Annotated in this window: 95 protein-coding genes, 5 tRNA genes, 5 pseudogenes and 1 riboswitch (2 of these 106 only partly in view); of the genes and pseudogenes, 45 read left to right on the top strand and 60 right to left on the bottom strand. The window is 56.6% G+C overall.

Annotated elements, in window-relative coordinates; genetic code table 11:
* On the bottom strand, nucleotides 1–118 hold the beginning of the coding sequence (locus SLH49_RS12005) for a CBS domain-containing protein (protein WP_320240063.1). 317 nt of this gene lie to the left of the window's left edge; 118 of the gene's 435 nt are visible here — the first part of the coding sequence; it begins with the start codon at nucleotides 116–118; its stop codon lies beyond the left edge, outside the window.
* A gap of 123 nt (nucleotides 119–241) precedes the next feature.
* Between SLH49_RS12005 and SLH49_RS12000 the strand changes: the two genes are divergently transcribed.
* The 4 genes from SLH49_RS12000 to mmsB all read left to right on the top strand — a co-directional run bounded on the left by SLH49_RS12000 (nucleotide 242) and on the right by mmsB (nucleotide 4,805).
* On the top strand, nucleotides 242–1,741 hold the full coding sequence (locus tag SLH49_RS12000) for a CoA-acylating methylmalonate-semialdehyde dehydrogenase (protein ID WP_320269376.1): 1,500 nt from the start codon (nucleotides 242–244) through the stop codon (nucleotides 1,739–1,741).
* A 72-nt stretch (nucleotides 1,742–1,813) separates the two neighbouring features.
* Complete coding sequence (locus tag SLH49_RS11995; RefSeq protein ID WP_320269375.1) at nucleotides 1,814–2,950, top strand: acyl-CoA dehydrogenase family protein; 1,137 nt, start codon at nucleotides 1,814–1,816, stop codon at nucleotides 2,948–2,950.
* Between the two features lie 5 nt (nucleotides 2,951–2,955).
* Nucleotides 2,956–3,942 carry an enoyl-CoA hydratase/isomerase family protein gene (locus SLH49_RS11990; RefSeq protein WP_320269374.1) on the top strand — a complete coding sequence of 329 codons (987 nt, stop codon included), beginning with the start codon at nucleotides 2,956–2,958 and terminating at the stop codon, nucleotides 3,940–3,942.
* Entirely contained in the window at nucleotides 3,939–4,805 is an 867-nt protein-coding gene (gene mmsB / locus SLH49_RS11985) for a 3-hydroxyisobutyrate dehydrogenase (protein ID WP_320269373.1), read from the top strand. The genes SLH49_RS11990 and mmsB overlap by 4 nt, the downstream gene beginning before the upstream one ends.
* A gap of 4 nt (nucleotides 4,806–4,809) precedes the next feature.
* On the opposite strand, the gene SLH49_RS11980 is transcribed toward mmsB, so the two are convergent.
* The 9 genes from SLH49_RS11980 to SLH49_RS11940 form a co-directional block, all read right to left on the bottom strand.
* Complete coding sequence (locus tag SLH49_RS11980; protein ID WP_320269372.1) at nucleotides 4,810–5,058, bottom strand: hypothetical protein; 249 nt, start codon at nucleotides 5,056–5,058, stop codon at nucleotides 4,810–4,812.
* A gap of 144 nt (nucleotides 5,059–5,202) precedes the next feature.
* Entirely contained in the window at nucleotides 5,203–6,312 is a 1,110-nt protein-coding gene (locus SLH49_RS11975; protein ID WP_320269371.1) for a sugar-transfer associated ATP-grasp domain-containing protein, read from the bottom strand.
* Nucleotides 6,313–6,397: 85 nt separating this feature from the next.
* On the bottom strand, nucleotides 6,398–9,268 hold the full coding sequence (gene uvrA, locus SLH49_RS11970) for an excinuclease ABC subunit UvrA (protein ID WP_320269370.1): 2,871 nt from the start codon (nucleotides 9,266–9,268) through the stop codon (nucleotides 6,398–6,400).
* 159 nt (nucleotides 9,269–9,427) lie between these two features.
* Nucleotides 9,428–10,483 (bottom strand): LysM peptidoglycan-binding domain-containing protein, encoded by a 1,056-nt coding sequence (locus tag SLH49_RS11965; protein ID WP_320269369.1) that lies wholly within the window; start codon nucleotides 10,481–10,483, stop codon nucleotides 9,428–9,430.
* A 367-nt stretch (nucleotides 10,484–10,850) separates the two neighbouring features.
* Entirely contained in the window at nucleotides 10,851–12,245 is a 1,395-nt protein-coding gene (lpdA, locus tag SLH49_RS11960; RefSeq protein ID WP_320269368.1) for a dihydrolipoyl dehydrogenase, read from the bottom strand.
* A gap of 117 nt (nucleotides 12,246–12,362) precedes the next feature.
* Nucleotides 12,363–12,944, bottom strand: coding sequence for a DUF924 family protein (locus SLH49_RS11955; protein WP_320269367.1), 582 nt, complete (start codon nucleotides 12,942–12,944; stop codon nucleotides 12,363–12,365).
* 123 nt (nucleotides 12,945–13,067) lie between these two features.
* Nucleotides 13,068–14,354 (bottom strand): MFS transporter, encoded by a 1,287-nt coding sequence (locus SLH49_RS11950; RefSeq protein ID WP_320269366.1) that lies wholly within the window; start codon nucleotides 14,352–14,354, stop codon nucleotides 13,068–13,070.
* Nucleotides 14,355–14,477: 123 nt separating this feature from the next.
* Nucleotides 14,478–15,533 carry a tRNA preQ1(34) S-adenosylmethionine ribosyltransferase-isomerase QueA gene (gene queA, locus SLH49_RS11945; RefSeq protein WP_320269365.1) on the bottom strand — a complete coding sequence of 352 codons (1,056 nt, stop codon included), beginning with the start codon at nucleotides 15,531–15,533 and terminating at the stop codon, nucleotides 14,478–14,480.
* A complete protein-coding gene (locus SLH49_RS11940) occupies nucleotides 15,530–18,835 on the bottom strand; it encodes an AsmA-like C-terminal region-containing protein (protein WP_320269364.1) in 3,306 nt (1,101 codons plus the stop codon). Before SLH49_RS11940 ends, queA begins: the two co-directional genes overlap by 4 nt.
* Before the next feature lie 84 nt (nucleotides 18,836–18,919).
* Between SLH49_RS11940 and bcp the strand changes: the two genes are divergently transcribed.
* Both bcp and SLH49_RS11930 read left to right on the top strand, forming a co-directional pair.
* Entirely contained in the window at nucleotides 18,920–19,387 is a 468-nt protein-coding gene (gene bcp, locus SLH49_RS11935) for a thioredoxin-dependent thiol peroxidase (RefSeq protein WP_320269363.1), read from the top strand.
* Nucleotides 19,388–19,891: 504 nt separating this feature from the next.
* Nucleotides 19,892–20,378: pseudogene (locus SLH49_RS11930) on the top strand (transposase); the annotation flags it as partial.
* 589 nt (nucleotides 20,379–20,967) lie between these two features.
* Here SLH49_RS11930 and SLH49_RS11925 read toward each other — a convergent pair.
* On the bottom strand, nucleotides 20,968–21,072 hold the full coding sequence (locus tag SLH49_RS11925) for a hypothetical protein (RefSeq protein WP_320269362.1): 105 nt from the start codon (nucleotides 21,070–21,072) through the stop codon (nucleotides 20,968–20,970).
* Nucleotides 21,073–21,328: 256 nt separating this feature from the next.
* Between SLH49_RS11925 and gyrA the strand changes: the two genes are divergently transcribed.
* The 5 genes from gyrA (at nucleotide 21,329) to gluQRS (ending at nucleotide 27,734) form a co-directional block, all read left to right on the top strand.
* A complete protein-coding gene (gene gyrA / locus SLH49_RS11920) occupies nucleotides 21,329–24,064 on the top strand; it encodes a DNA gyrase subunit A (protein WP_320269361.1) in 2,736 nt (911 codons plus the stop codon).
* Nucleotides 24,065–24,106: 42 nt separating this feature from the next.
* On the top strand, nucleotides 24,107–24,838 hold the full coding sequence (locus SLH49_RS11915; protein WP_320269360.1) for a porin: 732 nt from the start codon (nucleotides 24,107–24,109) through the stop codon (nucleotides 24,836–24,838).
* Between the two features lie 67 nt (nucleotides 24,839–24,905).
* Nucleotides 24,906–26,261, top strand: a complete 1,356-nt coding sequence (trmFO, locus tag SLH49_RS11910; protein WP_320269359.1) for a methylenetetrahydrofolate--tRNA-(uracil(54)-C(5))-methyltransferase (FADH(2)-oxidizing) TrmFO — start codon at nucleotides 24,906–24,908, stop codon at nucleotides 26,259–26,261.
* Between the two features lie 22 nt (nucleotides 26,262–26,283).
* Complete coding sequence (locus SLH49_RS11905; protein WP_320269358.1) at nucleotides 26,284–26,901, top strand: class I SAM-dependent DNA methyltransferase; 618 nt, start codon at nucleotides 26,284–26,286, stop codon at nucleotides 26,899–26,901.
* A complete protein-coding gene (gluQRS, locus tag SLH49_RS11900) occupies nucleotides 26,898–27,734 on the top strand; it encodes a tRNA glutamyl-Q(34) synthetase GluQRS (RefSeq protein ID WP_320269357.1) in 837 nt (278 codons plus the stop codon). The genes SLH49_RS11905 and gluQRS overlap by 4 nt, the downstream gene beginning before the upstream one ends.
* On the opposite strand, the gene hisI is transcribed toward gluQRS, so the two are convergent.
* Nucleotides 27,703–28,077 carry a phosphoribosyl-AMP cyclohydrolase gene (hisI, locus tag SLH49_RS11895; protein ID WP_320269356.1) on the bottom strand — a complete coding sequence of 125 codons (375 nt, stop codon included), beginning with the start codon at nucleotides 28,075–28,077 and terminating at the stop codon, nucleotides 27,703–27,705. The two genes, gluQRS and hisI, sit on opposite strands and share 32 nt — an antisense overlap.
* Before the next feature lie 67 nt (nucleotides 28,078–28,144).
* Between hisI and SLH49_RS11890 the strand changes: the two genes are divergently transcribed.
* The gene (locus SLH49_RS11890) at nucleotides 28,145–28,591 is read left to right on the top strand and encodes an iron-sulfur cluster assembly scaffold protein (RefSeq protein WP_320269355.1); all 447 of its coding nucleotides are present in this window, start codon (nucleotides 28,145–28,147) and stop codon (nucleotides 28,589–28,591) included.
* Nucleotides 28,592–28,761: 170 nt separating this feature from the next.
* On the opposite strand, the gene SLH49_RS11885 is transcribed toward SLH49_RS11890, so the two are convergent.
* The 5 genes from SLH49_RS11885 to SLH49_RS11865 form a co-directional block, all read right to left on the bottom strand.
* The gene (locus SLH49_RS11885) at nucleotides 28,762–28,884 is read right to left on the bottom strand and encodes a hypothetical protein (protein ID WP_320269354.1); all 123 of its coding nucleotides are present in this window, start codon (nucleotides 28,882–28,884) and stop codon (nucleotides 28,762–28,764) included.
* A 101-nt stretch (nucleotides 28,885–28,985) separates the two neighbouring features.
* Nucleotides 28,986–31,076 (bottom strand): ATP-dependent DNA helicase RecG, encoded by a 2,091-nt coding sequence (recG, locus tag SLH49_RS11880; protein WP_320269353.1) that lies wholly within the window; start codon nucleotides 31,074–31,076, stop codon nucleotides 28,986–28,988.
* Nucleotides 31,073–33,235, bottom strand: a complete 2,163-nt coding sequence (ligA, locus tag SLH49_RS11875) for an NAD-dependent DNA ligase LigA (RefSeq protein ID WP_320269352.1) — start codon at nucleotides 33,233–33,235, stop codon at nucleotides 31,073–31,075. Before ligA ends, recG begins: the two co-directional genes overlap by 4 nt.
* A 126-nt stretch (nucleotides 33,236–33,361) precedes the next feature.
* On the bottom strand, nucleotides 33,362–34,075 hold the full coding sequence (gene ctrA, locus SLH49_RS11870; protein WP_320240290.1) for a response regulator transcription factor CtrA: 714 nt from the start codon (nucleotides 34,073–34,075) through the stop codon (nucleotides 33,362–33,364).
* A 91-nt stretch (nucleotides 34,076–34,166) separates the two neighbouring features.
* On the bottom strand, nucleotides 34,167–34,445 hold the full coding sequence (locus tag SLH49_RS11865) for a DUF1153 domain-containing protein (protein WP_320269351.1): 279 nt from the start codon (nucleotides 34,443–34,445) through the stop codon (nucleotides 34,167–34,169).
* A gap of 130 nt (nucleotides 34,446–34,575) precedes the next feature.
* On the opposite strand from SLH49_RS11865, the gene mnmA reads away from it, so the two are divergent.
* The 5 genes from mnmA (at nucleotide 34,576) to SLH49_RS11840 (ending at nucleotide 39,680) form a co-directional block, all read left to right on the top strand.
* Nucleotides 34,576–35,715 (top strand): tRNA 2-thiouridine(34) synthase MnmA, encoded by a 1,140-nt coding sequence (gene mnmA / locus SLH49_RS11860; protein WP_320269350.1) that lies wholly within the window; start codon nucleotides 34,576–34,578, stop codon nucleotides 35,713–35,715.
* Nucleotides 35,716–35,818: 103 nt separating this feature from the next.
* Nucleotides 35,819–36,280: a YHS domain-containing (seleno)protein gene (locus SLH49_RS11855; protein WP_320269349.1), complete on the top strand. Its 462-nt coding sequence runs from the start codon at nucleotides 35,819–35,821 to the stop codon at nucleotides 36,278–36,280.
* Between the two features lie 600 nt (nucleotides 36,281–36,880).
* Nucleotides 36,881–37,744: an ATPase gene (locus SLH49_RS11850; protein ID WP_320269796.1), complete on the top strand. Its 864-nt coding sequence runs from the start codon at nucleotides 36,881–36,883 to the stop codon at nucleotides 37,742–37,744.
* 36 nt (nucleotides 37,745–37,780) lie between these two features.
* On the top strand, nucleotides 37,781–38,698 hold the full coding sequence (gene metA / locus SLH49_RS11845) for a homoserine O-acetyltransferase MetA (RefSeq protein WP_320269348.1): 918 nt from the start codon (nucleotides 37,781–37,783) through the stop codon (nucleotides 38,696–38,698).
* A complete protein-coding gene (locus tag SLH49_RS11840) occupies nucleotides 38,688–39,680 on the top strand; it encodes an alpha/beta hydrolase (protein ID WP_320269347.1) in 993 nt (330 codons plus the stop codon). Before metA ends, SLH49_RS11840 begins: the two co-directional genes overlap by 11 nt.
* Nucleotides 39,681–39,940: 260 nt before the next feature.
* Here the strand turns inward: SLH49_RS11840 and SLH49_RS11835 are convergent, their stop codons facing one another.
* The gene (locus SLH49_RS11835) at nucleotides 39,941–40,930 is read right to left on the bottom strand and encodes a glycosyltransferase family 2 protein (RefSeq protein ID WP_320269346.1); all 990 of its coding nucleotides are present in this window, start codon (nucleotides 40,928–40,930) and stop codon (nucleotides 39,941–39,943) included.
* A gap of 208 nt (nucleotides 40,931–41,138) precedes the next feature.
* Between SLH49_RS11835 and ppk2 the strand changes: the two genes are divergently transcribed.
* The 5 genes from ppk2 (at nucleotide 41,139) to SLH49_RS11810 (ending at nucleotide 45,872) form a co-directional block, all read left to right on the top strand.
* Nucleotides 41,139–42,008, top strand: coding sequence for a polyphosphate kinase 2 (gene ppk2, locus SLH49_RS11830; RefSeq protein ID WP_320269345.1), 870 nt, complete (start codon nucleotides 41,139–41,141; stop codon nucleotides 42,006–42,008).
* Nucleotides 42,001–42,618 carry a TetR/AcrR family transcriptional regulator gene (locus SLH49_RS11825; protein WP_320269344.1) on the top strand — a complete coding sequence of 206 codons (618 nt, stop codon included), beginning with the start codon at nucleotides 42,001–42,003 and terminating at the stop codon, nucleotides 42,616–42,618. Before ppk2 ends, SLH49_RS11825 begins: the two co-directional genes overlap by 8 nt.
* A gap of 1 nt (nucleotide 42,619) precedes the next feature.
* A complete protein-coding gene (locus tag SLH49_RS11820) occupies nucleotides 42,620–43,135 on the top strand; it encodes an acyloxyacyl hydrolase (RefSeq protein WP_320269343.1) in 516 nt (171 codons plus the stop codon).
* A 305-nt stretch (nucleotides 43,136–43,440) separates the two neighbouring features.
* Nucleotides 43,441–44,142 (top strand): YqiJ family protein, encoded by a 702-nt coding sequence (locus SLH49_RS11815; RefSeq protein ID WP_320269342.1) that lies wholly within the window; start codon nucleotides 43,441–43,443, stop codon nucleotides 44,140–44,142.
* A 41-nt stretch (nucleotides 44,143–44,183) separates the two neighbouring features.
* Nucleotides 44,184–45,872, top strand: coding sequence for a flotillin family protein (locus SLH49_RS11810; protein ID WP_320269341.1), 1,689 nt, complete (start codon nucleotides 44,184–44,186; stop codon nucleotides 45,870–45,872).
* Between the two features lie 343 nt (nucleotides 45,873–46,215).
* On the opposite strand, the gene SLH49_RS11805 is transcribed toward SLH49_RS11810, so the two are convergent.
* The 6 genes from SLH49_RS11805 to SLH49_RS11780 all read right to left on the bottom strand — a co-directional run bounded on the left by SLH49_RS11805 (nucleotide 46,216) and on the right by SLH49_RS11780 (nucleotide 50,590).
* The gene (locus SLH49_RS11805; protein WP_320269340.1) at nucleotides 46,216–46,839 is read right to left on the bottom strand and encodes a hypothetical protein; all 624 of its coding nucleotides are present in this window, start codon (nucleotides 46,837–46,839) and stop codon (nucleotides 46,216–46,218) included.
* Nucleotides 46,840–46,977: 138 nt separating this feature from the next.
* Nucleotides 46,978–47,193 (bottom strand): hypothetical protein, encoded by a 216-nt coding sequence (locus tag SLH49_RS11800; RefSeq protein ID WP_320269339.1) that lies wholly within the window; start codon nucleotides 47,191–47,193, stop codon nucleotides 46,978–46,980.
* A 26-nt stretch (nucleotides 47,194–47,219) separates the two neighbouring features.
* Nucleotides 47,220–47,588 carry a VOC family protein gene (locus SLH49_RS11795; protein ID WP_320269338.1) on the bottom strand — a complete coding sequence of 123 codons (369 nt, stop codon included), beginning with the start codon at nucleotides 47,586–47,588 and terminating at the stop codon, nucleotides 47,220–47,222.
* A gap of 250 nt (nucleotides 47,589–47,838) precedes the next feature.
* Complete coding sequence (locus SLH49_RS11790) at nucleotides 47,839–48,924, bottom strand: ABC transporter ATP-binding protein (protein WP_320269337.1); 1,086 nt, start codon at nucleotides 48,922–48,924, stop codon at nucleotides 47,839–47,841.
* Complete coding sequence (locus SLH49_RS11785; RefSeq protein ID WP_320269336.1) at nucleotides 48,921–49,721, bottom strand: ABC transporter permease; 801 nt, start codon at nucleotides 49,719–49,721, stop codon at nucleotides 48,921–48,923. Before SLH49_RS11785 ends, SLH49_RS11790 begins: the two co-directional genes overlap by 4 nt.
* Entirely contained in the window at nucleotides 49,718–50,590 is an 873-nt protein-coding gene (locus tag SLH49_RS11780) for an ABC transporter permease (protein WP_320269335.1), read from the bottom strand. Before SLH49_RS11780 ends, SLH49_RS11785 begins: the two co-directional genes overlap by 4 nt.
* Nucleotides 50,591–50,966: 376 nt before the next feature.
* Between SLH49_RS11780 and SLH49_RS11775 the strand changes: the two genes are divergently transcribed.
* Nucleotides 50,967–52,229, top strand: coding sequence for a hypothetical protein (locus tag SLH49_RS11775; protein WP_320269334.1), 1,263 nt, complete (start codon nucleotides 50,967–50,969; stop codon nucleotides 52,227–52,229).
* Between the two features lie 602 nt (nucleotides 52,230–52,831).
* Here SLH49_RS11775 and SLH49_RS11770 read toward each other — a convergent pair.
* From SLH49_RS11770 to SLH49_RS11740, 7 genes are all read right to left on the bottom strand, one after another.
* A complete protein-coding gene (locus tag SLH49_RS11770; protein WP_320269333.1) occupies nucleotides 52,832–54,295 on the bottom strand; it encodes a multicopper oxidase domain-containing protein in 1,464 nt (487 codons plus the stop codon).
* A gap of 172 nt (nucleotides 54,296–54,467) precedes the next feature.
* Nucleotides 54,468–55,748: a HAMP domain-containing sensor histidine kinase gene (locus SLH49_RS11765; protein ID WP_320269332.1), complete on the bottom strand. Its 1,281-nt coding sequence runs from the start codon at nucleotides 55,746–55,748 to the stop codon at nucleotides 54,468–54,470.
* Nucleotides 55,735–56,412, bottom strand: coding sequence for a response regulator transcription factor (locus tag SLH49_RS11760; RefSeq protein ID WP_320269331.1), 678 nt, complete (start codon nucleotides 56,410–56,412; stop codon nucleotides 55,735–55,737). Before SLH49_RS11760 ends, SLH49_RS11765 begins: the two co-directional genes overlap by 14 nt.
* On the bottom strand, nucleotides 56,393–57,727 hold the full coding sequence (locus tag SLH49_RS11755; RefSeq protein WP_320269330.1) for a ferric reductase-like transmembrane domain-containing protein: 1,335 nt from the start codon (nucleotides 57,725–57,727) through the stop codon (nucleotides 56,393–56,395). Before SLH49_RS11755 ends, SLH49_RS11760 begins: the two co-directional genes overlap by 20 nt.
* A 715-nt stretch (nucleotides 57,728–58,442) precedes the next feature.
* Nucleotides 58,443–58,940, bottom strand: coding sequence for a 30S ribosomal protein S9 (gene rpsI / locus SLH49_RS11750; protein WP_320269329.1), 498 nt, complete (start codon nucleotides 58,938–58,940; stop codon nucleotides 58,443–58,445).
* Entirely contained in the window at nucleotides 58,940–59,401 is a 462-nt protein-coding gene (gene rplM / locus SLH49_RS11745) for a 50S ribosomal protein L13 (protein ID WP_320240271.1), read from the bottom strand. The genes rpsI and rplM overlap by 1 nt, the downstream gene beginning before the upstream one ends.
* A 146-nt stretch (nucleotides 59,402–59,547) precedes the next feature.
* The gene (locus SLH49_RS11740; RefSeq protein WP_320269328.1) at nucleotides 59,548–60,972 is read right to left on the bottom strand and encodes a PLP-dependent aminotransferase family protein; all 1,425 of its coding nucleotides are present in this window, start codon (nucleotides 60,970–60,972) and stop codon (nucleotides 59,548–59,550) included.
* An 85-nt stretch (nucleotides 60,973–61,057) separates the two neighbouring features.
* On the opposite strand from SLH49_RS11740, the gene SLH49_RS11735 reads away from it, so the two are divergent.
* Nucleotides 61,058–61,285, top strand: a complete 228-nt coding sequence (locus SLH49_RS11735; protein ID WP_320269327.1) for a DUF1127 domain-containing protein — start codon at nucleotides 61,058–61,060, stop codon at nucleotides 61,283–61,285.
* Between the two features lie 49 nt (nucleotides 61,286–61,334).
* Here SLH49_RS11735 and SLH49_RS11730 read toward each other — a convergent pair whose 3' ends face one another.
* On the bottom strand, nucleotides 61,335–61,754 hold the full coding sequence (locus SLH49_RS11730) for a PaaI family thioesterase (RefSeq protein WP_320269326.1): 420 nt from the start codon (nucleotides 61,752–61,754) through the stop codon (nucleotides 61,335–61,337).
* Nucleotides 61,755–61,796: 42 nt separating this feature from the next.
* Between SLH49_RS11730 and SLH49_RS11725 the strand changes: the two are divergent.
* Nucleotides 61,797–62,585: pseudogene (locus SLH49_RS11725) on the top strand (enoyl-CoA hydratase); the annotation flags it as partial.
* A gap of 12 nt (nucleotides 62,586–62,597) precedes the next feature.
* On the opposite strand, the gene SLH49_RS11720 reads toward SLH49_RS11725, so the two are convergent.
* From SLH49_RS11720 to SLH49_RS11710, 3 genes are all read right to left on the bottom strand, one after another.
* Nucleotides 62,598–64,067, bottom strand: coding sequence for a carboxypeptidase M32 (locus tag SLH49_RS11720; protein ID WP_320269325.1), 1,470 nt, complete (start codon nucleotides 64,065–64,067; stop codon nucleotides 62,598–62,600).
* Nucleotides 64,068–65,204, bottom strand: a complete 1,137-nt coding sequence (gene ctaA, locus SLH49_RS11715) for a heme A synthase (protein ID WP_320269324.1) — start codon at nucleotides 65,202–65,204, stop codon at nucleotides 64,068–64,070.
* An 82-nt stretch (nucleotides 65,205–65,286) separates the two neighbouring features.
* Nucleotides 65,287–66,027, bottom strand: coding sequence for an RNA methyltransferase (locus tag SLH49_RS11710; protein ID WP_320269323.1), 741 nt, complete (start codon nucleotides 66,025–66,027; stop codon nucleotides 65,287–65,289).
* Between the two features lie 127 nt (nucleotides 66,028–66,154).
* On the opposite strand from SLH49_RS11710, the gene SLH49_RS11705 reads away from it, so the two are divergent.
* Both SLH49_RS11705 and SLH49_RS11700 read left to right on the top strand, forming a co-directional pair.
* The gene (locus SLH49_RS11705; protein ID WP_320269322.1) at nucleotides 66,155–66,778 is read left to right on the top strand and encodes a thiamine phosphate synthase; all 624 of its coding nucleotides are present in this window, start codon (nucleotides 66,155–66,157) and stop codon (nucleotides 66,776–66,778) included.
* Between the two features lie 73 nt (nucleotides 66,779–66,851).
* Complete coding sequence (locus SLH49_RS11700) at nucleotides 66,852–67,853, top strand: hypothetical protein (protein WP_320269321.1); 1,002 nt, start codon at nucleotides 66,852–66,854, stop codon at nucleotides 67,851–67,853.
* On the opposite strand, the gene SLH49_RS11695 is transcribed toward SLH49_RS11700, so the two are convergent.
* From SLH49_RS11695 to SLH49_RS11685, 3 genes are all read right to left on the bottom strand, one after another.
* Nucleotides 67,833–68,660: a lysophospholipid acyltransferase family protein gene (locus SLH49_RS11695; RefSeq protein WP_320269320.1), complete on the bottom strand. Its 828-nt coding sequence runs from the start codon at nucleotides 68,658–68,660 to the stop codon at nucleotides 67,833–67,835. The genes SLH49_RS11700 and SLH49_RS11695 overlap by 21 nt on opposite strands.
* Entirely contained in the window at nucleotides 68,653–69,456 is an 804-nt protein-coding gene (locus tag SLH49_RS11690; protein ID WP_320269319.1) for a GNAT family N-acetyltransferase, read from the bottom strand. The genes SLH49_RS11695 and SLH49_RS11690 overlap by 8 nt, the downstream gene beginning before the upstream one ends.
* A 102-nt stretch (nucleotides 69,457–69,558) precedes the next feature.
* Complete coding sequence (locus tag SLH49_RS11685; protein WP_320269318.1) at nucleotides 69,559–69,741, bottom strand: DUF3553 domain-containing protein; 183 nt, start codon at nucleotides 69,739–69,741, stop codon at nucleotides 69,559–69,561.
* A gap of 30 nt (nucleotides 69,742–69,771) precedes the next feature.
* On the opposite strand from SLH49_RS11685, the gene SLH49_RS11680 reads away from it, so the two are divergent.
* Nucleotides 69,772–70,362: a histidine phosphotransferase family protein gene (locus SLH49_RS11680; protein WP_320269317.1), complete on the top strand. Its 591-nt coding sequence runs from the start codon at nucleotides 69,772–69,774 to the stop codon at nucleotides 70,360–70,362.
* On the opposite strand, the gene SLH49_RS11675 is transcribed toward SLH49_RS11680, so the two are convergent.
* From SLH49_RS11675 to obgE, 3 genes are read right to left on the bottom strand one after another with little or no spacing between them, the layout of a single operon-like run.
* Entirely contained in the window at nucleotides 70,359–71,615 is a 1,257-nt protein-coding gene (locus SLH49_RS11675; protein WP_320269316.1) for a glutamate-5-semialdehyde dehydrogenase, read from the bottom strand. The genes SLH49_RS11680 and SLH49_RS11675 overlap by 4 nt on opposite strands.
* Nucleotides 71,616–71,624: 9 nt before the next feature.
* Complete coding sequence (gene proB, locus SLH49_RS11670) at nucleotides 71,625–72,731, bottom strand: glutamate 5-kinase (RefSeq protein WP_320269315.1); 1,107 nt, start codon at nucleotides 72,729–72,731, stop codon at nucleotides 71,625–71,627.
* Nucleotides 72,719–73,765: a GTPase ObgE gene (gene obgE, locus SLH49_RS11665; protein ID WP_320269314.1), complete on the bottom strand. Its 1,047-nt coding sequence runs from the start codon at nucleotides 73,763–73,765 to the stop codon at nucleotides 72,719–72,721. Before obgE ends, proB begins: the two co-directional genes overlap by 13 nt.
* 221 nt (nucleotides 73,766–73,986) lie before the next feature.
* On the opposite strand from obgE, the gene SLH49_RS11660 reads away from it, so the two are divergent.
* From SLH49_RS11660 to SLH49_RS11645, 4 genes are all read left to right on the top strand, one after another.
* Nucleotides 73,987–74,072: transfer RNA gene (locus SLH49_RS11660), tRNA-Tyr, on the top strand.
* Between the two features lie 9 nt (nucleotides 74,073–74,081).
* Nucleotides 74,082–74,159: transfer RNA gene (locus tag SLH49_RS11655), tRNA-Leu, on the top strand.
* A 7-nt stretch (nucleotides 74,160–74,166) separates the two neighbouring features.
* A tRNA-Leu gene (locus SLH49_RS11650) sits at nucleotides 74,167–74,243 on the top strand.
* A gap of 7 nt (nucleotides 74,244–74,250) precedes the next feature.
* A tRNA-Leu gene (locus SLH49_RS11645) sits at nucleotides 74,251–74,327 on the top strand.
* Between the two features lie 145 nt (nucleotides 74,328–74,472).
* On the opposite strand, the gene SLH49_RS11640 is transcribed toward SLH49_RS11645, so the two are convergent.
* From SLH49_RS11640 to SLH49_RS11620, 5 genes are all read right to left on the bottom strand, one after another.
* On the bottom strand, nucleotides 74,473–74,958 hold the full coding sequence (locus SLH49_RS11640) for a GNAT family N-acetyltransferase (RefSeq protein WP_320269313.1): 486 nt from the start codon (nucleotides 74,956–74,958) through the stop codon (nucleotides 74,473–74,475).
* Entirely contained in the window at nucleotides 74,951–75,466 is a 516-nt protein-coding gene (locus SLH49_RS11635) for a GNAT family N-acetyltransferase (protein ID WP_320269312.1), read from the bottom strand. The genes SLH49_RS11640 and SLH49_RS11635 overlap by 8 nt, the downstream gene beginning before the upstream one ends.
* Nucleotides 75,463–76,005: a GNAT family N-acetyltransferase gene (locus SLH49_RS11630; RefSeq protein WP_320269311.1), complete on the bottom strand. Its 543-nt coding sequence runs from the start codon at nucleotides 76,003–76,005 to the stop codon at nucleotides 75,463–75,465. The genes SLH49_RS11635 and SLH49_RS11630 overlap by 4 nt, the downstream gene beginning before the upstream one ends.
* Nucleotides 76,006–76,136: 131 nt before the next feature.
* On the bottom strand, nucleotides 76,137–76,406 hold the full coding sequence (rpmA, locus tag SLH49_RS11625; RefSeq protein WP_320269310.1) for a 50S ribosomal protein L27: 270 nt from the start codon (nucleotides 76,404–76,406) through the stop codon (nucleotides 76,137–76,139).
* Between the two features lie 12 nt (nucleotides 76,407–76,418).
* On the bottom strand, nucleotides 76,419–77,099 hold the full coding sequence (locus SLH49_RS11620) for a 50S ribosomal protein L21 (protein ID WP_320269309.1): 681 nt from the start codon (nucleotides 77,097–77,099) through the stop codon (nucleotides 76,419–76,421).
* A gap of 174 nt (nucleotides 77,100–77,273) precedes the next feature.
* Between SLH49_RS11620 and SLH49_RS11615 the strand changes: the two genes are divergently transcribed.
* Nucleotides 77,274–77,621 (top strand): hypothetical protein, encoded by a 348-nt coding sequence (locus SLH49_RS11615; protein WP_320269308.1) that lies wholly within the window; start codon nucleotides 77,274–77,276, stop codon nucleotides 77,619–77,621.
* 12 nt (nucleotides 77,622–77,633) lie between these two features.
* On the opposite strand, the gene SLH49_RS11610 is transcribed toward SLH49_RS11615, so the two are convergent.
* The 3 genes from SLH49_RS11610 to SLH49_RS11600 form a co-directional block, all read right to left on the bottom strand.
* Nucleotides 77,634–77,903: a hypothetical protein gene (locus SLH49_RS11610; RefSeq protein WP_320269307.1), complete on the bottom strand. Its 270-nt coding sequence runs from the start codon at nucleotides 77,901–77,903 to the stop codon at nucleotides 77,634–77,636.
* Between the two features lie 34 nt (nucleotides 77,904–77,937).
* Nucleotides 77,938–78,342, bottom strand: coding sequence for a hypothetical protein (locus SLH49_RS11605; protein ID WP_320269306.1), 405 nt, complete (start codon nucleotides 78,340–78,342; stop codon nucleotides 77,938–77,940).
* Nucleotides 78,343–78,412: 70 nt separating this feature from the next.
* Complete coding sequence (locus tag SLH49_RS11600) at nucleotides 78,413–79,249, bottom strand: DUF2059 domain-containing protein (RefSeq protein ID WP_320269305.1); 837 nt, start codon at nucleotides 79,247–79,249, stop codon at nucleotides 78,413–78,415.
* A 141-nt stretch (nucleotides 79,250–79,390) separates the two neighbouring features.
* On the opposite strand from SLH49_RS11600, the gene SLH49_RS11595 reads away from it, so the two are divergent.
* From SLH49_RS11595 to SLH49_RS11575, 5 genes are all read left to right on the top strand, one after another.
* Nucleotides 79,391–79,480, top strand: a tRNA-Ser gene (locus SLH49_RS11595).
* A 19-nt stretch (nucleotides 79,481–79,499) separates the two neighbouring features.
* On the top strand, nucleotides 79,500–80,945 hold the full coding sequence (locus SLH49_RS11590) for a tyrosine-type recombinase/integrase (protein WP_320269304.1): 1,446 nt from the start codon (nucleotides 79,500–79,502) through the stop codon (nucleotides 80,943–80,945).
* Nucleotides 80,942–81,760, top strand: a complete 819-nt coding sequence (locus tag SLH49_RS11585) for a hypothetical protein (RefSeq protein WP_320269303.1) — start codon at nucleotides 80,942–80,944, stop codon at nucleotides 81,758–81,760. The genes SLH49_RS11590 and SLH49_RS11585 overlap by 4 nt, the downstream gene beginning before the upstream one ends.
* 192 nt (nucleotides 81,761–81,952) lie before the next feature.
* Nucleotides 81,953–82,120, top strand: a complete 168-nt coding sequence (locus SLH49_RS11580) for a helix-turn-helix transcriptional regulator (RefSeq protein WP_320269302.1) — start codon at nucleotides 81,953–81,955, stop codon at nucleotides 82,118–82,120.
* A gap of 134 nt (nucleotides 82,121–82,254) precedes the next feature.
* A complete protein-coding gene (locus SLH49_RS11575) occupies nucleotides 82,255–82,599 on the top strand; it encodes a hypothetical protein (protein WP_320269301.1) in 345 nt (114 codons plus the stop codon).
* Nucleotides 82,600–82,737: 138 nt separating this feature from the next.
* Here the strand turns inward: SLH49_RS11575 and SLH49_RS11570 are convergent, their stop codons facing one another.
* On the bottom strand, nucleotides 82,738–84,489 hold the full coding sequence (locus tag SLH49_RS11570; protein ID WP_320269300.1) for a hypothetical protein: 1,752 nt from the start codon (nucleotides 84,487–84,489) through the stop codon (nucleotides 82,738–82,740).
* A gap of 922 nt (nucleotides 84,490–85,411) precedes the next feature.
* Here SLH49_RS11570 and SLH49_RS11565 point away from each other — a divergent pair.
* Both SLH49_RS11565 and SLH49_RS11560 read left to right on the top strand, forming a co-directional pair.
* On the top strand, nucleotides 85,412–85,714 hold the full coding sequence (locus tag SLH49_RS11565) for a hypothetical protein (protein WP_320269299.1): 303 nt from the start codon (nucleotides 85,412–85,414) through the stop codon (nucleotides 85,712–85,714).
* Complete coding sequence (locus tag SLH49_RS11560) at nucleotides 85,711–86,133, top strand: hypothetical protein (protein ID WP_320269298.1); 423 nt, start codon at nucleotides 85,711–85,713, stop codon at nucleotides 86,131–86,133. The genes SLH49_RS11565 and SLH49_RS11560 overlap by 4 nt, the downstream gene beginning before the upstream one ends.
* 530 nt (nucleotides 86,134–86,663) lie before the next feature.
* On the opposite strand, the gene SLH49_RS11555 is transcribed toward SLH49_RS11560, so the two are convergent.
* Nucleotides 86,664–86,990, bottom strand: coding sequence for a hypothetical protein (locus tag SLH49_RS11555; protein ID WP_320269297.1), 327 nt, complete (start codon nucleotides 86,988–86,990; stop codon nucleotides 86,664–86,666).
* 131 nt (nucleotides 86,991–87,121) lie between these two features.
* Between SLH49_RS11555 and SLH49_RS11550 the strand changes: the two genes are divergently transcribed.
* The 3 genes from SLH49_RS11550 (at nucleotide 87,122) to SLH49_RS11540 (ending at nucleotide 90,148) form a co-directional block, all read left to right on the top strand.
* The gene (locus SLH49_RS11550; RefSeq protein WP_320269296.1) at nucleotides 87,122–88,087 is read left to right on the top strand and encodes a DUF4239 domain-containing protein; all 966 of its coding nucleotides are present in this window, start codon (nucleotides 87,122–87,124) and stop codon (nucleotides 88,085–88,087) included.
* Nucleotides 88,088–88,140: 53 nt separating this feature from the next.
* Nucleotides 88,141–89,706, top strand: a complete 1,566-nt coding sequence (locus SLH49_RS11545; RefSeq protein WP_320269295.1) for a hypothetical protein — start codon at nucleotides 88,141–88,143, stop codon at nucleotides 89,704–89,706.
* A gap of 130 nt (nucleotides 89,707–89,836) precedes the next feature.
* Nucleotides 89,837–90,148, top strand: coding sequence for a hypothetical protein (locus SLH49_RS11540; RefSeq protein ID WP_320269294.1), 312 nt, complete (start codon nucleotides 89,837–89,839; stop codon nucleotides 90,146–90,148).
* A gap of 21 nt (nucleotides 90,149–90,169) precedes the next feature.
* Here SLH49_RS11540 and SLH49_RS11535 read toward each other — a convergent pair whose 3' ends face one another.
* The 5 genes from SLH49_RS11535 to SLH49_RS11515 all read right to left on the bottom strand — a co-directional run bounded on the left by SLH49_RS11535 (nucleotide 90,170) and on the right by SLH49_RS11515 (nucleotide 110,183).
* Nucleotides 90,170–105,787: an Ig-like domain-containing protein gene (locus tag SLH49_RS11535; RefSeq protein WP_320269293.1), complete on the bottom strand. Its 15,618-nt coding sequence runs from the start codon at nucleotides 105,785–105,787 to the stop codon at nucleotides 90,170–90,172.
* Between the two features lie 15 nt (nucleotides 105,788–105,802).
* On the bottom strand, nucleotides 105,803–107,035 hold the full coding sequence (locus SLH49_RS11530) for a hypothetical protein (RefSeq protein ID WP_320269292.1): 1,233 nt from the start codon (nucleotides 107,033–107,035) through the stop codon (nucleotides 105,803–105,805).
* A 218-nt stretch (nucleotides 107,036–107,253) separates the two neighbouring features.
* Complete coding sequence (locus SLH49_RS11525) at nucleotides 107,254–108,063, bottom strand: DUF4261 domain-containing protein (RefSeq protein ID WP_320269291.1); 810 nt, start codon at nucleotides 108,061–108,063, stop codon at nucleotides 107,254–107,256.
* Between the two features lie 654 nt (nucleotides 108,064–108,717).
* Entirely contained in the window at nucleotides 108,718–109,335 is a 618-nt protein-coding gene (locus SLH49_RS11520; RefSeq protein WP_320269290.1) for a hypothetical protein, read from the bottom strand.
* A gap of 224 nt (nucleotides 109,336–109,559) precedes the next feature.
* A complete protein-coding gene (locus tag SLH49_RS11515; RefSeq protein ID WP_320269289.1) occupies nucleotides 109,560–110,183 on the bottom strand; it encodes a hypothetical protein in 624 nt (207 codons plus the stop codon).
* A 1,079-nt stretch (nucleotides 110,184–111,262) separates the two neighbouring features.
* On the opposite strand from SLH49_RS11515, the gene SLH49_RS11510 reads away from it, so the two are divergent.
* Nucleotides 111,263–111,445, top strand: coding sequence for a hypothetical protein (locus SLH49_RS11510; RefSeq protein WP_320269288.1), 183 nt, complete (start codon nucleotides 111,263–111,265; stop codon nucleotides 111,443–111,445).
* 68 nt (nucleotides 111,446–111,513) lie between these two features.
* On the opposite strand, the pseudogene SLH49_RS11505 reads toward SLH49_RS11510, so the two are convergent.
* The 4 genes and pseudogenes from SLH49_RS11505 to SLH49_RS11490 form a co-directional block, all read right to left on the bottom strand.
* A pseudogene (locus SLH49_RS11505) lies at nucleotides 111,514–111,921 on the bottom strand (IS66 family transposase); the annotation flags it as partial.
* An 83-nt stretch (nucleotides 111,922–112,004) separates the two neighbouring features.
* Nucleotides 112,005–112,298, bottom strand: a pseudogene (gene tnpA, locus SLH49_RS22360) (IS66-like element accessory protein TnpA); the annotation flags it as partial.
* Between the two features lie 1,137 nt (nucleotides 112,299–113,435).
* Nucleotides 113,436–114,047 (bottom strand): annotated as a pseudogene (locus SLH49_RS11495) (IS3 family transposase); the annotation flags it as partial.
* A 397-nt stretch (nucleotides 114,048–114,444) separates the two neighbouring features.
* Entirely contained in the window at nucleotides 114,445–114,981 is a 537-nt protein-coding gene (locus SLH49_RS11490; protein WP_320269287.1) for a hypothetical protein, read from the bottom strand.
* Between the two features lie 138 nt (nucleotides 114,982–115,119).
* Nucleotides 115,120–115,223: riboswitch (TPP riboswitch) on the top strand.
* Nucleotides 115,224–115,281: 58 nt separating this feature from the next.
* Here SLH49_RS11490 and thiD point away from each other — a divergent pair.
* A protein-coding gene (gene thiD, locus SLH49_RS11485; RefSeq protein WP_320269286.1) for a bifunctional hydroxymethylpyrimidine kinase/phosphomethylpyrimidine kinase crosses the window boundary here: on the top strand, nucleotides 115,282–115,343 show its 5' end (the start). The gene runs 718 nt beyond the window's last position; the window shows 62 of its 780 coding nt (coding positions 1–62); it begins with the start codon at nucleotides 115,282–115,284; its stop codon lies beyond the right edge, outside the window.

The raw sequence follows: 115,343 nt of genomic DNA, 5'->3' as shown, positions 1-115,343 counted from the left end.
CAACCGTGCCGATACGCTTCGCTGACAAGAGCTTGACCGCATCGGTGACCGGGTCCGAAGGCTTTACGGATACAACCCCGGGATTGTCCTTGGTCTTCAGCATCTGTGATACGATCATCATGCGCTCCTTTGTGTCGCTGCGGTATTTCAGCGTCTCAAATCAAACCTCTCTCTGTCAAGCATGGCTCTTTACCCTGCGACACTCCCCCCTATAGTCGGCGCAAAGATCGCGGAGGACCAAATGCAAGAACTCACCCATTATATCGGCGGCGCACATGTCAAAGGCACATCAGGACGTTTCGCGGATGTGATGAACCCGGCGACCGGCGAAGTGCAGGCCAAGGTCCCCCTTGCCGGTGCCGACGAACTGGCCAAGGCCGTGTCCATCGCGCAAGAGGTGCAACCGGCATGGGCCGCCGTGAACCCGCAACGCCGGGCCCGCGTCATGATGGCCTTCGTGCAGCTTCTGCACCGCGACATGGACAAACTGGCCGAGGCGCTGAGCCGTGAACATGGCAAGACACTCCCCGATGCCAAGGGCGACGTGATCCGCGGGCTTGAAGTCGTGGAATACTGCATCGCTGCGCCGCAAATGCTGAAAGGCGAGTATACGGACTCAGCCGGCCCCGGCATCGACATGTATTCGATGAAACAGCCCCTTGGCGTGACCGCCGGGATCACCCCATTCAACTTCCCTGCGATGATCCCGATGTGGATGTTTGCGCCCGCCATCGTCTGCGGCAATGCATTCATCCTCAAACCATCCGAGCGTGACCCCTCCGTCCCCCTGATGCTGGCTGAACTGATGGAAGAAGCGGGGCTGCCAAAGGGCATCCTGCAGGTCGTGAATGGCGACAAAGAGGCCGTGGATGCGATCCTCGATCATGACGTGATCCAGTCCATCGGCTTTGTCGGCTCGACCCCCATTGCCGAATACATCTATGGACGCGGCTGCGCGAACGGCAAAAGGGTGCAGTGTTTCGGCGGCGCGAAGAACCACATGATCATCATGCCCGACGCGGATATGGATCAGGCCGCCGATGCGCTTGTCGGCGCAGGCTATGGGGCGGCCGGTGAACGCTGCATGGCGATTTCCGTCGCCGTGCCAGTGGGCGACGAAACCGCAGACCGTTTGATTGAGAAGCTGGTGCCACGGGTCGAGGCGCTGAAGGTTGGGCCCTATACGTCTGGCAATGACGTCGACTATGGCCCGGTGGTGACCGCTGCCGCAAAGGCCAATATCGAACGCCTCGTCCAGACGGGCATCGATCAGGGCGCGAAGCTCGTTGTGGATGGCCGTGATTTCAAGCTACAGGGCTATGAAGACGGCTTCTTCGTCGGCGCCCACCTCTTCGACCACGTCAAGCCGGACATGGACATCTACACAACAGAAATCTTCGGCCCGGTCCTCTCGACCGTGCGGGCGCAAAGCTATGAAGAGGCGCTTGGTCTAGCGATGCATCACGAATACGGCAACGGCACCGCGATCTTTACCCGCGATGGCGATACCGCCCGCGACTTCGCCAACCGGATCAATATCGGCATGGTCGGGGTCAACGTGCCGATCCCCGTCCCGCTCGCCTATCATACCTTCGGCGGCTGGAAGAAGAGCATGTTTGGCGACCTCAACCAGCACGGGCCTGACGCGTTCAAATTCTACACGCGCACCAAGACAATCACATCGCGTTGGCCGTCGGGCATCAAGGAAGGCGGCGAGTTCTCGATCCCAGTCATGGAATAGGCCGCACTTGCCAAATCCCGCAAAGCAGCGCATGAATTAAACGAGCGTTCAATTCATGCTGTGGGAGGCATCATGGACTTTGCCCTGACCGAAGAACAGGTCGCGATATTCGACATGGCGCAAGCCTTTGGTGCCGAGCATATCGCCCCTCATGCGCGGAATTGGGAGGCCGAAGGCACGATCCCCAAGGACCTTTGGCCCAAACTGGCCGAGCTGGGTTTTGGCGGGCTGTATGTCAGTGAGGATATGGGCGGTTCGGGCCTCTCACGGCTTGATGCCACGCTGGTTTTCGAGGCCCTTTCGCAATCTTGCGCCTCAGTCGCCGCGTTCCTGTCGATCCATAACATGTGCGCTTACATGATCGACGCCCGCGGGTCAGATACGTTGAAGGCCCGTCTGCTCCCAAAAGCTCTGACGATGGAGACGATCCTCAGCTACTGCTTGACCGAACCCGGCTCCGGCTCAGATGCCGCTGCGCTCAAGACCAAAGCCGTGCGTACGAACGAAGGCTACGAACTGACCGGCACGAAGGCGTTCATTTCGGGCGGTGGCTATTCGGACGCCTATATCGTGATGGCGCGGACGGGTGATGCTGGGCCAAAGGGCATCAGCGCAATTCTTGTCGAAGAAGGCGCCGACGGGCTGAGCTACGGGGGGTTGGAGGACAAGATGGGCTGGCGGTCACAGCCAACGCGGCAGGTCCAGATGGATGCCTGCAAGGCGCCCGCTCACAACCTGTTGGGTGAAGAGGGTCAGGGATTCAAATACGCCATGGCGGGGCTCGATGGCGGGCGTCTGAACATCGCCGCCTGTTCGCTGGGTGCAGCGCAAGCCGCGCTGGATCAGACACTGGCCTACATGAAAGAACGCAAGGCGTTCGGCAAATCAATTGACCAGTTTCAGGGGCTGCAATTTCGGCTCGCGGATATGGAGATTGACCTGCAAGCCGCCCGCACCTTCCTGCGCCAGGCCGCCTGGAAGCTCGACACTGGCGCACCCGATGCCACGAAGTTCTGCGCGATGGCCAAGAAGCAGGTCACCGAGGTCGGCAGCCGGGTTGCTGATGGGTGCCTGCAACTCCATGGTGGCTACGGCTATCTCGCCGATTACGGGATCGAAAAGATCGTGCGGGACCTGCGGGTCCATCAGATTCTCGAAGGAACCAACGAAATCATGCGGCTCATCACCGCGCGCCACCTCATCCAATAGCACAGATGCCCGATATTCTGATCCGCCAATACGGCAAGGCAGGCCACATCACCCTCAACCGCCCACAGGCATTGAACGCGCTGACATGGGAGATGTGTCTTGAGATCGAAAAGGCGCTCGACGGGTGGCGGAACGACCCCGATATCGTGCTGATCATGATCGATGGCGCGGGCGAGCGTGCCTTTTGCTCGGGCGGCGATATCGCCGAGATGTATGCGGCAGGCCAGCGCGGAGACCTCGACTATGGCCGCAACTTCTGGCGCGACGAATACCGGCTGAATGCAAAGATCCATGCGTACCCAAAGCCCGTTGTGACTTTCTTGCACGGCTTCACCATGGGCGGCGGCGTTGGGGTGGGCTGCCACGGCTCACATCGGATTGTCTGCGAAAACAGCCAAATCGCGATGCCCGAATGCTCAATCGGGTTGGTGCCCGACGTTGGCGGCTCGCTCATTCTGGCAAAGGCGCCGGGCCATTGCGGCGAGTATCTGGGCCTTACCGGTGACCGCATGGATGCAGGCGACGCGATCTATGCTGGCTTTGCCGATCACTATGTGCCGCAGGAAGAATGGGAGGCTTTGAAAGTGCGCCTCGCCGAAACCGGCGCAGCAGACATACCAAGCCACCCTGCCCCAGACAGCCGTCTCGCGGGCTGGCAGACAGATATCGATGCATACTTCAAAGATGAAGCGGACAGCGAAGCCGCCCAACGCGCCAACAAACTCATGGCCCGTAACGCACCCCTCGCCATGGCCACTTGCCGTCGGATCCTCGTCGCCGTTCGCGAAAATCCCGACATCAAAACCGCGCTCGACCGTGAGTTCCGCTATACCTACCGTTGCGTAGCGCAAGGTGACTTTATCGAGGGCATCCGCGCCGCCATCATCGACCGGGACAAACAAGCAAAATGGCAGCCCGTCACCGATGAGCAAGTCACGGCCATGACGGCATCCTTGGGTGAGAACGCGCTGCAATGGGAGGACGACACATGAAAATTGGCTTTGTCGGGCTAGGTAATATGGGCGCGCCCATGGCTGCCAATTTGGCCAAAGAACATGAGGTGGTTGGCTTCGACACGGTCGTCCGGCCGGATGGCATTGTGATAGCCGCGAATGCGGCTGAGGCTGCCGCGGGCGCCGATATTGTGATCACCATGCTGCCTAACGGTGATATTCTGCGCGCCGTGGCTGCCGACATCCACCCGGCGATGGCGAAAGGCGCGATCCACCTCGATTGCTCGACAGTTGATGTGGAAAGCGCCCGCGCCGTCGCGGCACAGGCGGAGGCCCACAACCTGATGGCCATTGATGCCCCAGTCTCGGGGGGGATCGGCGGAGCCCAAGCTGGCACACTGACATTCATGGCCGGTGGCGCGGACGAGGCCTTTGCGCGGGTCAAACCGCTCTTCGACATCATGGGCCAGAAGGCCGTGCATTGCGGGCCAGCGGGAAATGGACAGGCCGCCAAGATCTGCAACAATATGATCCTTGGTGTGACCATGATTGCGACCTGCGAAGCCTTCGTTCTCGCCGACAAGCTGGGCCTTGACCGGCAGGCCATGTTCGACGTCGTCAGCACATCGTCGGGCTATTCATGGACCATGAACGCCTATTGCCCTGCACCCGGCATCGGGCCGCAAAGCCCTGCTGACAACGACTACCAACCGGGCTTCGCCGCCGATCTGATGTTAAAGGACCTCAACCTGAGCCAGATGGCGGCACAGGCGGCGGATGCGGATACGCCCATGGGACAAGCCGCTCGCGATCTTTATGCGGAATTCGTCGAGCGGGAAGATGGGACGGGCCGCGATTTCTCGGCAATGCTGCCGCGCTTTGAGAAGCGCGGCAGAAGCTAAGACACTACTGGCCCACCGTCAGCATCACCAGGACCACAAACATCGCCGGCACAACCAGCATCATTGGGACAATCAGGGCCGGGTAACCCCACGCGAGAACAGCGAGAAACCACAGCGCCAAGATGCTGAAAAGAAAGTAATAAATGTTGTCGCTGTCGCCGTAATAGACCTCGCGCAACATGCGGCCCAAGACGGGCACACGAAAAAGAATACGGGTCAAAAGCGAGCGGTCGGGGTAGGTCTCTTTGGGCATTTGGTGAGCGCACTTTCCATTGCAATTCTGTTGGACGTGACATATGCCGCCCGTCACGCTCTGGAATGCGGCAATCTGACCGTTTCGCGTTTATCTCGAAAAATGACGCCGCGTCTCTGCCATCCAATGCTTCGGCACGGGGACCTAAATCTTCACCCCGTTCTTGCGAAAAAATGCAATCATATCATCTGTCAGCAATCCACGTCCCGTGGCGATCTGGATCAGCTCAAACGCGCAGCCATTGTTGACCTCGACCACAACAGGGCCATCGCGGGTCAACGCCATATCAGTGGAGGCAAAGCGGTTGGGCGCATGGATCAGCGCAACCTCCTTATTGATGCGCATCATCTCATCCCAGTCGGGCAATGTTTCACCGATCACGGCGCGGCCATCTACAGGATGCTCGGTCAATCGGGTCAAATCGCCATTGTCGTTGCGCACAAGACTGCGAATTTCACCTGTTTCGGGGTCTACGTCGCCCACCATGTTGCCGTCGCGCCAAAAGTTGTCGGCGAAGCTATCCGGACCAGGCAATTTCAACGCCGTGTAAGGGACCGTCACCCCGTTTTCATCAATCAGGTTGAGACAACGGATCGTCGCCATCGCCTCAGTCAGACCGTCAAAAAACGCGTGCGGCTTCAGGAACTTCTGAATGATGTAGTGGTCGTTGCCAAACAGGGTGTCAGCCACCTCGGCGAATGTGGCGGGTTCCCGTCCAACAATCTCGACATGCGTGTCGGTCACACCAGTGATTTTCAGAGCGCCTGCGCTCGCCACGCCGGAGGTGGCTTTGGCAAAAATCGGGAAGCTGTCGCAGCCTTTCAGAAATGCTTCCAAATCGGCGGCATTCGCAAGACGCTGTATCTTGGGATAAACCCGCGGGCCATTATCAAAGACCGCCAGAAGGCGCGGTGTGGGCATATCCGCCTGATCCAGTACGAGCGAAGAAACCCACTTGTCTTCAGTGACTGCCCACCATTGATGGTCGATGCAATGCTCCACCATAGGCCAGTGCTGTGATGACGACACAAATCGACTACGCTCATCCTCAGTCCATTTGGCGCGATCATAGAGGCCGTAGCGGAGATATTCACCGATTGTCAGCTTGCCGCGCCCCTTGCTCAACCTTCGGAAATCAAGACCAAGGGTAATCGGGCTGGTCCCAACTGACCGCGCCGCAGATGCCAATTGCCCCAGCAGATTGGCATCTTTTGCATCTTTCATTTTCTTGAGGTCTTCGTCTTGCGCCGACATGAGTGTCTTCCCTGCTCGTCACGATAGGGTTTACAAATCACAAGCACGATCAAAGCACAAAGCGAATTGAGAGCGGCCTCGGAATTTATTCGGCAGCAACTGATTTTGGTGCCAGCATCTCTTTCAGATAGCGGCCAGTATGGCTTTCCGCGACCTCGGCCACCTGCTCTGGTGTGCCCGTCGCCACGATCCGCCCGCCGCCATCACCGCCCTCTGGGCCGATATCGATGATGTGGTCAGCGGTTTTCACGACGTCCAGATTGTGTTCGATCACGATCACCGAATTGCCTTGATCAACCAATTCATGCAGCACTTCCAAGAGCTTACGGACGTCTTCGAAATGCAGACCCGTCGTGGGTTCATCGAGAATATAAAGCGTCCGGCCCGTGGAGCGTTTTGAGAGTTCTTTCGACAGCTTCACCCGCTGCGCCTCGCCGCCAGAAAGTGTCGTCGCCTGCTGTCCGACCTTGATGTAGCCGAGCCCCACACGCATCAGCGCATCCATCTTTTCGCGGATTGACGGGACGGCGGAAAAGAACTCCTGCGCATCCTCCACCGTCATATCAAGGACATCCGCGATGGACTTGCCCTTGAATTTGATCTCCAAAGTCTCGCGGTTGTAGCGCGCGCCCTTACAGGTCTCGCAGGTCACATAGACATCCGGCAGAAAGTGCATCTCTATCTTGATGACGCCATCACCCTGACAGGCCTCACACCGTCCGCCCTTGACGTTAAAGCTGAAGCGACCCGGTTTGTAGCCCCGCGCCTTCGCCTCAGGCATGCCCGCAAACCAATCGCGGATCGGGGTAAAGGCACCGGTATAGGTCGCCGGGTTCGACCGGGGCGTGCGCCCGATGGGGCGTTGGTCGATGTCGATCACCTTGTCCAGATGCTCGAATCCTTTAATCGTCTCGCAGGGTGCAGGCGTCTGCCGCGCGCCGTTGAGCTTCACTGAGGCATTCTTGAACAATGTCTCAATCGTCAGGGTTGATTTGCCGCCACCGGACACACCGGTCACACAGACGAATTTGCCCAGCGGGAAATCAGCCGTGACATTCTGCAAGTTGTTCCCCGTCGCCTTGACCACGGTCAGCTTCTTGCCCTTGCCTTTGCGGCGCTTGGTGGGCACCGCGATCTCGCGCGTGCCGACCAGGTACTCACCGGTAACGGACCCTTCGGCCGTCATGATCTCTTGCGGCGTGCCTTTGGCCACCACTTGCCCGCCATGGACACCCGCGCCAGGGCCAATGTCAAAGACGTAGTCCGCCTCGCGGATCGCCTCTTCATCATGTTCGACAACGATCACCGTATTGCCCTGATCGCGCAGATTCTTCAGCGTCGTCAGCAGGCGGTCATTGTCGCGTTGGTGCAGCCCGATTGACGGCTCATCGAGCACATAAAGCACGCCCTGCAGGCCAGAGCCGATCTGAGATGCCAACCTGATCCGCTGGCTTTCACCGCCAGACAGGGTGCCCGAGTTACGGGACAAAGTCAGATACTCCAGCCCGACATTATTCAGAAAGCCCAACCGCTCGCGAATTTCCTTCAGGATCGCATGCGCGATCTCATTCTTTTGCTTGGTCAGATTGTCAGGAACGGTCAGGCACCAATCATAGGCCTCCTTGATCGACATCTGCACCACCTGCCCGATATGGAGCAGGTCGTCGGGTGCTCCGATCTTGACCGCCAGCGCCTCTTGCCGCAGCCGATAGCCATCACAAGTGCCGCAATTGCGGTTGTTCTGGTAATTCTCGAACTCTTCGCGGATCCAGTTGCTATCGGTCTCGCGATAGCGGCGCTCCATATTGGGCATTACGCCTTCAAAGGCCCGTTCTACCTGATAGACGCGGCCACCTTCATCATACCGAAACTTGATCTCGTCCTCGCCAGAGCCATAGAGGAACACCTGCTGGATCTTCGGATCCAGATCCTTCCAGCGGGCGTTTTTGTTGAAGCCGTAATGCTTCGCAATCGCCTCGATAGTCTGCAGGAAATACGGGGATTTGCCCTTGCGCCACGGAGCCAGCGCGCCATCGGCGATCTTGAGCGTCACATCAGGAACAACAAGCTGTTCATCGAAAAACAGCTCAACGCCCAACCCGTCACAGGACGGGCAGGCACCAAAGGGTGCGTTGAAGGAAAAGAGACGTGGTTCGATCTCCGGGATCGTGAAACCGGATTCAGGGCAGGCGAAATTCTCGGAGAAAGTGATCCGCTCCGGATCACCCTCTTTTGGGGCGGTCTCCAAAACCGCAATCCCATCGGCCAGATCAAGTGCTGTGCGGAAACTGTCAGCCAAGCGGGTCTCCAGCCCCTCCTTCACAACAATCCGATCAACGACAACATCAATGTCATGACGGAACTTCTTGTCGAGCGTCGGCGGCTCGTCGAGCTCATAGAACTGCCCATCCACCTTGACCCGCTGAAAGCCCTGCTTGCGCAGTTCCAGAAACTCCTTGCGATACTCGCCCTTGCGGTCGCGGATGATGGGGGCGAGCAGATAGCCCCGCGTCCCCTCTTCCATATCCATCACACGATCCACCATGTCCTGCACCTGTTGCGCCTCAATGGGCAGACCGGTCGCGGGGCTGTAGGGCGTGCCCGCGCGGGCAAAGAGCAAGCGCAGATAGTCGTAAATCTCGGTGATCGTGCCCACCGTCGAACGCGGGTTCTTCGACGTCGTCTTCTGCTCAATGGAAATCGCCGGGCTGAGACCGCTGATATGGTCCACATCCGGCTTTTCCATCATATCAAGGAACTGGCGGGCATAAGCGCTGAGCGACTCAACATAGCGGCGCTGCCCTTCGGCATAGATCGTATCAAAGGCGAGCGAGGACTTGCCCGACCCCGACAAGCCTGTGATCACTACAAGCTGATCACGCGGAACATCAACGTCGATATCCTTGAGGTTATGTTCACGCGCGCCGCGTACCTCAATGTTTTTGAGCTCTGCCATTCCAACCCCCAGGGACAACTCCGTCTTCAGATAGCAGCGCGAGAATTATCTGCCACCCCGGAGCAAGAACATTATATGAACAAATGCAAAATAATCACAACAAAGAAAAACCCGGCTGCTTCGCCGCAACCGGGTCATTTCGGTGCCTTTCAGACAGGATTACTGGTTGTAGTAAGCCGAGAAGCCTGCGCGAACTGTTTGGAACCATTCGCCGGATTCGCGGATGTTCTCCAGACCTTCGTTGAGCGCGCTGATGATCTCAGCAGCATCAGGATTATTCTTATCAACAAACACGGCAAGCACGTCGGCACTTGTCAGGTGCGGGTTGATCGCAACCTGCTCTGCAATTCCCATACGTTGGGCGATGTCTTCCGATTGTGCAGTCACCAATGCGACAGCATCAACCTCACCGGCCATAAGCGCAGTAAAGCAATCGTCAGGATTTGCAGGCTGCACGTAGTTCATTGCGTCGCGCCCAAGGCCAAGGCTGGTTGGGCCGACATCTGAGTAATCGGACGGCAGGCATAGCGATTTGCCAGCAAAGTCAGCGGCGTCGGTCGTGGTTGCGAGCGCATCGTCGCTGCGGGTCGCAAGACCTGTGATGATCTCATAGAACGGATCTGAATGCAGGAAACCGTCACACCGAAACTTTGAGTTTTCGGTCAAGGTTTCTGGCGCCTCGCAATTTGGGCGCAGCCATGGGAAGGCGCCATCAAAAGCACGCGCAGGCAGAAGCGTTTCTAGATGCGAGCCCCAATCATTCACAAAAATGATCTCGGTCTTATAGCGCGGTTCCATCGTGTCCATTGCAGCACGCACAAGCTGTGTGTAGACGCCGCCGCCTTCGAGCCCTTCATCCGTGTAAGGCGGATAGCCGGTCCCGGTGACGAGACGGATTGTCTTTGTCTCGGCGGCCGTCACTTCTGGAACAGGTGTTGCAACACTTGCCTGAACCGTACCGGACCCAGGCAAAGAGCCGTCCGCACATGGCAAAGACAATTGCATGCCAACCGAAATGATATTCGGGTTGGCGCCAATCACATTGCGGTTCGCATCCCAAATCTCCTGAAAGCTGATGCTGCCATAGGCCTCGCGGGCAATAACGCTCAGCGTGTCGCCGGGCTGCACGGCATAGACGCTGCAGGCCTCCTGTGCGTGTGTCGCTGTGGCGCCCGCCGCAGCAACGAATGCTGCCAGCACGACTCTTGTTGTCATGTCTTTCTTCTTCATTTCATTCACCAGGCTAAGCCGTCTCCATGTTTGTAAGCGAACAAGGCGATAACAAAGCGCAACACACGCGCCTTGCCGTTTTGATGAAGGGTTTGGTCTGTATCAGTTTTGCCAACCCATCATCGTTGACGGTGGGCTAAGCACGAACACTGTTCGCATTTGGGTCAAAAAACGACCAACACATGGCGAAGTTCACATGACTTGACGTAAGTGCACCTTACAGCGGAAGAGCTAAACGATTGCGACACAACCATGAGTCGCAGTGGCATAATCCACGGCTGCATTCGTCGATGCCACCTTGGCCACGGCGCAATAGGGCAACGCGACATTTTCGTAGCGCGCTTAGGCCCGGTCACATATGGATCACGCGATCATAGGCGTCGAGCACGCTTTCGTGCATCATTTCCGACAATGTGGGGTGCGGGAAGACGGTGTTCATCAGGTCTTCCTCTGTGGTCTCCAACTGGCGCCCAACGACATAGCCTTGGATCAGCTCAGTGACTTCGGCCCCAACCATATGCGCGCCGAGTAGTTCGCCTGTCTTGGCGTCGAAGATGGTCTTGATCATCCCTTCCTGCTCGCCCAAGGCGATGGCCTTGCCGTTCCCGATGAAGGGGAACCGACCGACTTTGACGTCATGGCCGAGTTCCTTAGCCTTGGCCTCGGTATAACCGACAGAGGCAACCTGTGGATGGCAGTAGGTGCAGCCGGCAATCGTTTCCGGTTTCACCGGATGCGCATGTTTACCAGCGATCAGGTCGGCAACCATCACGCCTTCATGGCTGGCCTTGTGTGCAAGCCAAGGCGCACCTGCGATATCGCCAATGGCGTAAAGGCCGTCCACACCAGTGCGGCAGTATTCATCCGTCACCACATGGGTGCGGTCCACCTTGACGCCAAGCGCCTCAAGCCCCAGCCGCTCGACGTTGCCGACAATGCCCACCGCACTGATCACCGTGTCAAAGTCCATTGTTTCGACCTTGCCGCCGGTTTCGATATGGGCGGTGACCTTGCCTTTGCTGCGATCAAGCTGCTTGACCATGGATTTCTCCATGATCTTCATGCCCTGTTTCACGAACTGCTTCTTTGCAAAGGCGGAGATCTCGGCATCTTCCACGGGCAATACGCGATCCATGACCTCAACTACCGTCGTGTCCGAACCAAGCGTGTTGTAGAAGCTCGCAAATTCGATTCCGATTGCACCTGAACCAATCACCAACAGCTTTTTGGGCATCCGCTTGGGCTGCAGCGCGTGTTTATAGGTCCAGACCAGATCGCCATCCGCCTCTAGCCCCGGTAGTTCGCGCGCACGGGCACCAGTCGCAAGGATGATGTTCTTCGAGGCCAGTTCATCAGTCCCCTTCTCGCCCTTCACAGTGACTTTGCCCTTAGCAGGGATTGTCGCCTCACCCATGAAAACCGTGATTTTGTTCTTTTTCATCAGATGGCTGACGCCGCCCGATAGCTGGCCGGCCACGTCACGGCTGCGCTTCACAACCGCATTCAGATCGTAATCGACACCCGTCGCTCTCAGGCCAAACTCCTTCGCGCGATGCATCAGGTGGAAGACTTCGGACGAGCGCAACATCGCCTTGGTCGGAATGCAGCCCCAGTTCAGACAGATGCCGCCCATATGTTCACGTTCGACGATTGCCACCTTCATGCCGAGCTGTGCAGCGCGAATGGCGGCCACATAACCGCCTGGCCCGGCGCCGATTACGATGATGTCAAAAGTCTGCGCAGCCATGTGGTGCCCCTCCAAAACCAGATTTAGTTGAACGCTAAACTATTTTTGGAGCGACCTCTAGTGACCTGGCGTCATAACTGCCATCGCAGTGACGCAAAGCGGCGGATCAACCGAGGCTCAACTCGCTTGGGCGAGCTGGGCCTGAATTGCACTTGCATATCCACCCGCGTCAAGAAAGGCCTGCTCTGCTGGGGTTGTTTTGCGACCTAACGCGGCATTGCGATAGGGAAAACGCCCGTAATCGCGGATCACCGCACGATGGGCGCAGGCGTGATCGCGGTTGTGATGGCCGGTCTCTGGCATCCGTGTGTGGATCAATCGCACTGCGCGATCCTGATCGCAAAGACTTTCCGCATGCATCAGCGGCAGATAAAAGAACTGCCGCGCCGGTTCATCGATCTTCATGTCCCAATCACGGTCAATCGCCATTTTCGCCGCAGCGCGTGCGATATCATCAGTCGCGAAAGCTTGTGCCGTGTCACGGAACATGTTTCGCGGAAACTGGTCCGTCAGAATGATATAGGCCAAGGTGCCGGACGGATAGGTAAGCCACAGGCTCAGGCTGCCTTCGCTCGCAGCTTCCCAGGTCGCAAGAAAGCGCTCTCTGATCTTCTCATCAAAGGCCGGATCGGATTTGTACCAATCTTCTGGCGCACATTCATCCAACCAGAATGCCAGTACTTCATCGGGGCTTACCACCACACCATTCCTTCAGTGACTTCATCGACACATTATCACGGAAGCAAACAAACCTCGCCCTGGCAAGGGTTTACAGCACGCCTTCGCTCAAATGATCTTTCGAGATGACACAGTGGGTGAGAATTATGGCGCCACCTTCGGCAGGTCTTCGCTCGTCTCGAGGATATCGGCCTCGGCGTCGATGTAAGCCTCTTGCGCGACCTCCGCGACGACCGGGGTCGATGCGGCGGACACAGGCGTGTAAGGCACGCTCTCGGCCTCCACGATGTCGCTGCGGCTCCGCTGCGTGGTTCGATACATCCCATAGAAGCCGGTGGCCAACATCAGGCTGGCGGTGAACAGCCAATAGCCGTTGTTGCCAATCACATCCATCATCACACCGACAATCAGCGGACCTGCAATGGCACCCACGCCGTTGATGAACAGAAGGCCCCCTGACGCGGCAGCCATATCCTCTTTATCCAGATAATCGTTGGCATAGGCGATCACGAGCGCATAAAGCGGATTGGACATGCCGCCGACGATGGCCCCGCTGATCACGATCAGTGCAAAGTACCCGGGCACGAGGAACGCGATCAGCGACCCCGCCCCACCAATCAGTGACACCCAGATGATCAGCTTGCGTCGGTCCATCCGGTCAGACAACCAGCCAATCGGATATTGTAGTACCAATGCTGACACGTAAATCGCCGAGATAAAGAACGAGATCTCACCAACGCTCAACCCGACGCGGTTGCCATAAACAGCGGACATCCCGAACTGCGCCGAGAATATGCCGCCCAGCATGAACATTGAAAAACAGGCCAAGGGTGACGCATTGATCAGATCCTTGATCTTCATCGGCTTCGTTGTCTCGAACGCGGGCATGGGTCGTGCCGACAAAAGCACCGGCGCAAAGGCGAGCGACACGAGGACGGAAGGGATGATGAACAGCACATAGCCCGAAACATCCCCCTGACTGACGATCCACTGCGCAAAGACCACTCCCGCCATCTGCACCATCAGGTAAATCGACAAGGCCTTGCCGCGGGTTTCGTTGCTTGATGCGTCATTCAGCCAGCTTTCAGCGGTGATATAGACGCCGCAAAAGCAAAACCCGATGATCACGCGTCCGATCGTCCATGAGATTGGATCGACAAGGACCGGATAGATGATCAGGACCGCCGAAATCGTTGAACCGAGTGCCGCAAAGACGCGCACATGTCCAACGCGCTGGATCAGTTTGGGCGTAAAGCGGGAACTGAACAAAAACCCCAGAAAGTAAGCCGACATGATGATCGACAGGGATAGCGTGCTGAACCCTTCCTGATCGCCACGCAGGCCCAGCAATGTGCCCTGCAACCCATTGCCGACCATTAACAAAAACATGCCAAGGAAAAGGGCCCAAGACCCGGTCAGCACCTGAAACATCGCGCGCCCTTTCTGCGATCAGAACCGGCCTATCCCATGATTCTGGTCCGATCTCACCACAGGAAAACGACCCGGTCGCGCCTGTTCGCGTCCTTTGTTCAGCACTTTAACGGGAAGGTCGGCCTATCCCTGTTCGGGCAGCAAGAGGGAGCTGTCACCATAGCTGAAAAAACGGTATTCTTCATCTATGGCATGGGCATAAATATCGCGGATCTGCGGCACGCCCATAAGCGCTGAAACAAGCATCATCAGCGTGGATTTGGGCAGATGGAAATTGGTCATTAGCCCGTCAGCAATCTGAAACTGAAAACCCGGTGTAATGAAGATATCGGTCGGGCCTTGCCATGGCTGCATGACGCCATTTTGTGCGGCACTTTCGATCAGGCGCAGTGCTGTCGTGCCCACCGGAATGACACGGTGGCCCGCCGTTTTGGTCGCATTGATTTCATCGGCTGCCACCTGTGTCACCTCGCCCCATTCGGCATGCATCTTGTGATCTGCGATATCGTCGACCTTGACGGGCAGGAACGTCCCTGCCCCGACGTGTAGTGTGACATGGGTGAACGCAACGCCGCGCTCGCGCAGTGCCTCCAGCAGCGGCCCGTCAAAATGAAGCGACGCGGTGGGCGCCGCAACGGCACCAGATCGGCGCGCCCAATGGGTCTGATAGTCCGATTTGTCAGCCTCATCCGCCGGACGCTTCGCAGCGATGTAAGGCGGCAGAGGCATCGCCCCGACCGCATTCAGGGCCGCATCAAAATCGTCACCGGTCAGATTGAAGCGTAACCTGGCCTGACCATCCTCGCGCCCCGTGACCTGTGCGGACAATTCGTCTGAGAAGGTGATGGTCTCGCCGTCGCGCACCTTTTTCAATGGTTTGACGAGCGCCGCCCAATCCCCCTCTGGCTGCGGCTCCAGCAGAGTGACCTCGATCTTCGCAACTGTTTCTCCCGCTTCACCGGAACGGTGCCGTTCGCCCGTAAGCCGCGCCGGGATCACCTTTGTGTCGTTGAGGACCAGCCGGTCGCCGGGCCGGAGAATGTCAGGCAGTTCATTGACGATGCGATCCGCGATCTGCGCGCCTTCAGCAACCAAGAGCCGCGCCGAAGAGCGCGGCCGCGCCGGGCGGGTTGCGATCAGATGTTGCGGCAGATCGAAATCAAATTCGCTCAGCTTCACTGCGAAAGCTCCGGCGCGGGCCTGCGGAAAATCTCGCGAAACATGCCCGGGGTCAGTGCCGATAGCGGGTTGACCAGAACCTCGGGTGTGGTCGCGGTCCCACCGATATTGAAGTTGAAACCGATCAAGCCCTCGCCCTTTCGCGTCAGAAAACTACCGATGCTGTTGACCAGATAAAATGGTGACACCACGCCTTGCAGATCAAGCGCACCGTTGGCGAGCGTGTATGTGCCATCAACGGAAATGCCAAGCCCCGGACCGACCGCGCTGGCCTGCGAGACGATCACTCGGGCCGGGGTTAGCCGGAATGTGGCATCAACCTGGTCAAATGACAGCCCTTGCCCATCCAGCTGCTGCAAAAGGCCAACGACACTGATCGCGTCCAAGAGGGCCGCCATGGTCGGTGCCTCCTGCACCCGAACGCTGCGCACGCGCAAGGTGCCGTCAAACTGGCCCGCCGCACCGGTTGGCAACAGCGTGAGGTCAAGCGAACCGCCACTGGCATTGCGCATAAATCCGGCAGCGCGCAACGCTCCACCGGCGTTGTCACTGAGAAGCCGCACGGCGACCCGCCCGTTTCGTTGCGCGACGGTGCCGTGCACTGCCGTCTCACCATTGACGCGGGCCTGAAACTGACCGGTAAAGCCGTCGCTATTGCGGAAATTGCCCCGAAACGCTGTCAGTGCGATGCCTTCGGTGATCTGAAGACGGTCGAGTGCGAGGTCCAAGAGACCGCTTTCGCCCTCACCGCCACCCAAAGCAGCGCGTCTGAGGTCAAGCGTTCCGCCCCCGATTTCGACACCGACCGGACGCCCTTCCCCGCGACCGCGCAATGTCACAGGTGCATCCAGCCAATCGGCGACGCGGACATTGCTGAAAACCGCAGTCTCCAATCCGCCCGCTGCGCTGAGCGTCACGCGTCCCTGCGCCGCCAAACCAGCACCGCTGATCTCAAGATTGGTAATCTCAGGTATGTCGCCCAATATCCCCTCGACACGCAAGGCACCCGCTGCATCCGGTGGCTTTGACCATCCGACGGCGGGGATCGCAACGCGCAAGCCGCGCATATCGGATTGCAGCAGGAAACGCGGTGGCGTGCCCTCAGCAAGATCAATCGTCAACTGGCCCGCGCTGCGCCCTGTCACAGAGCCGTCTGGCAAGTTGATCTGCAAGGCGCGCAAAAAGTCCGGAGACAGTTCTACCTCAGCACGCACCTGACTTGTGCCATTGGCGGGGCCGCCAAAGGGACGCTCCCAAACCGCATCTGCGACGGTGCCGTTCAAGCTGACAGGGCCGGTCAACTCCATACCCGCCCGATTGGCCACAACCCGCAGGCGGGGGGCTGCGAGCGGGCGATTGGGGATCAGATCGCTGCGCACGCGCGCCACATCCGCGACCATCTCAAACGTCACTTCGTCAGGCCGCGCACGATGTTTGAGCGGCCAGTCGAGCGTCCCCTGCACCTGCGCGCGGCCATCAGCCACCGTCACGGGCAGATTGGCACGGTCCATAAACGTAAAGGGCCGCTGGTTCAGCACAGACAAAATCGCGGTGACCGAACTGTCGGTGACAAGGTTCAGATGCGCGGGAATCGCGGGTTTCACGCGTAAATCGTTAAGCTCAAATACAGACCCCGCCAACTGAACCGGCCCTCCCTGCGGCGCATCGACGACGCCCTCATCAAGGGTCACGACAAAGGCGTGATTGCCCAGGCTAACCGCCCCACGCCCATCCCGGATCGACGGCATATGTCGCAAAAAACGCACCTCGGCATCCTGAAATTCGAAGTTTGCCGCTAATTCGAGTGGCCGCCCCGGTGATCGGCGTATGGATGCGTAACCGTCAAAAATGTCAGCCATGATGATATTGCGCGCCACCCAATCACGGGTCCCAGGCTTTATGGAGCGCGGCCAGAATGCCAGAACATGTTCGGGCGTGATTTCCGAGACGGCCGTATCCAACGCAATACGCCAGCCTTCGTCGGTCGCGGTTACTGCACCATCAGCCACAACCTGCGTCGGGCCGTCATTTATCACCATTTGCCCGATCTCAACCGAAAAAGGATCAAAACGCACCCGTAAATCAGCCAGCATTTCCGGCATCTGTGGCGGCGTTTCGAACAGACCAGGCGGGTCAATCACAACATCTGCGAACGAAAACTGGGCGAGCAAGGCGCGTGGCAAACCACCCTGAAATTCGCGCAGATATGCGGTGCCATTGGCCTGAAAACCACCCCAGGCGGTTCTGACGCCGATGTCACTGAAAGCGATGCTGTCGCGCACCGGATCATACGTCAGATAAGCACGTGCCTCGTCAAACGTAAGCGGAGCGGTTGCGGCGTTGGGCTGCAGCGCGCCGGCACCGATTTGCAGTGCCGCGTTCAAAAGGCCCAATTGCCCGTCCGCATCAAGACTGGTTCGCAGGGACGCCGTGATCGGCGCCTCTACGTCGCGCATCCAGGTTAACGCGGGGGACTGCGCGGCAATATCGCTCGCCACTGCATCGGTGATATTCAGTCCAAAATCGGCAACCCGACTGCCACGCGGGCTTTGGTAAGAGATACGCACCCCCGTCACGCCGTCGCGTCCGGACAAAAGCGCAAAGTCGCCACGCAGATTTGTCTGGTCGTTACGCAAATCCAGTGTGACGGTCCCATTGTCCACGACCCAAGCGCGCCCGGCCCGCGCATCATCAAAATTGACGATCATCCCTTCGGCGCGCACCGTCTCAAGTGCCTCCAATTCCGGTCGCTCAAACACTCTATCCAATTGGTCCAGTAGTTCCGGGCCCGACGGCGCTTGACCAATATCCCCTGCCCCCGCCGCAAAAGCGACCGCAAATGAGCCATCAGAGCCACGACGCAGGTTAATCTGCGCCCCGATCAGCCTGATCTCCTGCGCCAGCACATCCTGTTGAAACAGCAGGCCACGGGGTGAGATCAATCCTTCAACAACCGGCACCCGGGTGATCACCAGACCGGATGCATCGGTGAGTACGATGTTCTGCAGCCTGATTGTGGGATGCAAGTCTTTGCCGATCCGCAAGGAGACCGCCCCGAATTGTAGCGCACCACCATCAAGAAAACTGGTTGCCCGCGTCTCGATCCGCTCCATGATCCAAGAAGGGACGGAGATGTCGCGCTCAACAATCATGACGGCGGCCGCGAGCGCAAAGATAAGCGGCGCGAGGCAGATCAGATAGATCGCGCGCAGCGCGAAGACCCAACGCCCAAGCCGGCGCTTTCCAAGCTGCGCCGCAACCGGTGCTGTTTCGTCATCGCTGCTATGGTCTTGCGCGTCCACAAACACTCCACAATTGGACTTTAACTCTCTCCAGGTCGGACTAGAACCTTGATGACAATGCACCACACCCTGCAAGGAGCCAAGATGACACATCCTAATGTCGGCGACACCGCCCCAGAGATCAACTTACCGCGTGATGGCGGCGAAATGGTGAATTTGTCTGACTTTGCAGGCAAGAAGATCGTACTTTACTTTTACCCAAAGGACGACACGCCCGGCTGCACGAAAGAGGCGATCGGCTTTACCGACGCGGTGGATGCATTTGCAGAGGCGGACACGGTAATTCTTGGCGTTTCGAAAGACAGCATCAAGAAACACGACAAATTCGTGGCCAAGCACGAGTTGAAAATCGCGCTCCTTTCAGATGAAGAGGGCGACGTTTGCGAGCGCTACGGCGTCTGGGTCGAAAAGAAGATGTACGGCAAGACTTATATGGGTATCGAACGCGCGACGTTTCTGATTGGCGCCGACGGCAAGATCGCGCAGGTCTGGCGCAAGGTGAAGGTGCCGGGCCACGTCGATGCCGTGCTTGAGGCCGTGCGCAAAACATAGAAACTGCTTTGGTTTTTGGGGCTTCTTCCATTTTTGCTGTCCAAAGGCACTGGCTTCGCACGACAGAACCACCTTTGTTGTGCGTAAACTAGCGGTACGAGGATCAGGGTGATCTCGGATCCCGTTCATTAGTACAGTGTGCCTCTCTTCGGCGGTCAGTGAGTTCGTGCGATGATCAAACAGCAAAGTGCTGTGCCGTTCGCGTTACTTTGCGGACCTTTTATACCGGTTTGCTTACCACTTTCCCGGATCAGTCTCGCATCGATATCTGCATCGTACTTTTGGCGATTGCGTATAAGAAAATGGCGCGGTGCCTTCACATTCGGGAGCGAACTTAGAGATGCCGGGACATACCAAACACGGATGAGTGCCTCCAAGACGTCGCTTTGAGTCATCTTGTTGTGGAAAGATGCTGCTAGTCGTTGACGGTTGCAAGCTTTGACCTGCGCCCCTGAAATGTCTGGCATTTAAGACTATCCTGTTCGCCGATTGAGGAGGCCGATGATCAAGAGAAGCCATTTCAGCGAACAGCCGAGTGTCGAGATATTGAAGGAGCATCAGCCGAGCGCAACAGCTACTGGTCTGTATCAGAAGCACGGCGTCGGCGATGCGATCTTTTGAAGATGCGCGCCAAACAAGGCGGTGTGGAAGTGTCGGATGCGAATAAGCTGAAAACGCTCTAGGCCGATAATGCAAAGCTGAAGAAATTGCTAGCTGGGCAGATGATGGATGTGTCGATGCTTAAGAAAATACTAGAAAAATGCTTTTGACGCCTGGGTCACGCAGAAGGATGGTGAAATGGGTCATGACGGAGAAACAATACACTCAAAAGCGGGCCTGTGCCTTGGCCGGTATTGATCCACATCTTCATCGGCGCTTGTTGAAGCGGCAATCTGACACTGTTTTGCCGGATCGGATGAAAGAGCTGTCATCTGAACGGCCACGCTTTCGTTATCGGTGCCTGCATATTGTGCTCAAACGTAAGGGTTGGCCGCCCGCGATACTCTCCAGATAGATGCGGCGTACATCTTCCAGCCCTTCTCCATAATCTGTCTCGTCATTGTTCTGTGACCCTTCATTAGTAGACCGCGCATCGCCTTGACGACCGTGGTAGGCTTCTCGTCAATAACTATCATGCCGCATACCAAATCCAAAAGTGCTTTGGGCAGGATGATCGGGCGTGGAGTGGCGAGCGAGCTTGACAGACTCTCGAAGTCGTCACGGAGACAGCGGGGTTTATGCCGTCGGAGGCGGGCAACTGCATATTCCAACCTGTCCAACGGGAGCGTCTTCCCGATTGTGGACGACACCAAAAATGGCCACCGCCCCACCTGTTTCACGCAGTATGAAATCGTATCGCTCAATGCGCGCCAAAGGCGGCCGCTCACCCATAATGCGACCAATAAAGCACGGGCGCATTGCTGACGTGTCCACCATGCAAAATAGGGTGCGCTGTCGCCGCACGCGCCAACACCGCTCCGAGCTAGTTCTGATAAAACACTCCGATGAAATGACGCCACCGACCTAGGCTGATCATCTTGCGCTGAACAAAACTTACTTAATGAAGCGGATCGTCCAGCCTAACTGCCAAAAAGTGATAAATCATCACAGCTTGCGCGATAATCCGATGGCAAATTGTGATACCGCCAGATAAACGTATTCAGAACATGAAGATGGTCTGGCATGCGGCAAAACACCCTAGCTCTGGTCAACCTTTACCCTGTCGTTAAAAGTCGGTCTCCAGCTACGTAACCTTTCCTTCGTGCTGTCTTGTAAGAAAGGGACTTCGAGTCGAAAAAATAAGTCACAAAAACAATGCAATATTGCTGATAACTTGCTACTGCCAACAGCCATAGTGATGCGGCATTGCGCCCCATATCAAGTGTCTGATATCATCTTCGCAACGAGATGTAGCACAATAAGAAGCAACAGGCCACGAACGTGAACGACACCCCAGAAACACCTGAAAACGAAGACCAAATGCCGCCTGGACGGCCCGCATATGATGGACCCGCGGTCACGATCGAGCACGAATTGAAGACGAGCTATCTCGACTACGCGATGAGCGTAATCGTGAGCCGTGCAATTCCTGATCTTCGAGACGGCCTAAAACCTGTGCACCGGCGCATCATCTATTCGATGTATGAGAAAGGCATCACCGCCGACAAGGCTTATCGGAAGTCTGCAAAATCGGTCGGCGACGTGATGGGTTCATATCACCCGCATGGTGATTCCGCGATCTATGACGCGCTCGTGCGGATGGCACAGGATTTCTCCATGTCGTTGATGCTGATCGATGGCCAGGGCAATTTCGGCTCTATGGACGGCGATGGCGCGGCTGCAATGCGTTACACTGAAAGCCGCCTGGCCAAAGTTGCGCAATACATGACCGAAGACCTGCCCAAGGACACGGTCGATTTCATGGACAATTACGACGGCAAGGAACAGGAACCGACCGTCCTGCCGTCGCGCTTTCCCAACATGCTGGTCAACGGGGCTGGCGGCATTGCCGTGGGGATGGCAACGAATATCCCACCACACAATCTGGGCGAAGTCGTCGATGCCACGCTGGCGCTGATCGACGATCCGGACCTGTCGACCGAACAACTCATCGAACACATCCCTGCCCCCGATTTCCCCACCGGTGGGATCATTCTGGGCCGCTCCGGCGCGCGCAAAGCCTATCTGGAGGGGCGCGGCTCGGTCATCATCCGCGCCCGCACGAAGGTCGAGGAAATCCGCAAAGACCGCTACGCCATCATCATCGAGGAAATTCCTTATCAGGTGAACAAGGCCACGATGATCGACCGCATCGCGGAAGCCGCGCGCGACAAGCGGATCGAAGGCATCGCCCATGTGCAGGACGAATCCGACCGTAATGGCGTACGCGTGGTCATCGAGCTGAAACGCGATGCCACGGCGGAGGTCGTGCTGAACCAATTGTTCCGTTTCACGCCGATGCAAACCAGCTTTGGCTGCAACATGCTCGCTCTGAACGGCGGCAAGCCCGAAATGCTGACGCTGCGCGGCTTTCTGACCGCCTTTGTCGATTTCCGGGAAGACGTCGTCGCACGCCGGACCGCGTTTGAACTGCGCAAGGCGCGCGAGCGTGCGCATATCCTGTGCGGCCTCGCCGTGGCCGTCACCAATATTGACGAAGTTGTCGCGACCATCCGCGCCTCAGCCGATGCGGCGACCGCCCGTGAAAAGCTGATGACGCGACGCTGGCCTGCAGAAAGCATCCTGGAATACATCGCGCTGATCGATGACCCGACCCATACTGCAAATGAGGACGGCACCTACAATCTCTCTGAGACACAGGCGCGTGCCATCCTTGAGTTACGTCTGCAACGCTTAACCCAGATCGGTGTGCAGGAAGTCACAGATGAGCTGCAGGAACTGGCGCGCAAGATCCGCGAATATCTTGAAATCCTCGGCTCGCGTGAGCGGATCATGCAAATCATCCGTGATGAGCTGACCGAAGTCCGCGATCTTTTCGCTGTCCCGCGTCGCACCGAAATCGTCGACTGGTCCGGCGACATGGAAGACGAGGACCTGATCGAGCGCGAGGACATGGTCGTGACCGTTACCTCCGGCGGCTATATCAAGCGCACTGCCCTGACCGATTTCCGCGCGCAACGACGCGGCGGCAAGGGCCTGTCGTCAATGCAGACGAAGGAAGAGGATGTCGTTACCACCCTCTTCGTGGCCAATACCCACACACAGCTTCTGTTCTTCACGACTGACGGGATGGTCTACAAGCTGAAGACTTGGCGCTTGCCGCTTGGCAACCGCACGGCAAAGGGCAAGGCGATTGTGAATATCTTGCCGATCCCGCAAGGTGTGTCGATTGCAGCCATTATGCCCGTCGATCGTCCAGAGGAAGAGTGGGATGACCTGCAGGTGGTCTTTGCCACCTCAGCGGGAACTGTGCGGCGTAACAAACTGTCAGACTTCACAAATGTGAAATCAAACGGCAAGATCGCGATGAAATTCGAAGACGAACATGCGGAGACCACGCTTATCAACGCGCGCATCGCCTCCAACGATGATGACGTTATGCTTGTCACCGATTCCGGCCGTGCGATCCGCTTTCCGGCGACCGATGTCCGTGTCTTTAACTCACGTTCTTCCGTTGGCGTGCGTGGCATCAATCTGCAGGGCAAGGACAAGGTCGTCTCAATGTCGATCATCCGACACTTTGAGGCCGACCCAGCAGAGCGTGCCGCCTATCTGAAAATGCGCCGCGCCATGGCCGGTTTGACCGACGACGCGGAAAACGAGGATGAAGAGGCCGCACCCGGCCAGATCACGCAGGAACGCTATGCCGAGATGTCGGCGGCGGAAAACCTGATCCTGACCATCACTGCCAAGGGGTCGGGCAAACTGAGCTCCAGCCACGACTACCCGGTGCGGGGGCGCGGTGGCATGGGTGTTGCGGCCATGGACAAGGCGATGCGTGGCGGCCCATTGGTCACCTCGTTCCCGGTCGAAATGTCGGACCAGATCATGCTTGTGACCTCAACTGGCCAGTCCATCCGCGTTCCCATTGACGGTATTTCGTTCCGTTCGCGCGGCGCTGGCGGTGTGAAAGTATTCGACACCGGCGCCGATGAAACCGTTGTAAGTGTCGCCTGGATTGCAGACCAAGGGGCGGATGAAGAGGAAGAAAACTAGAAGGTAAGGCGGTCAAAAATAACAGTGAAAAGGGGAAAACCCATGATAAGAGCAGTTCTTTACGCAGGTGTTGTGATTGGTTCAACTTCGACCCTGGCCTTGGCCCAGCAACTTGATGGTGCCGAGATTGGTCTGGAACTTCAGCGGTTTAGCGACATCTCTGAAACCAACACCTCCTATTATGGTGGTGTCGAGGTCGCGATGTCACCCATTGTCGGGTTTGGCGCCGATGCCAGTTTCACAACCAATTCTGAAAACAGCGAAAATGTCTCAAGCCTAACCTTGCATGGCATCTACAACGGCGGCCCGTCCGGCAGCAGCTTTGGCCTGTTTTACAGCATCGATAGCGTCGATGACGATGATGCGAGCCTCTTTGGTGCCGAGGCAGCATTTGCCTTTGGACGGGGACGCGTAGACAGTTACATCGGTGCGGGCGAGTTGGACGATACAAACAACGACATCGGGTTTATCGGCGTCGATCTCGACTATGAGCTTGGTAACGGATTTGGCGTTGGCGCTGGTTTTGAGAGCTATAATCTTTCGTCCAGCGACGGCGACGCCACGATCCGCACGCTTGAGATTGGCGGTTCTTACCGTGTCGCCCCCGAGGTGATCGTTTTCGGCCGGCTTGGCAATCTGAACAGAGATATCGATGGCGGTGCCGATGATGATGATACTTATCTCATGATCGGCGCTGAAGTTGGCTTTGGCCGGAATGGCGGGCTGACCTTCGGGCCCCGGAGCATTCTGAAGGATGTGCCGGTCATTTTCTGAGCGACCTTGCAGCTACGAGGTGCGTGGCGGGGTTTGCAAACTCGCCCGCACCCTCTAAATCACCTGCATGACAAAGACACTCAATATCATCGGCGGCGGCATGGCCGGGTCCGAGGCGGCTTGGCAGGCAGCCAATGCTGGCATTCAGGTCAGATTGCATGAAATGCGCCCCAAGGTCGGGACATTTGCACATCGCACCGGTCATTTGGGTGAGATGGTGTGCTCGAACTCGTTCAGATCTGATGATCACGAGCAAAACGCCGTTGGGCTTCTGCATTGGGAGATGATGCAGGCCAATGGTCTGATCATGCGCACGGCCTACCAGCATCGGCTGCCCGCCGGTGGCGCCTTGGCGGTTGATCGTGATCCGTTCGCGGAGAGCGTCACACAAACTTTAGAAGCGCACCCTAACATCAAGATTTCATACGATGAAATTACATCGCTGCCCGAAGACGGCCATTGGATCATCGCCACGGGTCCGCTGACCTCTGGCGCATTGGCTGAGGCTATTCAGAAAGAAACGGGCGCCGAGGCGCTCGCCTTCTTCGATGCCATCGCCCCCATCGTCTATGCCGAAACGGTTGATATGGATGTGGCCTGGATGCAGTCGCGCTATGACAAGGGTGAGACCGAGGACGAACGAACCGCCTATCTCAACTGTCCGATGACCCGCGACCAGTATGAGGCGTTTATCGACGCTTTGCTGGCGGCTGAAAAAACTGCGTTCAAGGAAGGCGAAACCGCAGGCTATTTCGATGGCTGCCTGCCGATTGAGGTCATGGCCGAACGCGGACGCGAGACGCTGCGCTTCGGCCCGATGAAGCCTGTTGGCCTGACCAATGCGCATGATCCGGACAATAAGCCTTACGCGGTCGTGCAGCTGCGACGCGACAATGCTTTGGGCACGCTATTCAACATTGTCGGCTTTCAGACCAAGATGAAATACGGCGCGCAGAAGGCTGTTTTCAAAATGATTCCCGGGCTTGAGAATGCGGAATTTGCTCGTCTTGGTGGCATTCACCGGAACACATTCATCAACGCACCCACGCTGCTGGACGATCAGATGCGGCTGCGTTCAAAACCGCATATCCGCTTTGCCGGGCAGATCACCGGCGTTGAAGGCTATGTGGAGAGTGCCGCGATGGGTCTGCTTGCAGGGCGCCTCGCTGTTGCTGAACTGACGGGGCAAGCCCTGTCCCCTGTTCCGCCCACCACGGGCATGGGTGCGCTTGTCACCCACATCACCGGTGGCGCCGAAGCGAAGACCTTTCAGCCGATGAACGTCAACTTTGGCCTGTTCCCGCCCGTGGACGGCATCAAGGGCGGGCGGCGTAATCGCAAGGACCGCTACAAGGCTTACACAGATCGGGCCAAGGCGGATTGGACCGCATGGCTGGGCCAAAAGGCGCTGGACGCCGCCTGATCTTGGGGCCTAAGGTCTCGCCATGACCAAGAAGAAAGACGTCATGCGCCCTGCCCTGTGGACCCCGCGCCCGGTGGAAGAGACGATCGCCATCTATGCCGATTGGGCCGAAACCTATGATGCGGATGTCACGAAACGGGGCTATCACACACCGCAACGCATCGCCGCAGCATTAAGCGATGTTGCCGACCCAAACGATCTGATCCTCGATTTCGGCTGCGGGACCGGTCTGGGCGGTATGGCGCTGAGGCAGGCCGGATTTCAGCATCTCGACGGCACTGATATCACCGCAGAAATGCTGGAACGCGCGCAAACGCTTGGGATTTATGACAAAACCTGGCTCTCGCAGCCGGGTGAGTTGAGCTTTGGGCGCGGCGCCTATCGGGTCATCGTCGCCGCCGGTGTGGTCAGCCTGGGGGCTGCGCCGCCAGAGACACTTGGACTGCTGGTCGCCAAACTGAACAGTGGTGGCCTGCTTGCGTTGTCGTTCAACGATCCGACATTGCAGGACAACCGCTACACCGACGCCCTCGCCACCGAGATCGGCGAGGCGCGTGTTGAGGTCATGTTTCGCGAACACGGGACTCACCTGGATGATGTCGACATGGGTTCGGACGTGATCATCCTGCGCCGTCGGTGATTACCCGCTTCGCGCCATCGCCTACGGGTCCATTGCATCTTGGGCACGCCTATTCCGCCATGTTCGCCCATGACATGGCCAAGGCGGCGAGTGGTACGTTTCTTCTGCGCATTGAGGATATCGATGGGTCCCGCGCCCGCCCCGCTTGGGAAGAACAAGTCTACAATGATCTGCGCTGGCTTGGGTTATCCTGGCCAGAGCCAGTCATGCGACAATCCGAACGCCTTCCAATTTATCGTGAGGCGTTACAAAAGCTTTGGGATCAGTGGCTTCTATTCCCCTGCGACTGCAGCAGGCGCGACATTCAAGAGGGGGCGTCGGCACCGCAGGAAGGCGCACCAGCCTACGGCCCCGATGGTCTCATCTATCCCGGCACATGCAAGTCGAAACCGCGCCCCGAGGCCATGCCCGACGCGGCGCTGAGGCTCGACATGGGCAAGGCTGCGCGCGATGTGTCATACCTTGAAACCTGCCCTGCGCCGCAGACGCGCAAAACATCGTCCGAGACATTTGTCAGTTCCATCGGTGATGTTGTTCTGGCGCGGCGTGATATGGGCACGTCTTATCATCTTTCGGTCGTGATTGATGACGCGGCACAAGGTGTCACGGATGTCGTGCGTGGGGCCGACCTGGCCGAGGCAACGCCCATCCACGTTCTGTTGCAAAAGCTCTTGGACCTGCCCACGCCCAGTTACCATCACCACCGGCTGATCCGCGACGGTGCGGGACGACGCCTTGCCAAACGCGATGATGCGCGCGCCATCCGCAAGTACCGCGAGGAAGGTGCGACGCCCGCCGATATCAGGCAGATGGTGGGTCTTCCGGCAGTTTGACCACCTCAACCTCCTGGCCGTCTTGCACCTCGGTATAAAAGCAGGTGCGGCGGCCGGTATGGCAGGCGGGTCCGGTCTGGTTGACTTCGACAAGCAGGCAATCGCGGTCGCAATCCACCTTAAACCGGACCAGTTCCTGCGTGTGACCGCTCGTAGCACCCTTGATCCAGAATTCCTGGCGGGAACGCGACCAATAGGTGACCCTGCCCGTCTCGAGCGTCTGCGACACTGCGTCGGCATTCATCCACGCCATCATCAGCACTTCGCCCGTCTCAGCGTCCTGGGCAATCGCAGGGATCAGCCCTGCGTCATTATAGGTCAGGCTGGTCGGATCGAAGGACATGTGGAAAACCTTTGCTTTGCGCGTGTTCGGGCTTATCTAGGGAAAGGTGCGAAGAAGGGCAAACACGATGTCAGCAGAAACCGACCTGATCAAGCTTTACTCAACGCAGATCCGCGCCCTGGCGGTGGATATGCCACGCACGACCCGGCTTGAAAACCCGACAGCCACCGCAAAGAAGCGCGCGCCGCTTTGCGGATCGACCGTGACGGTTGACCTGAAAGTCGAAGACGGGATTGTCACCGATTATGGTCAGGATGTGAAAGCATGCGCACTTGGGCAGGCAGCCGCTTCTGTTGTTGGAGCGGCCATCGTGGGTCAGTCGATCAGCACAATCGAAAAGGGGCGTGATGAGCTTTTCAACATGCTCAAGCATGACGGGCCGGCACCGTCAGCGCCTTTTGATGGGCTCAAGGTCCTTGAACCTGCAAAGGACTACAAAAATCGCCACGCCTCGATAATGCTGGCATTTGATGCGACGCTTGACGCGTTGCAGGCCCATAAGGCCGCGGGCTAAAAAAACCGCCGCTCACCCGGGACAGAGTGGCGGCGGCAGGGAAACGATCAGGGCGCGGATGTATCAAGGGAAGAGGCAAAATCCCTATGTGATACGGACAGGCAGGTCATCTCGCATTGCATTCTTGGGACAGGGCAATGTGAAGGACCGCACCGCGATCGTCAGGCAAATCAGATGAGCCCAGGCAAGGCAAGTCCGACGATAAGCATGGTCATCAAGGCAAAAACACCCAATGTATCGGCCAACAATGTGTGGCGCGAACGCTGGATCACCGATTTGATCTCTTCAGCCATGGGATGTTCCTCTAATGTTCCGATGGCTCTGTGATCTCACAAGGTTAATGAGTTGTAAAGAACTTTTTAAGAACATTTGTGAACATATGTTCTACTTCGTGCTAACCCACTGATATCAAACGGATCGCTTTGTCCTGCTCCATGAGCCAAAGTAACTTCCGTGCCGCTTGCCCGCGCGGGCTGTCGAGCTGCGGATCATCTTGTAGCAGTTTGCGCGCATCTGTCTGGGCAAGGGCCATCAGCCCCGCCTGTCGCTCAAGATCAGCGATGCGAAACCGGGGGATGCCGGATTGGGCTGTTCCGATGACATCGCCCGCGCCGCGCATCGCGAGATCTTCCTCCGAGATACGAAAACCGTCTTCAGTTTCCCGCAAAATCTCCAATCGGCGCTTGCCGCTCTCGCTGAGCGGTGGTTGATAGATCAACAAACAGGTCGAGGCAGCAGCGCCACGCCCTACCCGCCCACGCAGCTGATGCAGCTGTGCGAGCCCAAAGCTCTCGGCGCGTTCGATCATCATGATCGAGGCATTGGGCACGTTCACCCCCACCTCGATCACGGTTGTGGCGACAAGTACCTTGGTCTCACCCGCCACAAAGCGCGCCATGGCTGCATCTTTTTCGGCTGGAGGCATCTGACCATGGACCAGTCCGACCACGCCTTCCCCCAAGGCCGCACGCAAGCGCTTGAAGCGCTCTTCTGCTGCGGTCATGTCCACCACTTCGCTTTCTTCAACGAGCGGACAGACCCAATAGGCCTGTCTGCCCTCAACGACAGCCTTGCGCAGACGTTCGACAATGTCGTCCATGCGCGCGGTTGAGATCAGCGCGGTCTGGACCGGTGTGCGTCCAGGCGGTTTTTCGTCTAGGACCGACACATCCATATCGCCATATTGCGCTAGTGCGAGTGACCGCGGGATCGGTGTTGCGGTCATGACAAGCACATCGGTCGCCGCACCCTTGGCGCCCAGTTCCATCCGCTGGGCGACGCCAAAGCGATGCTGTTCGTCGATCACCGCCAATCGCAAGTCGTGAAAGACAACATCCTTTTGGAACACCGCATGTGTACCGACGAGAATCTGGATTTCGCCTGCAGCCAATGCAGCCAGCTTTGCTGCCCGCTCGTTTCCCTTGTCACGCCCAGTCAAAATCTCCAGAACCACACCGGCGCTCTCGGCCAGCGGGCGCAAGCCCTCAAGATGCTGGCGCGCCAAAATCTCGGTCGGGGCCATCATCACGCCCTGCCCGCCAGCCTCGACCGCGCAAAGCAGCGCCATCAACGCCACGAGCGTTTTTCCCGAGCCGACATCCCCCTGTAAAAGCCGGTTCATCCGGTGCGGTGCGGCCAGATCAGCCGCAATCTCGGCTACTGCACGCGTCTGCGCCGCGGTCGGGCGATAGGGCAAGGATTGCAAGACCTTGTCTTGCAACACCCCCGTCGCCTCAGAAACCCGCCCCTTCGCACGCCGTGACGCAGCACGGGCGAGCGCCAGTGTGATCTGATGCGCCAACAATTCATCATAGGCCAGACGCCGACGCGCCGGATGATCAGAGGATAAATCCTGCATCTTTTTCGGATTATGCGCTTGCTCAAGCGCGTCGTCCCAGTCCGGCCAACCTTCGCGCGCCATCAGCGGCGCATCAATCCATTCGGCAAGTTCCGGCATCATGGCCAACGCGGACCGGCTCGCCCGCCACATCAGCTTTTGCGTCACACCCGCAGTGAGCGGATAAACTGGTTCAAACGCAGGGATGTCGTCACTTGCGTCGAGCGGCACCACATGGTCGGGATGCACAATCTGGGCGATGCCATCAAAGATCTCGACTTTGCCGGAAACCAGACGTTCCTGCCCGGTTGGTAACAGCTTTTGCAAGTAATCGCCGCGTGCGTGAAAGAACACCAACTGAAACGTCGTTTCGGCGTCAGTCACATGAACGCGGTAGGGCCGCCCGCGTGTTTTGGGTGGATAATGCGCACCGATTGTGACGGCAACCGTGACAACCGCAGGCGCATTTACTTCGCGAACACTGGCCCGGCGCGCCCGATCCACACCGCTTTGTGGCAAGGTCATCAACATATCGCGCGGCTTTTCAACGCCGATATTGGCCAAGGTTTGTGCAGTCTTCGGGCCTACACCATCCAAAGCGGTCAAAGTGCCGAAGAGAGGGAACAGAACCTCGGGTCGGCCCGTCATACCGCGCCGATCAGGGCGAGCCAGGCCTCCTCATCCATGGTTTGGACGCCGAGATCAGCAGCCTTTTTCGCCTTTGATCCCGCACCCGGCCCAGCAACAAGAATATCCGTTTTTGCACTGACGGACCCGGACACTTTTGCACCCAACGCTTCTGCCCGTGCCTTGGCCTCCGCGCGGGTCATCTTTTCGAGCGTACCGGTGAATACGATTGTCTTACCGGCAACAGGGCTGTCGGTTGCAACGGCCGCAGCATCCTCAACATCCAACATGCTGACCAAAGTGTCGATGGACGCACGTTCCGCCTCCTGCTGCATGGACGTCACGACCGACGTCGCCATCACCGCGCCGACCCCGTCGATGCTGATCAAATCGTCCCATTCGAGTCCGGCACCGATTTGCGCTTTGGTCATCGCATCTGCAAAGGCCGTCCATGACGTGTAGTGGTTGGCAAGCAAAGCCGCAGCACTTTCACCGACATGGCGAATACCCAGCGAAAAGATCAGGCGCGCCAGCGGTATTTTGCGTTTATCGTCAATGGCATCAAAGAGGTTATTTGCACTCCTCTCGCCCCAGCCTTCGCGGTTTTTCAGTTGCTGAAGGCCTTCGCTGAAACGGTTGCGCATGGTGAAGATGTCAGCGGGTGTTGCGATCCAGCCGTCAGTGTAGAACTGTTCCACTTGCTTGGCGCCGAGTCCCTCGATGTCAAAAGCCGCCCGCGAAACAAAGTGCTTAAGCTTCTCGACCGCTTGCGCCGGGCAGATAAGACCACCGGTACAGCGGCGCACCGCATCGCCCTCCTCCCGGATCGCCTCTGAACCACATTCGGGACAGGTGTCAGGAAAGACATATGGGATCGCTCCTTCGGGGCGGCGCGAGATGTCCACGTCCTTGATCTTGGGGATAACGTCGCCCGCCCGGTAAACCTGAACCCAGTCGCCCACGCGCAAGTCGCGCCCGTCGCGGATTGGGTTGCCATCTCCGCCCAGACCCGCGATGTAATCCTCATTGTGCAATGTCGCATTGGAAACAACGACGCCGCCGACCGTAACAGGTTTCAGTCGCGCGACCGGAGATAATGCACCGGTGCGCCCAACCTGAATGTCGATCGCTTCAAGCGTCGTCCAGGCCAGTTCGGCAGGGAATTTATGCGCGATAGCCCAGCGAGGTGTGGTTGAGCGAAAGCCCAATCGTTCTTGCAGATTGAGGTTATCGACTTTGTAGACAACACCGTCGATGTCATAGCCCAGATCGGCGCGTTGCGCCTCAATCTTGTGGTAATGCGCGATCAGCGCGTCAGGGCCATCACAGGTCGCCGTCAGGTCATTGGTGACAAAGCCAAACTTTGCCAATCTTGCAATGGCGCCTGATTGGGTCTCGGCCAGTGGTGCCGACAGGGCGCCCCAAGCATAGGCAAAAAAGCGGAGAGGACGAGTCTTGGTAATCTCGGCGTCAAGTTGGCGCAGTGATCCCGCTGCCGCGTTGCGTGGATTCGCGAATGTCTTGCCACCGGCGTCGGCTTGCCGTTCGTTGAGTGCCGCGAAATCGGCGTGGCTCATGTAAACCTCGCCTCGGACCTCAAGCACGTCGGGCGCATCTTGGATTTGCGTCGGGATATCGCCAATCGTCCGGGCATTGGCTGTCACGTTTTCACCGACGGCGCCATCCCCACGGGTCGCGGCCTGGACGAGCACGCCACCTTCATAGCGTAAGGAAAGGGATAGGCCGTCGATCTTCGGCTCGGCGGTATATGTCAGCGGGGCCTCAGTGTTCAGCCCCAGATATTTGCGCAAGCTAGTGTCAAATGCCTGCACATCCGCGTCATCAAAAGCGTTGCCGAGCGACAGCATCCGCACCGCATGCGAGACCTTTGCAAAGCCTTCGGCGGCAGGCGCCCCCACCTGCTCAGATGGGCTATCTTCGCGTTTGAGGGCCGGGAAAACAGCCTCAATGGCGCTGTTGCGGCGCTTGAGCGCATCGTAAGTTGCATCACTGATATGTGGTGCGTCAGCTTGATGGTAGGCTGCATTTGCATCATGCAACTTACTGGAAAGCCAAGCCAATTCCGCCGCAGCCTGCGCCTCTGACAGGTCTTGTGGTGCAACTTTACCGGTCTGCGGATGAATAATTTCGTCAGTCGCGCCCACACTGGCCCCCGGCATCTCGTTCTGCATTGGCCCGATTGGGCGTGAGCCAATTCTTATGCAGGCGGGATTGGATCGTCCAGTAAGCGCGCGCGCGATTTCTGAGGTATCAAATACGACGTGGTGCCCAACGTCACAGCGCGGTCAGGCGCCAATGGCCAGCTTTTCCTCGGCCATCACCGGCTCGGGATCACGCAGGACATAGCCGCGGCCCCATACTGTCTCGATGTAGTTTTCGCCCGTTGTCGCCTCGCTCAGCTTTTTGCGTAGCTTGCAGATGAAGACATCAATGATCTTCAGTTCAGGCTCATCCATGCCGCCGTAAAGATGGTTGAGGAACATCTCTTTGGTCAGCGTTGTGCCCTTGCGCAGGCTCAACAGCTCCAGCATCTGGTATTCCTTGCCGGTCAGATGCACGGTGCTGCCATCAACCTCAACCGTTTTGGCATCAAGATTAACGGCAATCTGCCCCGTCTTAATGATCGATTGGGCATGGCCCTTGGATCGGCGAATGATCGCATGAATACGCGCCACGAGTTCTTCGCGGTGGAAGGGTTTGGTGAGATAATCATCCGCACCAAAACCAAAGCCTTTTAGCTTACTTTCTGTCCCATCGTCCCCTGAGAGGATCAATATAGGCGTATCGATACGGCTGAGACGGAGCTGGCGTAGCACCTCGTGACCATTCATGTCGGGCAAATTCAGGTCCAACAGGATCAGGTCGTAATCATACAGCTTCGCCAGATCGATCCCTTCTTCGCCAAGATCCGTTGCATAAACATTCAGGTTGGCATGGGTCAGCATCAATTCGATGCTCTTAGACGTCGTTGGGTCGTCTTCGACTAGCAAAACACGCATTCGAGGTCTCCGCTCTCTCATTCACACCGTTAACCTAGACGTCAAAAGGTTAACTAGCGGTTACTGCCCCATAAGATGATTGCATTTCCACCTATGGTTGTCGATACCTTTGTAGGGCAGTTGCCTTAAGGGCAGCTTCGCCAAATTGTGATACCGCAGTCTCCCATTCCGAGAATTCCTCATCCGACAAATTGTAGCGTTCAAGCGCCTCTTTGCGTTGAATAAGGCCTGCAGCGACTGCTTTGACGACTGCTGCCTTCCGTGATGCGACCCATCTGCGCGTCTTTTCACTGGGCAAGTCTGCGCGGGTCATGATGCTGCCATCAGGCAGCGTAACAGACCGCGGTCCCTCAACTTTACGTAGATACATCTCGCACCCCTTTGTATTTCCACCGCGGCGATTAATGCGATTCAGGGCTTAAGGAGTGGTATAAACCCCACTTGAGAGTACGCTGCATTTTCCTATATTTTATCGCGAACCTTATGCATCTGGAAAACCCATGCCACTTGATTCGCCGCTGAATTCTCTCGGCTTTGCCAAACCGCCTGCGCAGACGCGCGTTGTCGTCGCCATGTCTGGCGGCGTCGATAGCTCTGTTGTGGCTGCGATGCTGGCCGAAGAAGGCTATGACGTGGTGGGTGTCACGCTGCAGCTTTATGACCACGGCGCCGCCCTTGCCAAGAAAGGGGCGTGCTGCGCGGGCCGCGATATCCATGATGCGCGTCGGGTAGCCGAGGAAATGGGCTTCCCGCATTACGTGCTGGATTATGAAAACACGTTTCGTGAAGCGGTGATGGACGAGTTCGCGGACAGCTATCTGGGTGGGGCCACGCCGGTGCCGTGTATCCGGTGCAATGAACGGGTGAAATTCAAGGACCTGCTGGAGACGGCGAAAGACCTTGATGCCGATTGTATGGCGACCGGGCATTACATTCAGCGCAAGATGGGTGAAGAAGGTGCGGAGCTGCATTGCGCAGCGGACCCCACGAAGGATCAAAGCTACTTCCTGTTCTCGACCACGCAAGAGCAGCTCGACTACCTGCGCTTTCCCCTGGGCCATCACGCCTCCAAGGATGAAACCCGGGCTTTGGCGGCGAAATACGGGTTGAGCGTCGCTGACAAGCCCGACAGCCAAGACATCTGCTTTGTCCCTAATGGCGATTACGCAGCAGTGATCGAAAAGCTACGGCCCGGTGCGGCGGAGCCGGGCGACATTGTCGATACCGAAGGCCGCGTCTTGGGCACCCATAAAGGCGTGATTCATTATACAATCGGCCAAAGGCGTGGTCTTGGCATCGGTGGCCTCGCCGACCCGCTATATGTGGTCAAGCTGGATGTGGATGCAAAGCAGGTTGTTGTCGGACCGAAAGACATGCTGGCGACGCGGCGTGTCCCGGTGCGGGAGATCAACTGGATCGGTGGCGGCAAGCTGTCTGTTCAGCCCGAACGGGAGATTGCGGTGCGCGTCCGCTCTACCCGGCCTCCGACTGATGCGATCTTGCGGCCGCTTTCCGACAGTGAGGCGGAGGTGGAGCTTTTGGTGGCCGAACAAGGCGTGTCGCCCGGACAGGCATGTGTCTTTTACGACACCGATAGCACCCGCATTCTCGGTGGCGGCTGGATCTGGCGCGGCCAATAGGCCCGTTGCAACATGTGTCACATGTCTGTGTGAGGGGTAGCTTTCAAAGGGGCTCTACCCCCAATTAGGCGCCAATGACGCAATCGCTATTGGAGCCGCAACCATGTCACTGACCCGCCGCCACCTGCTGACGCTTGCCGCAGCAACACCTGCCCTCGTCCTGACGACACGCGCCGCTTTCGCGGCGACACCCGCCATCTATGCTGAAAGCGGCATCGCCGTCGATGGGACGGATGTTGTGGGGTACTTCACACAAGGAGAGCCGGTACCGGGCAACTCCGAAATCACGCATGACTACATGGGTGCCACATGGCAATTCAGCACAGTCGAGAACCGCGATCTGTTTGCCGCCAATCCCGAAAAATACGCGCCGCAATATGGCGGATACTGCGCCTTCGCCGTCAGTCAAGGTTACACTGCCTCGACCGTACCCGAGGCGTGGAGCATTGTGGATGACAAGCTGTACCTGAATTTCTCGCGCCGGGTGCAGCGGCGTTGGGAGCGTGACATTCCCGGCCACATCGCAGCCGCAGATGCGAATTGGCCAGGTGTGCTGAACGGTTAGATGTCAGGGCAAGCGGGTTTGCCGCCTGCTTTCCCTGAAAATGTGGCTGCTGAACCCCGATCCAAAGTGTAGCGACAGGGCACAAATTGGGCACGGCATTTCAAGGTCTTGGTCTGCCGTGATCCACCAAACACATTCACGAATTCTGCGACAGATTTGCGAAATACGCAGCCGGGCCGCATTGTGCGGGCTTTGATCACAGATTTACGCTTCTCCCGTGCGCTTGGCGCACATGTTTCTGAAAGCAATGTCGATCAATGAAAGGAAATGCGTTTTATGAAAAAACTTGGAGTTCTTGCATCTGCACTGGTGATGCTTCTCAGCACATCTGCTTCAGCGGAATGCGGCGGCGATCCTGACTGTTTCTCAACCGGTTCAGGTACATGCATGTGTTACATTGTGATCACAACAGGTGGCCCAGCGTTCCAGTAAGTGTTGTGATCACTCTAAATTCGATGAGGATGCCGGGCTGCGCAAGCGGTCCGGCATTCCGTCATCTGAGCCGACCTGATTGGGTCAGAGAACCTTGCCAACGTGTCTGACACCCTTTCCGGGCAAATAGGGCTGGTGCTCGCAGCGCTGTGCCGCTACCCAATCGGGATGATCTACGAAACCGCATCTGAATGGCGCAACGCCCCACAGAAACGTGTCTTGCTGTTTGCCATGTCCGGGCTCGGCAAAACCTATCTGTCCAAAATGCTGCGGGAGACGGGCGATTGGTTTCACTACTCCATCGATTACCGGATCGGCACCCGCTATATGGGCGAAAAGATCGCCGATAATGCCAAGCGTGAGGCGATGAAGGTGCCGTTTTTGCGCGATCTTCTGCTGTCGAACAGTATCTATATTGGGTCGAACATCTCGTTCGACGATCTCAAACCGATGTCCTTCTATCTGGGCAAACCGGGTGACCCGGCCAAGGGCGGGTTGGATTGGGCAGAATACACGCGGCGGCAGGATGAATTTCAGGCCGCCGAGGTCGCCGCGCTGCACGATACGGGCTACTTCATCAACCGTGCACAGACGCTATACCAATACCCGCATTTCGTCTGCGACACCGGCGGTTCTATCTGCGAATGGGTGGACGTGACCAACCCCGACGACCCGATCATGACCGATCTGGCCTCAAAGACGCTGATCGTCTGGATCAAGGGCAGCGAAGAGCACACTGCGGAACTGATCCGCCGTTTCGACAAGGAACCCAAGCCGATGTCGTATGACCCGGCTTTCCTGCTGGCCACGTGGGAGGCGTATCTGCAGGAATTCGGCATCGCCCCCGACAATGTCGATCCTGACGATTTCATCCGCTGGGCCTTTGCCAAGGCGCTGGCGCATCGGCAGCCACGCTATCAGGCCATGGCCGACACGTGGGGGATCACCGTGCCGCAGCAGGCCGTCGCACAGGTCAAGGATACGGAGGGCTTTGTCAGCATGATTGCTGACGCCCTTGAGATGCGGGGGTAAGCCGCCTATCTCTCCCCTCTGATCAGGACTTGCCCCATGCCCATCAAACTGCCATCCGCCCTACCCGCCTATGACGTCCTTTCCAAGGAAGGTGTCATGGTGCTCGATGAAGATACCGCCGCACGTCAGGATATTCGCCCCCTGCGCATCGCGCTGTTGAACCTGATGCCCAAGAAAATCCAGACCGAGAACCAGTTTGCCCGGCTGATCGGGGCCACGCCTTTGCAGATCGAGTTCTCGCTGATCCGGATGTCCGAGCATCGGACGAAGAACACCGCGGCGGAGCATATGGCCGAGTTCTACCGGCCCTTCAGTGATGTGAAGAGCGAAAAGTTTGACGGGCTCATTATCACCGGCGCGCCAATTGAACATCTGCCTTTCGAAGACGTCACCTACTGGGACGAGCTCACAGAGGTGTTCGATTGGACCCAGACCAACGTGCATTCGACCTTCGGCGTCTGCTGGGGTGGGATGGCGATGATCAACTACTTCCATGGCGTGAAAAAGCACATGCTGGATCACAAAGCCTTTGGCTGCTTCCGGCATCGCAACACCGCCCCGGCCTCACCCTATCTTCGCGGGTTTTCGGACGATTGCGTGATCCCGGTCAGCCGCTGGACCGAAATGCGGCAAGATGAGATCAGCGCAGCACCCGGATTGAAAACCCTGATTACCAGCGATGAGGCGGGTCCTTGCCTAGTTGAGGATGCAGCGCACCGCGCACTCTATATTTTCAATCATTTCGAATATGACAGTGGCACGCTGAAACAGGAATACGATCGGGATATCGCCAATGACACGCCCATCAACGTGCCGATGAACTACTACCCCGATGACGATCCCGCGAGGGAGCCGCAAAACAGATGGCGCAGTCATGCGCATCTTCTATATGGCAATTGGGTGAACGAGATCTATCAGACCACGCATTTCGAGTTGGATAAAATTGGGACTTAACGGATTTACAAGTATCGTCGTCATCCTTGGGATCGCAGCGACACTGACATATTTCGGTGGCGAATATCGGGCCAAGAAAGCCGAACGCACCCATGCGCCGATTGGCGAGTTTGTTGATATTGACGGCACCCGCGTCCATTACGTCCAGGAAGGGAGCGGCCCGCATCTGGTTTTGCTGCATGGTGCAGGTGGAAACCTGCGGGAGTTCACCTTTGACCTGATGGGCCGGCTCACGGACCGCTATACCGTAACCGCATTTGATCGACCCGGCCTGGGCTATACGGATCGTGTGCCGGGCGTGCCCGCCGGTATCACGGCGACCGAAGGCGCAAGCCCGCAATCTCAGGCCGCGATATTGCGCAAGGCCTCCGAAACGCTGGGCATCGAAAACCCAATTGTCGCAGGCCACAGTGTCGGAGGCATCGTCTCTTATGCGTGGGCGCTGGCCGGTCTTGATGAAGAAAGCTCCGCCAATGCTTCGGCCGTGGTGTCTCTCGCCGGAGTGACGATGCCATGGCCCGGTGATCTTGGGTCTTATTACACCGTAAACGGGTCCGCCTTTGGCGGGGCTATCACCATCCCGCTGATTTCCGCGCTTGCCCCCGACAGCCGTATTGAACAGGGGATCGCAGGTATCTTCGATCCGCAGCCCGTGCCTGACGGCTACAGCACCTATGTCGGCGCACGGCTTGCGCTGCGGCCCGACACGATGCGGGCCAATATCCGGCAAGTGAACACACTGCGGCCCCACGTTGTCGAGATGGCGCAGCGCTATCCGGAACTGACCTTGCCCATCGAGATCGTGCATGGCGATCTGGACAAGACCGTTCCTTTACAGGTCCATCCGCTGGAATTCATCAAGATCGTACCAGAGGCAAGTCTCACCGTGCTTGAAGGTGTGGGTCACATGCCGCATCAGACCAACCCTGACCAAACCATCGCTGCCATTGACCGGGCCGCCGAAAGGGTGGGCAATCAATAGCGGTTTCCGCGTGTGCGCCACTATCTCATGGCAGGCTGCAAAGCTGCGATATGCTCTCCCATATCTTATCTGACCGTCGCGTTCTCAGACTGCAAATTCCACGAATTCTTCTTCGCTGGCCGTTTCTCTATTGCTTCTCCTGATAGGCTTTGAGGCCACGAGAGATGGCTACCACAGCGTCAGTAACCGCTCGAAGATCAGTCCAGTGCACCTGAACTGCACTGGCTGGTGATCGGGGTTGGGAATACCAGCTAGCTTACCTAAGGCTTCTGAAGTCGAACGCGATATGGCCGCAACGACCGGCCACACAGGTAGAGCAGGATCCTAGACAGGCGCGCGCCGCGGTCCAGGCCGCGGCCAATCCGGAGATTGGCCCCTTGGGGCTGAAACGGGTGCCGACAAAGCCCTGCCATAAGATCAATCAGGCCGTTGAAGAAGAAGTTAATGCGTTCGAGAATGTGCAATGCATTGCCGACATAGCTGCCGGAAAGTTTCATTTGCCGGTGCCGCCGGCGCACGTGCAAAAGCGTCTGTTGCGACCGCATTGACCGATAGAGCCGGTAACGCAACGTCGCTCGCTCACCTTTGCAGTCTTCGTACACCTTGGCCGCTGGCAGCGATGCCGCAATCCAGTCATGGCGCCGTGCTGCAAATGCAAAAAACGCAGTATCCTCACCACCCCGTTCGTTGAAATAGGGATCAAAGCGCAAGCCGGGGCCAAAACGCGGATCAAAGACACATTTGTGCAGCGCAAAATTTGCCGTGGACATCACACGAGGCCGCAGCCCTTTTGCCGGGACTATCATCTGCTTTGGACGCACATAAGGGCTGAGCGTTTCGTCATAAACCAGATGTTGCGACCCCATGATGATTTCACGCTCCATCGTCTCGGTCCCGCTGATCATCGTTGCAAGCCAATCCGGTTCGACCCACTCATCATCGTCAAGACCAAGGAACCACACAGCATCAAGTAAGACCGCCTCATCCAAAGCGCGGTTGCGGGCAAAAACAAGCCCCACCTTCGGCTCATGTACAACGGAAACAGGAAAGTGAGGCGGAAGATCCTGCAGCGCCTCGGTTGCGCAGGGTGCGTCATTATTGTCGATAATGAGGATTTTGACACAGTAGCGGCCCGGCTGGGCCTGGCGCGCCAAACTCTTAAGCAGACGTCGCAGCAGCGCGTTTCGCCCGCGTGTACAGACGCCGACAACTAAGCATTGGCGCTCATCGGCCCTTGCGTGCGCACTCACATGCCCCTCCAACGACAATCCCTCTCCCACATGATCCGGGCAGAACTTCTTTGCAATACAGCGTTGGGCAGTTACGCAAGGTCACGCGCCAAGGCAAGCACGATCTTCAGGCATACAACCACCTGATCCCTGATACGGCCATGAAAGCCGAATTGCGCTCTGCCACGGAAACCCCCATATAAGTGCCCAGAAGATCGGGAGAGTTTTCATGGTTTTACCCTTTGACGGTGGCATCAGTCGTTACTTCGACGAGCAGGCGCCCAAAGAGGTCAGGGACGCGATCAAGACTGCGGGAAAATCCGATATTCTCAACCCCTCTTACCCCTATGACAAACGCTGGGACCGCGACGATTACGAAGCCGCACTTGAGGCGCTGCAATTGCAACTGGTGCGCGTTCAGGCCTGGGTCAGAGAAACCGGGCAACGCATCGCCATCGTCTTTGAAGGGCGCGATGCGGCGGGCAAGGGCGGCACAATCAAGCGGATTCGCGAAAACCTCAACCCCCGTAACACCAAGGTCGTGGCACTGTCCAAGCCGACGGAGACCGAGGCCGCCCAATGGTATTTTCAGCGCTACATCGCCCATTTGCCTGCAAAGGGTGAAATGACGATCTTTGACCGTAGCTGGTACAATCGCGGGGTGGTTGAGCATGTCTTCGGCTTTTGCACCAATGACCAACGGGAACGCTGGTTTGCGCAGACACCGGAGTTCGAACAGATGCTGGTGGATGAGGGGATCACGCTGATCAAGATCTGGCTGAATGTCGGGCGGGCGACGCAGCTGAAGCGGTTTCTGGAACGCGAGAAGGACCCGCTGAAGCAATGGAAGCTGAGCTGGATTGATGTGGAGGGCCTCGCCAAATGGCAGGAATACACCGACAGCATCCACGAAACGCTGGAACGCACGCATAGTGAAACAACGCCGTGGACCGTGATCCGGTCCGATGACAAGCGGCGCGCGCGGGTGCAAGTGATCCGCAGCATTCTGCATCAACTCGATTACGCCCACAAAGACGCCAAGATGCTGGGCGAAATTGACAACAAGATCGCAGGGGGCCCCGACCTCTGGCATGCCTAAGCGCGGCTATCATCACGGCAATCTGCGCGCAGCCCTCATTGATGGCTGCCTGACGCTGATCGAAAAGCGTGGGCCGACCGGCTTTACGCTGTCAGAAGCCGCGCGCGAGGCCGGTGTGACCCCCGCCGCCGTCTACCGCCATTTCGAAGGCCGCGAAGACCTGATCGCCGCCGCAGCCCAGCAAGGTTATGAGATGTTCGGCGACTTGATGATGCACGCCTATAACAACGGCGAACCCTCCGCACTCTCTGCGTTTGAGGCCACGGGGCGTGCGTATCTGGCTTTTGCCAACAAGTATCCCGGCTACTACATCGCGATGTTTGAAAGCGGCATCTCCATCAATCGGACCCCTGAACTGCATGATGTGGCAACGCGCGCGATGGGTGTGCTGGAAAAGGCCGCCGCGGAGCTAAGCCAGCATATCCCGGAAGAAAAACGCCCGCCCCCGCAGATGTTCAGCGCCCATATCTGGGCGATGTCCCACGGCGTGGTCGAACTTTTCGCCCGCTCCAATCCCGGCACCAAAAGCCCCTTCCCACCGGAAGACCTGCTTGAAACAGGTATCGGGATTTACCTCCGGGGGCTGGGCCTGATCGAACCGGACCGCTGATATGGATGGAACACTTGCCGTTATCTGGCTGCTGACAAGCCTTGGCGATATGCGGATCAACGAATGCCCCACCGGCTGCGTTGCGCGGCAGGACGCCCCTGCCCGTCTTTCTATTCAGGTAGCAGAGGTCATCTTTCAGGAAGAAGAGATCGGGCAGGAAATCTATGTGGGTTATGATGCGTCGGTGCGGTATGGCCCCTTTCAGCCAACATATGGCGCCTCATTGACGGATGAAGGTGCGGTCTGGATTGGTGCTGGCGCAAAATGGACCACGCGCAACCTGTCTTCCGGGCCATTCTTTATCGAAACATCCTTTATGCCAGGCTTTTATGCACGCGGTGACGGGCCAGATCTTGGTGGTGCGCTGCATTTCCGCTCCGCACTTGGTGCAGGTTACATCTTTGACAATGGGGCGACGCTGACGATCAGTTACGATCATCGCTCGAACGGCGACATACAATCGTTCAATCCGGGGCTTGAAACCTTGTCGCTGCGATACGCCTATTCGTGGAAATAGTCTCCAGATCAACGAAAACATCGCATCCTGATGCATGAACTGAACACTCGACCGTAGACAAACTCACCACTTCAAACATATGTCGAAAGATGCAAGCGGCATCGTGTCAAAATGTCGTCACCAAATGTGAATAATCCTCTGTTTGCGCTTGTATCGACCGGGCCAACATCGCTGAAGCTTTCCTGCGTTAGCGGCTTGTCTTTTACATACAAGGAACACTGCAAGCTATTGAATCTTAATATTTTGTCGAAGTCTCCTTCAAAAACTGAACGTGTATACCTATGTATACATCAGAAGGAGGGACAATGCTCACAACATTTTTAACACCAGAAGCCGCACCGTTTTCCATCGCGCTGAGCGTTGTTGCGGGGCTTTTCATGCTTGAGATCATCGCGTTGATCCTGGGTGGCAGCGTGCTGGCCGCCGGATCGGATGCACCGGATGTCGATATCGACATGGACGCAGATTTTGACGTGGACCTTGACGCTGAATTTGACGTCGATGCGGAAATGGATGTCGAAATTGATGCACCGGATACGGATATCGCCCCATCGGGCATGCTTGGCTGGCTTGGGCTCAAGGACGCGCCGTTCATGATATGGCTCGTCTCGTTTCTGACGATCTTCGGACTGTCTGGGCTTGTGATCCTGCAGGCCGGTACCGCGCTTACCGGTTTGGCGCTGCCTCTGATCGCGACAGTGCCCGCCGCTACATTAATCAGCGCTTATTGCACCCGCTTTATCGCAGCCGTCGTCGCCGCTATCATGCCAAAGACCGAAAGCACGGCCATGCGCACCCGTTTTTTGGGTGGCCATCACGGTGTCATCACCCAAGGCACCGCCCGCCGTGGCCGCCCCGCCGAAGCCAAGATCAAGGACCGGCACGGCAACATCCATTACCTGCGGGTCGAACCGCTGGAGGATGACGTGGAAATCCCGCAAGGGCGCGATGTGCACGTGATCCGCAAACGCGACGGCATGTTCTTTGTCGTCGACATCACACCGTAACAAAAACCAAGCAAACACTTTTCTAAAGCAAGGAGACTTCAATGGACCTACAATCCATACTCATCATTGCGGCCGCAATCATCGGCCTCTTCATCTTCATCGGCCTGATCATGGCCCGCCTCTATCGCCGCTCAACGCGGGAGGTGAGCCTTGTCAAAACCGGGTCCGGCGGGCGCAAGGTCATTATGGATGGCGGCACCATCGCGATCCCGTTCCTGCACGAAATCTCCTATGTGAACATGAAGACCTTGCGGTTGGAGGTGCACCGGAAAGACGATGCCTCACTCATCACGCGTGACCGGATGCGTGTGGATGTGGGCGTGGAATTCTACGTCTCGGTCAACGCGACCGAAGACGGCATCAGCCGCGCCGCGCAGACCCTTGGTGACCGTACATTCAACGTCGATCAGTTGCGCGAGATGATTGAGGGTAAGCTTGTCGACGGCCTCCGCTCGGTCGCTGCACGCATGTCCATGGATGAACTCCACGAAAACCGCTCTGAATTCGTCCAAGAGGTGCAAAACGCGATTTCCGAGGACCTCCTGAAGAACGGTCTGGAACTGGAGTCGGTATCCCTCACCGCGCTCGACCAGACCTCATTCGACGCGCTGGACGAAAACAACGCCTTTAACGCCGTCGGTATGCGCAAACTGGCCGAGGTCATCGCGACCTCAAAGAAAGAGCGTGCAACCATCACCGCCGAGGCGGACGTCGCCGTCCGTCAGGCCGAAATGGAAGCCGAGCGCCAGAAATACGAGATTGAGCGTGCGCAGGAAGAGGCGAAGATCGCGCAGATCAAACAGATCGAGATCCTGCAGGCCGAGCAGGAAGCCGAGATCGCGCGGAACAAGGAAATCTCCGATCAGGCCAAGGAAAAGGCGCGGATCGAGAAAGAGCGTGAAATCCGCGCAGCCGAGATCGAACGCGAACGCGTGATCCGCGAGGCCGAGATCGCGAATGAGCGGGAACTCGAAGTCGCCGATCAGGATCGTCAGATCATCATCGCGCAGAAATCCGAGGAAGAAAGCCGCGCCCGTGCCTCCGCGGACACTGCCCGCGCCGAAGCGAAGAAAGCGCAAGAGGCGATTGAGACCGCCCGTGCGGTAGCTGAGGCTGACCGCGCCAAGCAGATCGCCCTGATCGAAGCCACGAAAGAGGCTGAGCGTCAGGCAACCGCGATCCGTCTGGCCGCTGAGGCCGAAAAGGATGCCGCCGCTGACCGCGCTGCCGCCCTTCGCGAAGAAGCGACAGCCGATGCAGACGCGCTCACCATCCGCGCCGAGGCCAAGAAAAGCGACATGCTGGCCGAGGCCGAAGGTCGCCACGCCATCGCGGGTGCTGAGAACGCGCTGAGCGCCGAGATCATCAAGATGAAGCTCGACATCGCGCGGCTCGAAGCCCTGCCTGCCATCGTCGCTGAAATGGTGAAACCTGCCGAGAAGATCGACAGCATCAAGATCCACCAGGTCACCGGCATGAACGGCGCGTCAGGTGGCGAAGGCACACCCGGCGCCCCGGTCAACCAGGCGCTCGACAGCATCATGGGCATGGCCCTGCAGATGCCCGCAATGAAAAAGCTGGGCGAAGAACTGGGCCTCAGCATGGAGGGCGGCCTGGCCGAAGTGACAGGCAACGCCTACCCTGCCCCGGCGCAAAAGGATGACGCCATCTCCGCGCCGCAGGCTAAGGTGATCGACACGCCCAAAACCAACGGCGCGACACCCACTTAATAGCCTGATCAGCGCCAAGATCTCCATGCCGCCCAGACATGCTGGGCGGCATTCGTGTTTCAAGGTAATTGCAGCATGTCGTAAGGACACAAGCCCAGCCACGCCGCCCTTCGTTCACTACGCTGCGAATTGAGCGAAGAAGCCCGTTCTGGACATACTCACATCGCGCAGCATCCAACGCGAAAGGCGATGAGAGGCCCTTCTTTGCGTAACTGATGTGCAGTCAGACCATTTATTGAAGCGGTTCGTCAAATTGACAGCTGCACTCCTCACCAGACTGCTGACAACCGCGCTTCTCCAGCGCTATTCGTTGGGGAGTATATCGAAATTTTGAGGAACACCCTTACTTCGATATCGCAATCATGACGCAGGCCTCGTACTGTCTACCTTGAGTTTGACCTGCGTGCGCGAGGCTTTCAAACCGGTCGCCCCAAGAATACACCGTCGGATCCTTTCTGTAGACGTAGTGTTCCAATCCGTCATACATTCCAGGAGCTGTCTTGCCATGGCGAACACCTATAATCGCTTCCTTGGGCCAGGGCTGCTGACTGGGATCGACCATGGCGGCATTCAAATTACAGATTTCGCGAAGGTATTTTACGACAGCTTCAGGAGGCATTGCTATCGATATATCGACGCTATCCGCCTGTGCTGCGCCGGTGGTCATAGTATTGATGGCGCTTACGTATTTTGGGATCGAAAAGTTGGCGTAGTCTCCTCCAAAAGTACGCGTGAAATCCGTGATCTGTTGAAACAAGCTGTTCCCACTACTAGCGTCACCTTCAGCTTCGAGGGTTTTCAGAAACATCTTGATTTCTGCGGCGACGCGTGACTTGTATTTCGCAGCACCCGAAAGGTATTCCTGCTGATTTTCGGGGCTTTGCGTGTAGAGCGCGTAGAGCGCACTAGTGAATCCGCAGACGCCATACTCGTTGTTTACTTGGCCCATATTGTTAATTTCTGGCATGTTTTTGCTTCCCTCTCGCTAACCGGCAGTCTTCAAATAGATTGATCATCCATCGACTTCTGCCGCTGAATTGCGCATTGAGCAACCTTTTTTCTTCATCTCAGTTTTGACCCGCGTAGCGCTGAAACCGCTGGCAGCTTATTTGGATGGCGATAGGCCACTTAGGAGACGCAACGACGACCCGCGCTTTAAGATGCTGCGAACTGCACGAATGGCAGCTTTGACGGAGACACCGTCAACGATCCGCCATGACCAGATGCCTGCTAAGTCCGAATAGCCGCCAAAAGTGCCTTTGACCTCGATTTCCGTTGTCGCGGTTGAATAGGCACCTTGATCGATAGCGTAGCGTGCCATCGAATCTCTGCGGGCCGGCCAATTTTTTAAGGTGCAACCGGCTCCCACAACTCAATCGGGTTACCTTCCGGATCATGGATGCGCGCAAACCGTCCGATGCCCTCCATGTCGTCACGCCTGCCGATCTCGATGCCTGCCGCCTCAAGCTGGGCGATCATCGCATCCAGATCGCGCACGCGGAAATTCAGCATCCACTGCTGATCCATCCGTCCGAAATAATCGGTATCCTCTGCAAATGGCGCGAAGACAGTTGGTCCGGCCTCTTGCATCCACGGCTGACCCTCAGGGTCCTGCGGGACGGGATTGATGCCAAGCTTTTCATGATACCACGCCGCCAGCGCGGCGGGATCTTTGGCGCGAAAGAAGATGCCGCCAATTGCTTCGACTTTTTCCATTCTTATGCTCCCCGTCTTTCACACCCACCCACACGCGGCGGCCACCATCGGCATCGCACTGTCAATTCATACACTGTTCAGGTTCTTACACCGAACGGACCGTTAACCACCCAAAACGGCACAAGTGTACGTACAGGTTCTGTACGGGTGTTGTACCGGTTCTTTATACCGCAATCGCCCCGTTTTCCTTGAAATTAACGCGCATCAGCGGGTGGGTCCTAGTCTCCCCGCAAAACCGTTGCGCGTCCGCTCACTTCAGCAACACCAAAGATCGTTCATCCCAGATCACCTGCGCAGGCGCGCCGACATCCAGCACCGGCTGCCCGATGATGTTCTTCATCGCGATATTCAGTGGCTTTTCAACGCCTGTGATCCGCACATCGTAATAAGTCATGTCCCCATAATAGACGACCTCATCAACAACCCCCTCCGCCAGCTTGCGGTCGGTGGTCTCGCCCTCAAAGAGAATGCCCAAAGTCTCAGGCCTGATCCCCACGACTGCAGCGCCGGTCTCGCGCACCTCTGGCGATTGTTCCGGCGTGATCTGCAAGCCACCCAGCCCCTGAACCTGCAGAGAGATGGCGTCGCCCATGGCCGTCACATCCGCCTCCAAGAAGTTCATCTTTCCAATGAATTCAGCCACTTGCCGGTTGCGCGGACGCCGGTAGAGCGTCTCTGCATCCGCCAATTGTCCGATGCGCCCCTCAAACATCACCGCGATACGGTCGGACATCACCAGCGCTTCTTCCTGGTCATGCGTCACCAGAATAAACGTGATCCCTACATGGCGCTGCAGGCGCATCAGCTCCACCTGCATCTGCTCGCGCATCTTCTTGTCGAGCGCAGAAAGCGGCTCATCCAGGAGCAGCACTTTGGGTTTCAGGATCAGCGCGCGGGCAAGCGCTACCCGCTGCCTTTGGCCACCGGACAAGGCATGCGCGGCCCGCCCCCCATAGCCATCCAGCCCCACCATATCCAGCGCGTCATCGACCAGCACCTGCTTGGCCTGTTTATTCAGATCAGACCGCTTGCGCAGGCCAAAGGCCACATTCTCAGCCACACTCAGATGCGGGAAAATCGCGTAGGATTGAAAGACCATATTAGTGGGCCGCAGGTTCGCGGGCACCCCCGCCATATCCTTACCACCTATGGCCACTAACCCGCTGGAAACGCTTTCAAAACCGGCAATCGTCCGCAAGAGCGTGGTCTTGCCACAGCCCGACGGGCCAAGGAGCGAAAAGAACTCCCCCTCGTCAATCGTCAGATCAATATCACGCAGCGCGTGGTAGTCGCCGTAATACTTGTTAACGCCTTCCAGCGTGATCAGAGCGGTCAAAGAAAGCCCCCTTTATCGGCGACACCTGCACGCGCCAGGCCGCGGCGGCGCAGGATTTCTGCGATTGTTAACAACAGGATAGAAAGCGCAACGAGGATGGTTCCTAGCGCCATCACAACAGGCAATGAGGCCGGGAACCGCAACAGCCCCCAGATATAGACGGGCATGGTCGGGCTGACCCCGGAGAGAAAGAACGCGATGATGAATTCATCAAGCGAGATCGTGAAGGCAATCAGCATCGACGAAATGATCCCCGGCATCACCAGTGGCAAGGTGACGGACCGGAACGCGCCAAACCGCGTCTCACCCAGATCCATCGCCGCCTCTTCCATCGACGGATCAAGGTTCTGGAAGGCGCCGTTCAGGATCGCGATACTGAACGGCGTGCAGATCAACACGTGCGCCGCAATGATCGTCCAGTTCGAGAGGCCAAGATCAAAGATCTGCACCACGACCACAAGCAACGACACCGCCACGATAATCTCAGGCAGGACCAGCGGCAGCATGATGAAGCCCATGATGCCCGCCTTCATCGGGAAATTGGCCATCGCCCCCGCGCGGGCGGCGCAGATGCCCAGCAAGGTCGACAGGATGGCCGTCATCATCGCGATGAAGACCGAGTTGCCAACGGCGGTGTGCAAGGCGGTGTTGGTCCACAATTCCGAGAACCAGTTGGTGGTGAAACCGCTTAACGGGAAGGCGATAATCGTCGCGTCATTGAACGCAAAGATCGGCAGCAAAGCGATTGGTGCGTAAAGGAAAATCAGGTAGGCAATGGCGTAGAACCGCAAGCTCATGACCGCCCCCGCAGCCAGCGGCGATTGAGCAAGACAAAGACCAGCGCGATTGCAGAGACGCAAAGCATCGCGACAATGGCAAGTGCTGCGCCAAGCGGCGCATTGTTCAGCGCCAGAAACTGGGTCTGGATCATATTGGCGATCAGCTTGCCACCCGCTCCGCCCATCAGCTCCGGTGTCACGTAATCGCCAATCGTCGGGATAAAGACGATCAACACCGCCGCCACAACGCCCGGCATCGCCAGGGGCAATGTCACCCGAAAGAACGTCATCACCCGGTTCTCGCCAAGGTCCTGCGCGGCCTCCAAAAGCGATCGGTCGATCTTTTCCAATGCGACGAAAATCGGCAGGATCGCAAAGGGCGCAAAAGCATGCGCGAGCGTGATGATCACCGCGTTGACGTTATAAAGGATAAAGGTCAGCGGCTCTTCAATCAGACCGATATTGATCAACCCGGTATTGATCACGCCATTAAAGCCCAGGATCACCTTCCACAGGAAAACGCGGATCAGATACGACGTCCAGAACGGGATCGTGATCAGGAAGAGCCACAGCGATTTCCGTTCCGGGCGCACATGGAAGGACACATAATAAGCCACTGGAAAGGCAAGCAAAACGGTTACGAGGGTCACGCAGGCCGAGACATAAAGCGACCGCTGTAACAGCGTGCCATAGATCGGCTGCGTGGCAATCTCGCGGTAATTGTCCAGCGTGAACGTGGTATCGACAGTCATGAAGTCCTGCGTCCAGAAACTGAACAGCAAGATCGCCGCCAGCGGAAACGCCAAGAGCAGCAACGCATAAAGAAACGGCGGGCTGATCATCAGCGCGCTGCGTCCGCCATCACTGGATACTATTCGCTGCCACATCGCAAAGAGCTTTGTCGCAGCATCATCAAAGTGCAATCCCCATTCGCGCGATTTGCGCCGGTCAGGGATACCTTGCCCTGCATTGTTTTGACGCTGGGCACAGTTTGTGTTAATTTTTAGTCATTATTTCTAAAGTGCTTAAGCGATCCACACGATTTTAGTCGAGGGTTACTATGTTTGTTTCAACGCCCAAACGGTGCCTTGCCGCACTGATCACATTCATCTTTTTGACGGTGCCAGTCGCGGCCCAACAAGCCCCCCAAGGATCATGCGTACTGCCAAGCGGACAATGGTGCTGGCCGGTCGTCGTGGTCAATAGAGGCCAGATTTGCCGGTGCACGCTGCCACAGGGGCCCGTTCAGGGCGTGATGCAGTAATGGCCTATCTTTCGCGAAAGACAGAGAGTAGCCTGGACAAATTGCGCCGCGAAAGCACGCATGTGCGGGATTATCTTCTCCGGATCGAGGGACAGGATTGTCTGGCGCTGGTCAGTGCTTTGCGCCCTTTTGACAACAAACCCTTCGATTACGAGGATGAAGGCAAGAACCAGACCTTCTCCGATGACGAGGTCAACGAACTCAGCCGCGCGTTTCAGGAGGCTTATGACAATGCGCTTGCAACCGTCGACACCTATACGCTGAATGAGGTGTTGAGCGGCCGATCACCCCATCGCAGCAAGCACCACACGCTCAGCAGTCCCCTACTGGCGATCATCGGTTTTGTCCTGGTGGTTGGCGCCTTTCATTTCTCTTATTGGTCGAACCGGGCGACCTTCGTCATTCAGGAGGCACAGGAATTCGTCAAATTCGACCATTTCGGCGCGATGATGCAACTGGTTGAGCTTGAGAACTACTTTGCTCAATCGGCGGGGGACACGCCAAACGGCGATCTGGAACCGCAGCTTGTTTATCTTGAGCAATTCTCGGCGCTGAAGACGCAATATCATAGCGAAGAGTTGTTACCGCAGCGCATGCATGAACTGCGCGAAGACTTTAACCCCATCACGAAATGGAGAAGCGCCGCGCAGGACCGCTATTGTGGCACGGACAGCGCGTGGGCCCCTTTCCTCGCCTGTCCTGAAATCAGTGACATCCAGACGGTGCATATGCGGACCGATAACTTGCCGGATGATCCTGCAGCCGCGCTTGAGGGCAGCGCCATCGACAGCAGCTTCCGCGAGAGTTTGTCGCAAATTGCCCGGATTGAACTTGCCACGATGCAGGCTGCGGGCCGCGAGGCAAGTAGCACCTATGCCCAATCGCGCTATTCAGTGATCGCCCGCATGCAGGAATTGCAGGAGCGGCTGAACATCGTCCACCTCTGGGCGCTCCCGATCATCTATGGCGCGCTGGGGTCCATCGTCTATTGCATGTGGCGGATCTTGAACACGAATGTGTCGGCCCTGAGCCTCAGCTACTCTGTGCTGCGTACAGTATTTGCAGGCCTTGCTGCCTTGACCTTCTCGATGTTGCTAGTACCGTCGAATATTCTGACTCTGACGGTCGATCTGAATCGCCCTTTGATCTACTTACTGTCGTTCATTTTCGGCTATTCGATTGAGGCTTTTGTAAATACGCTCAATATGATCAACACGTACGCCAGCGCAAACCTGCAGGCGCGTAAGCGCAAAACCGGCTGAGTGTCGATCGAGCAAGGTATGCTCACCCCAGAACAAAGCGTTTTTGTATCAATTGCCAATTGTCCTTATAGGCAAACAGATACGCCAAACCAAAGGTAGCATGAGTCGATCTTAAGCAACGCGAATGAACGCTGCCGTGTTTCTAAAGCCAAGCTTTGTGACTTCCGCAGACTACGTCTCGCAGGTGTTTCTATGGAAGGACGCGGAAGCCGCCACGATGCCTATCAATGCACGTCGTCTTAAAACATGCAATAAGTCGGCCACACGCAATCATTTAGTCCAAGGGCACTCTGTCTCTGACCATTGAAGCGACATCGCGTTACTTCGCCCCATCAAACATCGTAGTTGCTGGACACATGGCTTTGGCACGGAAATGCAATGTGTTGCCGTCTACCGACGCCAGAATGTCGATTTCAGGGAACCGCAACTTACGCCTTTTGGCACTCGCCGACAAAGCATCGGTTAGCAATTGCGGAAACAGCCTTTCTAGACAGCACAAAAGATCGTCGAAGCAAGCACAGCCCTTTAGAGGACATAATACATACAACGAACTCTAGCCAGTTAGAGCAATGTCATTGATACGGCTTATAGAAAAGACCGGCCTAAGTAACGGTGAACTGACCCATCATACCGCAATCCTCGTGCTCCAGAATATGGCAATGATACATGTAGGGCGCGTCGGGAGGGGCCTCATGGTCGAATTTGACCAACACTTCAGACCAGCCGTCTTCCACATGTACCATGTCTTTCCAGCCTTGCGCATAGGCAGGTGGCTCGGCGCCGCTCTGGCTCAATATGCGGAACGAACAGCCGTGGATGTGGAAAGGGTGCAACTGATCATCAACAGAGATGCGCCAGATTTCGGTATCGCCTTTGCGAACCGTTTCATCGATCCGGTCCATCTTCATCGGTTGGCCATTGATCGCCATCGCACCTGCATTGCCGCAGAAGTTTTCCCAGGCCATCGCAAGGGCCACGAGGTCTGCGCCCACATCCATTTGTAGCTCGAAAGACCGGGTTACCGTCGCATCGGTAGCGCGGGGCGGGGCGAGGTTTGCCAATTGATCCGGGATCGCCCCGGTGAACCCCTGATCTGCGGTACGCGCCAATGTCAGCACTGTTGTCAATTGATCGCCGCCAAAAAGACCCGCAAATAATCCGGCACCTCCACCAAGGTTTACCTGCAGCGCATTTGTATCGATGTTTCTCATATCGACGAGCACCTCATAGCGTTCTCCCGGTGACATAAGGATGCTTTCAGCTTCAACGGCTGATGACAAAAACCCTCCATCGGATGCAATCACAGTCAACGTTCCCGTTCGCATCGAAAGCTCAAGAAAGCGGGCATTGCAGGCGTTGAGGATGCGCAATCGCACCAGACCAGTCGGTACGTTTTGAGACACGGGCGCAATCGCACCGTTGACGACCATGGTGTCCCCCTCAAAGCCATCTTCGAACACTTCTGCGGTCAGTTCATAGCTCATGCGCCCGCTTGCATTGAAGATTTTGTCTTGCAAGACGAGTGTGAAATCGTCGACGCCATATGTTTTCGGCAAATCCGCAGACAGGCTCGCATCGTCCTCGATCAAGAGGACACCCGCGAGGCCATTGTAAGTCTGCTGAGCCGTTTTGCCGTGCATATGCGAGTGAAACCAGTTCATCGACGCATGCTGCACAATCGGCACGTCGGGTGACCAGACGCTGCCATCCGCAATCTCCTGATGAGGTCCCCCATCAACGTCGCCGGGGATATGGAGGCCATGCCAGTGGATGGTCGATACATCACCGATATTGTTTGTCACATCGAATGGAATGGTCTGGCCCTGCTTTGCCCGAATGACGGGTCCAAGATAGTTATGATTGATCCCGAGTGTTTGGCTGACTGCACCATTGCCGAAATCATGCGTGCCAGGAGCAAGAGTAAGTGGGACACGCATGTTGATGCCACCCGTCAGGTCTGTGATCGGGATCACAGGAAGTGGACGCGGAGCGGTCTGCGTCACCGCAATTGTGCCGAATGCCGATGTGGACGCGGCGCTTGCGATCAAGAACTGACGGCGGTTCATTTTTGTTTCCTTTCGGCTGTCAGGGACATAACGTCGCCTGAAACAAGAGCCGCGAACGCAGGCTCTGGACCGCCGGGTATTTGAACCTCATTGAGACAATCCTCTTCGCAAATCAATCAGTGTGTTTGTCGGGATTATCAGCAGCTATGTTGTCTGGGCGCTCACCGGAGAATTACAAATCTGTAAGTCTTGGGAAGTTCACAGTAACGCACAGGCCACGGCCATTCGGACCATCTGACAAAGACAGTTCCGCGCTATGAAGTTCGGATATGGCGCGCACCAGTGACAGGCCCAGACCAAACCCCTCGCCCTGACGCGTGGCCTCGCCCTGATGCAGAGGCTGCAGGACGTTTTCCCGCTCCCCAAACGGGATTCCGGGCCCTTCATCAGTGACAATGAGCCTTGGACCATGCACGCCTATGCTGATGGTTTGGTTGGCGGCACCATGTCGCAAAGCATTCTGGATCAGGTTGGCGAGAAGCTGCACCAGCATGTCATGATCGCCTGCGATTGACGCCGCATCCTGGACGGTGACTTCGAGGGTCTGGCCAGCCTCTTCGACCACCGGACCATATGTGTCGACGATCTCAGCAATCAGCTCTTCCAATCGCATGGTCTTGAAGGCGTCTCGCCCTGCGCCGCTCTCGATCCGCGCCAGACGTAGCAGCGCTTCGAAGGTGCCCGTGATGCGATCTATCTGCTCTAGCGCATTTTCAAGATCGTCCGTCTTCACTGGCCGGTCCCGCTCAATCAGCGCCAGTAAGTTGGTTTCAAGCTGCGCGCGCAGACGGGCCAGTGGTGTTCTGAGATCATGTGCAATGTTGGAGGATTGGACGCGCATCTGCATGACCAACGTCTCAAGACGGGCCGTCGTGCCATCAATGCGGTCGGCCAGAAGACTGATATCGTCATTGCCCTCCAGCGCGATACGCGCACCTAAATCTCCTTGCGCCACTTTGGCCAGACCAATGCTGACAGTGTCTAAGCGATCCTGGCTGCGACGGGCCATCCAAAGGCCTGCGATGGCGGTCAGGAGTATCGTCGCAAGCAAGCTGATCTGCATACCGCCAGCGAGAATATCCCGAAGTTCCTCTTGCAGCTCGGTGTTTTCGCCAATTTGCAATCGACCATGCGACGTCGTGCGAACCAGATATCGCATTTCAACAGAGCTGCCTTCGAGGTCTTCTGTTCTTAGCCCCTCCTTCTCGTCGCCATCTACAAAACCTGCAGTCTCATCAGCTTCGGTAGCGGGCAACGCCACACCAGCATCCAAGGATGCGATTGCTGCATCCATGCGCTCCATCAATCGGGCGTCGACGATGCGCTGCATTTCCCAACTGACAAGTAGGAATGTGCCGCCCCACGCGACAATCGAAATGGTAAAGAAAAGGATCAGAAACCCAAACGCTTGCCGCACGGCGGAAAGGCGCAGCAATCGGCTAAACCGGTTCAAAGACATATCCAGTACCGCGGATGTTTCTGATGACCGTGTCACCAAACGGCTTTTCAATCTTGCGGCGCAAGCGGCTGATATGGGTTTCAACAACACTTGTCGTGGGATCAAAATTCATGTCCCAAACCCGCTCTAACAGCATTGTCCGGGTTTGCACGCGGCCCTTTGATTGCAAGAACACCTCTAGCAGCAGAAACTCTTTCGGATTGAGATCGATAGGCCGTCCTTGCCGCGTGCAGCTACGCTTATGCAAATCAATCGTAATGTCACCTGCGGTCACAATGGAGGACCGATCCTCTGGCGTGCCAACACGCCGCGCCAGGACCTCGATCCGTGCCAGCAGCTCACTGAAGGCAAATGGTTTGACCAGATAGTCATCGCCACCGGCACGAAGCCCTGCAACGCGATCATCCACCTCGCCAAGCGCTGTTAGAAAGATCGCTGGCGCCGTCACCTTGGCCTGTCGCAACGCCTTGAGAACCGACAGCCCATCTAAACCGGGAACCATGCGGTCGAGCACGAGCACGTCATAGTCTTGGCCCATGGCCGCAACCAATGCGTCTTTGCCATCGGTGAATAGGTCTACAACATGCCCCGCCTCACGCAGACCTTTTTCCGTCCAAGGGCCGAGCGAGGCATCATCTTCAAGAACCAAGAGGCGCATTGACGGCATTCACTTTCGTTCTCGCCCAGGTCCGGGCAGTCTCAACAACGGGCTTTCCGATGTAAATCAGGTCAGCCAAGCTGTAAGCGCCCCGAAAGTCAAACCTCTCACTGTGGATCGCGCCAGTTTTTCCCTGCGTATCCCACGCCGTTTCAACCAGTAGCTTTAGGCCTTCCGGGCCACAAAGATAGGCCTCTGCATCGCTGGACATCTCACGCACGACATATGCAAGTCGCGTTGCAATCAGAAGATCACCGTGGGCTTCATTGACAACGGTCAGCGCCAGTTGGGGCAGTCGCGCGGCGTGTTTTTCAACCGTCGCGATGGCGCCAGCCGATGCCCTTGAGCGGATGCAATAGAGCAGGGTTATCCGCGCATTGCCGTCTGGTTGCATCTTCTCCAACGCTGCGAGGAACGGCGTGATCCCGACACCGCCTGCCACCCACAGCTGTTCTGTTCTGCCAGCGTGAATCTGCGGCAAAAACCGGCCAAAGCCACCGCTCAGCCGGAAAGCATCGCCCCTTGTGACGTTCTGAACAAAGCTATTGGTCCAGTCTCCCGCTGCGCGGATCACAAAGCGCCGGGACCATTCGTCACCACCGGCGATTGTGAAGGGATGCGCTTCTGCACGGGCGCGATTATGGGCGAGCGTCGCAAACTGCCCGGGCCGATAGGAAGACAAAGGTGTGTCGGATGCCAATGTAATGTCCACGCCACCCTCAAAAGGTGTGACCTCGGAAACGCTCACCAGTTTTGTCGGCGTTCGTTTGCGTAACAGCGTTTGGCCCCAGGCGATCAAACCAATCACCGACACGACTGCCATCAATGCCCATGGTGCTGCACCAACAGCTAGCGGGCTGGCGACAAAGAAGGTGTGGTACGCCGCGAACAAAAAGATCGGCCCCATCAGCATGTGGCTAAGCTTCCACACGTGGTAGGGGATCGCCCGAACCATCGCCGCCGCGGTCATGACGAGCAATCCCAATGCAGCAATTGTGCCCGAGTTTTCGCCGCTTTCTGCGAGGAGGGGCAAAAGGCCCGAGCCAACCGAAGAGGCCAGGGCCCAATGACCCAAAGCACCCGCTAGTGCAAAGAAACCTAACCAGCGATGTGCAGCATAGGATTTATCCGGTCCGCCCATCAAACGATCAATAAGGCGCCATCTTGCCGCCAGTATCAGGGACATCGCCATTGAAGACATGGACAATGCGCCAAGCCCAGCTGGCAAGATATTAGCTACAGGAACGAAAGGCGCGACAAATGCCAAGTGAAAAAGTGCAAAGATGGCGGCAAGGATAAGCGTGGATTTCTGCATGGGATGCTCCGCAAGACCACACACGGGTATGCCCGATCAGTCTCACAATCGCCTGTTCCGAAACTTACAACTTTGTAATCCTTCGATAAGTCTCAGCGCAGATTGGATCACTGGAACGGCGGTACCGTCATCGTCGGGCCATCGTTTCTCTCTTGGACCCATTGATCAGCTTGCCAGGTCCAAACGATTATTCAGAGACAAGTGAAAGTACGCATGCCTTAATGTTGGTGAGTGAAAAAGCGTCAATGTAGCCCCCGAACTGCGAATTCGATTGCTGAGAAGCGCTGCTCGACGAAAGAACGATTATCCCTTCAGCCACGTGGCAACACTTATGTGAATGCCGATGCAGCGATCGTCCCGCTGCGCGTACGCGCAGCATTAATCCGACACTTCCGATATGGACTCTCCGATCTCATTCGACGCAGCCTAAGCCAATGTCAGCTTTTGATTGTGGGGCACGCTCATCAATTGTGTCCAATTTTGTAGTCAAGAGTATCCAAACCACTGACCGTCGGTAACGACGACCAAGCCTTAACAAATTTGTCCGGCCAATTGCGTCCTGTAGTTACTTACCAACTACTGGGCACCACGAAAGGGGCTCAAACCGCCCAAATAGCTGACATCGTAAATCAGCCAGATGAATAATCTACAAATACGAAACGCCCACTCTTTGAAAGTGGACGTTTGATTTTGCGGGTTGTTTCTCGGTCGGCACTTAACGCTTGGAGAACTGGAAGCTCTTGCGCGCTTTCGCCTTACCGTATTTCTTCCGCTCCACCACGCGGCTGTCGCGGGTCAGGAAGCCTGCAGCTTTCAGCGCGGGACGCAGCGATGGATCATAAAGCTGCAGCGCCTTAGACACACCGTGCTTCACCGCACCGGCCTGACCGGAGAGGCCGCCGCCTTTGACCGTGGCCACCACGTCAAACTGACCGGTTACGCCAGCAACGGTGAAAGGCTGCGCGAGGATCATCTGCAGCACAGGACGCGCGAAGTAAGCGTTCATGTCCTTGCCGTTCACGGTCACCTTACCGGAGCCAGGCTTGATCCAGACACGGGCCACCGCGTCCTTCCGCTTGCCGGTTGCGTAAGAGCGGCCCAGCTCATCACGGACGGGCTCGCGCGGTGTGGCAGTCTCAACAACAGCTTCGATAGCCTCAACACCTTCGGCAACCTGGCCGAGCTCTTCGAGCGAGTTCACTTGATCGGCCATTATGCGCTCCTCGTGTTTTTCTTGTTCATGGATTTGACGTCGAGCACTTCGGGCTTCTGGGCGTCCATGCCATGTTCGGCACCTGCAAAGACGCGCAGATGCGTCATTTGCTGACGGCTCAGCTTGCCGCCGGGCAGCATGCGCTGAACGGCTTTCATCACGACACGCTCAGGATGCGCGCCTTCCAGGATTTCCGCCTTGGTCTTCGACTTGATCCCGCCAGGATGGCCGGTGTGCCAGTAGTATTTCTCATCACGCTTGTTGCCGGTCATCTGGACCTTTTCAGCGTTGATGACGATCACGTTGTCGCCCATATCCATGTGCGGCGTGAAGGATGGCTTGTGCTTGCCGCGCAAGCGCATAGCGATGATCGAGGCAAGACGGCCCAGAACCACGCCCTCGGCGTCGATCAGGATCCATTTCTTGTCGATATCCGCCGGAGTTGCGGTAAAGGTTTTCATGTCTCACCAATATCGTTGGGGCGGCACCGGGCCGCATTCATTCGGATTGCGGCGTTATAAAGGGGCGCAAGATACAGTCAAGCGCAACATGCCGTGATAAATTAAGCAAAAACAATGCTTTACAATTTAGGTATTATTTTACCCCATTACACAGCCAGTCTTTCTGGTGGGTTATCCAGCAAATCACGCAGGACCTGCAACGCATCCAGAAAACGGCTATGCGGCACACGTCCATTCACCGCAACCCGGACCGAATGAACGGACCTGCCGTCGCGCAGGGAAAAGTCCTCGGCCGATTTCACCAGAACGCCCGCGGCTTCGGCGGCCTGACAGAACTCGCCCGCCCGCCATCCGCCCGGGAGGTCGAGCCAGAAGAACGGCACGTCCTCTGACCAGTTCATCCGGTAACGGCCCAGCACATTGACCGCAGCGCGGATATCCTGCCTGATCCGCGCCCTGATCTGCCCCGTCACCTGATCCAGCATCGGTTGCGCCATGATATGCGCATAGACATCCGTCACCAACCGACTGACGCCAAATGACCCAAAGGTCGCCGTGCGCATCAGCGCCCCGGCCCAGCCGTTTGGCGCAATTGCGAAGCCGATCCGCAATGCCGCCGTGATGGATTTCGAAGGCGACGTCACATACCAGCCCAGTTCGGGCAACAGCATCCGATAGCTCGGGCCTGTATAGGCCGTTCCCATCAGCCGGTAGCAATCATCATCCAGCACATGCACGCCATAGCGTTCCGCCACCCGTGCAATCTCTTGCCGGCGCGTCGCAGATGTTGACAGCACGGTCGGGTTGCAAACCTCTGCCGAGGTGCAAAAGACCTGTATCCCCTTTTCCTTGATCGCCATGGCAAGGGCATCCGGTCGCGGCCCCTGATCGTCCCACGGGATGCCAACAAGCGCCGCGCGGCTGACCAGCGCGGCAGAACGGAAGCCGCCATAGCTGAGCTCATCAACCGCAACCAGCGGGTTGGGGCCGCGCAACAGGCTTTGCAAGATCATGATGATCCCGTTTTGGCCGCCATGTGACGTGACCACATCATCCAATGTGAAGACCCCAACCTGATCGGGGCTGAGCGTTTTGGCAAATGCCAACCGCGCGGGCACGTCACTGTCGCGGCTGGGATAGCCCAGCAACGCCTCGGCGTCTGTTTCTGTTGCGACAGCATGCATCGCGTCCCGGATCAGTGCGGCCTGCCCCATTTCCGGCATTTTCGGGCTGAGCAGATGGGCGCGGGCATGCATTTCATAAACCGGATCATGCATGACCGGCGTGCCTGGCACGACCGGCTGTGGTGCGCGCTGCCCGCCTGCCACAAAGGTACCGCGGCCCACCCCGGCCTCAAGCCGCCCTTCATCAATCAAGAGCTTATAGGCGCGCGCCACAGTGCCCGGCGTCATGCCCACCTGAAACGCCAGATCGCGGACCGGCGGCAACTTATGCCCGGCGGGCATTTGACCTGACACAATGCCTTCGCGAATGGCCTTGGCGAGCGCTTTGTACTTCGATTTCCCGGCGCGCTGCAGATCATCTTCCCATTTTGTACCCGATACAATCATTTCATAGACCCGTAGCCGCTGCTTTTGTATCAATATACTGTAGCATACCGCTACATTGTGTCAATACAATTTGAGGAGTAGTCCGATGTCACACGCGCTCCACCCCGCGCAAATCCAGGTTCTGAACGCCCAGGCGACCCTTCCCGTCGTCGCCGGTCTTGCAGTGCGTCTGGCGGTGGTGGTTGTGAAGTGGGACATGCGCCGCAAAAGCCGCCGCGCGCTCAAACGGCTCGGCCCACATCTGCTCCGCGATATCGGTCTGGATCACTCCACTGCCCAAGCAGAGGCGTCCAAACCGTTCTGGCAGGATTAATCCCCTCCTGCCTTCTTCCTGACTGGGCCGGAGCATTCCGGCCCCTTTTTCATTTCGGCGGGATCGAATAGGTCAGCGACGCCCGTGCCACAGGCTGGGCCACGCCTTCGCTATAAAGCATCGCATCGCCTACCGCCAAAACCCGGCCCAATTTCAGAAGACGTGTCTCGCAGATCATGTCAGCACTCGCCGCAGGTTTGCGCATGAAATCGATGGCGCAATTGGTGGTGACAGCCAGCGCGACCGGGCCGATCCGCGCAAGAATGGCCAGATACATCCCCACATCAGCCAGCGCGAACATGGACGGCCCCGAAACTGTGCCACCGGGCCGCAAATGCCGCTGCGCCACTTGAAGCCGCACCCGAACACCCGCCTCGGTTAGCTCTTCGATGATAAAATCATCGCCCAGTTGCGGAAATTCGTGTGAGACGAACGCCTGCAGTGCGCGGATGTCCATCTTTGGTTCCATTGTCAGCCGCTCCCCCCTACGTTCAAGTCAAATCAGCAGAGAAGAGCGCCCATGACAATCCTTGCCCGCAATGACGCAGCGTCGATCGCAACCCTGACACTGAACGCCCCTGATCGGCTGAACGCACTGTCGGACGCGATGCTGGCAGCATTACAAACCACATTTGACGCGATTGCCGATGATCCAACGGTGCGCGTCGTCATTCTGAAAGGCGCGGGCAAGGCCTTCTGTGCGGGTCATGATCTGAAAGAGATGCAGAACGGCAGACAGGCGAAAGATGGTGGTTCGGCCTATTTCAAGGATCTTTTCGACCGCTGTGCCGTGATGATGCAAACGATCCAGAAGATGCCGCAGCCGGTGATCGCGCAGGTGCACGGGATCGCAACTGCCGCCGGCTGTCAGCTGGTCGCGACGTGTGATCTGGCCGTGGCCTCCGATGATACGCGTTTTGGTGTCAACGGGGTGAATATCGGGCTGTTTTGCTCCACCCCCATGGTGGCGCTGACCCGCAACATCCACCGCAAGGCGGCTTTCGAGATGCTGACAACTGGCCGTTTCATCAACGCCCGCGAGGCGCAAGAACTTGGTCTGATCAACCGCGCAGTTCATGCTGACGCCCTGGCGCGAGAAACGACGGAACTGGCGCAGGCCATTGCGGGCAAGCTGCCCAGTGCGGTGAAAATCGGCAAGCAGGCCTTCTATGAGCAGGCCCAGTTGACCACTGCGGACGCATACGCCTATACGGGCGAAGTCATGGTGCAGAACATGCTGGACGCCAACACCAATGAAGGGATCAACGCATTCCTCGAAAAACGCGACCCCGATTGGTAACGTCTTTTAAACTTAGAGCCCATAAATCTCGCCGAACTTGGCTTCGAGGTAATCCAGCAACGGCGCCTCACTGGGCTCCGCACCTGTCGCATGGATGATCGTCTCAACCGGCATCCGCAGCCCGCCAAATTGCTGCAGGTTCTCGCGTAACCAGCCCGTGGCCGCAGACGTGTCACCCTTGGCGAGGTCCGCGTCCAGATCGGGCACTGCCTTGCGCAACGCGCCATGCAGACAGCCCGCATAGACATTGCCCAGCGTGTAGGTCGGGAAGTAGCCAAAGAGCCCCTCTGACCAATGCACATCCTGCAGAACACCGTTTGATGGTTTGTCGACGGCATAGCCGAAATCGGCCTTAAACCGATCGTTCCAAGCAGCCTCAAGATCGCTCACCTGCAGATCGCCGGCCATCAGCGCACGCTCCAGATCAAAGCGCAGCAGCACGTGCAGGTTGTACTGCACCTCATCGGCCTCAGTCCGGATAAACCCGTCATGCACCCGGTTAACGGTGGCATAAAACGCATCCTCATCCGCAATCCCGAAATCGCCGAATGTGTCGCGCATCTGACCGTAGAGCCAGCCCGTGAAAGCCCGGCTCCGCGCCAATTGGTTCTCGTAAATCCGGCTTTGGCTTTCATGCACGCCCATCGACACGCCACGGCCCAGAGGGGTTAAAAGGTGTGTGTGATCAATGCCTTGCTCGTAGGCGGCATGGCCGACCTCATGCACCGTCGAATAGAAGCAGTTGAACGGATCCTCCGGCGCGGTCCGCGTTGTGATCCGCACATCCAGACCCGAACCGGATGAGAACGGATGCACCGCCTTGTCGATCCGGCCATTCGTGAGGCTGTAGCCGAAGGCCAGCGCCAGCTTCTCGGAAATCGCAAGCTGGCCCGCCTCATCAAATGTCCCCGACAGCGACGCGGGTGCAGGCTTTTCCAGGATCGCGGCGCGCAGACTCACAAGCCTTGGGCGCAGCGCATCGAACATCGCGGCAAGGCTGGTCCCTGTCGCACCCGGTTCGTAATTCTCAAGCAACGCATCGTAAGGGTCAGTGTCGCCCGCAATCGCTGCCGCCTCTTCCTTGCGCAGATCGAGCACCTTTTGCAGCATCGGGAGAAAGGCCGCCACATCCTCATCCGCCCGCGCCTGCGCCCAAACCCGATGGGCGAGCGAGGTGGTCTTTGCCAGTTCCGCCGCCAGCCGTGCGGGCACCTTAGAGGTGCGTTCAAAATCGCGCTTGATTTCCCGCAGGTTAGCGCGCGCAATGTCATCCTCAGGCTCGGCCTTGGCGAGCCACTCACCCACCTGGGGGTCAATGCGGCGGGCATGCAGCACATGGGCCATCGCCGCATGTTCCTCGGCCCGTTGGGGCGTTGCGCCCTCCGGCATCATCGTTTCCTGATCCCAGCCGAGGCGGCCTGCGATCTGTCCCAGTGCCTCTGTCTCGCGTTGGAACGCCATAAGCTCTTGATATGCGGTCATTTACGTGCCTCGGATGGATTGCGGAATGGGATATTGCGCAAGGAAGCGGGCGCGCAGGACCAGCGCCCAGAGGATCACCGCACCGAGCTGATGCACGATGGCGATCTGCCACGGCGCGGAATAGATCACCGTGACGATCCCGATGATCATCTGCAAAAACATCATTGCCATCATCGCGTTAAACGCAAAGCGGGTCTGTCCATTCGCTGACTTCCGAGCGCGCAGCCAAACGCCGATGGCGACGAGGAACAAGAGATATCCGGCCATGCGGTGCATGAATTGCACCAGCCCGTCATCCTCAAAGAAGTTCCGCCAAATGGGTTGCAAATCAAAGGGTTGCGGCGGAAGGAAGCCGCCGGCCATTAGTGGCCAATCGGGGTATGCGCGGCCTGCGTCAATGCCGGCGACAAGCGCGCCGAGTAGGATTTGCAGGAAGGTGACAGCGATCAGGATAGAACCGAGGCGCGCAAGCCCGACATCGCCGTTGCGCCGCGCTTGTAAGAGGTCGCTTTGGCTGCGTCCCAACTGGTAAACGTACCAGGCAATGAAGCCGAAAATCACGAAGGCGAGGCCCAGATGGGTGGCGAGCCGGTACGAGGCGACATCCATCATCCCCTCCTCCAGACCAGAGGCGACCATCCACCAGCCGATGAAGCCCTGCAGACCGCCAAGGGCACCGAGCAACAGCAGCTTTGGCGTCCAGCCCGTAGGGACTTTTCGGACTGCCAGAAAACCCACAAGCCCGACCGCCCAGACGAGGCCGATAAAGCGCCCAAGCTGCCGGTGGCCCCATTCCCACCAATAGATGACCTTGAACTCGGCCAGCGTCATCCCTTTGTTTTGCAAATGATATTCGGGGATGGCGCGGTACTTTTCGAACTCGGCATCCCATTCAACGGCGGACATCGGGGGCAGCGCGCCGGTGACAGGTTTCCACTCAGTGATCGACAATCCGCTATCGGTCAGGCGCGTTAGGCCACCGACGACGATCATCACGACCACGAGACCAAAAAGCGCCATCAGCCAGAGCCTGATGCCCCGCCGCGCACTGCTGGATTTGGCATCAATCGCGCCCGGTGCGGCGGTCTGTTTGGGGGTGTCGCCAACCTCTTCGAAAATGCTGCGTTTGGTGGCCATTGCGAACCTTCATCTTTGTCGCGCGGAACCTATGCGCGCCAGGCCGGACCTGCAAGCGTCAGGGTGACGCGGAACGGGCGCGCTAGCCTCGATCTTTCCAACGCACCATCTGCCGCATGATCCCATGCAACACCTGCACATCGGCGCGGGTCAGCGGCATGCGGGACCAGAGATTGCGCAGGTTCGTCTTCATATTGGCGGCCTTGTGGTCGGGGAAGAAGAAGCCCGCCTGATCGAGCGTCTCCTCATAATGCTGGCTGAGCTTTTCGATCTCGATCTGTTCGGCCCAATCGCCCGCCGCATCCATATGGGCCGGCTGTGCGGGCACCGATGCGCGGCGCCACTCGTAACCAGTCAGCAACACGCATTGGGCGAGGTTCAGTGAGGGGAAATCCGGGTTTACCGGCACGGAGATGATCGCATTCGCCCGCGCGATATCGTCGTTTTCCATGCCAGAGCGTTCGGGGCCGAACATGACCGCGACTTTGCGACCCTCGGCGATCATCGCGCGCGCCTCTGCCATCGCGACCTCTGGCGTCAGCACCGGCTTGGTCAACCCGCGCGGGCGCGCGGTCGTCGCGTAGACATAGTCGCAATCGGCAATGGCCGCTTGTGTATCATCAAAGATTTGCGCCTCGTCGAGGAGCCGCCCGGCCCCGCTGGCCATCGCCACCGCCTTTTGGTTGGGCCAGCCATCGCGGGGCGCGATGATGCGCATCCGGTCGAGCCCGAAATTCCACATGCCCCGCGCGGCGGCACCGATGTTTTCGCCCATTTGCGGGCGGATCAGGACAAAGGCTGGTTGTGGGTCGGGGCTGGTCATCGGCATTCTCATCTGACGGTCGCGGCCTGATACGCCGCGCCCCGCGCAGAGGCAAGCACCCCATGGCCAAGCCGCGTGATCCCCGCTAGAACCCTTTCACCAAAGAAGAAATACGAAAGACACGCCCATGTCGGACGACCAGGACACGCCGCAGATTTACCTGATCACCCCTTCGGAATTTGATCTGTCGCGGTTTCCATCGCAACTGGCCGCCTGTCTTGATCAGGTCCCGGTCGCCTGCGTGCGACTGGCACTGGGAACCAAGGATGACGCCCGCATCGTCAAAGCCGCTGACGCATTGCGCGAGGTGACCCATGCGCGCGACGTCCCGCTTGTGATCGACAGCCATATCCTGATGGTCGAAAGGCTGGGCCTTGACGGAGTGCATCTGCCCGACGGCGCGCGTTCGGTCCGGCAGGTCCGCAAGGATCTGGGTGAGGATGCGATTGTCGGCAGCTATTGCGCCAATTCACGCCATGACGGGATGACGGCGGGGGAATTAGGCGCGGATTATGTGAGCTTTGGACCAGTTGGTGTCACCGCGCTGGGTGATGGGCGTCAGGCGGAACTGGAGCTTTTTGAATGGTGGTCGATGATGATCGAAGTGCCGGTGGTGGCTGAAGGCGCGCTTGATCAGGGCCTGATCCGCACGCTCGCCCCGCATACCGATTTCTTTGGGATCGGTCAGGAGATTTGGGGCGCTGATGATGCTGCAGCGGCGTTGCTTGAGATGTCGAAAGCCATGGCCTAAAGCCACTGCAGTTGACGCGTCGCCCTGCCTTAATGCAGTGTGTATTTGGTATTGAAAACCAAGAGATTTTCAAATGACCAGCCGATTGCAAATGTATGGTCTAGCGATGACGCCGCTATTCTTCTACGCGGCGATAGAGTTGCTGACATTTCGGCTGAATAATCCAGTGATTTCCGGCTTGGCACCCAAGTTCGACGACTCCAGTGCCTATTATGAAAATGCGACGCGTTACACGCTTCAAGCAGCTGTTGTCTTCTTATTTTGGGTGGCTGTTGGCGCGGTGGGCCTTTTAATGCGTGACATTTTAGCGAAAGTGGGCATCTCTGGACTTCTACGCCGCAGCACCGCGCAAGATCTCGGACCAAAGCATGCGCGGATGGATCTGGCGTTCTTTCTTTTCTATGTGGGTTTTGCCATTTACGCGAGCACTTGGTTTGGCAGTATTGCGGGCGAAAACCGGAACTTCCAAAACCTAGGCACGGGCTTGTTTGTCGAAGTGATGAACCACTGCCATGTTGTACTGAATCAGCCCCAAAGCTGTGTCTTCGGTGAATACCGCCCCGCCCTTCCCCCGAGCGGTTTAGGGACTTATCTGAACCTCACCACCTTTGTCACAATTGTTGGGCTTGTCGCGTCGGCCCTGGGTTGCTGTCGCGCCGTGATGCTTACCGACGCAGAGGTTTCGCGGCATCCAGGCCGCGACATTTTTCGCGGACCAAGGCTCTACTTATATGTTTCATCGACCCTTTTTACCGCCGCGACCTTATGCATTTATGGCTGGAGTGGTTGGCCCGTTCCGTTTTTGGATGGCGCAGATTTGACAGCGTATCGGTCACTACAGAACGGTTTGGCGCTATTTTGGGCGACGTCATTCTCGCTTATTGTTCTGACGTTCTACTTACCCGTGATGCTGGCGCTATATGCGCGTATTGCGGATCAACCGAACCCAGACGCAGGAAGCGAAGGAAAACCACAATCGGTGGTTAAGATTGTCGATAGCGCGTTGGCGATATTGGTGCCCGTCATAGCGGCATTGTTGTCGCACGCTGGGGCGTCATTTGTTGACGCGCTCTAGACCATCCCGCACCGCCTCTTCTGTTGCTTTAGCGAGCGCTTTGCGATCTTCGAAATCGCTGACCTTAACCGGTGCGTGGTAGGTCACGGTCACGGTACCCTGGCGCGGTGCGCCGAGGGTGCTGAGGAGGTGCGGGCCGAAATCCATGTCGCCCCACCAGCCATAAAACCGGGGGTCCGCGCCTGACGGGGCTGTGTAGTTGACGGTGACAGGCTGGATCTGGAGCGTGTCGCGCAATGCGTCATCAAAGAAGGCGGCAAAGAGCGTGGGCTTGAAAGGCAGCACCTGCTGGCCATCGGTGGAGGTGCCTTCGGGGAAGAAAAGCAGCTTGTGACCTGCGGCGAGCCTTTCGCGAAAGATGCTGATCTGGGATGCTGCCTCACGCCGGTCACGGCGGATGAAGACGGTGCCGGTCGCTCGGGCGAGCCAGCCGACGCCGGGCCAGCCCGCCACTTCGGATTTGGAGACGAAATAGACCCGCTTGCGCGCGTTCAGCGCAAAGATATCCAGCCACGACGAGTGGTTGGCCACCGCGGCGCCGGGGCCTGCCATGGGTGTGCCTATCACGCTGTACCGGATGCCCAAGAGAATGAACGCCAAGCGGCAGACGACTTGGGTGATATGCGGTGTCACAGGGCGTCTTACGCCGCAAAGCGGCCGCTCAATAAGGCGGATCGCCAAAAGCACGAGAAGTCCGCCAAAAACCAGCAAACCCAATGGGATAGCGCGAGCTATGACACGCAGCCAGCCCGTCAATCCAAGCGGCGCCGAGTGCGGAGCGTCGCCACCATACCACGTCTCAGCCACGATGCAGCTTTCCCTTCGCCAGACGCGCAAGCCGCGGAGCAGGAACCGCATCTGTGGGCAGGATCAGACAGACGTCAATCGTGTTGAACGCATGATCGATGAACGCACCATCACCGACCATGCCACCGAGACGCAAGTAAGCCTTGATCAATGCAGGCATGTCGCGCATCGCCGCAACCCGGTCAATCGCATCGCGCGGGATCAGATCCATCCTCTGCGCTGTCGGTCCAATAGCGTGCGTTCGCGAAGCCTCGGGCGCGCGGTAGTGGTGGTAGAGCAGGCTGAGTTGTGCCGCCACCCTGTCTAGGTCCGTGCCATGGAATGAGGCCACACCGAACAAAACCTCAATCTGATGCGCGCCGACATAATCAGATAACGCCCCCCAAAGATGCATGAGCCCCGGGCCGCCACGATAATCTCGGTGCAAGCAGGATCGGCCCAGTTCCAACAACCGCTTACCGCCGGATCTGAGCACGCTGAGATTGTATTCACTCTCACAATAGAATTGCCCTGCCGTCGCAGCTCCGGCCTGGGTCAGCAACCGGTAAACCCCGACCACATCCTGCCCCGACGGCCGCGTCAGGTCGCGCAGCATCAGGTGCTTGGCATGGTCGTCAAAGCGATCACGCTCCAGCCTCGCCGCATGATCGACATGCGGGCCTGTTCCACCCAGTTCGGCAACAAACACATCGTACCGCAAACGCTGGATCTTGCGCAGATCATCGGCAGTTTTCGCAAGTTCAACCTGAAAAAGCGCTGCCGTCTTTGTCTCTGTCATCTGCATTTGCGCACGCATTTACGTTTCCTGTGTGGCATTAACCATTTGCTAACCGTTGCGCCACAAGGTCTGTTATGGCCAATCCAGCATTTAACGGTGACTAACTACTTTGGGTTGTGTTTAATCATTGTATACCAAGACAAGCAGGACGCGTGATCCATCAATGACAACTTTACCTTCCTCGCGAAAGTTCACGGTGATTTTCCCACCGATATTCGACTGGACCTGCCCGACGCCCCAATCGGCACGGTCGGGATGCCGCACGAGCATGCCCGGTTCGAGGATCGAGTTGATGTCCGACATGTCTTTTCCTTCACCAAAGGAGCCTTTGCCATGAGCCCTGATCTTGCCGCCCTTGTAGGTTCGCGTATCTGTCATGACCTTATCAGCCCAATCGGGGCGATCGGCAATGGTGTCGAGCTTTTGTCGCTGACGGACGGTGATACCGGCCCTGAAATGCAACTGATCAATGAAAGCGTGCAGAACGCCAATGCGCGCATTCGGTATTTTCGCATCGCCTATGGTGCAACCAGCGAAGACCAGATGATCAGCCGGGCCGAGATCGTGTCGATCCTCGCGGCGACAGCGCGCGGCGGGCGCTTTACCTATTTCTGGAATGTCGAGGGCGAGCAATCGCGGCGTCTGGTCCGCTGCGCGCTCTTGCTGATGCAGTGCTTTGAAGCGGCCCTGCCCATGGGTGGCGACATTCATGTGGTGCAGGAGGGGGATCAATGGCGGCTCAGCGCCGAAGGGCCACGACTGAGCGTCGATGGCGCCCTGTGGGACACGATGAGCCGCCCTGTCGTTGGCTATGAATACACCGCCGCGCAGGTGCAATTCGCACTGATCCCCGGTGTCATGGCCGAGGCAGGCCGCAAACTGCGCCTGACGATGGACACCGACAAGCTGGTCGCCGTTTTTTAGGGCCGGATCGTCCCGTCGCCAGTGACCAGGTATTTGAAGCTGGTCAATTGCACCGCACCAACAGGTCCGCGTGCATGCAGTTTGCCCGTAGCGATGCCGATCTCGGCCCCCATGCCGAACTCGCCGCCATCCGCGAACTGGGTCGAGGCGTTGCGCATCAGGATGGCACTGTCGAGTTGACGGAAGAACTGATCGGCCATGGCGTCATTCTCGGTGATGATCGCGTCGGTATGGTTGGAGCCGAAGTGCCGGATATGGTCAATCGCCTCATCGACGCCATCCACGACCTTGGCTGCGATGATCATGTCGAGGAATTCCTTGCCGAAATCGTCCGCCTTTGCGGGTGTTGAGCCCTTCAGGCTGCCATCGCTGCGCACTTCGACGCCTGCACCGATCAATGCTTCGCTCAGAACATCGCCATAGCGGGCGTGAAAGGCCCGATCAACCAGCAAAGTTTCGGCTGATCCACAGATGCCGGTGCGCCGGGTTTTAGCGTTCAGCACAACGGCCTTCGCCTTTGCGAGATCCGCATCGCCATCCACATAGATGTGGCAGATGCCTTCGAGATGGGCAAAGACGGGCACGCGGGCCTCACGCTGGACCAGACCGACAAGGCCCTTGCCGCCACGGGGCACGATCACATCGATATGATCAGTCGCTTGCAACATGGCAGTCACGGCAGCGCGGTCCCGCGTGGGGATCAGTTGGATGGACGTCTCGGGCAGACCCGCGGATTTCAGACCGGTGACGAGGCAGGCATGGATGGCCTGACTGGAATGAAAGCTCTCCGACCCGCCGCGCAGGATCACGGCGTTACCGGATTTGAGGCAGAGCGCACCGGCATCGGCAGTGACATTGGGGCGGCTTTCGTAGATAACGCCGATGACGCCAATCGGCGTGCGCACGCGCTGGATATGCAAGCCGCTCGGTTGGGTCCATTCCTCGGCAACCTCCCCAACAGGGTCAGTCTGTGCAGCGACGGCGCGCAGGCCGTCCACCATGCCCTGAATGCGGCCCTCGTCCAGCATCAGACGGTCCATCATGGCGGGCGACAGACCCTTTTCGGCGCCAAAGGCGAGATCGTCCTTGTTTGCGGCCATGATGGTAGCGCGCTGCGCCCAGACTTCATCCGCGGCGGCATTCAGCGCCCGCGCTTTGGCCTCTGCGCTGACGGTGGCCAACATCGCGGCAGCTGCACGGGCATCGCTGCCGACTTTTGCCATCATCGCGCCGATTGTATTTTGCTCGTTCATCGCGTCCTCCTAAAGCACCATGTCGTCGCGGTGCACCAGTGCCGCGCGGCCTTCATAGCCCAGAATATCAACAATGTCAGCCGTGCGGCGGCCCATGATTTGCCGCGCCTCGGCGCTGGTATAGCGGATCAGGCCCTGGCCAAGTTGCGCGCCTTCAGTGTCGATGATCGCCACCAGATCGCCGCGCCCGAAACTGCCATGGATCTGGGCGACCCCGGCGGGCAAGAGGCTTTTGCCGCGCCCCAGCGCATCTTTGGCACCTGCATCAATCGTGATGGTGCCGCGCGGTTTCATCGACGCGATCCAGCGCTTACGCGCCGCCTGCGGGTCGGTCTGGGCGGCAAACCATGTGGCCTTCGCCCCGTTTTCGAGCTTGCCCAACGGGTAGAGCGCGGTGCCAAGGGCAATCGCCATCGCACATCCCGCCTCGGTCGCGATCCGGCCCGCGATGATTTTTGTAATCATGCCGCCTTTGGAGAGGCCGGAGCCTGCGTCGCCTGCCATGGCCTCAATGTTTGCAGTGATTTTCTCAACGTGGTCAATGTGTTTTGCGGCGCTGTTGATCTTTGGATTAGCAGTGTAGAGGCCGTCGACATCGGACAACAGGATGAGTTGGTCCGCTCCAACAGTCACCGCGACTTGCGCCGCGAGCCGGTCATTGTCGCCATAGCGGATTTCGTCCGTCGCGATGGTGTCGTTTTCGTTGACGATGGGCGTCACACCAAGCCCGAGCATCGTCTCCATCGTTGCGCGGCTGTTGAGGTAGCGGCGGCGATCCTCCGAATCTTCAAGCGTGACAAGCACTTGGCCGGTGGTGATGCCGTGCGGGGCCAGCGCCTCTTCGTAGGCGCGAGCGAGCTGGATTTGGCCGACGGCGGCGGCGGCTTGCGATTGTTCCAGCGCCAGCGAAGTGAGCGGCAGGCCCAACACGCCCCGCCCCAGCGCGATGGAGCCAGAGGAAACGAGGATCACATCCGTCCCCCGCGCCTTGATCCGCGCCACGTCGCTGGCGAGCGAGGTCAGCCAGTCTTGCCGTAGCTTGCCTGTTTCAGCATCGACCAGCAGGGCCGAGCCGATTTTGACGACAAGGCGCTTGGCGTCGCTTAAGGCTGCCATGGCGCGTCGTCCTGTTCTTCAGCGGCCTCCTTGCGGTGGCGCAGGCGGTCTTCGTCGATCTTTTCGCGCAAGGCGCGCAGCACATCCGGGATGCCTTCGCGGCTGACGCCGGACATCTGCATGACGGGGCCATCGGCGACGGCGGCAATCTCTTCGGTCAGAAAGGCGCGTTCTTCGTCGTCCAGCGTGTCGATCTTGTTCAGCACGGTGATGCGCGGCTTTTCCGCGAGGGCACCGCCATAGGCCTCAAGCTCGTTGATGATCGTGGTCAGATCGCCCGCCGGATCGCCGGAGGTGCCGTCGATCAAGTGCAGGAGGACCGCGCAGCGTTCTACATGGCCGAGGAAGGTGTCGCCAAGGCCCCTGCCCTCGGACGCGCCCGCAATCAGGCCGGGGATGTCGGCGACGACGAATTCGACGTCATCGATGCCCACCACGCCAAGGTTGGGGATCAGCGTCGTAAACGGATAGTCGGCGACTTTGGGCCGGGCATTGGAGGTGGCCGCGAGAAAGGTCGATTTGCCCGCATTCGGCATGCCGAGCAGGCCCACATCGGCGATCAGTTTCAGGCGCAGCCAGATCGTGCGTTCAATCGCCTCCTGCCCCGGATTGGCGCGGCGCGGGGCCTGGTTGGTTGCCGTTTTGAAGCGCAGATTGCCCCAGCCACCATTGCCGCCTTTGGCGATAATGATGCGCTGGCCCACTTCGGTGAGGTCGGCGATGACGGTTTCCTCATCCTCGTCGATGATTTCGGTGCCAACAGGCACGCGCAGCACCTTGTCGTCGCCGTCCTTGCCAGTCCGCTGGCTGCCCATGCCGGCCTGGCCATTGCCTGCGAAAAAGTGTTGCTGGTAGCGGAAGTCGATGAGCGTGTTCAGACCTTCAACGGCCTCAACCACCACATCGCCGCCCTTGCCGCCATCGCCACCATCGGGGCCGCCATATTCGATGTATTTCTCGCGCCGGAACGAGATACAGCCCGCCCCACCGGCGCCGGACCGGATATAGACCTTGGCAAGATCGAGGAATTTCATAAAGCTGGCTTTCCGCGGCTGTTCAGCGATGTGCGATACGCGATTGTTGTCAGGTTCTCAAGCGGACGCGGGCGAACCCGTGCAGAAACGTTCGGGGCACCCGGCAAATATCAGTTCCCGCATAATGCTGTTGACATCAAAGGATTGCTGAATATAAGCCGCCGTCATGAAACAGATCGCGACTTATCAATTGGAGTATCGCCTAACCCACTAAGATTTGTGGGACGGCTCTCCTATTGGCGAAGGTCGGAGACTGTAAACCTCTCGTGTAAAAGCTGTGCTGGTTCGAATCCAGCCCGTCCCACCAAACCACCATGCGGGTGTAGCCCAACTGGCAGGAGGCGCCTGATTCAGGATCAGGACAGTGTGGGTTCGAATCCCACCACCCGTACCAAACACTAGTCAGACTGGCGCAATCGGTAGACGCAGTACGTTGAGGGCGTACTTGTTCCGGGTTCGAGTCCCGGGTCTGACACCATAACTCCGCGTGTCTAGCCCAACTGGTAGAGGCATCGGACTTAAAATCCGAGAAGTCCCGGTTCGAATCCGGGGACACGCACCACAACGGCTCTCAACAATTCGGGCAACGAGGTCTTAAGTTTGAAATGTTTGCTGCTCTCCGTTGAACCAATATGTTCCAAAGAAATGGTTTGCGCGGTCACTACGACATTGAATTCACCACTTAAGACCATTGACAGAACATGCTCTCAAGGCCTCTCCCAATCGACACGGGCCAGCCGACGATGATGGACCAACACAGGAAAGCCCCGGGCCTTGCTGCGGATGTAAGTCGTCTGCCAGTGGACAAAACCCAAGCGTTCGAGCAGGCGGGCGGAGGTGGGATTGTCGTACCAGGTTGATCCGGTCAAGTGATCCCGATCAGTCGTCTGAAACGCATGATCCACAGCCGTCCGAGCGGCATGGCGCATGATCCCCTGCCCGTGATGGGCGGGGTTCAGCATGTAGCCGAGATCGCCGTTTGTGACGCCGATTGAGCCGATCAGGTGATCATCCAGACAGACAGCCCAGACAAAACCGTCGCCCTCGTAGGGTTTGCAGCGACTGCGCGTGAAATCTGCGTCAGCGGGCCAAGGCCAGCCGCCGAGTTGGCGGGTGACGGACCAGTGCGACACCATCGTGTGCAGATCGTCGAAATCATCCGAACGGATGTTGCGATAGGTCAGATCAGGCACCTTGCTGTGCCTCCCACCGGGCGCGGGTGAGTTCCATGCTCCGCCCCGGCACTTCTGCGTCGCGGGCCTTCGAGAAATGGACATGCGGGCCGATATCGACAAAACCAAGCTTTGTCAGCACGTTGCGGGACGCTTTGTTTTCGACGAAGTGGCTGGAGCCGATGGCATCCACGTCATTGGACGCGAAATGGTGGCCGACCACTGCATCAGCAGCCTCGGTCGCATAACCCTGCCCCCAGGCGTCCTGCGCCAGCCAATAGCCGAGTTCCTTGTCGAGGCTCATGACGCCAACAAAGACCTCGCCATGCCAGATGATCCGGGCAAGCATGCGGCCTGCCAGGTTCTCACCGATAAACCATTCCGCATCCGCAAGCGTGTACGGATACGGCACGACAGTCAGCCATTTGCTGATCTCGTAATTGTTCAGCTCTGCGGCCACGACCGGAGCGTCCTCTTGCACCAATCCGCGCAAAAGGAGCCGCTCCGTCCGCAATGTCGGGACGGTCATGACCCCGTTTTGAGCGTATAGGTCCAGGTTGGCACCGTGGCATTGCGCGAGACGGAAAACGCCTCTGCATCACCAAGATAGTCGAACCCGCAATTTGTCAGCACACGCGCCGAGCTTGGGTTGTCCTGAAACGCCTCGGCAAAGATGCGTTCGGCCTTGTGCGGGTTGGCTGCGATCAGGGTGCGCACGGCTTCTGTCGCGAAACCGGTGTTCCAGAAGGCCGGTGCAATCCAATAGAAGATCTCCGATTGCGCGCGGTCCATCCGCTCAAGGCTGATCAGACCCAAGGCTTCAGCATGGCCGTGACCAGAGCCGTCGATGACCCAAACATCCTCTGTCCGGTCAGGCTGGCTCGCGCGTTCGATCATCGCCTCGACAGCACCGGGCGGCAATGGGTGCGGCATGGCACGGGTGCCACGGGCCACACGGTCATCGCCTGCATACATCGCAATAAGACCCGCATCGGACTTGCGGCATGGACGCAGAATAAAGCGCGCTGCCTCGATCGTGTCCTGCACGGTGATATCCTCATGTCTCATTGCGTTCCCTCCTCGAAACCCACTTACCGACTTCGCCTCTTCCCTAGTCACAGATGGTGGCGAAACTATGAATAAAAAAGGGGACCGGTTTGCACCGATCCCCTCAAATGTTTGTTCTTGAGCTTTTCGGCTTATTCAGCGGCCTCCGCCACCGGGAGAACCGAAATAAAGGTGCGACCTTTGAGGCCTTTGTGAAACTTCACGGCGCCCTCGGCAGTTGCAAAGATCGTATGGTCCTTGCCCATGCCCACGCCGGAGCCTGGCCACATCTTTGTGCCGCGCTGACGCAGGATGATGTTACCTGGAATGACAGCTTCGCCACCGAATTTCTTCACACCAAGGCGGCGACCGGCTGAGTCGCGCCCGTTACGGGATGAACCGCCTGCTTTTTTATGTGCCATCGGTTACTCTCCTTAGCCCTTGGCCAGTTCTTTGGCCTGGTCGATCCAGCCTTCACGCTCGATCCGGCCTTTGAATGACAGTTTCTCGTCCATAGCAGCTACATCGGCTTCGGTCCATGCTGCAATCTGGGCGAATGTGGTCACGCCTGCGTCATGCAGCTTTTTCTCCAAAGCGGGGCCGACACCGGACAGCTTTTTCAGATCGTCAGCGCCTTCTGCTTTTGCAGGGGCTGCTTTCTTCTCTGCCTTTGGCTTTTCGGCCTTTGGAGCCTCGGCTTTGGGCGCCTCAGCCTCTTTCTTTGGTGCCGCCTTCTTGGCAGGCTTCGCAGCTGGGGCTGCGACAACACCAGCACCAGACACCGCCGCCATCACACCGGATTTGTCCGCACCTTTTTCAAGGATGTCGGCAATCCGCACCAATGTGAGTTGCTGGCGATGACCTTTCTTGCGCTGCGAGCTGTGCTTGCGGCGACGCTTGACGAAGTTGATGGTCTTTTCGCCCTTGATCTGGTCGATCACGTCCGCCTGGACACCGGCACCTTCGACGAAGGGCGTGCCGACTGTGTTGCCGACCATCAGAATGTCGTTGAATTGGACTTTGTCGCCAGCTTGTGCTGCCAGCTTTTCGACACGCAGAACGTCGCCTGAAGCAACTTTATACTGCTTGCCGCCGGTTTTCAGAACCGCAAACATGCTATTTTCCTCATTTTCCGCGTCTCTTAGGCCCCGGATCGGTCCGGTGTTTGGTACCTGTGGACAGCGCGCCCTTGGGCGAGTTTTCGCAATCATTCAGCAAACGGGTTGCTGAGATGGCGGCTTATGTGAGCAATATCGCTGCAAGTCAAGCTAAAAGAAGGTGGAACACCCATGCGACTTATCTATGCCGCTGCGTTCACGCTCGCCGCCTGCTCGCAAGAGGCCAATCATCTGGGCAATCCGTTGCTGCTGCCGGTCTCGGGCGTCAGTACGGCTATCGGCAATGCGGCCTATAATGAGCGGCGCGGACGCGTGGAAGTCATCGTCAAAAGCAACTTTGACGCAATTATCGCCGATATCAATGCAGGTGGCGGTCCGGTGCTGACCGAGGCGATGGATGCCGCCGGGATCCCCGCGGCTGACCGCCCTGCCCGCATCATCCAGCTGCAATCAGATCTCGGCCTTTATGCCGTCAATCCCGGCGCGCTGGTCGTGGCGTTGATGGTTTATGGCGGCTGAGTTCGGATCGCCTTAGCCAATCCCGAAGACCCGCGAAAAGGCCGTGCCAAGCTGGCCCAGAAAATCAATCCACTGCCAATCCGCATCCTCTGGGCGCGGATAGTCCTGATATTGAAAGCCCAAGAAGGCGATCAAAAGCAACGAAAGGCCGAGCGGTGTCCGTATCCTGTTTGGCAGAAACCAGGGGCGATCAGCCCCCCGGAAGGTTCTGCTTTCGGACGCGCCGGTCAGCGGCAGCAAACCCAAACCAAATACGATCGCAAAGTCGGCCCAGCTGGTCATATTGAGGCTCCGATGTTGCTACATCTTCTGTGTGCTAGAACGATCCAACCGCAGAGTCGCGCTGCGCCACGAGGTTCCAGAAGGCCTGCGATTTCGCGATGTCATCGGCCAGGTCCTGTGGGATGCCGCGCGCGATCATGCGCTGGTAGAGCGTTTCGGGATAACCGGGGCTGACGGGTGGCACACTGACGCGCGGATTGATATCAGCCTGACGCCCGCGCGCCACATCCGGGCAATCCCGCGTTGGGTTACCATTGGCACTGCGCCCTTCGCTTTCCAGTTTCTGAACGGCAGCAAAGTAGATCGCGCATTCGCTGATCACCAACGCCTCTTGCGCCGGATCGTCCAGCGGCAGGTTCGGGTCCCCTGTGATCGCCGGGGTCTGATCACATGCGGCAAGGATTAAGAGTGCTGCAGCGGCAGCAGTTAGTCGAAGCAAGAGAGATGGTCCTTTCGTCAGCGGCTTTGGCGGCAGAATAAGCCTTGGCCAACGAATGCCAAGACCGGTTTCACAGCTCCTGACTGATCATGAACCGCGATGCCGCCAGCCCCAATGCGCGCGAGATGTCGTCAAACATGCCGTTAAACGCCTCAAACAAAGCGCCGTTGATTTCGGTACCCGCATCACTTTTTGAGAACTCGATATAGGCATCCATCTCTTCATCTGTGAGAGGCTGATAGGCCATCAGCAGAAAGGAGTAGACCCATTCGGACGTGTTGGCGCGGATCTCATCCTCCTGTGCCCAGACATCGCGCAAAACGGTCTCGGGCGTGATGCCGGGCGGCATGACGCCACCATCAATCAACCCGGTCATGAAGGCGTAGTTCGAGTTCAGCGCGCCGACCACGTTGGCTTCGATAAGGTCATTTGCCGCAACAAAATCCTGCACCTGCAGGGCAAGTGGGGTCTCATCCGCCATTGCCAGAGCGGCATTTTCTTTGCTGGCCTCTTCAATCGCGTCGTCGAGCAAGGCGCGTCGCGCGCTGACCTCAAGCTCAATAATCGTGCGGCCCGTTTCGGAATTGTAAAAGGCCAGCATTGCGTCGATATCGTCCCCTTCTAGGGCCTCACCAAACACGCCACGTACCTCTTCATTCATCATCTCGACGTCGTAAATTCGAGACACGGCATCATTCCAGCGAGCAATACCACCGCCCGGGAACATGTCTGTCGCGATGGTCTCGCCATAATCGAGCCCCTCTTCGCGCATGATCTCAAGCATCTGCGGCAGCGCCAGTGCTTCATAGAGAGCATCGATTTTCGACGCATCATCGTCTTGCGCCAATGCGGGCAAAGCAAATAACGCTAGAGTTGCAGTAAAGGCGGGCGCGATCAGGCGATGCATCGCAATTCCTTCCAATGATCCTCTTGATCTAGTGATATGTGGGCACCACGTCTTTTCCAAGGGCAGTGACGGAATTGTCACCTTGGTTGCATTGGGACTTGCCAGTGCCGCATCCGCGCATTAGGACAGCGCGACCCCCGCGGAGAGGTGCCGGAGTGGTCGAACGGGGCGGTCTCGAAAACCGTTGTGGGTGCAAGCCCACCCAGGGTTCGAATCCCTGTCTCTCCGCCATACAAACCTCTGAGAAGATATGATATTGCCCAATTTGGGTCATATTTTTCAGTACTTTACCCGCATTGAAAACAAACTGTCCTCCGGTTGGGCTCTGGAAGCTCCGGTACGGTCGTGCTATTTTTTGGCGGGTAGGTTGACGGGTGACATCATGCCAAAGATTGCAAAAGAACTTTCTGCACTGGAAGTAAAGCGACTGAGCTACGCCGGAACTGGACAAAATCAGACCGTTGCGGTGGGCGGTGTATCCGGTTTGCTTATGCAATTAACAGCAAATGGCGGCAGATCGTGGGTGCTTAGAACGCTAGTTGGAGGGAAACGGAAAGAGTTTGGCCTAGGCAGCTTTCCCGAGATCAGCTTAGCCGCCGCACGTGACCGTGCCCGCGAACTCAAGGAAAAGATCAGGTCCGGCGTTGACCCACTGGAACAACGTAAGGCGCAACGATCTGCGCTGCTGGCCGAGCAAATGCGGGGCCTGACTTTTGAAGCCGCCGTTGACCGATACTTAGACGCCAAGCTCGATGAGTACGAAAACCCCAAGCATCGACAGCAATGGCGGAATACGCTGACGAGCTACGCTATCCCGGCATTGGGTAACATGCTGGTGCAGGACATTACTGTGCAGGACATGTTGCGGGCTTTGCAGCCGATTTGGCACACCAAAACAGAAACTGCGTCTCGTGTACGCGGTCGTATCGAAGCCGTTCTGAGCTGGGCAACAGTTTCAGGCCACCGGACAGGCGACAACCCAGCACGGTGGGCAGGAAACCTAAAGGAGCTTTTGCCCGCACCTAGCAAGATTGCCAAAGAGACCAATCACCCGGCCTTGCAGATTGATGATGTGCCAAACTGGCTCAACCTTCTGCGGCAGATGGACGGAATGGGCCGATACGCACTGGAGTTTGCCCTATTGACGGCCTCACGATCTCAGGAGGTGCGTGGAGCACTCTGGGAGGAAATTGACCTCGACAATGCGGTTTGGATTATTCCGGCCAGCAGAATGAAGATGAGCCGCGAGCATCGGGTTCCGCTATCGACGGCAGCGGTAGAGTTGCTGAAGCAGGTTCCAAGGTTCGCCGACAGCGAATACGTCTTCCCTGCCCCACGAGGCGGCCAGCTGTCTGACATGACGCTCAGTGCGGCTATGAAGCGGCTTCATCAAGCCGACGAAAAGGCCAACGGCGACGGCTTCGTAGACCGCGTTTCTGGCCGTCCAGCGGTGCCTCACGGCTTGCGGAGCACCTTCAGGGATTGGGTAGGCGAGCGCACGGGCTTTCCGGGCGATCTGGCTGAAATGGCCTTGGCCCACAAAGTCGCCAGCGATGTGGAAGCCGCGTATCGCCGAGGACAGATGACTGACAAGCGCCGCCCTCTCATGCAGGCATGGGCTGATTTTTGTACCTGCGCAGATGCAACTCGTTGCAACGAGAATATCATCAGCTTCGAGGCAGGATCGGGAGTATGAGGCAGCCTAAGCAACCTAGCTATCACACGCTCGGTGCCCTTGATGGTGCCATCCGAAATGAGATCGACGTCGCGTTCCCCTCCCATTTGCAGTTGGTAGGACAACAGACTGATCAGTGGCCGAACAAGAACACACCAGAGTATGAAGTGATGATCCGGCAGATTAAAGCCGGTTTGGCATTCTATGCACTGGAAGGCTTTCTCTGGCCGCAGGATAAAGACAGCCCGCCCATAAGTGTTTGGGTCGGCAACTCATGGCGTAAATCCACGCAACATCTTCACAAACTCGGCGACAACGACCTGCCGTCACTCGAAGACGTTCTATGGACACCCCGCAAACCGGATGTGCAACCCGTTGCAATGAGGACATATGACGAAGCGATGACTTATCGAAGGGCGGGCGCCCTACTGGACCGAAGGTTCTTGCCGCTCCTCACCCGGAAATGGCGCATCCGTGAGACAGCACTTGAACGTGCCAAGGTCACGTCCGAGTTTCAACGGCGGTTTCGGTTCAAGGAACTCTTCTATCATGGTGATTATCCAAGCAAGATTGCTGAAGGAATGGCAGCAGAATTTAGGTACGTGCTGGGAAGCGGGCCACACGAGCCGCATGTGCCGCCGAGCACCGCATATGAAAAGGCATTCCATCGGCAGTTGCGGCTTCTACGCGAGGCATGGGATCAAAACTCTGACGGGACCGGCACACCCCCACGGGAATGGGTACGTAATCGGCTCTCGCACCCAGAGTACCAAGACTATCCAATTGAGAACGGGTATGCGGATAGATACCGAAGAGCGTTTATCGAAGCTCCCTAGTGCTGACCGCACGTGCAACTCGTTGCACTTTACTTCCGTTTCTGTCTGCCGACGGCAAGCAATCTTAGCGATTAAACCTACCCTATCAGACCTCATCGGCCACAACTGGCCCCAAACTGATAGGAAAAAGCGATGGCAGCAGGCCGGACCCAATCTGAAAATGCACTCCCACGGCAGATGGGTCGTACTCTGATGAGCGCCAGACAAGGCGCTGAGATGACAGGTGTTGCCGAGAGCACTTGGTGGGAATGGGCGCGCACCATTCCTGACTTTCCCAAACCCATCCGTATCAGCGCCCGGTGTACGCGCTGGGACCAAGCAGAGATCGAAACGTGGCTCGAAAGCCGTCGCGCTGCCTAGGGTCAGGACTCATAGCTAATAAATGACGGTTGCAGCGAGGGCGATAGCAGACAGAAAGACCTTTGGGCATGCAGTTTCTCCACAAACCGTTGCGGGTATTTAGGATGCCGCGTTAGCATCATCTTCGGCTCATCATGAGCCATCTGCCATTCATCATTGCGCTTTGCGCCGCCCAAACCGCCCATGAGGTGAGCCTGTGCGCATCGCAGAGCCTGCCAACGGTGTCTGGCGACAGCGATGTGCCCGAATGGATACATCTGCTGCCTGGTGGCGCAAGTATCCAAACTGGCGATGCGCGGGGGCCTTACCATGTCACATCGCCGGACGAAGTGATTGCGGCGTCCTTTGCGCAGGACGACCGCCTGCCCATTAATGAGAACCACTCAACGGACCTCGCCGCACCGCGTGGCGAAAGCAGGTCTTCGTCGGATACTTCGCTACTGCCGAAGAAGCTGCGGCGGCCCGTTAGCAAGCTGTAGATGATCTCGAAAATGGGCCTTCCAAAGCAGGTGTGAGGCGACGAAAATTAGTAACTAATTGATTTTACGAAATAAAAAATTGCAACTGAGTTGCAACTGTCCAATCGCCCCATGTGCAACTGGTTGTAACTCACGGTCTTAGCGATGTCTCAAGGGGAAGTCGCGCAATACCCGACGCAATCTCAGTCTTGTCTGCTGGGACGTGCCGCCGGTGTGATTGTTGGTCGCGAATAGCGCCTCTTGCATCGAAATAACGTCAGGGTTGCGGAATGCTTTTGCGTATCTTGAGGCGACCCAGCCGGACCCGGTGAAGTCTATGAGTTCCATCAGGTCTTCGTGTTGTGGATGGACCGCGCCACACCCCCCGCGCCATTGTCGCAGAGCGTGCCACGTTCTCAGTGGAAAGCCGCAAGGGCGACCACTGGCCATGTTGCGTCCGTATTTCTCAAGATCGGCGATGTCTTGTGCTTCAGCCCGGTTTAGTCGGCCCACAAGGCGGTTGTAAGAACGATCACCAACGCCGATCCCACGCGTTTCACTCGAAACCTGTGCTGGATTGAAGGCGTACCCAAGCCATTCAAACGGGCCGTTTTCAGTGATAAGTTTGTTTTCCATCGTGAGCGAACCTGCCGGGCAATGATTGGCGAAGTAATCTCTCAGAGTATTGATCATGCTGCTACGCGCTTCCGGTGTGCGGGCCAGCACGATGATATCATCGTGACAAACCAGAAACCGGGCGTCATCTGTTGCGTTCGGAAGCTCTCCTAAAAGCATCGCAAAGATAATCGGCGACGTAGCGCTGCCCTGAGCTAAGCCATAGGGGCAGCGTTCGCTGTTGATGGTCATATCATCTATAGGAACAGTGGGGGAACCAAGAGCAGGATCGGAGGAATGATACGGTCCCTCTGATATGCCCGGAGAATGCGCGTCCGCACCCTCCCGCCCCGTGGGGACGTGGTTGAGCAGTTCTTTGGCAGCGTGGCTGTTTGGATCATGTCTTTGGATACACCGGCTGTGGACACTCTGGTCTCCGGTGTTTCTGTCCGTGCTGGATCGGGTTTGCTCTGCCGGGGGCCACACGAAGCGTGAATGATCCGCATCCGATATCGGATTATCCTCGCTGTTGCTGGTCCCGTCTTGATCCCACAACCCGAGTGTATATTCCGTCCAGATATGTTCTTCGCCGGGATCGTTGATCCCAACATGTTTGTTCTGGATGGATTTCTTCTCGGGTGGAGGAACTTCTTTGAAACGCTGGTTCCGGGTATCTATCGCGCCTCGGATAACTGCGTTTTGCATTGGGAGTTTTGAAGCCGGCGCATAGAGCGCATTCGGGTCAACGCTACCGAAGGCGTTCTTCAAGTCAGCCGTGCCGACATTCACGAAGCCTTGCGCCAATAGATCATTCACGCGATGCGCCGCAGCGTCCCGACCATGGTTGTCGTCTTCAGGATCGGCAGAAGCAGCGCCATAGAGGTTTGTTGGCCGGTTCCATTGTGCGGCCAAAACTTCAGCTATCATTTTGAGGGTCGCTTGATGGGCGATGCTGAACATGCAAACCGGACGCCAGCCGCCGTTCGGCTTGGCATGTCGATACCATTTGATTTCAGGCCAATCCTTGCGAAGCGGATTGACCCGTTCTGCGATCTGGCTTGCGGTTTGAATGTCGAGGTCGGGGCGAACTTTCAGAACGTGGGCAATCCTTGCGTCCCTTGATCCAAAGAAAGTCCGCGTTGCTTGTGCGGTCTTGTGGACGTTCCCCGCGTCAAAGGCGGCTCGAATAGCCCGCTTGAGGCAAGCTGCGTTTTTATAGATGCGTTTACGGTCTTCCCGTACGATCCTTTGCGCCTCTTCCGGCGTGCTCACGCATTCTGATGCTTCGGCATACATCTTCTCACACCACAACATAACCGAACCCGACTGGGCACTACGTTTCGTTTCTAGGAGGGTCACTGCGGTGTCTGCTGGACGCCGCTTGCCCGGTTTCAATTATTAGATATGGCAACCCTATCGGAAGAGAGGGAAATGTCAATAAGTAATTGATATTGCAAAGAATTGTGGGTGCGGTAGCACTTTGAGCGCCTTGCTTTTCCATGACAACGGGCGTATACGGTTCTTGCATCTAAACTCTGGTGGATGTTCTTAGATAAGCGGCCCCTTGTACCGTGCTGGCGAGAGGGGCCGCAGCTCTCCTTAAATGGCGATTTTCGCACAGGAACGCCGTGTGCCCTGCGTGAAGGGCTGTTGAACCGGCGGATGGTCGCCATACTGTCCGATGGCGGATGGCCCAAACTGCAACCCGTTGCACTTTCAGTGCTTCCGTCGGTGCAACGGGTTGCAACTTCCAGTGATGTGGCATCATGGGTAGTCGGCGTGGCGGAAGAGCACGAAGAGCCAAAACTAGTCGAAGTGCCGGACTAAGCAGCGTTCTATGCTGAGCTTAAAGGGAATTAAATGTCCGGTGGAGCGCAGGAACTGGGTCCCAGCCTGCTGCTTTTGCGAATCTAAGAAATTCCATCACGTCCAACCTTCGTTCAAAGCCTTCAACTTTGGCAATGAAGGACTGCGGTTTCCCCAACGCGTCTGCCACCTGTTGCTGCGTCACACCGCCAGCAATTCTGGCTGCTCGGACCGCATCCACGAGCGATCTATAGCTTTCATCGTAGATGGTCTTTGACACCTGAAAATTCCGTTTGACCCATGTGAGCCATATCGGTATGCAAAATTGGGATATATCCCAAATTAGGATGTTTGGCCGTTCGATTAAGCCATCCGTTACCGAGAAGTTTGATAGGCGCGAAAGGTCTATAATATGCTGAAACGATTTATAGTTTACGCCTCTTTGGCAAGTGCAGGTTTGGTGCAAGTTGCGAATGCCCAAACCATCCAAGGTTCTTATGTCGGTTGTGTCAGTGAAGCGGCGTTGGACGAGTTTATTGATGCAGCGGTTGCGAACGACACTAGCCAAATTCAGGTTCTAACTGGGAGTGTGTGCATTTCAATCGAGGGGTTACAGTTTTCGGTGGTGGACCGAGGCTGGAGCAAGAGCCAAGTGCGGGTCTATGGGAACGGCCAATCGGCATTGCTCTGGACTGTTTCCGAGGCCATCCGATGAGATTTTGTCATGCTGGAACCGGCTCAAAAATAGCGCCAAATCGGGTCGTGCTCGCTATAGCAGTGATCCTATCACCTTTCGCGGCAAAGGCAGACGTTAAGTCTGATGCCAGATCGTCGCTTGAGATGTGGTCCCCTTCCGCAGTCGATTTCTCGGACGGCACTCTGACCGTCAGCTTGTCACAAAATCGCGTGACAGAAGATATGTATATCGCAGCGCTCTCTTTCGGAATTTGTGTTGGAACGCTGTCCGGCAAAGACTTCTCGTCGGTCAGAGAATTTGTTTTGCTCAATCAAGGGGGTACGCAAGGCTTCGTGTACGAGCGAGGAGCAACGGACTGTGACGCCATCCTCGATGAGGATCTGCGATCTATCAAAGATCAACGTCTGCACATTCTTGGTGCCACACATTGGCATTAACGTAACCGACCAGAGAACAGTGCCATATGATCGCCGATTTGCGGCAGGTTTCGGGACGCAACCGGGTCCAACATTCAGCGTTGTGGTCGTTAGATGAGGGTTTGTGAGGGTCTGGGGCCATAAAGACACCACCCAATGAGCCGATGTGAGCCACTTTTTCGGTTTTCCGCTCCGTAGTTGCAACTCGTTGCAATGCTCTCGTGGCGAGTTGTGTCGTAGGCAACGATCCAGTTGCGCGCGCCCTCACCCGCGTACGTTCCCCATTCTGGTGCGTCAACGCCATCCAGGCGCACGGGTATCCCAGACACGACGATTGTATCCGCATCGCGGACATGAATCTGCGCGGTGGCCGCCGTTGAGATCAGCGCCAGTATGACGGTGAGTGTTCGGATCAAGGTGCTTCCTTTGCCAGTCTGGTCTTCGCCTCCAACTTCGCAATCAAGCGCCGCTCCACATCGAACCGTTCGGTTCACCTCTCGCGCTCGCAAATCTCAGGCTGGCGGCGATAGACTGGGGGGATTTCCTGCGGTCTAGCAGTCATCTTGAGTTTCTTTCTTGTCGAGCCATTCGGCAATTTCGCGACAGAAAGGGCCAACCATGTACCCACTTACGACAGGTTCGGTTTCGCGGTGCGGAATGAACTCCAGATAATCGTTTTCATCACAGGTGTATCGCCCAACCACTTCCCCATGCTTCGACATCACATTTCCGGCGTCCGCTGGGAAACCCTCAAGTTCGACATGCCAATGATCCATCTTCGCTCCTGTTTCAATACTGTTGAACAGTCGCAGTTGATTGAACTCGTGATAAAGTGTTTTTTTGTTGCGCGGACGAGACGACTGAGCAACACTCGCCACATAGTAGATTAATTCATTAGTACGGTGTGCCTATGCCTTCCAAGCGTAATGCGTTCATTTACTTAATACATTTCGCACTCGTAGTAGCCACTGGGTGGCTGTTAATACAGACCGACCTTTTGAGCATCTGGGTGACTTTTGTCATCGCGTTGCCGCTGGTGCTCGCATTCAGCACATCTTTCGGCAATCTATCCTATACGATCAACGTAAGGATCATCTTTCCGATATCTGTTGGGCTGTTCTTTGTAGTCCTCTATCACTACTTTCCGGCGATGATGGTGGCATCGGATCAGGACCCATCGGCTCGAACAGCAGCACAGTTCGGTATCACAAGCGGTGTTGCAGGCCAGGATGGCATCGATGAAGCTTTCTTTAAGATAAATGATCTCTTCAAGGACGCCGTCACCGTACTATACGCTATCTGTGTCGCATTTCTTCTGCTGAAGGGGCTCAACGATTATGACGATCTAAAAGAGGCGCTCTATTCCGAAGCAAACTTGGTGAGAACCGTCTCAGACTATGCGTCATACTTTGCGGAGTCGGGCGATCCCAAGAAGAACGGACCTGTCGTAAAAGACCTCCGTTGCCTCCTTCACGACTACTTGGACAACATTCTGCAAGACACCAGCATCGTCACCAATCCTGAAAACGAGGCGGTTCTCGAAAAGTGCATAGCGACTGTTGGTCGGTTGTCAGTGGTTGACCAGAATGATGGATACGCGCTGCAGGAAATCATGAAAGGTGTCGGCGATCTTGCAAACTATCGCGCAAAGAGGATGGTTTGCCTTGAAAAGAAGATGTCGCCATTCATTTTGACACTGGTTTTTGTGATGTCACTGACAATCGTCATGTCGTTCTTTGGCGCCGCCAACGGTGACGTAACTATCGACTACGTGTATGTGTTCCTGCTACCCACCTTCTATACCTCAATCTTCATGACGCTACTGGATCTAAGTTCTCCATTTGACGGCTACTGGCAGATCAAGGTCGATGCGGTCTCGAACGTGCGCGACAGGCTGGAGCAGCAGATCAACGCCATGCGTGAAAAGGCGAACGAAACTCGTATTCAGTTCAAAGACCCTGAAGAGCTTCATTAGAGAAGTTGCTACCGCAGAAGCATAATCAGAGCACCAAGAAATGCAGGATGGTCATGGACGAAGACACCGCAGACTTTGAAATCGATCACAACTTCACATTGCCTGAGCCTTTTGATCGTAGCGTGGCCAATGTTCAAATGCGAAACGTGTCAAACAACGTGAGTGAGGGCTTAGACCTGGAAGTCACCGTCACATTTGGCAGCGACGAAGTTGAGATACGGCTTGATGATGAGAGCATCATTGAAGCAAAATTCGATATCTATCGAGCGATGGTTATCGCCACGCCCTACAATTGTCAGTTCTCCGACGTAGGTGAAATTGTGGATCATAGTGGCTACAAAGGAACTCAGACCTACTCGTCTAGCAGTGAGAGCAAGCACAACCGACAAGGGGGGGCGAGCGTAAACGCAGAAGTTGCATTAAGCGAACAGCGATCGAAGATTGGTGTTCAAGGCGGAGCTGAAACGACGACATCATCAGTCCAGTCTAACGATGACATGCTGCATGCAGAGCGCCCTTTCAATCAAGTTGCAATCGGCAACGACGATATCACCATTTACGCCAACCCAAACGGGACGCCGCTGGAAGGTGTTTTTGTTGATCACACCGTTTGCTTTCGCGCACTACCGGAGAACAAATCAAAGCCATTTGGCGTGGCTCTAAGGCTTCAAGCCAAGAAGAACTGGATCAAACTGACAGATATTGGAGACGTGACTTTTTCGAAGCGGCTTAAGAAGTTTTCACACATCATCAAGGGTTCCAACCCTGCTGACGACTTCCATCGCGAGGCATTTCAGCTTCTCTTGAACCACCTAGTTTTTCATGGACTCCAGGATAGCAATGAAGGTCAGACAGCTACACTTGCCGCCCGTGCAGTGAAAGCTCTTCCGATCAGAGAAAACGATGCTGAACTCCGATTTGCGCGACTGTCACTGGACAAGCGTGTCGTACCAGTCAAAGAACTGGAGGCTGTATTGATCCATGATCGGCCAGTGGTCCAGAGAATACTTCGCCAGTACGATTTAGAGCTGGACGATAGCATTGAAGTCGAAGACACTAGCCTTTTTTTCGATCCGAAAAGCAAAGCTCTTGATGCTGATCGCACAGGGCTATCAATTGATATAGCCGTGCGAGTGGCACTTAGAGCCTTTCCAATTGTATCGAAAAAAACCGAACTCCAGACCATAAATGGAATGGACTCCAACTTGCTCTACATATCTCCAGCGATATTGGCTGAAATGCTTCAAATCACTTCGAACAAAACGCCACAGGCTATTGAACCGAAATTCTCTGAGCAGGTTTCGTTCTTGATTCCAGCACGCGGTAAACCAGCTCGTTCAGACTCGGAATGGCTCAATGCGATGAAACAGTTAGTGAAGCACGACAGAGCCAGTATCAATAGCGCGCTTCTCATCAACCGCAATTCAATCATGGTGCAACTAAGGCTGCTTTCGATTGGTGGTTCAGACGAAATGTGTGTGTTCACGCACACGTTCAAAGGGAGCTGGATATCACCTGAAAAGTGTTCAGCAAACCTCTTCTCGTCTTACGATGTTTGGGCGGGAGCGGTCCGACGAGACAAACTCTACAAAAAGTACTTTGCTTCATTTTCAAACTAGGCAGTGTACGCTGCAGTCGCAACCGGCGCCTCGCCGCGCTCTCGATCATCATGCCGCTGCTGTATGCAATGCCACCTAGCGCGACAGACATCATCAGCGTAATGGCGGCGCTTGCATCTACCGTAAAGGCTTGGGTAGTATCAGTATATCTGAAAGCGTCTGGTTTGATCTCATCAAGCGCGAAATGGGTCCATCTGGCTGGCAGTTCCAGAAAGTTAGCTCCGACAAAGACAATGGCATTCTCATTGAGAACAGCCCTTCGACCCTGCGTGCTTTGATCGAACAGAAGAAGGGAAAGGAAGACGTCACCAACCATCTGCGTCAATTGCTTGAAGCCATCCTCAAGGATGTTTGCCATTCTCTAGAAGTGAAGGTCGCTTTCGCGAACGAGCAGTATAGGATCCGTTATGATTGTGGTACACGGCCGCTTTCTGCTCTGTGATTGTGGTAAATCCCATCGTTCTTACACAAAAATGAAGTCGTTTTCTTCCGTGTGGCGTGCATGATCCAGAAAATCAATCAAACGGCCGTTTACCATATCGCTGAACGGTGAGCGGTCTTCTTTTGTATCCAAGACATGATCCGCGAAGTCGAATACCGAAACGCCGCGATCCAGCTGTTGGGCAGCATCCGCAAACGCGTGGGGACCGTTACCAACATCTTCGTGAAACACGAACGCATCCGGGCTGTAGCAATCGATCCTCACTGGATCATCCGCCTCTGGCGCAAGACATATTGTTTTAGCAGGCGCGGGTTCTAAGCTGCTGTCAGCTTCCGAGACGTTGAGCGTCAAAGCATCGATCATGGATGTTGCTCCGACACCAACGCCAGTTTCAGGCGCTGCCTCTTGCATTTGAGCCAAACCAGCTTGAGCGGACGCAGCACTTGGCGCGACAACATCGATGAAGACCGTGCCTGTGGATGTTACGCCACTGAGATCAGACACCGTGTAGACCATCTCGACCACGCCGGTGTAGTTGGCTAAGGCCTCGTATTGGATCTGGCCGTTCACGAATTGCAGACTCTCCGCAATCGTCGGGGCGACGTTTGAGATGTAAATGAAAGAACCGTCAGGATGGCTGTCATTGGCAAGCGCATCAATCAGGATCGTGCCGCCCGAGACAACTGTCACATAGTCATCAACGACGATTGGTGCGCCATCCTGCACGGCGGCCACGTCTAACTGAACTGATGCGGTTGCGGTGCCGCCAGCACCATCTGACACCTCGTATGTGATCGTGTCCGGTCCGCTGAACCCCGGATTTGGGGTATAGCGGATCGCACCGCCTTCGATCACAGCCGTCCCGTTCGCAGAGGGCGTGACCGACGTAATAGTGAGTGTCCCACCGCCAGCGTCATCGTTCGCCAGGACATCAATCAAGACGGACCCGTTCTCGTCGACAGAGGCTGTGTCGTCATTGGCAATCGGCCCGCTGTTCGGCGCAACGATATCGATGAAGACTGACCCCGTCGACGAGGTCCCGCCATAATCAGTGACGGTGTACACCATCTCAACAACGCCCGTGTAACCATCCCATGCTTCGTAAAGGATCTTGCCATCGACGAATTGGATACTCTGAGCAATTGTCGGTGCCACGCTAGAGATGTAAATCCCATCACCATCCGGATCGCTGTCATTCGCGAGCGCATCGATCAGGATTGTGCCGCCGGAGACCACCGTCACGTAGTCATCGACCACGATCGGTGCACCGGCCTGAACGGCGGCAACCTCGACCTGCACCGATGCAGTGGCTGTGCCACCCGCGCCGTCTGACACTTCGTAGGTAATCGTGTCAGGTCCGCTGAACCCGGCATTTGGCGTATAGCGGATCGCGTCACCTTCGATGACGGCGGTCCCATTTGCCGAGGCCATCACTGACGTGATAGTAAGTGTATCGCCGTCAGGGTCGCTGTCGTTGCCCAGCACATCAATCAGGACATTTGCGCCCTGATCAACACTCGCGGTATCATCAATGGCAACCGGGGCGTTATTCGGCGTATCGACCGGATTGACTGTGATTTGCACGCTCGCAGAGGCTGATCCGCCCTGCCCATCACTCACCGTATAGCTAAGGGTCTCTTCACCAACAAAGCCGGCATCGGGAACATATCGCAGCTGATTGTTTTCAATCGTGACAGTGCCATTCACAGCTGGATCGACTGATATGATTGTTAACGGATCACCATCGGCGTCCGTGTCATTGGCGATCACATCCAGTATCAGGACATCATCCGCGGTGACCGATGCAACGTCATCATTTGCAACCGGGCCCGTATTTGGTTGCACCACTGTCACATTCACGGTTCCAGTGGACTGCGCTTGTCCATCGCTGAGCGTGTAGGTGATCACAACATCTGAGGAGAAGTTGTCGACGGCTTCGTATTGCAACTGACCATCGACAAAGCTGACCGTGCCACCACCAGACCAGCTCACATTTGAGATATAAATCTGATCGCCATCGGGGTCGCTATCGTTCACCAGTGGATCAATCAACACTGTCTCACCGCTATCGACGGTCGCGGTATCATTCACAGCGATAGGTGCATCATTGACCGCTGTGACATCAATTTCCACCGAGGATGAGGCTGTCCCACCTTGCCCGTCAGAGATGGTATAGGCAATCGTCACCATGCCGTTGTAATTCTCATCGGGTGTGAAGCGGATTTGCCCTGCTTCGATCACGGCGCTGCCATTTAAGACATCGTCAATGGATAGCAGCTTTAATGTGCCGCCATCCGGATCGCTGTCATTGGCCAGAACGTCAATCAGGATGGTTCCGTCTTCTTCCAAGGTTGCTGTATCAGCAGTGGCCATGGGGGCGTCGTTGACCGAATTCACCGTCACGTTGACCACCCCAGTCACCACGCCGCCACGACCATCGTCTACCGTGTAAGTGATTGTCTCAGATCCGTTGAAATCCGGATCGGGGAAATATCTGATCTGGCCGCTGTCGATGATTGCGACGCCGTTTGCGGGTTTTTCCACATCCGTGATAGTCAGAGTATCGCCGTTTCCGTCGGTATCGTTGGCCAGAACGTCGATCAGGATAGTTTCATCTTCATCGACTTCTGCGGTGTCAGACACTGCGACCGGTGCCTCGTTGACTTCATTCACCGTGACGGTGACGGTCGCGCTGGCGCTGCCACCATTGCCATCATTGACCGTGTAGGACAGTACCTCTGTGCCGAAGAAATCTGCGTCGGGCGTGTAGCGTAGCTGACCGTTCTCGAAGATGGCTGTGCCGTTCACCACACCTGTGACAGAGGCCAAGGTCAACGCATCACCATCAACATCTGCATCATTGGCCAGAACGTCGATGAGCACCGTATCGTTCTCGTTCAAGCTGGCCACATCATCCACCGCAACTGGCAGGTCGTTCTCCGGAGTGACGGTGATGGTCAGCGTTCCGGTCGCAATGCCGCCGAGGCCATCACTGACGGTGTAAGTCAAAACCTCTTCGCCGTTGAAATCTGCATCAGGTGTGAAACGAATTTGCCCGTTCTGTATACTGGCCGCTCCGTTGGTCGCACCACCCACAGTAACAAGCGTCAGCGTGTCGCCGTCGGGGTCAGCGTCATTAGCCAGAACATCGACCAGTGTTGTCGCATCTTCGGCTAGTGTTGCGGCATCCGCTACCGTGACCGGCACAGTGTTGTCGCCAATATCGATGGCGATGCTGACCGTTGCGGAACTGCGCGCGCCAAAGATGTCCTGAACGATGTAAGTGAACTCGGCCGTTCCGACATAGGCATCATTCGGTGTGAAGGTGATGGTCGTCCCATCCATAGAGACATCGCCACCGATAGGTGCTGTGACCGATGTGATTGTCAGCCCATGACCGTCAATATCGGCGTCGTTTGCCAGCAGGTCCGCAACATCCAGCACAAGTGCCGTGCCGAACTCCGTTGTGGCAGTGTCGTCTTGGGCAACCGGTGCCGAATTGCCCGCTGCAGGGTCTGAACGTCTGAGCAGTTCGAGATAATCCCAATAAGTACCGTCCTCGAACACTACTGCGTCGGCCGAAGCCAGGACATCAACCAGCCGATCCTCCAGTGTGATCGTATGACCTGTTGCTGTTATTGTCAGAAGAATGTTGTCACCATCGCGCGTGACCTCAACTTCTTCGGGCAGGATGCCCGGCCCCATCCGGACAAGGTCGATCTCCTGCCAGTCCGTCCCATCGTCCCGGATCGTGTCGTTGCCATCGCCGAGGCGGTACTCGTAAATGTCCTCACCATCCAACCCAAGCAGGGTGTCGTCACCCTCAAGCCCGGCCAGCACATCGTCATTAGCCGAACCGGTGACCAAATCATCCCCGGCTCCAGCATTGTTCAGTCGGGTCATGATGTCGGCATGATCCCAGACCGCACCATTGTCGAAGGCGATTTCAGCGATCTCACCCGATGCGCGGCTCAAATGCCCCTGTACGGTGATTGTGTCGCCGTCCCCATAGGCGATGATCAGATCTTCACCGTCGGCGCTGCGTGCAAGCGTAACATCACCTTCCGCAACGGTCGCATCGAACACGATCCGGTCGGACCCACGATCAGACGCTCTCTCCTCGATAATGTCGGCACCATCGCCGGTCGAGAACCGATACTCATCATCGCCGTCGCGACCGCGCAGACGGTCGTCGCCCTCCTCCCCGATGATGATATCATCGCCCGAGGTGCCCGTAATCGTGTTATTACCGCTGTCGCCGCGGGCCTGGGCCATGTCCGCGATCGTTGCCCGGCCCTCAATTTTGGACCCATCGGCAAAGACGATCTCTTCGATCCCGTATTTGTAGGTTGTCGATGAGAACTGATTGTCGATCATTATCACCTCGCCAGTCGGCAAGATGTCGATGCGCAGGTCGTTACCTACGCGAGAGATTGTGATGTCTTCGCGGTTCAGGTCCAACAGGACGAGTTGGTCATTCTCGTTGAGGGAAACCCGGTCAATGCTGTCCCAGGATCGGTCCTGGTCGTAGATCCAGTCGTTTCCATCCCCCGCGCGATAGAGATAAACATCTTCGGCCTCGCCTCGCTCCCAGCTCCCGCCGGATACGAGGATATCATTCCCTTCTCCGCCAAAGAATGTGTCGCCGTAGTAAGATCCGTCGAGGCGCTCGTCCGCCGATGTGCCAAGCACCCGGGTGGCGGCATCGATCTCGTCACGTCCGAAGTAGCGCCCGTCATCGAAGATGATCTCTTCGAGACCGGCGCGATAGCCGTTGGTTGTACTAGCATCGAAGTGGTCTTTGATCTCAATCACTTCGCCCGTGGGCAGGTAGGTGATCATAAGGTCGTCACCGCGCAGCGTGAGTTGAGCATCTTCAATCGACACGCCTTCGAGAACCAGAACGTCCTTGTCCCGACTGTAGTGACCGCCGCTTGCATCCGTAATGACGTCGTTTCCGTCGCCGGGTCGCCAGATGTAGACGTCGCTGCCACTTGTGGATCCGGTGATAGAGTCAGCGCCCTCACCGCCATCGAAGGTCGTATCGACACCAGCGACACTTGAAAGCGCATCGTCGCCAACTGTCCCGTTAACGATGGTTGCAGACGCACTGGATGGTGTAGCGTTCGCCCTCAGCCAGTCGCCGTCGATGATTGTGCCGTCGCCAAGCACAACTTCCTCGACGCCGACACCAGGAATACCAAGCGCCATGTTGATCAGGACGATCGGCTCCGAATAGCTCGACTGGCGCAGCAGGAGGTCACGACCGTTGTTGTCCGTGGATACATGCACCGGTGAGGTTGCCGAACCAAACGTCAGTTCCAGCCGATCCACATCGCCCGCACCGCCATCGTCCTCCAACCGAAAACCGCCGCTGGTCACGCCAAAGGCGGGCAGATACGTATCGCTACCCTCACCGCCGGACAAGCGATCATTTGACGTGTAATAAAGCGCATCGTTCCCTGCACCTGTCTCCACTATGCTGCCGCTGCTGAACGAGTAGGTCGCAGCGCCGCGATAAACGTCGTCACCATCGGTTTGGACGGTTGCGACGTACGCATCAGCGACGTCTTCGATATCCCAAACGGTTCCCGTCGCTTCGAAATGGAACTCGTACTGGAGCTTCTGCCCGCCATTAAGGTCTCCGGCGATGGTGATATGTTCGCCGGTGTCACGAATGGTGAAGCGGTGAGCGACACCGGATTGATTGTCTTCGTCGGCAAGACGTTCAACCAGAATGTCATCAGGCGTCAGATCACCTGTGAACCTTACGACGTTCAGGTCCTCTTCAAAAATGTTCAACGGGCCGATCTCGTCGACTACATCATTGCCGTATCCGCGGCCAAAGACATAAACATCGTCGCCGCCATATCCGTTGAGTATGTCATCACCGGCCCCGCCATCAAGGATGTCATCCTGGAATTCGTAGCCATGAAGCTCCTGATCGGCGTCGGTTCCAGTCAGGAAATAATCGCGCAAATAGTCGTAATTCCAAGCGGATCCGTCGGAGAAGCGGACCTCGTCGATCACAGGGACGAGTACGAGCCGGTCCTCAGATCCTGGGGCGAATTCCTCGAAACTGACCTGGAATTGCCGGTCGACAAAGATCGTTTCACCCGTCGGGATGATATCAACGTACAAGTCGCTCGACTGATTGCCCTCGCCTCGGCGGAGCGCGATATCTTCGGCGGTGATATCACCGCCGAGTTCCAGAACATCGAATGTCCGGTCGTCACTTTCGTAGATCGTGTCGTTACCATCGCCAGGGGACCACACATAGGTGTCGTCGCCCAGACCGCCCTGCAGGTAGTCATCCCCAAGCCCGCCGATGATGCGTTCACCATAGGTTGTGCCAACCATGGTGTCGTCGCCGTTCGTGCCCAACCTGACACCGTCGCCTGCAACGAGTTCGTCGAGCTGTTCAAAGGTAAGGACAGTGCCGTCCTCGAACTCGAACCGGTCAATGCCGAAGGACCGTCCGATTTGGAAAGTATATTGATGCTTGAGCGTCAGCGTCTCGGGCCGCCCGGCGAGACCAATAATCAGCGTACCACCCGGTTCTCCGCCGTAATTTGTGTAAAGACGCTCGTCAGGAACCGTGAAGGTCAGATCCTCCGCGCGGATACCAGGGCCGAAGCGCAAGGTATCGACCGAAATGATCACGTCGCCGGCCTCGGAGTCCATGTCGGAGATCACATCGCTGCCGGCACCGTAACCCCAGACATAGAGGTCGTCACCCTCGCCACCCAGCAGGGTGTCATCCCCCTCGCCGCCATCAAGAAAATCGTCGCCCCACCAGCCGACCAGCACATCGTCGGTGTCCGCGCCGATCAGCGTATCATCCAAGCCGCTGCCCAGAACTTCCTCGCTGGATTCAAGGTACGGTGCGAGAAGATCGTCTTGTGTCCATACCGTGCCGTCGTGGAATTCGATACGGCTTAGTGTGGCCTGACCGTCGTCAACTTCGCCGAACTGGCCCTGAACAATGATCTGATCATCGGGGGTGCCCGCAAAGGTGATGTACAGGTCCTCCCAGTAGTAGTCCTCCCATCGGGCATGCTCTGGGGGTTCGTCAACATAGCCTTCTCTGTTCAGGATCACGTCTTCGGGGCGGATCCCCTCACCGAACCGCAATACTCCCCCGAAGGAATCCGGGGTGCCAGTGCCAGACACGGCGTTATCAATGATATCGCGCCCATCTCCCGCGTTATAAACAAAGATATCATTGCCACCACCGCCGGTGATGCGGTCGTCGCCTGTTCCGGCAATAAAGACCTCGCTACTGCTTGAGCCTGTAAGCGTGTCATTGCCATCGGTTCCCTCAACGAAGATCGTTGGGTCCTTGCGCTGAACGGTCACCGTGAATTCGTGACTGGCGGACAGACCTGCATCATCCTCCGCGACGAGACGAAGATGGAAATCCTTGACCGGTTCGGATGCGCTCACCTCATAGCTTGGTGGTCGCCCTGTGATCGTCATTGTCTCCAAGTCAAAGGTCAGCCAGCTTGGCAGTTCGGATCCGTCGACCATCTCGAGGGTCGTATACAGAACGCTGTCGTCCTCGTCCGTGAAGCCACCCGTGGACAGGTCAAGTACTATATCCTCAGTCGTCAGAACCTCTACATCGGCAATCGAGCCCTCGGCGACCGGCGCATCATTGACCTCAATCGCGCCAATGTGCAGCGTTTGGGTCAGTGGGTTTCCATCTGTTCCAATGCCAGACAGCGTGATGTCAAGCAGGGTCGCGTCCTGCGCTGACGGCGTCCCCGAAAAACTGCCTTCAGAAAAACTGAGCCAATCCGGCAGGGGGTCGCCATTAACCAGTGTCGCCGTGACGGCTGCCGGATCCTGGAACAGATCAGCCGGTATATCGAAAGCGAAAGCTTCATCCTCGACCGCCATTTGTGGCTCCAGTGGGCCGGTGGATGGCAGGAGCAGCATCAAAGGTTCAGCGCCAGGCAGCATCTCTCCGGTTTCGGCGAGATGGCCGATCATTTCGGCAGTCCAGAGCGCACCATCGGAGAACAGGATGCCGGTCAGCGCATGACCGTTGAAGTGATCCGTCACGGTAACCTGGTCGCTGGGCGCATTAGGGAATGTAATGACAAGATCATCCCCGGACCGTGCAAAGCTGACATCCTCGGCCAGGATGTTGCCGCCGAACCGTATACCGTCTTGGCCGTCTGCACCGCTGTCCGCAATAACGTCCGCGCCATCACCTGAGTTGAAGACATAGATATCGGCACCTTCACCGCCATCAATCCAATCAGCGCCCGCGCCAGATTCAACCACATCACCCGCAGAAGTCCCGACAATAACGTCATCGCCATCAGATTGCGAACCCTCAAGCGCGCGAGCATCAATTGCATCACGGCCCAAAATTGTCCCATCGGCAAAACGGACTTGTTCGATGCCACCATCCGCAAATTGGTTCTGCACACGGATAACAGCGCCATCGTCGGTTTCGATCAGAAGATCTGTCGGCGCGTCGGGATCGCGCCGCATGATGGTGGTTTCGCTGTCAATGGAGCTGTCGAAGACAAGACGGTCGTTACCGCCCTCACTCCCTTCGACGATCACGTCATTCCCATCGCCAGCAGCATAGGTGTAAGTATCGCCCCCAGCGCCACCTGTCAGTGTGTCATCACCTTCACCGCCGTCGAGTGTTTCGGCCCCTTCGCCACCGCTAAGGGCGTCATCGCCATCACTCGCCTGTCCTGCCACGAGTTGAGATATCAGGGTCGCGCGCGTCCACACATCTCCATTTTGGAACGTAACTTGCTCAATGCCCCTGCCGTCGCCAGCAAGCTGATCCCGCAGAGTGATCACGTCCTCGCCAATAGCCAAAAGGATGTCGTCGTCGCTGCGGCTCACCGCCACATCCTGAGGCGCGATGCCCGCGTTGAGAACAAGTGTGTCGGTCTGGTCAGTCGCCGCACCGCTATCGCTTATGGTATCCCAGCCGCCTCCGGCCGCGTAAACGTAGGTGTCCGAACCGCCTGCACCGTCAAATGTTTCGTTTGCGGCAGTGCCCTCGAAAAGATCATCTGAATCCGAACCCTCCCCGGACGCATCGCCAGCAAGCTGCGCTAAATCTGCCGCGTTCCAAACCGTTCCATCGGCGAACCGCACGGAGTCGATCCCGTCTTCCTGGTATAGCCCAGCCCAGCCGAAATGGTTGATGTCGGTCAACGTGTCATCACCAGTGGTGAACGAAATGATCAAGTCATCGTTTTCCGGCCCGCCGCGGCTGATCACCGTTTCTTCGGGAGCGTAATCCTGGATTATGACTTCGACGTTCTGCGCCGGTCCAAAGAACCAGCTATCACGAACGAACATGCGATCGTTGCCATCGCCGCGGCCAAAGATAACGGTCGTGTTTGCGTCCAGATCCGGCAGGAAATCGTCGCCCTCTCCGCCATACTGTATCTGGCGATACCCGCCTTCGGTCGCCACCGAAGCAGCGACAGGGTCATCAGCACTGGTGGCGCCGGTCGCCCAGGCCGTCAGTTCGCGCCCTGTCATCGTCATGCCGTCATCGAAACGGATTTCCAGCGAAGACAGCCCCAAAAGAGCATTCTCGATGAAAAGCTCGTCTGCAGTGCCGTTGGCAAAGGTGATTTTCAGCCCGCCAGCTGCAAAGGGTGTCGCATTCACGAAGACTGCGCGCATGTCTTCGAGCCTTATCCCAGGCCCGAATTCCATTACATCAAGATCGCCCGCGCTGCGTCCGGTCCAGATGTCGATCCTGTCTTGCCCATCGCCGAAGTTGAACCGGTAGATATCGCTGCCCGCACCGCCAGTTATCCGGTCATCGCCGCTCCCGCCTGTCAGGATATCGTCGCCCGTATTGCCTTCTATCTCATCATCGCCGGTGCCGCCGTGGATGACATCGTTGTCACCGCCACCACTGAGGAAATCGTCGCCTGCGCCACCGCCGATCTCGTCATTACCTCTACCGCCAAAGATCAGATCATCGCCAGCATCGCCTGTGGCGTTATCGATACCGTCGCCGGCCGAGATCGTATCATCACCCGTACCACCCTCGATCTGGTCGTTGCCATCACCGCCGATCAGATAGTCACCGCCATCGCCACCCAGCAGAGTATCATCGCCTGCCTCACCAACCAGGCGATCACGCGCATCCGTCCCTTCAAGAAGATCTGTGCCGTCAGTCCCTGTGAGTCCCGACGGGATCTCGCCTGAGATGTTGGCGATAGATGCGATCTGGTCCGCCGATATGATTTGGCCGTCGGAAAACTCAAATTCACCCAGACTTTGCCACCGGATTTCAGCCCAGCCGCTGTCAGTGGTAACCCATTTTCTCAGGGTCCAATTGTTGACGTAGATACTGTTCTCACCATCAGCGGTCGTCATTAGCAGATCGAGACCCTGATCGCCTGTCGCCTGAAATGTGAACTCATCGAACGTGTGGTCTGTGAAGATAAACCGGTTCTCATCGTTAGGGGACAGCTCGAAACGACTATCGGTCACCGTGTCATGGCCAAAGTCCGCACCGAAGATATAGGTGTCGTTGCCTGAGCCGCCTTCGATACGGTCGTTGCCTGCCCCCCCGATAAAGGTATCATCGCCATCGCTGTTGAAGCGATAACCAAGGTGGTCATCGCCTGTACCGCCAATGACCAGGTCGTCGCCTTCCCGATCCTCGATCCTGTCGTTGCCTGCCCCACCGTCTATGACGTCTGAGAGCGGCGTACCGTATGCCCTATCGTCACCATCGGTGATCTGCTCCTCAAATGAACGTTCATAAATGTAGTCTCGGGTCCACACCGTGCCGTCATCAAAGACAACAAGATTAGCGCCCTCACCATCGTAGAAGGTATTGATCTCAATAACACCGCCATCCGGGCCGTTGACGATCAGGAGCAGATCATTGGGGTTACTAGACCCTTCAACCCAGTCTCCGTTCTGATCGCGGTAGCCAAAGTCGGTTTCACCGCCACCGCGGCCGATGGTGATATCATCCGGGGCAATTCCCTCGCCCAGAAACAACCGGTTCGACGCAGCCGGGTCAGCGGAGGTTGGCCCGTCGGTAATCGCGTCGTTGCCGTCGCCACGGTTCCAGAAATAGTCATCGGCACCGCCAGCACCGCGTAAGTCATCATTCCCCGCGCCGCCACGGATTTCGTCGCGACCGTCAAAGCCGATGAGCAAGTCGTCGCTATCGGTCGGGCTCTGCGCAATGTAGAATGCTTCAATATCGGCCCGTGTCCAAACGGTACCGTCATCGAACGCGATCCGCTCGATACCATCGCCTGCGCGGCCGTCTTCATTGTACTGGTTGGTAACGCGAATTCGTTCACCCGTCGTGGTGAGCGTAAAGCTCATGGATGATACCGATTCCCTGGTGATCGCGATATCAGCAGGCGAGATGCCCACACCAAATACAATCGTGTCGGTGCCAGTGCTATCGCTGATCGTGTCAAACCCGTCGCCGATATTGAACACGTATCTGTCGTCGCCGGACCCGCCCCGTAGCGTGTCCCGGCCAATGCCGCCTTCAAGCACGTCATCACCGGCATCGCCATCCAGACGGTCGCGCCCGGCACCGCCCATGATGAGATCGGCTCCGTTACCGCCCGTCATGGTGTCAGCACCGCCATCACCGAACATCGTGTCATCACCATCGAAGCCTTGCAGGATTTCCTCTCGTTCAGACCCGGTCAGGACATCGTCATCGGCAGTGCCGTCGAGGAACGGGGTCGGGTCACTTCGGTTAGGCACCTCGGTATGGTCTTGCGGGACCTCCACAGTGGGGCCCAGCTCCTGGATTTCCCAAAGCGCCTGTGTCTCTGGCGTGAGCGTGGACCAGTTCTTGATCAGGATCGTATCGCCTGGACCGTAGGTAATCAGATAGTCTGTCTCGCCATTGTCACCGGGCACCTCTTCATAGGTGATCGACGCAACATCGACGCCATCGCGGAACCGGATAAAACCGCCTTCTGGGCCTGCATCGATGATTGTATCGGCCCCATCGCCAAGCCCGAATACATAAGTATCGCGTCCACCGCCGCCGCGCAGCGTATCGTCTCCAGCATACCCGATCAGCGTGTCGTCCCCGGATCGACCACCAAGCGTATCGGCACCGTCTGTCCCTTGCCGCAGATAACCCGTCAAGCCTGACGCCGACGCAGCGGTACTGGTGGTGGAGAGCGTGGCTAAAGTCGCCTCTGCGGACGCTTCTGAACCCAAGCTTGCAAAACCGATTCCGGCGGACATTGGCGCCGCAGAAATCATCGCTGGCGGCTCAGGCTGCTCGGGCAGATCGTCATCACGAACAAGGCCAAGCGGCTCCAGAAGACCACGTATATAGTCGTCCGAGAAGTTGGCCTCGCTCAGATCCTCCTGAGTTACGCGGCGCGCATCCTTCGCAGTTCCTTCGCCGCCGACATCAAAGCCCTCGCCCCACTCAGCAATATCCAGGCGAATGCCGTAGTCGCCTTGCTCCCAGTTGTTTATCACGATTTCCTGCCGGGACAGTGTGTCATCGGGGTCCGCGATGATGGTGAGGGTGCGCGTGCCGTCCTCGTTGTAAGGCCCAAGGACGTATTCCTCACCATGAATACCGAAGTACTTGCGCGACATCAGCTCTTGGTACGAGTTGAGAAATCTCTGATACTCGAAAACTCCGATCCCAAGGAAGGTGAGACTGAAAGAGAAGTCCCAAGAGGCACCCGCAAATGGACTGAGTGTAGCGGCACCGACACCAGCGCCAGCATCAGCCACCTTATTTCCGAAGTCAGAGATTGATTGGAATGTTTTGAACGCCGCCTTATACAGGTCTTCTTCGGTCAGGATCCCGTCAAAGCCGATCGAATTGAAGGCAGGCATGTAGCGCTCGGCGCCGAGGTTGTAGGCGAAGTCGAACTTATCGAAATCAAAGCTCGCACCGCCAAAAAGCTGCTTATCGCCGTCGATGGTGATCGCAGTGTCAGTAAGCGCCGAGGTTGGCAGGGTCGGATCGGAATTGATGACCCGCGTTGTTGCCTCCTCGACCTCGGCAACATCGAAATTGTGGACGAGGAACCCCCCGTCTGATGGGTCATTCGCTGTCTCAGCGTCACTTTGGGACAACGTCAGCGTTACCGCCGCATCCCCATAATCAACGCCGAGACTTGATGGCTGGCTCTCGTCTGTGAATTCGTCACCGAAGAGCGCAATGCTATCCAAGCCCGTGATATCGTAACTGCCTACCCGGCCTGCATCGAGCGTGGCTTCGCTCTTGTCGTCGCCAAATGTGAGTTCCGCATCGAAGTGGTGCTCGGCATAGTCAAAGATTTCGAAATTTAGCGCCTCATCAACCACATCGCCATTGTCATAGGTGGCCGTGAGCACCTCATCGACCTCTTCGATGACCATGTTCAGCGCGTCGGTTTTATGATCGAGGTTCAGCGTATCCTCACCTTCGGACCCGTCGATCCGGATCCCGGCCTGTGTATTCGCAGATACGCCGCTCAGGTAGACGGTGTCGTCGCCCGCTTCGATTGTGAATTGCTCAACCCCAGTGCCGTCGTGCGCAAACAGATAGTTTGTGAAATGCGGCGTAAGATTGGAATTTGAGGTGGTGTAAACCTCGTTCCATAGGTCTACATCAAGGTTGTTGAGGATCAGCGGCTCTGCGTCCTCTTCAGCCGTCCAAAGCATAAATTCTTCCGGTGTCGGTGTGTTCGACGGCGTAGTCGCGCCAAAAATAAATGCTGTCTGAAGTCCGGTGCCTGCGCCAGTCGGACCGCTGAGGAAATAATCATCGGCATGTTCGTCACCGTCGAGCAGCAAGAGATTGGCATTGCGATTGGCACCGCCCTTCAAATGCACCTCATCCAATCCCTCGCCGGGCGAGATACCGTTGATCCCGGATCCACCGTGAATGATATCGTCACCACGATCTGTACGGATCCAGTCGTCGCTCTCAACTTCACCGTCAGGGTCGGTTGTACCGACATAATAGTTGATGTCACCCGTCAGTATAACCCGATCGTTACCCTTGCCAGGCTCAACGATCAGCTCTTCCTGAACGCCTTCTTCAAAATGGGCCGAAATGAAATCATCACCATCATATGAGTTGATTTCTGTGATGTTTTGGGTGTCATCCGGACCTCCGTCGGGTTTCTCGATGTCTTTGTCATCAGTTATTTGAATGACATCGGCCCCAAATGTGCCCTGCACGTTTGGATCTAGACTATCATCGGAGGCAAACAACGTGTGGATCCGAATATCTGGTAACAGCTCGATCACCTCAGCGACCTGTTCGAATCCGTCCTTCGCCGTCGTGATCCAGCGTTGTTCTGGGAAAGCGAGTTCGAGAAGACCAAAAGCAGCCTGGATCAGGTCTACGCTGTCCAACAGATCGTAGACAATGCGAACAACAAATCCAGCACCGCCTGTCAGCACTGACAAAAGCGCGGTTTCAAGCCCCAGGATCAAGGCCTCTTCGCCAATCGACTTCAGCGTGTCGGCCGACAGTAGGGTGTCAAGGTCGAGGTCTGCCAGCAGTTCCTCAACACTCTTGTCAGTATCCGATGCCATCTTGACAAGCGCAACGCCCATTGCGCCGACGGCGAAAAGCTGGACTGTACCTAAGTTGTCAACGACAATCTTACCGTTTGCATCCTTTGGCAGATTCGCCGCAATTGCCTCGATGCGATCGTTCGTGCTTTGCGAACCGAACGACTGGCTGCCCTGCGACGCCAAGCGCGGGTCAAAACCAAAGTTGCTGACCAGACGTTCGGCAAAATTCTGCATGCCGCGCGCCACCGTGATTTCGGGCGCATGCGTGTCGAAGATATCCAGCAGTTCCAGCGGGTTTTCCCGCGCACGATCAATCACACCTTGGCGTAGCGACGTCTCGCTTCCAAACGCACTGCTACTATAGTCGTTGATGGTTATGTTCGCGTTCGCCGTGGCCGGGCTCTGACCATCTGGAATCCTTGGATCATTGCTATTGAGGAACGCTGCAGGAGGACTGTCCCCCCAGGCGGTAAGGTCATTCGACCGCCCTTCGAGAAATACATCATTGTCGTTAAGTCTCATAACGGCATCGCCGCCGGGCATCAGCTTGGTCCGCAGATATGACGTGATCGCAGCCAGTTCGTCGAAATAGGGGCTGAGTTCCGGGCTGTCGCGCAGATAAGCGCCAACATCCGCTTTCGTTCTAGCCGACCCGTCCGCGTTTTGCCCAATAGGATTACCGTCGTTGTCGATAATGCCGTCATCGATCGCATCCTGCATGGCTTCGCGCGCCGCTGCCTTGAAGGCAGAGGTATTGGTGTTGGAAAGCAATTTCCCATTCGCATCATCAACAACCCTTTCTACACCGTCGTCCCAGGTTGGGTGTTGTCCACGATGCAAGGACCCAACCGCTTTGTCTTGCGCAATAGGCGTGCCCGGTCCATTTACCGACGTAAGTGGTGTCGTGTTTTCGGCGCCGTTCATATCAAAGACTTCAAACTGCGTCATAAAGCGCAATGCAAAGTTTTCGTTGATCACATTCTTTGGGATCAGGTGGTGAACTTGGGTGTTCGCCGGGCGCCCAATCTCATAGGTGTTGTTTGATGGTCGATCGAATTCGGCGAGATCATCAATTTCCGCAGTTTCGTCAAGAAGATCAAAAACGCTCATGAGAAGTCCCTCAATCTAGGGTAAAGGTTTAATGCTTGGGCGATGGTAAAGCGGGAAGTCGGTCGTCAGACCGAAAGGCACATTTAGCAAGCCGAGTCGTGCCCGAAGTGCTTCTGAAAAATACAAATATTTATCGGTACCAGCGTTGTATGGACGGCACCACAGGTGTCGGTTGCCGCATAGGTCCGCATCAAAGACAACAGCATGATCGAGCGGACTGACAGATTCCCAATACCTGGGTGCGAACCCATAATTCATCGTGGTCCTTGCACCCACTGACATTTCCGCAATGATTGGGTCATGCATCGGGGCCCCAAGATGCACGGCAAAATGCGTTAAGCCGCCTTCTACTGGCACGTATGGATCGAACGATTTGAAGAACTCGATCGGCTCAAAACGGTGCAGCCCAGGCTCCAATGCCTCAATCTCGGCCTTTGCAGCCACAGAGGCAACCAATAGCCCATTGTGAAAGTAAAGGTCAGGCGCACGCTGCCCAGGAACGCCGAGGCGCACGTTGCCGCCCGCCCACGGTTCGCCCCGCCTGAGATGTTTCCTAAAGGGTCGATAGTCGCCCTCGGCCTCGGGTCGGTCTAAGGTTTCAAGGCGTGTGCGATGTACCACCCCAACTGGTTCGCCAGTCAGACCCGGGGTCAGCGGCAGCGTTTCGGGATCATCCACCTCTTCAATTTTTGTGATCCAGTCGAAATCCATCACGCCGGCCGCGATCAAGGCATCGTGGACCGCATCAGAGCAATAGGTGAATGTCGGTCGCGCCGCCGCAAAAGGTGTCTGGTCGCCGCCAGTCGGCCAGGGGTCTTTCATTGCCTTGCCTGTCCAAAAGCTGCGCCCAGCGACGTCAGCGCGCCGACACACAAGCCGCGCATCGCGCGCAGTTTCAGGTATCTCTTTCATATCCCCACTGGCAAACAGCTTCAGCAGGGTTGAACGTTCTTCGATCACCGGGTTGAAAGGGTCTTCGAAGACCACAAAAAACCACTCACCCGGCAGCTGAGCGCCACCACCCGCTTTGTCGACCACGTTGATCGGGTAGAACGTAACGCGGTCCTCTCCAGCCCCCTCAATCACCTCGCGCACGCGCTGGCTGACGATAAGGTTGAAACCAGGCCCCGAAAAGATATTGCAATCGGTCGGCTGAAGATCCGCATCATCAGGCGTATCGATGGCCACGTGATCCGGCAGTATCGCCGGATCAAAGGTCTCACCCGTCCGCGCCAGAGGCAGGCCCATGGGTTGCATGCCCACAAGACGTGCATACGCGTACCTGTCTAGCTCTCTGAACTGTCTACCGCGAAACGCAATTGTAGGCCGACGTTTTGCCGGGTCGAAAAGAAGCAAAAATGCCATAAATAGAAGCCCAACCCAAAAAGTCACGAATCCGTGAATTAATTTTGAGTTAACAACTTGACGAGTTTCGTCTCAACCCCAAATTGTGGCGGTTGTATAGTCTAATCACTCACTGTGATTTCGTTTTGCCGATAGGTCAACGAAATCACGGGGATGCCAGGTCGCAAACCTTCATCCAGCAGATCCACCTTAACCGCGCGCCGCTCGTCAAAGCCAAGCGTGTGGCCACTCGCCAGTACTGGTCCGGAGCGGATTAAGTACCGGCTCACAAAGATAACGAGTTCAGCGATCTGGGCTGCTGGCAAGTCTGTTGGCAGAAGCTCAATCTCACGACCGACAAAGCGCGCTAATCCGGTCGTGCTCACGGCCAAGGGTGGGCGCTCTGCCGTGCTACCTGGGAGAGGATCGCCGCGGAACCACGACATATGCACCCACGTACTTACAAGGCTCGGTGACAAGTTCGGGTCATCTAGATTGCTAACGAACTCTTTGGGGTCCACAAGAGCACCCGACGGTTTCCAAAACAACGCCTTTCCATTGTAAGAGCTTGCTACAGCAGCCGCCATGCGGGATACGGCCATCGAAGTGGACTCGGTTTGTTCATGACCTTCCGGCGATAGATCACTGCCGATCACAAAGTAACCCGTCGCACCTTCCACCGCCTCAGCCGCGCCCGGCCAAGTCCGCGCAGCTGCAACGAAGGTACTAAGCTGCTTTGGGTCGAATGGTTCAGGACGGTAGGCCACGGAAACCTTCTGCCCGTCGATCTGATAAGTCGCCATCGGTACTTTGGGCATGTGTGTCAGCAGGACTGCCCCCTTAGGCAGAGACACTTTCGGTAGGCAAACCGGATCGGCGTCAATGCCGGAGCTGTCTACCAAAACGACCGTGTCGATTGGAAACCCATTCATACCGCGGCCTCTTCACGCATTGTGAGATCAACCGGCATTTCAGCGATGCACCCGTCGGTCGAATACACAACAACTCGGTACATGATCACAGTATCTGTTGCTATCTCGCCAGATGGTATGCGTATTGCGAGGCCGGCTGACATACTTTGTTCAGTATTCAATGCTCGGTTCTTCCTTTTTTGACTATATCACTCACGGCGTCTGGATCGATATTATCGATCATGATCGGACGCCGACTAGGTCATCTTTTATTGGCATTTGACACAATCGTCGAGGCTTAGATGCATCGAGAACACCCTGGAACTGACTTACTATCTAATATCCAGACCAACTAATATGATACCTGAGTATAAAAGATTAAACCGACAATATAGGTCATCAAATTACCCTTTTTTGGCGATTGCGATGTGCCTCTACAACAAAAGACTAAAGAACGGTTTCTGCCAAACTGATGCATTAAACAAGCGATTTGGTCACAGTCATAATTTTGTGGTTGCTCATACCACTTTGCTGGTATGCAACAAACAGGACGACGCCTCTCGCATAAAGATATCCTAAGCATCGAAGCGGGTAAGTGGTCTGGAACGCCCCTTTTGAAATCGCAGCGATAGGTGCGACAAAGACCGACTGGTAACATACCGTTCGTCTACCCTTTCACGAGCGACGAACATTATCCAGCTGAACGGTCGGGAGCATAAATCTGGCCTCCTCACCTTCGATAACCCGCAAGATGTCGGTCATATCTTCGCCGTTCAATTCAATGATCTGTTCGGACAACGCTACTCTAAATGGATCTGAACTGAGGAAAACGTCCGAGCAGTCTCCGCATGAGATATTCAAGTCTTTAGTGCCCCAGATACTATGGCAGTAGCCACATGCCGAAGCGTCAGTTGGTCGATCACCGAATTCGTTCTCATACAACTCCTCATCGTCGTCAAAAATGGAGCCCTTAACAAGCCGATCAGCAAGAAAAACACCGGATTTGCTACCGATACCTCCTGCTGCCGTAACAAACAGCCAGCTTCCCTTTGCTTCACTCTCCATCCACAAGAACGCACCATCCACGTTAGCCACTTGCTCTATTACGAACTTCAACGAAGCGGCATGCGAAGGCCGTAGTTCCAACTCCAAAATTGAAGATAAATCGACGGGATCGACGCGACGCGTGACAACCTCAAACGGTTCATCTTCACCGTCATCCACAGTGAATGCGATAGCTGCTGAGAGCAAAACGTCTAGAGTGCCTGGCAAACGACCTGTATCAATTTCCATAGTTCTTCTCCAAATAGATGATGAAATAACGTCTTTAGGCTACACCGAAGAGAGCAACCATCAAGACGGGGCAACAAAATGTCGCGTGTCCAGCACAGTGAGATCGGCAAGTCCAGTATCCAGAGCCAAAAACAGCGTCCACCGCCAGATTTTCCAAGCGCGACAAACGGCCTACCTTGAACCCATCGTGATTTAACCAGGTACGGTGTATGTAAGAACGGCTCTTAGGGGCAAACTGACAATACAACGTCGAATGGCTCGGCAGCATCCAGTCCACGGTCGAGACGGTTTGTATTGACCAAAGAGATTTGGACCTCCTCATCAAGAATGCGCTGGATCTGCCTGGCAGCAAGGTTCTGAACGGATTGACCAGCACTCGCTGGTTTTTCACCGGGAAGGACATCTGTCAGTACTGGCAATCTTGAAGATGCACGGCTTGTCATTTCAACCCGAGATACAATCCGGTCGATCAAATTTTCAGCTTCTTTTGCATAGATGTTCCGATATTTCATTTCATGAGCAAGTATCGCATTGGCCTCGCAACGGTCTTGATCGTACTCACTCGCAATCAGAATTTCAGCATCCACGACCACGTCCAAATTGAGCTGTCCCTGAACGCATATTCCAGACCCGAGATTCGCATGTGTCCAAGAAAAATTAGCAAAAGAGGATGCTGCGATTTTACCGATAGTTAATCCGACAGTCGGCTTACCGGTATCGTTCTCCGGGTGATCTGTAATCTGTCGCTGGCTAAAGTCGTAGCGGATCTTTGGATCGTTGACTGTCAATGTCGTCGTTGGGGCGGAATCGACTTTACCACCAACATCGCAGCTAAAGGTCAACGTCATTGACATTCTCTCTGTGCGGCACACTCCCAACATGCAGCCAAAATCTGGAGACGTCTTTACACTTGAGCCGTAAGGCACAGTTCCACCTCCATTGTAAGTATTGCTCCATCTAATCGGCACCTGAATACGATATCCTCTGTCGATACATATTACTTCTGCATACTGTGTGTCTGGCGCGTTACCAACTTCATATGAAAAAGTTGTGCCATCCTCACTGGCTGTTAAACGAACATGGGAGTCGGTTGTGCTTGATCGCGTCGCCGTACCGCTTATCGGACGACAACCCTCATCCAGTTTCAATTCGTAAGCCATTGTCTGCCGAACTGTTTCAGGAGCTACCTATACGGGTGCACAAGATCCGAACTCAAACCCAAGAAATCTGCCAGATGCAGATCCAGTTCGGTTGCTATCCTGGCTACTCCAGCTTTCATCAGTTGTAACCGTAGCCTGCTCCGAAACGGACACTTCGTAGAAGACAGCATAGTCCTGGATATGCAGCGGTAGTAAGCGATTGCGATCGCGCGCTTCAAGCGTGAGGTTAGCCAAACTGTCACCAGCCACACGTCGTATTTGAGCAATAAAAGCGTCATCATTTAAGCAGGCGTCCATAGTTGGGTGAGTGGACCACTCAGCAACAGCACGAGAAGGAAAAACATAAGAAATCAACAGACTGCATATTAAAAGAAACCGTACCATAAGCTCCTCCGTTCATCTGGGTAGGTAGCAGAGCATCTTCGCCAAAACAAAGAAACGTGCTGTTTAAAATCAGAAACGTAGTGATCTGATCCGGAAGCGCATAAAATCTGCTGAACCTATGCAGCCATGACTGTCGGTCAGGTGCATGGTAGCGCATAAAAATCGCCAGTAGCATGTCCGCCGGCTTCCATAATCCGATCTCTGGGTGAACATAATATGAGAAACCATCACCAACAAAGCACACTTTTCATGTGCGCCAAGGGAAGACATCGCAGCTGCGTCACACAGTGTAAGATGTAGATGACGGACGTGGTGCAAAATCTTATCAAGTGAGATGGCAACGGATTTGCAGCGATCAATCACACGGCAGCGGAGAGACAGGGATGACCGACTATATCGATCAACTGAAAGCAAAGATCAGAGCAGCGACACCGCGGCCGAATGTAGCGAGAAAAGCCAAAAACCTAGGGCTTGCACACAAAAACTATCAAAATCTGCAAGGGTCACGCGAACTTAGTCGCCCACGGCAAAAGACCATCCCCAAGCCGCCGAAGTTCAATGGTTGACGTTACCACCTGCTTAAAAGAACGTGCCCGTCCGTTAAACCCGCCCTGTTGAGCGGATGCGCATACTGTTACGCTGCTTGAGCAGCGTAACGCCAGGGGAGGAGTTCGTCGAGGCGTGTGATCTTATGATCGGCGATCTGGGCAAGGACCCATGTGAGCCAGGCTTGCGGGTCGACGTTGTTGAGCTTGGCGGTCTCGATCAGGGTAAGGGCAATTGCCATTGCTTTGCCGCCACCTTCTGAACCCGCGAACATCCAGTTCTTCCGGCCGATAGCCACAGGTTTGACGGCCCGTTCGGCAGTGTTGTTATCCAGCTCCAGATGTCCGTTCTCAAGATATGGCCGCGCCTTTGGGATCCGGCCAAGCGCGTAGCGGATGGCCTGCGCCAGTGGCGATTTACCCGATATCTTGGGCAGTTGCGCGTGTAGCCAGGCTTCCAGATCATCGAAGATCGGTTTTGCCCGTGCTTGCCGCAAACCGCCGGGCCTTGCACCAAGCTGACCAAAGCGGGCAGCGCGGTCGGCCCTTCGATCAGGATGCGCCACCCATCCGACAGGGTGATATCTATGCGGCTGGCCGAAAGAGTGGCAGATGGAGACGACGTTGACACGTCGATTGGTGCGGGTGCGTGGGCGGCATCAGCCTCGATCTCAACCGACAGAAACGTCGCTTCCTGATCGAGCGCATCAGCCTCTGGTGCAAACCGCGGGTCCTTCAGCCATTTGAAAATAAGGTTCGCATTGACCGCATACCGCCGCGCAACCTGTGCCACCGACATCCCCGGCGTCGCCGCCTGCGCGCAAATCTCACGCTTCTCCTCATCCGCCCAGAACCGCTTCTTACGCCTGCTCATAGAGTGCCTCACAGTGTCCACTATCGATGGTGGACACTTAGCCTCCGCCAGCGGTGCGCGTTAGGTCGGGTTCATCGGACGCTTACGCATATCTCTCATAAATGCGAGGTGGAGGCATCGTCTGTGGCCGGTTGTGTCCGGTCTTGTAACAATTGCAGGACAAGGCGCATCGACGTTGCAACTCGTTGCAATATATCCGCTCTTGTCCTCGTCTTCCAATCCGGTACTGAATTGAAATGCGATCAGTTCCTTCAGAAATCGAAATGACCTCGTCAGAGCTATCGTTGACCGTCAACGGTTTGGTTAAGCCTGACGAATACACCGCACCCCTCACGACTATGCTGGAAAACAACTTGGACGTTGGGCCGGGGCGAGGACGTGCGACTTACCGTGACCAAAGGCACCATTGGCTTAGATGGCTTAATGACCACCAGCCACCCGAACGGCCAGCGCGCCGAGTTTACAACGCGATTAACTGTCCGACGATGCTGTTTTGGCTAGCCGAAGCGCTAGGCGTGGAGCGGAAACATCTGTTATGGGCAAGTCATGCCGCTGAAATTGCTCCCAACAATCAAATATCACAGACTGCGGCTATTCGGAGAGTGATTGGCTGGAATATGATCTTGCACCAGATTGCGGAACTTCCAGGTATGGAGTGAACAATATTCATATCGAACGGTCGGTCATAGCCTCCTCTGACCAGCGAGGTTTGGTTGATATCTGGCCCAAGTCTTCGAACAGATTGTCAATGTCGTCCTAAGACGCTGTCCCAATCGTGGACTTCTGGATGTCGTTCAGAAATGCAGTTAGATTAACCGGGATGAAGGTTCTAGGCTGTGCACCCTTTGCCGCGACTGAGCTGAACAGCTAGGAGGACTTGAGGTTATGTGCAAGTCGTTGCAAAGGTGGCGGCGAACCGTCGGTCACGAAGGTTCTTGCAGTAATTTTTTGACCCAATGAGCAGGTGCTTTTCTGGAACTTGCTGATAGAATGGGCTTCAGATTTTCATTCAAGTAAGAGCATACTCTAAAAGCCATGTCACAAGCCCTCTATTACCCACACTACACACCTAGTATTTCACACTTACGCACTCTTCTTCTCTTCTATGATACTGTGAACTGAGGTGCCCCTAGTTTCCTAGACACCTGCCTTTTCCAGATTGAGCTGTCTTTGTTCGAAGTCAACGGGCGACAGCATGCCGTTGTTCGTGTGCTTGCGCTTTGGGTTGCAGAAGAGCTCGATGTATTCGAAGACGTCGCGCCTGGCTTCCTCGCGGGTTCGGTATTTTCGACGCCTGACCTTCTCTCGTTTCAAAAGCTGAAAGAAGCTTTCGGCCACAGCGTTGTCATGACAATTGCCTCTGCGGCTCATCGAGTGTTCCAGGTTGTGATCGCGCAGGAACGCTGCCCATTCACGGCTGGTGAATTGGGCACCTTGGTCGGAGTGGATCAACAGGCCTGGCCCAGGCTTGCGTCGCCAGATCGCCATGAGCAAAGCCTGAACTGTGAGTTCTGAGGTTTGTCGTGACTGGACTGCCCAACCGACGACACGTCTTGAGAACAGATCGATGACCACGCAGAGATAGGCGAAGCCCTCATGTGTGCGAAGATAAGTGATATCAGTCACCCACACGCGATCCGGGGCATCGACCGTGAACTGACGATCCAGCGTGTTGTCGACCACAACGGATGGCTTGCCGCCGTATACTCCAGGCTTCTTCTTGTAACCGATCTGCGCCCGAAAAAACGCCTGCGCAATGAGGCATATGGAAGAATGTACAATGGTGCGTTCACGATAGGGGCTTCAATAGCTGGAGCAGCACTAGGTATTGCGTTCACCGACGATGTGGTTGGTTCTTTGGTAGGCGCAGGCGGGGGAGCGTTTTTTTCACTGTTTGGACCAAAGAACAGTACAATAGTTCTCGATGAATATTCGGATTTGGCACAACAAGCGGTCATTGCAAAAGCAAGTGTATCCAAGAGCCTATCTAAGCAAAATGCGTTCCTTCAAGACCATCTGAATATCTGAGGTTTTCTTAGGCGGGTATTTTGGCGGGTACGCAGAAGAGTACTATTTTTCTCTTTTAAAATCAGACTTGCATGGCGGCCTGTCTCTCCGCCATTTCACTCATTTGACGACCAAACCCCTATAACACCTTGAATGGTAAGGTGGTTTTTGGTGTTCGAAGTCCTGTTTTGCGGGCGTAGCGGATTTGGTCGGCGAAGGTCAGTCTCAGGACCTTTCTTTGCAGGGTCAGATCGCCACTTTTCCAGATGTTCCAAGGGTTTGCGAGGAATGCCATGGCGTGTTCGAACATGTCGCCAAAGGGGTGCAGGCTTTCGCGCTGGTTGGCGAGTTTTTCATCGAGGATCAGCTTTTGTCGCTCCATCTTATCAATGCGCTTTTCATAGGCTGCGATGAGTGTGTCGCTCTTGGCGTCCACGATGCGATCCAGCAACCCTTCGATCTGTTTGGCCAGTTGATCACGTTCCGTACGGATCAGGCGCTTGAGGCTCCTGACCCACGAGGCCAATCGGAGCTGGAAACCCTGACTTTTGAATTTTTGAAAATGAACTCCGAAAGCGCGGCAGTCGGGTCCTAAGGATGCGATGCCTGTGGCGCTCACAGCGCCAGCGATTTGAAGACACGCATTCGGTCGACGCGGAACAAACAAATCGACCATTCAAATTCCCGACAAAAAAGGAACGCTCGTGTGAAAATTAAGAGACTAGTTCTCGTTTCAGACTGTTTCGTAGCAGCGATGGCACCGGCGCGCGAAGATATCTGTTTGACGGAATCAGAGCCATGACTTAATCACAAGGCCAATCTGTTGGGGTGCCCACTTCGGGGCTGAGATGCGCGCAGCGCAAACCCATTGAACCTGAACCGGTTAGGACCGGCGGAGGAAACAGTGATGGCGCAAGTAGCCGCTCTGAGAATTCTCAGCATGTGTCCTGACCATTGAGACCAAAGTGGTGGTATTATGGTGGCCAAGGCACTGACAATCGCGGGTTCCGATTCCAGCGGCGGAGCCGGTGTTCAGGC

This window comes from Cognatiyoonia sp. IB215446, from assembly GCF_033963825.1.
Lineage (GTDB): Bacteria > Pseudomonadota > Alphaproteobacteria > Rhodobacterales > Rhodobacteraceae > Yoonia.
This window is presented reverse-complemented; position numbering and strand designations above follow the sequence as displayed.

Excerpts from the sequence above, each read along its gene's own strand:
- SLH49_RS11580 (WP_320269302.1), top strand. The coding sequence starts at position 81,953 with ATGAGCGCCAGACAAGGCGCTGAGATGACAGGTGTTGCCGAGAGCACT.
- SLH49_RS12000 (WP_320269376.1), top strand. The coding sequence starts at position 242 with ATGCAAGAACTCACCCATTATATCGGCGGCGCACATGTCAAAGGCACA.
- ligA (WP_320269352.1), bottom strand. The coding sequence starts at position 33,235 with ATGCCGGGGGCCAGTGTGGGCGCGACTGACGAAATTATTCATCCGCAG.
- SLH49_RS11965 (WP_320269369.1), bottom strand. The coding sequence starts at position 10,483 with ATGACAACAAGAGTCGTGCTGGCAGCATTCGTTGCTGCGGCGGGCGCC.
- SLH49_RS11785 (WP_320269336.1), bottom strand. The coding sequence starts at position 49,721 with ATGAGCTTGCGGTTCTACGCCATTGCCTACCTGATTTTCCTTTACGCA.
- SLH49_RS11925 (WP_320269362.1), bottom strand. The coding sequence starts at position 21,072 with ATGCCAGACCATCTTCATGTTCTGAATACGTTTATCTGGCGGTATCAC.
- rplM (WP_320240271.1), bottom strand. The coding sequence starts at position 59,401 with ATGAAAACCTTTACCGCAACTCCGGCGGATATCGACAAGAAATGGATC.
- uvrA (WP_320269370.1), bottom strand. The coding sequence starts at position 9,268 with ATGGCAGAGCTCAAAAACATTGAGGTACGCGGCGCGCGTGAACATAAC.
- SLH49_RS11515 (WP_320269289.1), bottom strand. The coding sequence starts at position 110,183 with ATGACGTTGACCTTTAGCTGCGATGTTGGTGGTAAAGTCGATTCCGCC.
- SLH49_RS11780 (WP_320269335.1), bottom strand. The coding sequence starts at position 50,590 with ATGTGGCAGCGAATAGTATCCAGTGATGGCGGACGCAGCGCGCTGATG.
- metA (WP_320269348.1), top strand. The coding sequence starts at position 37,781 with ATGCCCATCAAACTGCCATCCGCCCTACCCGCCTATGACGTCCTTTCC.
- SLH49_RS11810 (WP_320269341.1), top strand. The coding sequence starts at position 44,184 with ATGGACCTACAATCCATACTCATCATTGCGGCCGCAATCATCGGCCTC.
- SLH49_RS11735 (WP_320269327.1), top strand. The coding sequence starts at position 61,058 with ATGTCACACGCGCTCCACCCCGCGCAAATCCAGGTTCTGAACGCCCAG.
- SLH49_RS11570 (WP_320269300.1), bottom strand. The coding sequence starts at position 84,489 with ATGTATGCCGAAGCATCAGAATGCGTGAGCACGCCGGAAGAGGCGCAA.
- hisI (WP_320269356.1), bottom strand. The coding sequence starts at position 28,077 with ATGTCCTTCGATCCGACCAGCCTGACCTATAATGACGCAGGGCTGATC.
- SLH49_RS11510 (WP_320269288.1), top strand. The coding sequence starts at position 111,263 with ATGACCGACTATATCGATCAACTGAAAGCAAAGATCAGAGCAGCGACA.
- rpsI (WP_320269329.1), bottom strand. The coding sequence starts at position 58,940 with ATGGCCGATCAAGTGAACTCGCTCGAAGAGCTCGGCCAGGTTGCCGAA.
- bcp (WP_320269363.1), top strand. The coding sequence starts at position 18,920 with ATGACACATCCTAATGTCGGCGACACCGCCCCAGAGATCAACTTACCG.
- SLH49_RS11600 (WP_320269305.1), bottom strand. The coding sequence starts at position 79,249 with ATGCATCGCCTGATCGCGCCCGCCTTTACTGCAACTCTAGCGTTATTT.
- SLH49_RS11740 (WP_320269328.1), bottom strand. The coding sequence starts at position 60,972 with ATGATTGTATCGGGTACAAAATGGGAAGATGATCTGCAGCGCGCCGGG.
- SLH49_RS11760 (WP_320269331.1), bottom strand. The coding sequence starts at position 56,412 with ATGCGCCTCTTGGTTCTTGAAGATGATGCCTCGCTCGGCCCTTGGACG.
- SLH49_RS11530 (WP_320269292.1), bottom strand. The coding sequence starts at position 107,035 with ATGGGCCTGCCTCTGGCGCGGACGGGTGAGACCTTTGATCCGGCGATA.
- SLH49_RS11590 (WP_320269304.1), top strand. The coding sequence starts at position 79,500 with ATGATATTGCCCAATTTGGGTCATATTTTTCAGTACTTTACCCGCATT.
- SLH49_RS11950 (WP_320269366.1), bottom strand. The coding sequence starts at position 14,354 with ATGTTTCAGGTGCTGACCGGGTCTTGGGCCCTTTTCCTTGGCATGTTT.
- mnmA (WP_320269350.1), top strand. The coding sequence starts at position 34,576 with ATGCCACTTGATTCGCCGCTGAATTCTCTCGGCTTTGCCAAACCGCCT.
- SLH49_RS11770 (WP_320269333.1), bottom strand. The coding sequence starts at position 54,295 with ATGAACCGCCGTCAGTTCTTGATCGCAAGCGCCGCGTCCACATCGGCA.
- SLH49_RS11820 (WP_320269343.1), top strand. The coding sequence starts at position 42,620 with ATGGATGGAACACTTGCCGTTATCTGGCTGCTGACAAGCCTTGGCGAT.
- SLH49_RS11775 (WP_320269334.1), top strand. The coding sequence starts at position 50,967 with ATGGCCTATCTTTCGCGAAAGACAGAGAGTAGCCTGGACAAATTGCGC.
- SLH49_RS11575 (WP_320269301.1), top strand. The coding sequence starts at position 82,255 with ATGAGCCATCTGCCATTCATCATTGCGCTTTGCGCCGCCCAAACCGCC.
- trmFO (WP_320269359.1), top strand. The coding sequence starts at position 24,906 with ATGACAAAGACACTCAATATCATCGGCGGCGGCATGGCCGGGTCCGAG.
- SLH49_RS11700 (WP_320269321.1), top strand. The coding sequence starts at position 66,852 with ATGACCAGCCGATTGCAAATGTATGGTCTAGCGATGACGCCGCTATTC.
- SLH49_RS11545 (WP_320269295.1), top strand. The coding sequence starts at position 88,141 with ATGGACGAAGACACCGCAGACTTTGAAATCGATCACAACTTCACATTG.
- SLH49_RS11630 (WP_320269311.1), bottom strand. The coding sequence starts at position 76,005 with ATGAGACATGAGGATATCACCGTGCAGGACACGATCGAGGCAGCGCGC.
- mmsB (WP_320269373.1), top strand. The coding sequence starts at position 3,939 with ATGAAAATTGGCTTTGTCGGGCTAGGTAATATGGGCGCGCCCATGGCT.
- SLH49_RS11805 (WP_320269340.1), bottom strand. The coding sequence starts at position 46,839 with ATGCCAGAAATTAACAATATGGGCCAAGTAAACAACGAGTATGGCGTC.
- SLH49_RS11690 (WP_320269319.1), bottom strand. The coding sequence starts at position 69,456 with ATGCGTGCGCAAATGCAGATGACAGAGACAAAGACGGCAGCGCTTTTT.
- SLH49_RS11855 (WP_320269349.1), top strand. The coding sequence starts at position 35,819 with ATGTCACTGACCCGCCGCCACCTGCTGACGCTTGCCGCAGCAACACCT.
- SLH49_RS11565 (WP_320269299.1), top strand. The coding sequence starts at position 85,412 with ATGCTGAAACGATTTATAGTTTACGCCTCTTTGGCAAGTGCAGGTTTG.
- SLH49_RS11615 (WP_320269308.1), top strand. The coding sequence starts at position 77,274 with ATGCGACTTATCTATGCCGCTGCGTTCACGCTCGCCGCCTGCTCGCAA.
- SLH49_RS11685 (WP_320269318.1), bottom strand. The coding sequence starts at position 69,741 with ATGTCGGACATCAACTCGATCCTCGAACCGGGCATGCTCGTGCGGCAT.
- ctaA (WP_320269324.1), bottom strand. The coding sequence starts at position 65,204 with ATGGCCACCAAACGCAGCATTTTCGAAGAGGTTGGCGACACCCCCAAA.
- SLH49_RS11720 (WP_320269325.1), bottom strand. The coding sequence starts at position 64,067 with ATGACCGCATATCAAGAGCTTATGGCGTTCCAACGCGAGACAGAGGCA.
- SLH49_RS11885 (WP_320269354.1), bottom strand. The coding sequence starts at position 28,884 with ATGGCTGAAGAGATCAAATCGGTGATCCAGCGTTCGCGCCACACATTG.
- SLH49_RS11825 (WP_320269344.1), top strand. The coding sequence starts at position 42,001 with ATGCCTAAGCGCGGCTATCATCACGGCAATCTGCGCGCAGCCCTCATT.
- SLH49_RS11675 (WP_320269316.1), bottom strand. The coding sequence starts at position 71,615 with ATGAACGAGCAAAATACAATCGGCGCGATGATGGCAAAAGTCGGCAGC.
- SLH49_RS11730 (WP_320269326.1), bottom strand. The coding sequence starts at position 61,754 with ATGGAACCAAAGATGGACATCCGCGCACTGCAGGCGTTCGTCTCACAC.
- SLH49_RS11890 (WP_320269355.1), top strand. The coding sequence starts at position 28,145 with ATGTCAGCAGAAACCGACCTGATCAAGCTTTACTCAACGCAGATCCGC.
- SLH49_RS11815 (WP_320269342.1), top strand. The coding sequence starts at position 43,441 with ATGCTCACAACATTTTTAACACCAGAAGCCGCACCGTTTTCCATCGCG.
- ctrA (WP_320240290.1), bottom strand. The coding sequence starts at position 34,075 with ATGCGTGTTTTGCTAGTCGAAGACGACCCAACGACGTCTAAGAGCATC.
- SLH49_RS11980 (WP_320269372.1), bottom strand. The coding sequence starts at position 5,058 with ATGCCCAAAGAGACCTACCCCGACCGCTCGCTTTTGACCCGTATTCTT.
- SLH49_RS11915 (WP_320269360.1), top strand. The coding sequence starts at position 24,107 with ATGATAAGAGCAGTTCTTTACGCAGGTGTTGTGATTGGTTCAACTTCG.
- SLH49_RS11710 (WP_320269323.1), bottom strand. The coding sequence starts at position 66,027 with ATGACCAGCCCCGACCCACAACCAGCCTTTGTCCTGATCCGCCCGCAA.
- SLH49_RS11705 (WP_320269322.1), top strand. The coding sequence starts at position 66,155 with ATGTCGGACGACCAGGACACGCCGCAGATTTACCTGATCACCCCTTCG.
- SLH49_RS11905 (WP_320269358.1), top strand. The coding sequence starts at position 26,284 with ATGACCAAGAAGAAAGACGTCATGCGCCCTGCCCTGTGGACCCCGCGC.
- SLH49_RS11490 (WP_320269287.1), bottom strand. The coding sequence starts at position 114,981 with ATGGTCGATTTGTTTGTTCCGCGTCGACCGAATGCGTGTCTTCAAATC.
- SLH49_RS11975 (WP_320269371.1), bottom strand. The coding sequence starts at position 6,312 with ATGTCGGCGCAAGACGAAGACCTCAAGAAAATGAAAGATGCAAAAGAT.
- SLH49_RS11755 (WP_320269330.1), bottom strand. The coding sequence starts at position 57,727 with ATGCAGAAATCCACGCTTATCCTTGCCGCCATCTTTGCACTTTTTCAC.
- SLH49_RS11585 (WP_320269303.1), top strand. The coding sequence starts at position 80,942 with ATGAGGCAGCCTAAGCAACCTAGCTATCACACGCTCGGTGCCCTTGAT.
- SLH49_RS11800 (WP_320269339.1), bottom strand. The coding sequence starts at position 47,193 with ATGGCACGCTACGCTATCGATCAAGGTGCCTATTCAACCGCGACAACG.
- SLH49_RS11620 (WP_320269309.1), bottom strand. The coding sequence starts at position 77,099 with ATGTTTGCGGTTCTGAAAACCGGCGGCAAGCAGTATAAAGTTGCTTCA.
- SLH49_RS11865 (WP_320269351.1), bottom strand. The coding sequence starts at position 34,445 with ATGTATCTACGTAAAGTTGAGGGACCGCGGTCTGTTACGCTGCCTGAT.
- SLH49_RS11990 (WP_320269374.1), top strand. The coding sequence starts at position 2,956 with ATGCCCGATATTCTGATCCGCCAATACGGCAAGGCAGGCCACATCACC.
- obgE (WP_320269314.1), bottom strand. The coding sequence starts at position 73,765 with ATGAAATTCCTCGATCTTGCCAAGGTCTATATCCGGTCCGGCGCCGGT.
- SLH49_RS11525 (WP_320269291.1), bottom strand. The coding sequence starts at position 108,063 with ATGAATGGGTTTCCAATCGACACGGTCGTTTTGGTAGACAGCTCCGGC.
- SLH49_RS11610 (WP_320269307.1), bottom strand. The coding sequence starts at position 77,903 with ATGACCAGCTGGGCCGACTTTGCGATCGTATTTGGTTTGGGTTTGCTG.
- proB (WP_320269315.1), bottom strand. The coding sequence starts at position 72,731 with ATGGCAGCCTTAAGCGACGCCAAGCGCCTTGTCGTCAAAATCGGCTCG.
- SLH49_RS11795 (WP_320269338.1), bottom strand. The coding sequence starts at position 47,588 with ATGGAAAAAGTCGAAGCAATTGGCGGCATCTTCTTTCGCGCCAAAGAT.
- recG (WP_320269353.1), bottom strand. The coding sequence starts at position 31,076 with ATGACGGGCCGACCCGAGGTTCTGTTCCCTCTCTTCGGCACTTTGACC.
- lpdA (WP_320269368.1), bottom strand. The coding sequence starts at position 12,245 with ATGGCTGCGCAGACTTTTGACATCATCGTAATCGGCGCCGGGCCAGGC.
- SLH49_RS11635 (WP_320269312.1), bottom strand. The coding sequence starts at position 75,466 with ATGACCGTCCCGACATTGCGGACGGAGCGGCTCCTTTTGCGCGGATTG.
- SLH49_RS11680 (WP_320269317.1), top strand. The coding sequence starts at position 69,772 with ATGAGCCCTGATCTTGCCGCCCTTGTAGGTTCGCGTATCTGTCATGAC.
- SLH49_RS11995 (WP_320269375.1), top strand. The coding sequence starts at position 1,814 with ATGGACTTTGCCCTGACCGAAGAACAGGTCGCGATATTCGACATGGCG.
- rpmA (WP_320269310.1), bottom strand. The coding sequence starts at position 76,406 with ATGGCACATAAAAAAGCAGGCGGTTCATCCCGTAACGGGCGCGACTCA.
- SLH49_RS11850 (WP_320269796.1), top strand. The coding sequence starts at position 36,881 with ATGATCTACGAAACCGCATCTGAATGGCGCAACGCCCCACAGAAACGT.
- ppk2 (WP_320269345.1), top strand. The coding sequence starts at position 41,139 with ATGGTTTTACCCTTTGACGGTGGCATCAGTCGTTACTTCGACGAGCAG.
- SLH49_RS11535 (WP_320269293.1), bottom strand. The coding sequence starts at position 105,787 with ATGAGCGTTTTTGATCTTCTTGACGAAACTGCGGAAATTGATGATCTC.
- SLH49_RS11520 (WP_320269290.1), bottom strand. The coding sequence starts at position 109,335 with ATGGAAATTGATACAGGTCGTTTGCCAGGCACTCTAGACGTTTTGCTC.
- SLH49_RS11560 (WP_320269298.1), top strand. The coding sequence starts at position 85,711 with ATGAGATTTTGTCATGCTGGAACCGGCTCAAAAATAGCGCCAAATCGG.